This window comes from Neisseria weixii (assembly GCF_042658245.1).
Classification (GTDB): Bacteria; Pseudomonadota; Gammaproteobacteria; order Burkholderiales; family Neisseriaceae; genus Neisseria; species Neisseria weixii.
In genome coordinates, this window is the sequence record NZ_JBHSPY010000003.1 from 1 (window position 1) to 112,278 (window position 112,278).

Annotated in this window: 117 protein-coding genes, 4 tRNA genes and 6 pseudogenes (1 of these 127 only partly in view); 78 read left to right on the plus strand and 49 right to left on the minus strand. The window is 48.4% G+C overall.

Translation table 11 applies throughout. The annotated features are described in order from the left end of the window. The 14 genes and pseudogenes from ACFPVS_RS02795 to dapA form a co-directional block, all read right to left on the minus strand. Positions 1-219 (minus strand): annotated as a pseudogene (locus ACFPVS_RS02795) (helix-turn-helix domain-containing protein); the annotation flags it as partial. Between the two features lie 21 nt (positions 220-240). Further along, positions 241-331 (minus strand) — tRNA-Ser (locus ACFPVS_RS02800). A 28-nt stretch (positions 332-359) separates the two neighbouring features. Further along, positions 360-450: transfer RNA gene (locus tag ACFPVS_RS02805), tRNA-Ser, on the minus strand. Positions 451-531: 81 nt separating this feature from the next. Continuing rightward, on the minus strand, positions 532-1,311 hold the full coding sequence (gene yaaA, locus ACFPVS_RS02810) for a peroxide stress protein YaaA (protein WP_096295517.1): 780 nt from the start codon (positions 1,309-1,311) through the stop codon (positions 532-534). A 148-nt stretch (positions 1,312-1,459) separates the two neighbouring features. Beyond that, complete coding sequence (dapC, locus tag ACFPVS_RS02815; RefSeq protein WP_096295516.1) at positions 1,460-2,644, minus strand: succinyldiaminopimelate transaminase; 1,185 nt, start codon at positions 2,642-2,644, stop codon at positions 1,460-1,462. A 176-nt stretch (positions 2,645-2,820) separates the two neighbouring features. Further along, positions 2,821-3,990: an NAD(P)H-dependent flavin oxidoreductase gene (locus ACFPVS_RS02820; RefSeq protein WP_096295515.1), complete on the minus strand. Its 1,170-nt coding sequence runs from the start codon at positions 3,988-3,990 to the stop codon at positions 2,821-2,823. 328 nt (positions 3,991-4,318) lie between these two features. Continuing rightward, positions 4,319-5,152 carry a symmetrical bis(5'-nucleosyl)-tetraphosphatase gene (locus tag ACFPVS_RS02825; RefSeq protein ID WP_096295514.1) on the minus strand — a complete coding sequence of 278 codons (834 nt, stop codon included), beginning with the start codon at positions 5,150-5,152 and terminating at the stop codon, positions 4,319-4,321. Positions 5,153-5,604: 452 nt separating this feature from the next. Further along, positions 5,605-5,994, minus strand: coding sequence for a RidA family protein (locus ACFPVS_RS02830; protein ID WP_096295512.1), 390 nt, complete (start codon positions 5,992-5,994; stop codon positions 5,605-5,607). Positions 5,995-6,319: 325 nt separating this feature from the next. Then, a complete protein-coding gene (gene hemW / locus ACFPVS_RS02835) occupies positions 6,320-7,540 on the minus strand; it encodes a radical SAM family heme chaperone HemW (RefSeq protein ID WP_378595377.1) in 1,221 nt (406 codons plus the stop codon). A gap of 219 nt (positions 7,541-7,759) precedes the next feature. Next, entirely contained in the window at positions 7,760-9,067 is a 1,308-nt protein-coding gene (locus ACFPVS_RS02840; RefSeq protein ID WP_378595378.1) for a phosphoethanolamine transferase, read from the minus strand. Between the two features lie 385 nt (positions 9,068-9,452). Further along, positions 9,453-10,049: an RdgB/HAM1 family non-canonical purine NTP pyrophosphatase gene (rdgB, locus tag ACFPVS_RS02845; protein WP_096295511.1), complete on the minus strand. Its 597-nt coding sequence runs from the start codon at positions 10,047-10,049 to the stop codon at positions 9,453-9,455. After that, on the minus strand, positions 10,042-10,287 hold the full coding sequence (locus ACFPVS_RS02850; protein ID WP_096295510.1) for an NGO_0222 family membrane protein: 246 nt from the start codon (positions 10,285-10,287) through the stop codon (positions 10,042-10,044). Before ACFPVS_RS02850 ends, rdgB begins: the two co-directional genes overlap by 8 nt. A 261-nt stretch (positions 10,288-10,548) precedes the next feature. Further along, positions 10,549-11,691, minus strand: a complete 1,143-nt coding sequence (bamC, locus tag ACFPVS_RS02855; protein WP_096295509.1) for an outer membrane protein assembly factor BamC — start codon at positions 11,689-11,691, stop codon at positions 10,549-10,551. Between the two features lie 18 nt (positions 11,692-11,709). Next, positions 11,710-12,585 (minus strand): 4-hydroxy-tetrahydrodipicolinate synthase, encoded by an 876-nt coding sequence (dapA, locus tag ACFPVS_RS02860; protein WP_373753009.1) that lies wholly within the window; start codon positions 12,583-12,585, stop codon positions 11,710-11,712. A 497-nt stretch (positions 12,586-13,082) separates the two neighbouring features. Between dapA and ACFPVS_RS02865 the strand changes: the two genes are divergently transcribed. From ACFPVS_RS02865 to nrdD, 3 genes are all read left to right on the plus strand, one after another. Continuing rightward, positions 13,083-14,474 (plus strand): nucleobase:cation symporter-2 family protein, encoded by a 1,392-nt coding sequence (locus ACFPVS_RS02865; RefSeq protein WP_096295508.1) that lies wholly within the window; start codon positions 13,083-13,085, stop codon positions 14,472-14,474. A gap of 201 nt (positions 14,475-14,675) precedes the next feature. Then, positions 14,676-15,206, plus strand: a complete 531-nt coding sequence (nrdG, locus tag ACFPVS_RS02870) for an anaerobic ribonucleoside-triphosphate reductase activating protein (RefSeq protein WP_096295507.1) — start codon at positions 14,676-14,678, stop codon at positions 15,204-15,206. Positions 15,207-15,245: 39 nt separating this feature from the next. Beyond that, a complete protein-coding gene (nrdD, locus tag ACFPVS_RS02875) occupies positions 15,246-17,027 on the plus strand; it encodes an anaerobic ribonucleoside-triphosphate reductase (RefSeq protein ID WP_096295506.1) in 1,782 nt (593 codons plus the stop codon). Between the two features lie 84 nt (positions 17,028-17,111). On the opposite strand, the gene fumC is transcribed toward nrdD, so the two are convergent. Next, positions 17,112-18,500, minus strand: a complete 1,389-nt coding sequence (gene fumC, locus ACFPVS_RS02880) for a class II fumarate hydratase (RefSeq protein ID WP_096295505.1) — start codon at positions 18,498-18,500, stop codon at positions 17,112-17,114. A 662-nt stretch (positions 18,501-19,162) separates the two neighbouring features. Between fumC and ACFPVS_RS02885 the strand changes: the two genes are divergently transcribed. The 7 genes from ACFPVS_RS02885 (at position 19,163) to ACFPVS_RS02915 (ending at position 24,033) form a co-directional block, all read left to right on the plus strand. Then, a complete protein-coding gene (locus tag ACFPVS_RS02885) occupies positions 19,163-19,339 on the plus strand; it encodes a hypothetical protein (protein ID WP_378595382.1) in 177 nt (58 codons plus the stop codon). Between the two features lie 24 nt (positions 19,340-19,363). After that, positions 19,364-19,540, plus strand: coding sequence for a hypothetical protein (locus ACFPVS_RS02890; protein WP_157742754.1), 177 nt, complete (start codon positions 19,364-19,366; stop codon positions 19,538-19,540). A gap of 301 nt (positions 19,541-19,841) precedes the next feature. Next, positions 19,842-21,215, plus strand: a complete 1,374-nt coding sequence (locus ACFPVS_RS02895; protein WP_096295504.1) for a diaminobutyrate--2-oxoglutarate transaminase — start codon at positions 19,842-19,844, stop codon at positions 21,213-21,215. Beyond that, entirely contained in the window at positions 21,215-22,747 is a 1,533-nt protein-coding gene (locus ACFPVS_RS02900) for a pyridoxal phosphate-dependent decarboxylase family protein (RefSeq protein WP_096295503.1), read from the plus strand. The genes ACFPVS_RS02895 and ACFPVS_RS02900 overlap by 1 nt, the downstream gene beginning before the upstream one ends. 351 nt (positions 22,748-23,098) lie before the next feature. Then, entirely contained in the window at positions 23,099-23,389 is a 291-nt protein-coding gene (locus ACFPVS_RS02905; RefSeq protein ID WP_198345262.1) for a ferritin-like domain-containing protein, read from the plus strand. A gap of 50 nt (positions 23,390-23,439) precedes the next feature. Further along, the gene (locus tag ACFPVS_RS02910; protein ID WP_269768595.1) at positions 23,440-23,550 is read left to right on the plus strand and encodes a ferritin family protein; all 111 of its coding nucleotides are present in this window, start codon (positions 23,440-23,442) and stop codon (positions 23,548-23,550) included. A 48-nt stretch (positions 23,551-23,598) separates the two neighbouring features. Next, positions 23,599-24,033 (plus strand): organic hydroperoxide resistance protein, encoded by a 435-nt coding sequence (locus ACFPVS_RS02915; protein ID WP_096295502.1) that lies wholly within the window; start codon positions 23,599-23,601, stop codon positions 24,031-24,033. A gap of 93 nt (positions 24,034-24,126) precedes the next feature. On the opposite strand, the gene ACFPVS_RS02920 is transcribed toward ACFPVS_RS02915, so the two are convergent. The 5 genes and pseudogenes from ACFPVS_RS02920 to pstB all read right to left on the minus strand — a co-directional run bounded on the left by ACFPVS_RS02920 (position 24,127) and on the right by pstB (position 26,823). Continuing rightward, positions 24,127-24,456: an ATP-binding protein gene (locus ACFPVS_RS02920; RefSeq protein WP_123804757.1), complete on the minus strand. Its 330-nt coding sequence runs from the start codon at positions 24,454-24,456 to the stop codon at positions 24,127-24,129. 19 nt (positions 24,457-24,475) lie between these two features. After that, positions 24,476-24,766 (minus strand): annotated as a pseudogene (locus ACFPVS_RS02925) (histidine kinase dimerization/phospho-acceptor domain-containing protein); the annotation flags it as partial. Next, entirely contained in the window at positions 24,675-25,229 is a 555-nt protein-coding gene (locus ACFPVS_RS02930; protein ID WP_096296146.1) for a DUF3329 domain-containing protein, read from the minus strand. The gene ACFPVS_RS02930 and the pseudogene ACFPVS_RS02925, both read right to left, overlap by 92 nt. Beyond that, entirely contained in the window at positions 25,222-25,914 is a 693-nt protein-coding gene (gene phoB / locus ACFPVS_RS02935) for a phosphate regulon transcriptional regulator PhoB (RefSeq protein ID WP_096295500.1), read from the minus strand. Before phoB ends, ACFPVS_RS02930 begins: the two co-directional genes overlap by 8 nt. 146 nt (positions 25,915-26,060) lie before the next feature. Further along, positions 26,061-26,823: pseudogene (pstB, locus tag ACFPVS_RS02940) on the minus strand (phosphate ABC transporter ATP-binding protein PstB). A gap of 15 nt (positions 26,824-26,838) precedes the next feature. Between pstB and ACFPVS_RS02945 the strand changes: the two are divergent. Then, positions 26,839-27,484 (plus strand): annotated as a pseudogene (locus ACFPVS_RS02945) (IS1595 family transposase). Positions 27,485-27,533: 49 nt separating this feature from the next. Here ACFPVS_RS02945 and pstA read toward each other — a convergent pair. From pstA to pstS, 3 genes are all read right to left on the minus strand, one after another. After that, on the minus strand, positions 27,534-28,403 hold the full coding sequence (pstA, locus tag ACFPVS_RS02950) for a phosphate ABC transporter permease PstA (protein ID WP_096295499.1): 870 nt from the start codon (positions 28,401-28,403) through the stop codon (positions 27,534-27,536). Continuing rightward, complete coding sequence (gene pstC / locus ACFPVS_RS02955; protein WP_378595387.1) at positions 28,400-29,359, minus strand: phosphate ABC transporter permease subunit PstC; 960 nt, start codon at positions 29,357-29,359, stop codon at positions 28,400-28,402. Before pstC ends, pstA begins: the two co-directional genes overlap by 4 nt. Positions 29,360-29,479: 120 nt before the next feature. Then, on the minus strand, positions 29,480-30,613 hold the full coding sequence (pstS, locus tag ACFPVS_RS02960) for a phosphate ABC transporter substrate-binding protein PstS (RefSeq protein ID WP_378595389.1): 1,134 nt from the start codon (positions 30,611-30,613) through the stop codon (positions 29,480-29,482). 261 nt (positions 30,614-30,874) lie between these two features. Here pstS and rpsF point away from each other — a divergent pair, with 261 nt between their 5' ends. From rpsF to ACFPVS_RS02995, 7 genes are all read left to right on the plus strand, one after another. Continuing rightward, positions 30,875-31,246: a 30S ribosomal protein S6 gene (gene rpsF, locus ACFPVS_RS02965; protein ID WP_095502627.1), complete on the plus strand. Its 372-nt coding sequence runs from the start codon at positions 30,875-30,877 to the stop codon at positions 31,244-31,246. Beyond that, positions 31,243-31,545 carry a primosomal replication protein N gene (priB, locus tag ACFPVS_RS02970; RefSeq protein WP_378595425.1) on the plus strand — a complete coding sequence of 101 codons (303 nt, stop codon included), beginning with the start codon at positions 31,243-31,245 and terminating at the stop codon, positions 31,543-31,545. Before rpsF ends, priB begins: the two co-directional genes overlap by 4 nt. A gap of 6 nt (positions 31,546-31,551) precedes the next feature. Continuing rightward, on the plus strand, positions 31,552-31,782 hold the full coding sequence (rpsR, locus tag ACFPVS_RS02975) for a 30S ribosomal protein S18 (protein WP_054599043.1): 231 nt from the start codon (positions 31,552-31,554) through the stop codon (positions 31,780-31,782). A gap of 14 nt (positions 31,783-31,796) precedes the next feature. Continuing rightward, the gene (gene rplI, locus ACFPVS_RS02980; protein ID WP_096295498.1) at positions 31,797-32,249 is read left to right on the plus strand and encodes a 50S ribosomal protein L9; all 453 of its coding nucleotides are present in this window, start codon (positions 31,797-31,799) and stop codon (positions 32,247-32,249) included. A 311-nt stretch (positions 32,250-32,560) separates the two neighbouring features. After that, entirely contained in the window at positions 32,561-33,646 is a 1,086-nt protein-coding gene (gene mltB, locus ACFPVS_RS02985) for a lytic murein transglycosylase B (protein ID WP_096295497.1), read from the plus strand. 175 nt (positions 33,647-33,821) lie between these two features. Next, a complete protein-coding gene (gene dnaX, locus ACFPVS_RS02990; RefSeq protein WP_096296145.1) occupies positions 33,822-35,831 on the plus strand; it encodes a DNA polymerase III subunit gamma/tau in 2,010 nt (669 codons plus the stop codon). A gap of 183 nt (positions 35,832-36,014) precedes the next feature. Next, on the plus strand, positions 36,015-36,350 hold the full coding sequence (locus ACFPVS_RS02995) for a YbaB/EbfC family nucleoid-associated protein (RefSeq protein WP_095502622.1): 336 nt from the start codon (positions 36,015-36,017) through the stop codon (positions 36,348-36,350). A 150-nt stretch (positions 36,351-36,500) separates the two neighbouring features. Here the strand turns inward: ACFPVS_RS02995 and ACFPVS_RS03000 are convergent, their stop codons facing one another. Beyond that, positions 36,501-37,982: an aldehyde dehydrogenase family protein gene (locus tag ACFPVS_RS03000; RefSeq protein WP_096295496.1), complete on the minus strand. Its 1,482-nt coding sequence runs from the start codon at positions 37,980-37,982 to the stop codon at positions 36,501-36,503. Positions 37,983-38,447: 465 nt separating this feature from the next. On the opposite strand from ACFPVS_RS03000, the gene adhP reads away from it, so the two are divergent. Further along, positions 38,448-39,488, plus strand: a complete 1,041-nt coding sequence (adhP, locus tag ACFPVS_RS03005; RefSeq protein WP_198345261.1) for an alcohol dehydrogenase AdhP — start codon at positions 38,448-38,450, stop codon at positions 39,486-39,488. 120 nt (positions 39,489-39,608) lie between these two features. On the opposite strand, the gene ACFPVS_RS03010 is transcribed toward adhP, so the two are convergent. The 7 genes from ACFPVS_RS03010 to ACFPVS_RS03040 all read right to left on the minus strand — a co-directional run bounded on the left by ACFPVS_RS03010 (position 39,609) and on the right by ACFPVS_RS03040 (position 44,566). After that, entirely contained in the window at positions 39,609-40,349 is a 741-nt protein-coding gene (locus ACFPVS_RS03010) for a pseudouridine synthase (protein WP_096295495.1), read from the minus strand. Positions 40,350-40,679: 330 nt separating this feature from the next. After that, on the minus strand, positions 40,680-42,245 hold the full coding sequence (gene guaA / locus ACFPVS_RS03015; RefSeq protein WP_096295494.1) for a glutamine-hydrolyzing GMP synthase: 1,566 nt from the start codon (positions 42,243-42,245) through the stop codon (positions 40,680-40,682). A 208-nt stretch (positions 42,246-42,453) separates the two neighbouring features. After that, positions 42,454-42,699, minus strand: coding sequence for a hypothetical protein (locus ACFPVS_RS03020; protein WP_378595395.1), 246 nt, complete (start codon positions 42,697-42,699; stop codon positions 42,454-42,456). A 67-nt stretch (positions 42,700-42,766) separates the two neighbouring features. Continuing rightward, complete coding sequence (locus tag ACFPVS_RS03025) at positions 42,767-43,114, minus strand: LiaF transmembrane domain-containing protein (RefSeq protein WP_096295493.1); 348 nt, start codon at positions 43,112-43,114, stop codon at positions 42,767-42,769. Positions 43,115-43,322: 208 nt separating this feature from the next. Continuing rightward, a complete protein-coding gene (gene smpB / locus ACFPVS_RS03030) occupies positions 43,323-43,769 on the minus strand; it encodes an SsrA-binding protein SmpB (RefSeq protein ID WP_096295492.1) in 447 nt (148 codons plus the stop codon). 105 nt (positions 43,770-43,874) lie between these two features. Further along, the gene (locus tag ACFPVS_RS03035) at positions 43,875-44,096 is read right to left on the minus strand and encodes a DUF1653 domain-containing protein (protein WP_096295491.1); all 222 of its coding nucleotides are present in this window, start codon (positions 44,094-44,096) and stop codon (positions 43,875-43,877) included. A gap of 266 nt (positions 44,097-44,362) precedes the next feature. Continuing rightward, positions 44,363-44,566 (minus strand): cold-shock protein, encoded by a 204-nt coding sequence (locus tag ACFPVS_RS03040; RefSeq protein WP_016687461.1) that lies wholly within the window; start codon positions 44,564-44,566, stop codon positions 44,363-44,365. Between the two features lie 305 nt (positions 44,567-44,871). Here ACFPVS_RS03040 and clpS point away from each other — a divergent pair, with 305 nt between their 5' ends. From clpS to ACFPVS_RS03055, 3 genes are all read left to right on the plus strand, one after another. Next, on the plus strand, positions 44,872-45,183 hold the full coding sequence (gene clpS / locus ACFPVS_RS03045; protein WP_096295490.1) for an ATP-dependent Clp protease adapter ClpS: 312 nt from the start codon (positions 44,872-44,874) through the stop codon (positions 45,181-45,183). 3 nt (positions 45,184-45,186) lie between these two features. Beyond that, complete coding sequence (gene clpA, locus ACFPVS_RS03050) at positions 45,187-47,472, plus strand: ATP-dependent Clp protease ATP-binding subunit ClpA (protein WP_378595398.1); 2,286 nt, start codon at positions 45,187-45,189, stop codon at positions 47,470-47,472. Positions 47,473-47,992: 520 nt separating this feature from the next. Continuing rightward, on the plus strand, positions 47,993-48,478 hold the full coding sequence (locus ACFPVS_RS03055; RefSeq protein WP_096295488.1) for a DUF4189 domain-containing protein: 486 nt from the start codon (positions 47,993-47,995) through the stop codon (positions 48,476-48,478). A gap of 118 nt (positions 48,479-48,596) precedes the next feature. Here ACFPVS_RS03055 and ACFPVS_RS03060 read toward each other — a convergent pair whose 3' ends face one another. Beyond that, positions 48,597-49,034: a YiiD C-terminal domain-containing protein gene (locus tag ACFPVS_RS03060; RefSeq protein WP_096296143.1), complete on the minus strand. Its 438-nt coding sequence runs from the start codon at positions 49,032-49,034 to the stop codon at positions 48,597-48,599. Positions 49,035-49,180: 146 nt separating this feature from the next. Between ACFPVS_RS03060 and ACFPVS_RS03065 the strand changes: the two genes are divergently transcribed. Beyond that, a complete protein-coding gene (locus ACFPVS_RS03065) occupies positions 49,181-49,570 on the plus strand; it encodes a hypothetical protein (RefSeq protein ID WP_096295487.1) in 390 nt (129 codons plus the stop codon). 42 nt (positions 49,571-49,612) lie between these two features. Here ACFPVS_RS03065 and ACFPVS_RS03070 read toward each other — a convergent pair whose 3' ends face one another. The 3 genes from ACFPVS_RS03070 to ACFPVS_RS03080 form a co-directional block, all read right to left on the minus strand. Beyond that, a complete protein-coding gene (locus ACFPVS_RS03070; protein ID WP_096295486.1) occupies positions 49,613-50,476 on the minus strand; it encodes a pirin family protein in 864 nt (287 codons plus the stop codon). Positions 50,477-50,628: 152 nt separating this feature from the next. Next, positions 50,629-51,291, minus strand: a complete 663-nt coding sequence (locus ACFPVS_RS03075; RefSeq protein WP_096295485.1) for an NAD(P)H-dependent oxidoreductase — start codon at positions 51,289-51,291, stop codon at positions 50,629-50,631. A gap of 101 nt (positions 51,292-51,392) precedes the next feature. Beyond that, positions 51,393-52,262 (minus strand): LysR family transcriptional regulator, encoded by an 870-nt coding sequence (locus ACFPVS_RS03080; RefSeq protein ID WP_096295484.1) that lies wholly within the window; start codon positions 52,260-52,262, stop codon positions 51,393-51,395. A 109-nt stretch (positions 52,263-52,371) separates the two neighbouring features. Here ACFPVS_RS03080 and ACFPVS_RS03085 point away from each other — a divergent pair, with 109 nt between their 5' ends. Both ACFPVS_RS03085 and ACFPVS_RS03090 read left to right on the plus strand, forming a co-directional pair. Continuing rightward, the gene (locus ACFPVS_RS03085) at positions 52,372-53,046 is read left to right on the plus strand and encodes a nitroreductase (protein WP_096295483.1); all 675 of its coding nucleotides are present in this window, start codon (positions 52,372-52,374) and stop codon (positions 53,044-53,046) included. Positions 53,047-53,311: 265 nt separating this feature from the next. Beyond that, positions 53,312-53,728, plus strand: a complete 417-nt coding sequence (locus ACFPVS_RS03090; protein WP_378595400.1) for a MarR family winged helix-turn-helix transcriptional regulator — start codon at positions 53,312-53,314, stop codon at positions 53,726-53,728. Positions 53,729-53,837: 109 nt separating this feature from the next. On the opposite strand, the gene ACFPVS_RS03095 is transcribed toward ACFPVS_RS03090, so the two are convergent. Further along, positions 53,838-54,713 carry a LysR family transcriptional regulator gene (locus ACFPVS_RS03095; RefSeq protein WP_096296142.1) on the minus strand — a complete coding sequence of 292 codons (876 nt, stop codon included), beginning with the start codon at positions 54,711-54,713 and terminating at the stop codon, positions 53,838-53,840. Positions 54,714-54,856: 143 nt separating this feature from the next. Here ACFPVS_RS03095 and ACFPVS_RS03100 point away from each other — a divergent pair, with 143 nt between their 5' ends. The 17 genes and pseudogenes from ACFPVS_RS03100 (at position 54,857) to ACFPVS_RS03180 (ending at position 66,283) form a co-directional block, all read left to right on the plus strand. Further along, positions 54,857-55,951 carry an alpha/beta hydrolase gene (locus ACFPVS_RS03100; protein ID WP_096295482.1) on the plus strand — a complete coding sequence of 365 codons (1,095 nt, stop codon included), beginning with the start codon at positions 54,857-54,859 and terminating at the stop codon, positions 55,949-55,951. Further along, positions 55,948-56,268, plus strand: coding sequence for a nuclear transport factor 2 family protein (locus ACFPVS_RS03105; RefSeq protein ID WP_096295481.1), 321 nt, complete (start codon positions 55,948-55,950; stop codon positions 56,266-56,268). Before ACFPVS_RS03100 ends, ACFPVS_RS03105 begins: the two co-directional genes overlap by 4 nt. Before the next feature lie 179 nt (positions 56,269-56,447). Then, entirely contained in the window at positions 56,448-56,888 is a 441-nt protein-coding gene (locus ACFPVS_RS03110) for a nuclear transport factor 2 family protein (protein WP_096295480.1), read from the plus strand. A 240-nt stretch (positions 56,889-57,128) separates the two neighbouring features. Next, positions 57,129-57,980: an alpha/beta hydrolase gene (locus ACFPVS_RS03115; protein ID WP_378595401.1), complete on the plus strand. Its 852-nt coding sequence runs from the start codon at positions 57,129-57,131 to the stop codon at positions 57,978-57,980. A gap of 48 nt (positions 57,981-58,028) precedes the next feature. After that, entirely contained in the window at positions 58,029-58,181 is a 153-nt protein-coding gene (locus tag ACFPVS_RS03120) for an antibiotic biosynthesis monooxygenase family protein (protein ID WP_157742751.1), read from the plus strand. A gap of 38 nt (positions 58,182-58,219) precedes the next feature. Next, positions 58,220-58,360: a hypothetical protein gene (locus ACFPVS_RS03125; RefSeq protein ID WP_158608752.1), complete on the plus strand. Its 141-nt coding sequence runs from the start codon at positions 58,220-58,222 to the stop codon at positions 58,358-58,360. A gap of 179 nt (positions 58,361-58,539) precedes the next feature. Then, a complete protein-coding gene (locus ACFPVS_RS03130; protein WP_378595402.1) occupies positions 58,540-59,874 on the plus strand; it encodes an NtaA/DmoA family FMN-dependent monooxygenase in 1,335 nt (444 codons plus the stop codon). 10 nt (positions 59,875-59,884) lie between these two features. After that, positions 59,885-60,037 (plus strand): annotated as a pseudogene (locus ACFPVS_RS03135) (SDR family NAD(P)-dependent oxidoreductase); the annotation flags it as partial. Between the two features lie 14 nt (positions 60,038-60,051). Next, positions 60,052-60,390 (plus strand): SDR family oxidoreductase, encoded by a 339-nt coding sequence (locus tag ACFPVS_RS03140; RefSeq protein ID WP_269768590.1) that lies wholly within the window; start codon positions 60,052-60,054, stop codon positions 60,388-60,390. An 8-nt stretch (positions 60,391-60,398) separates the two neighbouring features. Then, a complete protein-coding gene (locus tag ACFPVS_RS03145) occupies positions 60,399-60,653 on the plus strand; it encodes an SDR family oxidoreductase (protein WP_269768589.1) in 255 nt (84 codons plus the stop codon). 182 nt (positions 60,654-60,835) lie between these two features. Further along, positions 60,836-61,786, plus strand: coding sequence for an NAD(P)H-dependent flavin oxidoreductase (locus ACFPVS_RS03150; RefSeq protein WP_096295479.1), 951 nt, complete (start codon positions 60,836-60,838; stop codon positions 61,784-61,786). Between the two features lie 84 nt (positions 61,787-61,870). Beyond that, positions 61,871-62,452: a class I SAM-dependent methyltransferase gene (locus ACFPVS_RS03155; protein ID WP_096295478.1), complete on the plus strand. Its 582-nt coding sequence runs from the start codon at positions 61,871-61,873 to the stop codon at positions 62,450-62,452. A gap of 97 nt (positions 62,453-62,549) precedes the next feature. Continuing rightward, entirely contained in the window at positions 62,550-63,305 is a 756-nt protein-coding gene (locus ACFPVS_RS03160) for an alpha/beta hydrolase (RefSeq protein ID WP_096295477.1), read from the plus strand. Between the two features lie 105 nt (positions 63,306-63,410). Continuing rightward, on the plus strand, positions 63,411-64,316 hold the full coding sequence (locus tag ACFPVS_RS03165; protein ID WP_096296141.1) for a DMT family transporter: 906 nt from the start codon (positions 63,411-63,413) through the stop codon (positions 64,314-64,316). Further along, positions 64,313-64,669, plus strand: coding sequence for a SpoIIAA family protein (locus tag ACFPVS_RS03170; RefSeq protein WP_096295476.1), 357 nt, complete (start codon positions 64,313-64,315; stop codon positions 64,667-64,669). Before ACFPVS_RS03165 ends, ACFPVS_RS03170 begins: the two co-directional genes overlap by 4 nt. A gap of 66 nt (positions 64,670-64,735) precedes the next feature. After that, the gene (locus tag ACFPVS_RS03175; protein ID WP_096295475.1) at positions 64,736-65,638 is read left to right on the plus strand and encodes an aldo/keto reductase; all 903 of its coding nucleotides are present in this window, start codon (positions 64,736-64,738) and stop codon (positions 65,636-65,638) included. A gap of 147 nt (positions 65,639-65,785) precedes the next feature. Then, positions 65,786-66,283, plus strand: coding sequence for a DUF4440 domain-containing protein (locus ACFPVS_RS03180; RefSeq protein ID WP_198345255.1), 498 nt, complete (start codon positions 65,786-65,788; stop codon positions 66,281-66,283). A 61-nt stretch (positions 66,284-66,344) separates the two neighbouring features. Here the strand turns inward: ACFPVS_RS03180 and ACFPVS_RS03185 are convergent, their stop codons facing one another. The 5 genes from ACFPVS_RS03185 to mnmC1 all read right to left on the minus strand — a co-directional run bounded on the left by ACFPVS_RS03185 (position 66,345) and on the right by mnmC1 (position 71,454). Then, positions 66,345-66,944, minus strand: coding sequence for a DUF2238 domain-containing protein (locus tag ACFPVS_RS03185; protein ID WP_096295474.1), 600 nt, complete (start codon positions 66,942-66,944; stop codon positions 66,345-66,347). An 88-nt stretch (positions 66,945-67,032) separates the two neighbouring features. Further along, on the minus strand, positions 67,033-68,751 hold the full coding sequence (gene argS / locus ACFPVS_RS03190; protein ID WP_096295473.1) for an arginine--tRNA ligase: 1,719 nt from the start codon (positions 68,749-68,751) through the stop codon (positions 67,033-67,035). A 200-nt stretch (positions 68,752-68,951) separates the two neighbouring features. Then, positions 68,952-69,089, minus strand: coding sequence for an excalibur calcium-binding domain-containing protein (locus ACFPVS_RS03195; protein WP_233572058.1), 138 nt, complete (start codon positions 69,087-69,089; stop codon positions 68,952-68,954). Positions 69,090-69,191: 102 nt separating this feature from the next. After that, entirely contained in the window at positions 69,192-69,611 is a 420-nt protein-coding gene (locus tag ACFPVS_RS03200) for a cold-shock protein (protein ID WP_096295472.1), read from the minus strand. 247 nt (positions 69,612-69,858) lie between these two features. Beyond that, positions 69,859-71,454, minus strand: a complete 1,596-nt coding sequence (gene mnmC1, locus ACFPVS_RS03205; RefSeq protein ID WP_378595403.1) for an FAD-dependent 5-carboxymethylaminomethyl-2-thiouridine(34) oxidoreductase MnmC1 — start codon at positions 71,452-71,454, stop codon at positions 69,859-69,861. Between the two features lie 138 nt (positions 71,455-71,592). On the opposite strand from mnmC1, the gene ACFPVS_RS03210 reads away from it, so the two are divergent. From ACFPVS_RS03210 to scpB, 18 genes are all read left to right on the plus strand, one after another. Beyond that, positions 71,593-72,219: a phosphoribosylanthranilate isomerase gene (locus tag ACFPVS_RS03210; protein ID WP_096295471.1), complete on the plus strand. Its 627-nt coding sequence runs from the start codon at positions 71,593-71,595 to the stop codon at positions 72,217-72,219. A 2-nt stretch (positions 72,220-72,221) separates the two neighbouring features. Beyond that, positions 72,222-72,815, plus strand: a complete 594-nt coding sequence (locus tag ACFPVS_RS03215) for a DNA glycosylase (protein ID WP_096295470.1) — start codon at positions 72,222-72,224, stop codon at positions 72,813-72,815. Positions 72,816-72,959: 144 nt separating this feature from the next. Continuing rightward, on the plus strand, positions 72,960-74,162 hold the full coding sequence (gene trpB / locus ACFPVS_RS03220) for a tryptophan synthase subunit beta (RefSeq protein WP_096295469.1): 1,203 nt from the start codon (positions 72,960-72,962) through the stop codon (positions 74,160-74,162). Positions 74,163-74,455: 293 nt separating this feature from the next. Continuing rightward, positions 74,456-74,881: a hypothetical protein gene (locus tag ACFPVS_RS03225; protein ID WP_157742749.1), complete on the plus strand. Its 426-nt coding sequence runs from the start codon at positions 74,456-74,458 to the stop codon at positions 74,879-74,881. Between the two features lie 8 nt (positions 74,882-74,889). After that, positions 74,890-75,864: a hypothetical protein gene (locus ACFPVS_RS03230; protein ID WP_096295466.1), complete on the plus strand. Its 975-nt coding sequence runs from the start codon at positions 74,890-74,892 to the stop codon at positions 75,862-75,864. Positions 75,865-76,062: 198 nt separating this feature from the next. Then, positions 76,063-76,575 (plus strand): hypothetical protein, encoded by a 513-nt coding sequence (locus ACFPVS_RS03235; RefSeq protein ID WP_123803863.1) that lies wholly within the window; start codon positions 76,063-76,065, stop codon positions 76,573-76,575. A 65-nt stretch (positions 76,576-76,640) separates the two neighbouring features. Then, on the plus strand, positions 76,641-77,159 hold the full coding sequence (locus tag ACFPVS_RS03240) for a hypothetical protein (protein ID WP_096295464.1): 519 nt from the start codon (positions 76,641-76,643) through the stop codon (positions 77,157-77,159). Between the two features lie 158 nt (positions 77,160-77,317). Beyond that, positions 77,318-77,842, plus strand: a complete 525-nt coding sequence (locus ACFPVS_RS03245; protein ID WP_096295463.1) for a hypothetical protein — start codon at positions 77,318-77,320, stop codon at positions 77,840-77,842. A gap of 283 nt (positions 77,843-78,125) precedes the next feature. Continuing rightward, positions 78,126-79,031 (plus strand): 4-hydroxybenzoate octaprenyltransferase, encoded by a 906-nt coding sequence (gene ubiA, locus ACFPVS_RS03250; protein WP_096295462.1) that lies wholly within the window; start codon positions 78,126-78,128, stop codon positions 79,029-79,031. Between the two features lie 331 nt (positions 79,032-79,362). Next, positions 79,363-79,815 (plus strand): PTS IIA-like nitrogen regulatory protein PtsN, encoded by a 453-nt coding sequence (ptsN, locus tag ACFPVS_RS03255; protein ID WP_096295461.1) that lies wholly within the window; start codon positions 79,363-79,365, stop codon positions 79,813-79,815. Position 79,816: 1 nt separating this feature from the next. Continuing rightward, the gene (gene hprK, locus ACFPVS_RS03260) at positions 79,817-80,779 is read left to right on the plus strand and encodes an HPr(Ser) kinase/phosphatase (protein ID WP_123803861.1); all 963 of its coding nucleotides are present in this window, start codon (positions 79,817-79,819) and stop codon (positions 80,777-80,779) included. Continuing rightward, positions 80,760-81,614 (plus strand): RNase adapter RapZ, encoded by an 855-nt coding sequence (gene rapZ, locus ACFPVS_RS03265; RefSeq protein ID WP_096295460.1) that lies wholly within the window; start codon positions 80,760-80,762, stop codon positions 81,612-81,614. The genes hprK and rapZ overlap by 20 nt, the downstream gene beginning before the upstream one ends. A gap of 33 nt (positions 81,615-81,647) precedes the next feature. Beyond that, positions 81,648-81,887 carry a protocatechuate 3,4-dioxygenase gene (locus ACFPVS_RS03270; RefSeq protein ID WP_096295459.1) on the plus strand — a complete coding sequence of 80 codons (240 nt, stop codon included), beginning with the start codon at positions 81,648-81,650 and terminating at the stop codon, positions 81,885-81,887. Between the two features lie 106 nt (positions 81,888-81,993). Beyond that, complete coding sequence (ylqF, locus tag ACFPVS_RS03275; protein ID WP_096295458.1) at positions 81,994-82,941, plus strand: ribosome biogenesis GTPase YlqF; 948 nt, start codon at positions 81,994-81,996, stop codon at positions 82,939-82,941. Between the two features lie 162 nt (positions 82,942-83,103). Continuing rightward, positions 83,104-84,045 (plus strand): hypothetical protein, encoded by a 942-nt coding sequence (locus ACFPVS_RS03280; RefSeq protein WP_096295457.1) that lies wholly within the window; start codon positions 83,104-83,106, stop codon positions 84,043-84,045. Next, positions 84,003-84,449 (plus strand): hypothetical protein, encoded by a 447-nt coding sequence (locus ACFPVS_RS03285; protein ID WP_157742747.1) that lies wholly within the window; start codon positions 84,003-84,005, stop codon positions 84,447-84,449. The genes ACFPVS_RS03280 and ACFPVS_RS03285 overlap by 43 nt, the downstream gene beginning before the upstream one ends. A 25-nt stretch (positions 84,450-84,474) precedes the next feature. Beyond that, positions 84,475-84,633 (plus strand): hypothetical protein, encoded by a 159-nt coding sequence (locus tag ACFPVS_RS03290; protein ID WP_157742746.1) that lies wholly within the window; start codon positions 84,475-84,477, stop codon positions 84,631-84,633. Between the two features lie 119 nt (positions 84,634-84,752). Next, entirely contained in the window at positions 84,753-85,370 is a 618-nt protein-coding gene (gene scpB / locus ACFPVS_RS03295) for an SMC-Scp complex subunit ScpB (RefSeq protein ID WP_378595404.1), read from the plus strand. A 138-nt stretch (positions 85,371-85,508) separates the two neighbouring features. Here scpB and cysI read toward each other — a convergent pair whose 3' ends face one another. Then, complete coding sequence (gene cysI / locus ACFPVS_RS03300; protein WP_096295454.1) at positions 85,509-87,272, minus strand: assimilatory sulfite reductase (NADPH) hemoprotein subunit; 1,764 nt, start codon at positions 87,270-87,272, stop codon at positions 85,509-85,511. Positions 87,273-87,337: 65 nt separating this feature from the next. Here cysI and ACFPVS_RS03305 point away from each other — a divergent pair, with 65 nt between their 5' ends. Next, a complete protein-coding gene (locus tag ACFPVS_RS03305; protein ID WP_332457907.1) occupies positions 87,338-88,042 on the plus strand; it encodes an opacity family porin in 705 nt (234 codons plus the stop codon). Between the two features lie 67 nt (positions 88,043-88,109). Here ACFPVS_RS03305 and ACFPVS_RS03310 read toward each other — a convergent pair whose 3' ends face one another. Further along, entirely contained in the window at positions 88,110-89,744 is a 1,635-nt protein-coding gene (locus ACFPVS_RS03310; protein WP_096295452.1) for a CTP synthase, read from the minus strand. A 630-nt stretch (positions 89,745-90,374) separates the two neighbouring features. Then, positions 90,375-91,238 (minus strand): dTDP-4-dehydrorhamnose reductase, encoded by an 864-nt coding sequence (rfbD, locus tag ACFPVS_RS03315; RefSeq protein WP_096295450.1) that lies wholly within the window; start codon positions 91,236-91,238, stop codon positions 90,375-90,377. A 222-nt stretch (positions 91,239-91,460) separates the two neighbouring features. Here rfbD and ACFPVS_RS03320 point away from each other — a divergent pair, with 222 nt between their 5' ends. The 6 genes from ACFPVS_RS03320 (at position 91,461) to pnp (ending at position 98,580) form a co-directional block, all read left to right on the plus strand. Then, positions 91,461-92,051, plus strand: a complete 591-nt coding sequence (locus ACFPVS_RS03320; protein WP_096295449.1) for a LemA family protein — start codon at positions 91,461-91,463, stop codon at positions 92,049-92,051. A 105-nt stretch (positions 92,052-92,156) separates the two neighbouring features. Beyond that, a complete protein-coding gene (locus ACFPVS_RS03325; protein WP_123803854.1) occupies positions 92,157-93,044 on the plus strand; it encodes a TPM domain-containing protein in 888 nt (295 codons plus the stop codon). Then, a complete protein-coding gene (locus ACFPVS_RS03330; RefSeq protein ID WP_096295447.1) occupies positions 93,044-93,556 on the plus strand; it encodes a TPM domain-containing protein in 513 nt (170 codons plus the stop codon). The genes ACFPVS_RS03325 and ACFPVS_RS03330 overlap by 1 nt, the downstream gene beginning before the upstream one ends. A gap of 851 nt (positions 93,557-94,407) precedes the next feature. Next, positions 94,408-95,238: a calcium-binding protein gene (locus tag ACFPVS_RS03335; RefSeq protein WP_232507403.1), complete on the plus strand. Its 831-nt coding sequence runs from the start codon at positions 94,408-94,410 to the stop codon at positions 95,236-95,238. Positions 95,239-95,375: 137 nt separating this feature from the next. Beyond that, a complete protein-coding gene (locus ACFPVS_RS03340; RefSeq protein ID WP_096295446.1) occupies positions 95,376-96,236 on the plus strand; it encodes a phosphoribosylaminoimidazolesuccinocarboxamide synthase in 861 nt (286 codons plus the stop codon). Positions 96,237-96,474: 238 nt separating this feature from the next. After that, entirely contained in the window at positions 96,475-98,580 is a 2,106-nt protein-coding gene (gene pnp, locus ACFPVS_RS03345) for a polyribonucleotide nucleotidyltransferase (protein WP_096295445.1), read from the plus strand. 562 nt (positions 98,581-99,142) lie between these two features. On the opposite strand, the gene ACFPVS_RS03350 is transcribed toward pnp, so the two are convergent. Further along, complete coding sequence (locus ACFPVS_RS03350) at positions 99,143-100,000, minus strand: MBL fold metallo-hydrolase (RefSeq protein WP_096295444.1); 858 nt, start codon at positions 99,998-100,000, stop codon at positions 99,143-99,145. 127 nt (positions 100,001-100,127) lie between these two features. Between ACFPVS_RS03350 and ACFPVS_RS03355 the strand changes: the two genes are divergently transcribed. Continuing rightward, the gene (locus tag ACFPVS_RS03355; protein ID WP_123803850.1) at positions 100,128-101,069 is read left to right on the plus strand and encodes a GlxA family transcriptional regulator; all 942 of its coding nucleotides are present in this window, start codon (positions 100,128-100,130) and stop codon (positions 101,067-101,069) included. A gap of 254 nt (positions 101,070-101,323) precedes the next feature. On the opposite strand, the gene ACFPVS_RS03360 is transcribed toward ACFPVS_RS03355, so the two are convergent. Next, positions 101,324-101,959 (minus strand): alpha/beta hydrolase, encoded by a 636-nt coding sequence (locus ACFPVS_RS03360; protein ID WP_096295443.1) that lies wholly within the window; start codon positions 101,957-101,959, stop codon positions 101,324-101,326. A 58-nt stretch (positions 101,960-102,017) separates the two neighbouring features. After that, entirely contained in the window at positions 102,018-102,809 is a 792-nt protein-coding gene (locus ACFPVS_RS03365) for a polyamine aminopropyltransferase (protein ID WP_096295442.1), read from the minus strand. A gap of 235 nt (positions 102,810-103,044) precedes the next feature. Here ACFPVS_RS03365 and ACFPVS_RS03370 point away from each other — a divergent pair. The 8 genes from ACFPVS_RS03370 (at position 103,045) to ACFPVS_RS03405 (ending at position 108,377) form a co-directional block, all read left to right on the plus strand. Then, positions 103,045-103,120 (plus strand) — tRNA-Thr (locus tag ACFPVS_RS03370). A gap of 42 nt (positions 103,121-103,162) precedes the next feature. Further along, positions 103,163-103,238 (plus strand) — tRNA-Thr (locus ACFPVS_RS03375). 136 nt (positions 103,239-103,374) lie between these two features. Next, a complete protein-coding gene (panB, locus tag ACFPVS_RS03380) occupies positions 103,375-104,166 on the plus strand; it encodes a 3-methyl-2-oxobutanoate hydroxymethyltransferase (RefSeq protein WP_096295441.1) in 792 nt (263 codons plus the stop codon). Between the two features lie 156 nt (positions 104,167-104,322). Next, on the plus strand, positions 104,323-105,162 hold the full coding sequence (gene panC, locus ACFPVS_RS03385; RefSeq protein WP_096296138.1) for a pantoate--beta-alanine ligase: 840 nt from the start codon (positions 104,323-104,325) through the stop codon (positions 105,160-105,162). A gap of 177 nt (positions 105,163-105,339) precedes the next feature. Continuing rightward, a complete protein-coding gene (locus ACFPVS_RS03390) occupies positions 105,340-105,924 on the plus strand; it encodes a LemA family protein (protein ID WP_096295440.1) in 585 nt (194 codons plus the stop codon). A 160-nt stretch (positions 105,925-106,084) separates the two neighbouring features. Beyond that, positions 106,085-106,906 carry an amino acid ABC transporter substrate-binding protein gene (locus ACFPVS_RS03395; protein ID WP_096295439.1) on the plus strand — a complete coding sequence of 274 codons (822 nt, stop codon included), beginning with the start codon at positions 106,085-106,087 and terminating at the stop codon, positions 106,904-106,906. Continuing rightward, complete coding sequence (locus ACFPVS_RS03400; RefSeq protein ID WP_096295438.1) at positions 106,896-107,612, plus strand: amino acid ABC transporter permease; 717 nt, start codon at positions 106,896-106,898, stop codon at positions 107,610-107,612. Before ACFPVS_RS03395 ends, ACFPVS_RS03400 begins: the two co-directional genes overlap by 11 nt. Positions 107,613-107,621: 9 nt before the next feature. Next, positions 107,622-108,377 carry an amino acid ABC transporter ATP-binding protein gene (locus ACFPVS_RS03405; protein ID WP_096295437.1) on the plus strand — a complete coding sequence of 252 codons (756 nt, stop codon included), beginning with the start codon at positions 107,622-107,624 and terminating at the stop codon, positions 108,375-108,377. A gap of 340 nt (positions 108,378-108,717) precedes the next feature. On the opposite strand, the pseudogene tnpA reads toward ACFPVS_RS03405, so the two are convergent. Beyond that, positions 108,718-109,029: pseudogene (gene tnpA, locus ACFPVS_RS03410) on the minus strand (IS200/IS605 family transposase); the annotation flags it as partial. On the opposite strand from tnpA, the gene ACFPVS_RS03415 reads away from it, so the two are divergent. Beyond that, positions 109,019-110,161, plus strand: a complete 1,143-nt coding sequence (locus ACFPVS_RS03415; RefSeq protein ID WP_096295435.1) for an RNA-guided endonuclease InsQ/TnpB family protein — start codon at positions 109,019-109,021, stop codon at positions 110,159-110,161. The pseudogene tnpA and the gene ACFPVS_RS03415 sit on opposite strands and share 11 nt — an antisense overlap. 196 nt (positions 110,162-110,357) lie before the next feature. After that, the gene (locus ACFPVS_RS03420) at positions 110,358-111,455 is read left to right on the plus strand and encodes a 5-methyltetrahydropteroyltriglutamate--homocysteine S-methyltransferase (protein ID WP_096295434.1); all 1,098 of its coding nucleotides are present in this window, start codon (positions 110,358-110,360) and stop codon (positions 111,453-111,455) included. Positions 111,456-111,514: 59 nt separating this feature from the next. Here ACFPVS_RS03420 and ACFPVS_RS03425 read toward each other — a convergent pair whose 3' ends face one another. Next, positions 111,515-112,278, minus strand: the 3' portion of a protein-coding gene (locus ACFPVS_RS03425) for a polyamine aminopropyltransferase (protein WP_096295433.1). Its footprint extends 751 nt past the window's final position; 764 of the gene's 1,515 nt are visible here — the last part of the coding sequence; the start codon falls outside the window, past its right edge; its stop codon occupies positions 111,515-111,517.

Sequence of the window (112,278 nt, forward strand, 5' to 3'; positions counted from 1 at the left end):
CCATCGGTTGATGCCGTCCCCTCCATGAAGAACATAACGGGTTGCCCGTTTGCGTACGGCAGCATGGCCTAAGCAAAAAACTTTGGCTGTATGTTTTCCACCATGCCCCTGTAAATAGTAGTTTACTACTTGCAACTTGAATCCGTTTGAATACTTTGCCATAAAAAACTGCACCTCAATAAGTTGGGGATGGTGTCCAACTTTTGGGGTGCAGTTCACAATAAGCAGCTTTTTCTGATTTGGCGGAAGCGGTGAGATTCGAACTCACGGAGAGCTATCAACCCTCGACGGTTTTCAAGACCGTTGCATTAAACCACTCTGCCACGCTTCCTTAAATAAAAAAATAAAATTCAAGAAAATGGCGGAAGCGGTGAGATTCGAACTCACGGAGGGCTATCAACCCTCGACGGTTTTCAAGACCGTTGCATTAAACCGCTCTGCCACGCTTCCGTTTTCTTGAAGACAGTATAGTAATGAAAACTTGCCTGTTTGCCAAGCAAAATTTACGTATACAGGCTTAGTTTTTTGTTTTTACTTGGTTTGTTCTTTGCGTAAAAATACCCACTCCTTATCATTTGAAGCGGCGGCGTTGAATTCGTAGCCTTCGTAATCAAAATTTTGCAAATCTTGCGGATCGGTAATGCCGTGTTCGGCTGCATAGCGAACCATCAAACCGCGGGCGCGCTTGGCGTAGAAGCTGATGATTTTGTATTGGCCGTTTTTCTCGTCTTTAAACACAGGCGTAATCAACTTGGCTTTGAGTTTTTTGGTGTTGATTGATTTGAAATACTCTTGCGAAGCCAAGTTAATCAATACCTCGCTGCCGTTGGCGGCAAGGGTTTCATTCAGCAAACCGGTGATGCGGTCACCCCAAAATTCATACAGATTTTTACCGCGCGAATTGGCAAACGCCGTGCCCATTTCCAAGCGGTAAGGTTGCATTAAATCCAGCGGACGCAGCAAGCCGTAAAGGCCGGACAGCAGGCGCACGTGTTGTTGCAGGTATTGAATTTGTTTGGCGTTTAGCGATTCGGCAGCAATGCCTTCGTACACATCGCCGTTAAACATATACACCGCCTGCTTGGCGTTTTCCGGAGTAAACGGTGTGTGCCATGTAGCATTGCGCTCGGCGTTGAGCAGGGCGATTTTGTCGGAAACGTGCATCAGTTGGGCGATTTGCTGCGGCGCAAGCCGGCGTAATTCATGCATCAGGATTTCTGATTCTTTCAGCAAATCCGGCTGGGTAAATTCTTGAATGGGGGCGGAATCTTTTTCGTTGAGATTTTTCGCCGGAGATAAGACAAAAAACATGGTCGCCTCGTATCTTTATCAAAAATGAATGGGTCGATTTTAGTTTCAAACGCTGGGCAGGGCAAGAATCGGGGCGGTTGAAATGCTTAATTACACATGATAAAAGGCCGTCTGAAATTTTTCAGACGGCCTATGCATCACACCATAATCAACGATACAGTGACACGATGGTTTCTGCCGCTTTGACGCAGGTTTCCACACCGGCAACCAAAGCAATGCGTACATAGCCTTCGCCCGGGTTACCTTGCTCGGTATCGCGCGCCAAGAACCGGCCGGGTAAAACCTGAATCGCTGCTTCAGTCCACAAGCGCTTGGCAAAGGCCAAATCGTCGCCATCCGGCACTTTCAGCCAGATGTAAAACGATGCGTCAGGAAAATCGACCTCAAATACTTCGCGTAAAATCGGAATCACTTTGTCGAATTTTTCCTGATACAGCCGGCGGTTGTCGATGACGTGGGATTCATCGTTCCATGCCGCAATGCTGGCGCGCTGCACCGGAATACTCATCGCGCTGCCGTGGTAGGTGCGGTAAAGCAGGAAATCTTTCAGTAAAGCGGCGTCGCCCGCCACAAAGCCTGAACGCAAGCCAGGCACGTTGGAGCGCTTAGACAAGCTGGTAAACATCATTAATTTATCAAAGCTGCGCCCCAATTGCGCTGCGGCCTGCAAACCGCCGATGGGCTTTTTGCCGTCGAAATAAATTTCCGAATAGCATTCGTCGGAAGCAATCACGAAGCCGTATTTGTCTTGCAGGGCGAACAATTCCTGCCATTCTTCCAGTTGCAAGACGCTGCCGCTCGGGTTGTTCGGCGAGCAAACCAAAACCATTTTGGTGCGTTGCCACAGGCTGTCTGAAATGCTTGGCCAATCAGGATTAAATGATGGTGCAGGACAGTTGGCAAAATGAATTTCGCCGCCTGCGAGAATGGTACCGCCTTCGTAGATTTGGTAAAACGGATTCGGGCTGATGACAACAGGTTTGCTGTCGGCAACCGGATCCAAAACGGTTTGAATGAAAGAGAACAACGCTTCGCGGCTGCCCAATACCGGCAGGATTTCGGTAGCCGGGTCAACTTTTAAGCCATCATAGCGGCGCGCCAACCAATCGGCACAAGCTTGGTGTAATTCCGGTAAACCGGCGGTCAGCGGGTATTTTTCCAATTCGCTTAACGAAGCCGTGAGCGCATCGGTAATCACTTTGGGCGTGGCGTGTTTCGGTTCGCCGATGTGTAGCGGTACGGTTGGCAAGCCTTCGGGCGCTTCCAAGCCTTGCATGGCTTCGCGTAAACGGGCAAACGGGTAGGGTTTGAGTTGGGATAATAATGAATTCATGATGGTTCCGAGCCTGAAATTTAACCGCTATGTTAACATTTTTCTGATTTATTTTGTTAACAATCTGTGCAGGCTGTGACGGGTGAAGGCCGTCTGAAAAGTTTCAAGATATAGATAAATCACTGCACATCAAAAAGCCGTCTGAAATTCTATCGTTTTCAGACGGCCTCTGCGTTTTATTTTGCGGCAACCGGCATAGCGCCGTTTAACAAATAGTGAATGGTTTCTTGTACCGTGCGCATGGCATTGCCGAATGGCAGCGGGTCTTTGCCGCGGAAAAACAAGCCTTTATCGACCTCTCCACGGAAAGCGGCGGAAAGTTGGATGTCGATACAGAATTGGCCGGCTTTATCCAAACCATCACGCAAACCACAGCTGGTCAGGCAGTTTAAGCCTTGGGTGCAGCGGCGCGGGTCGGCTTTGGCCACAGATTGCAATTTGGCTTCGCGCTTGATGTAATTATCAAGGAATTTGGTGCGCACGCCGCGGGCCGGCAAACCGGCGACCGACATAAATTCAACCACTTGCTCGGTGTCGGCACCGGCCAAGGTTTTCTTGAAATTGATGTGGGCATCGCCTTCTTGGGTGACTGCAAACGCGGTGCCGATCTGAACGGCATTGGCGCCCCATGTTTTCAGCGCGGTAGTGACTTTTTCAAAATTCGCCATACCGCCGGCCAACACCAAAGGGATTTTTTCGCTTTCCAAGCCCAGATTTTTAAAGACTTCCAAAGTTTCTTCGATCACGCGCTTAAACTCGAATTTTTCATCGTTGACACCGGTTACGGTGGCTGCTCCTAAGTGCCCGGCGGCGTGAGCCGGGTGCTCGATTACGATGGCATCGGGCAAGATACCTTTCTTCATCCAGCGTTTCAACACGATATTAATGCCGCGCGATTCCGATAAAATCGGGAATAAAGCCACGTCTTTGTGGAAGCCCTCAGTCATTTCCGGTAGATCCAAAGGCAGACCGGCGCCCATCACAATTGCATCGGCACCCGATTCGCAAGCTTGGCGCACATAAGCGGCATGGTCTTTCACGGCTTTCATCACGTTCACCGCAATCATGCCGTTGCCTTCGGCGCCGCTTTTGGCTTTTTGGATTTCACGGTCAAGCGCAATGCGGTTGAGCTTGGTGTATTTTTCTTCGGTTGAGTTGATTTTCGATTGTTCCAGCAAATCTTCGTGCAGATGGCGCAAATCCACGCTGGCGATGGTGCCGATGCCGTTTTCTCGGGCGACGGCGCTGGATAGTTTAGACGCAGAAATACCCACGCCCATGCCGCCTTGAACGATGGGAATCAATGACTTGCCGCGGATAACCAATGGATCGAAAGAGTGTGACATGCTAATGGCCTCAGGTAGGGTGTTGGAGTGAGTACTGCAATGAGTGTGTCAGTGTATTTTTAATTTTAGGCATTATACTCTAAAAAAATCATAAATTAGAGTAATTCTATAGTTTTTTCAAAAGGTAACACAAAAATGTGAACCGGGTATGCTATATCGCAATAATAAAATCAAAAAAATTAATTGTTTATATAATTATTTAATATCGTAAAGATGCTGATGAAGATAAGAGAAACGGTAAATTTGATGGGAAAGTAGAAAACGTTTGATTTTGTATGGGCACAATAAAGGCCGTCTGAACTTAAATTTTTCAGACGGCCTTTTGATTTCAATCTTTTTTCAAAGTACGCCAATCCAAGCCGTTGATGGCGGCAACTTGGGTTACGGCTTCAGTACAGAGGTTGATGGCGGTGAGTTTGCCGCCCCACAATGCGCCGGTATCTAGCGAGATGATGCCGTTGGTGTTCATGTAACCGAGTGACGACCAATGGCCGAATACGATTTTATGGCTCAGGTTTTGGCGGTTGGGCACGCGGAACCACGGGCGCAGGTAAATCGGCATTTTGTCGAGCGTGGCTTTGAAATCGAAATCGAGTTCGTTTTGATAGGTGAGTGCCCGCATTCGGCTGAACACGTTGACGATAAAGCGCAGACGGCTGTAACCGCTTAAATTTTCATCCCACGCAATTGGGGTGTTGCCATACATTTTGGCGAAGAATTTTTCGTATTTCCGGCCTTGTAGTTCGGCTTCAGCTTCCCGCGCCAAATCTTCGGCTTGGTCGACAGACCATTGCGGCAGGATGCCGGCATGCACCATCACGTGGCTGTCGTTGCGGATCATCAAGGGTTGATGGCGCAGCCATTCGAGCATTTTCCGGCTGTCGGGATGATTGAGAATCGGGGTAATGGTGTCGCTGCGCTTGGTGGTGCCGTACCCGTAGCCAACAGCGAGCAGGTGGAAATCATGGTTGCCGAGTATGATCTGAACGCTGTCGGGATGCTGCATGGCAAATTGCAGCGATTCCAAGGATTTAGGGCCGCGGTTGACAATGTCGCCGGTGAGCCACAGGGTATCGGTGCCGTGGTTGAAGCCGATCTTTTCCAGCAAAACCGAAAGCTCGTCATAACAGCCTTGGATGTCGCCGATTGCATAATGCGCCATGTTGATTCTGATTCCTGATGGGGGGATTTCAGACGGCCTGAGATGTAGAAAATCGACGGGTTGTTTACACTTTTTATGCAAAACTTTTTTTATTTTTCACAGAATGATGGTTTTAAGATTTTTGAGTGTGATCCCGGCATTCTGGGCAACGCTCAAAAATCTCAAAATGGGCCGTCTGGCAAAAAAGCAAAAGTATGAACAACGCTAGGGTTTTCTAACTGCGGACTTGGCAACATCTCCATTTTTGGGCACATTTCTTCGTTATACGCGACCCGAAAGATCAGCTATCTTTATGATATATATTTGCTTTCTTCGCTGCTATAACTTTGAATTGCACTCGAATCTGATGCTTTGCAAAGCTCTCGGCCTGTTAAGATTAAGAGAATAGGCCGTCTGAAAATAATGATAACTTCAGGCCGTTTCAGACGGCCTTTATTTTTTAAACAAAAGGTTTACGCGTTTAACACCAATACCGCCTCCGCTTCGACCTGTACGCCTTTAGGCAGGCTGGCGATGCCGACGGCGGCACGGGCCGGGAACGGCTCAGGGATAAATTCGGCCATCACTTCGTTGAAAATGGCGAAATTGCCCAAGTCGGTCAGATAGGCGTTAACTTTAACGATGTCGCTCAACGAGCCGCCGGCTGCTTCGGCTACGGCTTGCAGGTTTTTAAACACTTGCACTGCTTCGGCACGGAAATCGCCGCCGCCGACCACTTGCATGGTGGCCGGGTCAAGCGGGATTTGGCCGCTCATATAAACAGTGTCGCCCGCGCGCACGGCCTGGCTGTAAGCGCCGATGGCGGCCGGGGCGTTGTCGGTGTGAATGATGATTTTCGCCATGATGTTTCTCCTGAAAAAAAAGCAGTTGGAATAGGCCGTTATGATACAAAATTTTGCGTGGCTTAGGAAGTTGGGCGGCAGGGTTGAGTGCGTTTCAGGCGGTATGTTTTCAATCAAGGCCGTCTGAAAAAGTTTGAGGATGAATTTCAGACGGCCTGAAATCTTTGCAAAATCCCTATCTTTGGCGCATCTATTCGTTATGCGCTGCTCGAAAGCTTGCCTGTCTTGATGATGTGTCCGCGCTTTCTGTGCCGCTCTGACTCTGAACGGCACTCAAATCTGGGGTTTGCAAATGTTCCAGCTTTCATTCTGTTTTATCAATCATTTATAAAAAACATTGCAATAAATCGTTTAAAAGCAGGCGGCCTTGTGCAGTCGGTTTAAACACGGTCGGGTCAGACTCCAGCAAACCTTTGCGGCGCGCGGTTTCGATTTGCGGCATGATTTGGGCAGTTGAAATACCGGTGCGCTGTTGCAGCATGGCGGCAGGCACGCCGTCGGTCAGGCGCAGGGTGTTCATCATGAATTCAAACGCCAAATCATCGCGCCGGATGGTTTGGCGCTCGATGCCGCCGGCCGGTTCGCTTTGCATGGCGGCAAGGTAATCATTGGGATGACGACGACGAGTGGTACGCTTGATGCGGTCGGCGTAGGAAATTTTGCCGTGTGCGCCTGCACCGATGCCGATGTAGTCGCCGAACTGCCAATAATTGAGATTATGGCGGCACTGCATACCGGCGCGGGCGAAAGCGGAAGTTTCGTAGTGGAGAAAACCGGCTTCTTGCAACTCGGCATGCACGGCGTCTTCGATGTCTAAAGCGTTTTCATCGCTCGGCAAACCCGGCGGCGGTGTATGGCCGAAAGCGGTGTTCGGCTCCATGGTGAGATGATACGCGCTGATGTGGCCTGCGCCGGTGGTGATGGCGGTGCGGACATCGTATAAGGCCGTCTGAACGGTTTGGTTTGGCAGGGCATACATCAAGTCGATATTGACTTTTTCAAATAAATTCAGGGCAGTATCGATGGCAGCTAAGGCTTCGCGGCTGTTGTGTATGCGCCCCAAGCAGTTTAACATGTCGTCATTGAAGCTTTGCACACCAATAGAAAGACGCGTAATGCCGGCTTCTTTAAAGCCTTGAAATTTTTCGATTTCAAACGTGCCGGGATTGGCTTCGAGCGTAATTTCGGCATTGGGCTGCAAGCGTACCAGAGCGCGTACGCCGCTGAGCAGCCTGTCGATGGCTTGTGCGCTGAACAGGCTCGGTGTGCCGCCGCCGAAGAAAATGGTTTCGACCGGCCGCCCCCAAATATTGGGCAATTCGGTTTGCAAGTCGGCCAGCAAGGCATCAACGTAAGCATCTTCGGGCAAACCGCTTGGGGCAGTTTGAGTGGGTGTGATGGTGGCAAGCGGTTGATAACGCGAAATATTGTGTGAATTGAAATCGCAATACGGGCATTTTTTGATGCACCACGGAATGTGGATATAAAGCGACAAAGGCGGCAGGGCGGTGAGCGGTGTGGCGTGGGGAAGGGTAATCGGGGTCATGGTTTGGGTGTGGGTAAGGCTGTCTGAAAACAGTTATTTCAAAATGGATTTGGCTTAAGCGTTAGGATGAAAAAGTTTCAGGCTGCCTGATGGAGAATTTTTGAATTATAACAGCTGCGATATTTTTAGTTAGGAAACTTGTTAATCGTACATTTAAAATACTTTGATTATTTATCAATATGCCGTCTGAAAGTGATTTCAGACGGCATATTGATATGATTATGGCATTAAAACCGGATCATCTTCCAAGCTTTCATAAGGAACAATTTTTTCCCAATCGAAAACCTTGATTCCTTCACTTGCCTGCACTTCTGAAAAGAACTTATAAGGTAATTTCAGCTTAGTTTCATCAATGCCCAGCCATTCGGCAAAACCATAAATAAAATGGAATCCGCTTCGTTCGGCCTGTTGGCGGATTTGCCCTTTATCATTGCTGGAAATACGTACAAATGGAACATGATATGCCTGTTTGTGCTTCGGTGAGTTAATAAGGGTTACGTCAGCCGAATCTTTATTGACGTGTGCCAAGCCATGGTCAGATAAGTAAATCAAAGAATAACTGCCGTAAGGTTTCAGTTCTTGCACGATATTTTCGATTAATGTATCCGTTTGTTTCAGTGTTTCTAAATAGCAGGCCATTTTTTGATTTTTAAATTTCTCAGAAACAGGTTGTATCAACCGTTTGCAGAAATCAGGGTGCGAGCCGTTGATGTGGAAAACATATAAAGCCGGTTCTTGTGATTGTTTACGCTTGGATAAAACTTCTTTTAATCCATCCAGTACAACCGTGTCGTTGAATGTGCCAATTCCTTCTCTTGGTGCATTCGGTTCATAGAATTTTGAGAACTTAGCTTGAATCCCGACGCGAGAAGCCGCCGTATCCGCATCATGTCCTGTTGGTTGGGTAGATAACCAATGGGTTGTAAATCCTGCTGCATTGGCTAAGGAAATAATATTATTGGGATATACAGCTTGGTTTTCATTCATTAAGTGCAGCATACGTGTTAATGATAACTGGGTATTGGGGGAGGGGGAGATAAATTTATCCAGTATCAAACCCGCATGTTGGTTTAAATAAGGACTGGTGTTAATTGGAAATTGATAGAACGGTAAATAATCGGAACGAACACTTTCGCCGATTATCAAGACATAGTTTCGATAATGAGGTGTGACTTTCTTAATTTCCCAAGCCGGTTTTTCTGCAAGAAAAGACTTAGCTAGATTTTTCTCTTCTTGATATTGTTGTAATACCTGCCATGCTTTGACATAAAAATGAATATTTGAAACTAAGGTATTATTCAGATTGAACGGTTGGTTGCGTTTTAAGGTTGCTGTTGTTGGTTTATGTAAGATCAAAAGTGAGAAAATAGTAAATAAAATTAGTGTTCTATAACTTCTAGGCCAGTATAATTTGCTTGCTTGCTTGCTTGCTTGCTTGCTTGCTTGCTTGCTTGCTTGCTTGCTTGCTTGCTTGCGGTGAATAATACACCTACGCCGCTCACCAATACGATTACTGCTGCCAGCCAACTCTGCCAGGGTAAAGTGCTGATAAATTCAATACTTTCGTTTGAATCGGTTTCTAAGGCCGAAGCAACCAGTCCGATATTGATGCGGCCATACAATTGGCCGACAGGTGCAAACAGTGTGCAGACCAATAAATTCAAGCTGAAAATAATTTTGAAAAGTGTCCTGTTAAGTTGAAATAAGGCATACCAAAAGCAGACCATAGCTAGAAAATAACCATCTTCTAATGCATAGCCCAACCCCTATACAGAGATAAGAGAAAATAGAAAAATACTGATTAATAAAGGATACCTAGTTAAAATTGACATCATTATTCCTTTGTTTGATAAGACTTCAGAGAGAAAGGTTTGTAGGCCGTCTGAAACGTTCAGACGGCTTTTTTAGCGATTCACATCTCGGCGTGGATTTTGTCGAGCAATTCCTGCAAAGCCTGTCCGCGGTGGCTGACGGCGTTTTTGACTTCAGGTGCGAGTTCGGCGGCAGTGCAGCCGTGTTCGGGCAGAAAAAAATGCGGGTCGTAGCCGAAACCGTTGCTGCCGGCGGCTTGTTGCTGCCATTGGCCGCGCCAAATGCCTTCGGCGATAATCGGCTGCGGATCATGCTCGTGGCGTACCAAGACCAATACGCAGACGTAATAGCAGCTTTGGTCGGCTTGATCGGCTAAGTCGGCGGAAAGTTTGGCGTTGTTGGCGGTGTCCGATTTGGGGTCTGATCCGGCATAGCGGGCAGACAACACACCCGGTGCGCCACCTAAAGCATTGGCGCAAATGCCACTGTCGTCGGCCAAAGCAGGCAAACCGCTATGCTTGGCGGCATGGCGGGCTTTGGCCAGCGCGTTTTCAACGAAGGTAGAATATGGCTCCGGGCATTCGGGCGTATTGAATTGCGATTGTGGCAGGATATCGATATTTTGTTCGGCAAACAGGCGGGAAAATTCTTTGAGTTTGCCGACGTTGCCGCTGGCCAAAACGATTTTGTCAAACATGGGGTGTTCCTTGATTGTCTTGTGCCTGCATCTGCATATATTGCATCTTGGCTTTTAAACGCAGATAAAGTGCCAAGCTGGCGATTTGGCCGAAGATGGCGGCAAATGCGAATAAGAATGCGGTCACGGCAAACTGTTTGCTGCCGATGGAAAGCAGATAGCTGCCCAGCAGCACCAAGGCCATAAAAAGCAGGGTAAAAAAGACGATGCAGAGTAGGTAGGTTTTGCGTTGGTTCATGAGCCGGTTTGCTTTTGCTGCAGAATGAAATGCCGTATTATATAGCGGTATTTCATCAATTTTCGATACAAGGCAGCAAGCCGAAGACAGTACAAGTAGTACGGCAAGACGCAGTAACGCCGTAGCGAAAGTTAAGTTAATCCGCTATAGCGGATAGAGAAGGCCGTCTGAAACTATTATTTTTCAGCCGGCCTTACCCATATAAAAAACCGCTTTTGAACGTCAAAGTCAAAAGTGGTTTGATGTGTTTGGATTGCCGGATTAACGCAATTCCGAATGCAGGCGACCAATCAGAGTGGAAGCGTCGCTGCCTTTGTAGCTGCTGCCGTCTTTATTCAGCAGGCTGATGCGTGCACCGTTGTTAACCGGTTCAATGTAAACAATCAGTTCAGGTCGTTGCACTTGTTGGGTTTCGGTTTTTTTGCCTTTGCCAAACCAGCGGCTGAACATCCCCGGTTTTTGGTTATTCACAGCCTCGCTTTCGGTCGGCGCTTGTTGTACCAAGAAAGCGTGACGCTCAGCGTTTTGACCCAATACGGTCAGGCCGATGCGATCCAGTGCCAGCGCAGTACGGCGCCAGTTGCGTTCGTAGTCGCCGCTGACCAGCACGGTTTGGCCTTCTACTTTGGCCAAGTCACCGGTATTGGCGGAAGGCGCAACGCTTTGACCCAAGGCGTTTTCAGCCTGTTTTTCGTCCATGCCCAGATATTGCATGAAGCGTGCCAAGAAGGCGGCTTCTAAGTTGGGATCGTTCGGGCGAGGCTGCCACATGGTGGTGTCTTTGTTTTTGTCACCATACACTTCTTCCATACCTTTGTGGGCGAAGAAGACATCGGTAGTGCCGTTTTTGCCTTTTTCAACACGGATGATGAATTTATCGCGCTCGCTGGTTGAGTAAACACCCCCTAAGCCGACTTTTTCAAACAAGCGTCGCAAGGTATCTTGCGGGATTTTGGCGCGGTTTTCCGCCCATTCGGTTTCCATTTGGCCGATAGCCGGTTCTTCAGATTTGATGTCGAAACCGTTTTCTTGCCAGAAAGCTTTCAGTAACGGCCACAATTCAGCAGGCTGTTTGCCGTCAACTACTACCCAGCGTTGTCTGCCGTCGCGCTCTAAGCTTACTCCTTTTACCGATTGCAACACGGCTTGGTTGGCCGGTTGCTGTGTAGCTTGAGTGCGGTTACGACGGTTGTCGAGCTCGGTCGCGCGCACGGCACCATTGCCCGCAGGCAGGTTGTACAAATTGCCTTGATCCGGATTGGTCAAATCAGGCGGTACTTCCAAGTTCACGATTTTACGTGTTTGGCTTTGGTAATCCAGCTTAGGTTGTTCTTTTTTGCCGCTAGAGCAGGCGGTCAGGCTAATCAGGGCGATAGCCACGGCTATCGGTTTGAGGTAAGTCATCTCGGTTTCCTGTTGAGGTTAAATCAGTTTGGCTGCTTCCAATGCGCGGCGTACTTTGGCTTGGCCGTCTTCGGTCAGGGCGACCAAAGGCAGGCGCACATGCGCTTCGCATTTGCCCAATGCTGCGGCGGCCCATTTCGGGGCGGCAGGGCTGGGTTCGCAGAACATGGTGTTGTAGATTGGAATCAGTTGGTTATTGAGTTGACGTGCCGCCGCAATGTCGCCGGCCAATGAGGCGCGGCACATATCGGCAAATAGTTTCGGTGCAACGTTAGCTGCGACGGTAATCACCCCGTGGCCACCTGAAAGCATAAAGGCCATGCCGGTCGGGTCGTCGCCCGACAATACGGTGAAGCCTTCCGGGGCGTTGTTAATCAGCTCGATATCACGGCCGATGTCGCCGCTGGCTTCTTTCACGCCGACAATATTCGGTATTTCGGCCAAACGCAGAATGGTTTCGTTGTTCATGCTCACCACGGTACGGCCCGGTACGTTGTACACAATCATCGGAATAGAGGTGGCTTCGGCAATCGCTTTGAAATGTTGGTAGATGCCTTCTTGCGAAGGTTTGTTGTAATAAGGAACCACAGACAAGCTGTAATCGGCGCCGACTTTTTCTGCGGCTTTCGACAAAGCGATGGCTTCGACGGTGTTGTTGGCGCCGGTGCCGGCAATCACAGGCACGCGCTTGTTGACGTGTTTGACCGTGGTTTCAATCACAGCCAAATGTTCGGCAACATCTAAAGTTGCGCTCTCGCCGGTGGTGCCGACTGCGACGATGCCGTCGGTGCCGTTGTCGATGTGCCAGTCAATCAGGCTTTTCAGGTGTTCGAAATTAATGCTGCCGTCTTGATTCATCGGGGTAATCAGGGCAACCAAGCTACCTTTTAGCATAATGAAACCTTTATTTCGATAATGATGAGGTCGGTTATGTCGGCGATTGTAGCTTACTTTGTTGTTGGTGTGAAACACTGCTTAAACAGACGGTCGTGTGGTTGATTGGAGTGTTAGGGGTGTTTTAGGGAATAAGTTTATTAAAAACAGATAATTGCTTATTGTGTTTGACCTTTTTCATGTCAAGGCTAAAAAGTGTTAAATCTTCAAAACGCATTGGGGCCGTCTGAAACTAACAGGGTCTCGGCTTGTGTTCCTTATCCTATATATAGGTCAGTCTGTTTCGTGATGGCCGGAAACACCGATATTCTCTTAAACAATTAATTGCACAATATTGATATATCATAAATCAAATGGAGCCAGTTATTTAGCCAGTGTTGTGACTACATGCGGTTACGCTTTGCAGGCCGTCTGAAAAATTGCCCAAATGATTAAGATTGTATACAATTTTGCCCTTACAAAATTTATCTGTTTATTACTAACCTTAAAGGATGGGTATGGTGCACAACACGGACAAGCAGGCTCAATCGCCTGATTTGGTGTATGGTTTGGAAGACAAACCGCCTTTTATGAATGGGCTTTTGAGTGCCATTACGCACTTATTGGCGATTTTTGTGCCGATGATTACGCCTGCGCTGATTGTTGGCGGTGCGTTGAATCTGCCGGTGGAAATGACCGCTTATTTGGTGTCGATGGCGATGGTGGCTTCCGGCATCGGCACTTATTTACAGGTGAACCGCTTCGGGCCGGTTGGCTCGGGCATGTTGTCGATCCAGTCGGTAAACTTTTCGTTTGTGACCGTCATGATTGCTTTAGGCACGGGTATGAAAGAAGGTGGCATGGATGAAAACGCAATGATTTCGACGCTGTTGGGTGTGTCGTTTGTCGGTGCGTTTTTGGTGTGTTTTTCCGCGTGGTTGCTGCCTTATCTGAAGAAAGTGATTACGCCGACGGTAAGCGGCGTGGTGGTGATGTTGATTGGCTTGAGCCTGATTCACGTCGGCATTACCGATTTCGGCGGCGGCTTCGGTGCGAAGGCTGACGGAACATTCGGATCGATGGAAAATCTAGGCTTGGCATCGCTGGTGTTGTTTATCGTGTTGCTGTTCAATTGTATGAAAAACCCGCTGTTGCGCATGAGCGGCATTGCCGTGGGTTTGATTGTGGGTTATATCGTGGCGCTGTTTTTGGGCAAGGTGGACTTTTCGGCATTGCAAAACCTGCCGCTGATTACCATTCCGGTGCCGTTCAAATATGGTTTTGCTTTCGATTGGCACGCTTTTATCGTGGCCGGTGCGATTTATTTGTTGAGCGTGTTTGAGGCAGTGGGCGATTTGACGGCCACGGCGATGGTGTCAGACAAACCGATTGAAGGCCCTGAATACACCGAGCGCCTGCGCGGCGGTGTGTTGGCCGATGGTTTGGTGTCAGTGATTGCAACCGCATTGGGTTCGTTGCCGCTGACCACGTTTGCGCAAAATAACGGTGTGATTCAAATGACCGGCGTAGCTTCGCGCCATGTCGGGAAATATATTGCCGCGATTTTGATTTTGCTGGGATTGTTTCCCGTGATTGGCCGCGCGTTTACTACGATTCCGAGTCCGGTATTGGGCGGTGCGATGGTGTTGATGTTTGGTCTGATTGCGATTGCCGGTGTGCGTATTTTGGTGAGCAACGGCATCCGGCGTCGCGAAGCAGTGATTGCGGCTACTTCGGTGGGCATCGGTTTGGGCGTCGCGTTTGAGCCCGAAGTGTTTAAAACCCTGCCGGTGTTGTTTCAAAACTCGATTTCCGCTGGCGGTATCATGGCGGTAATTTTGAACTTGGTGCTGCCGGAAGATAAAACCGAAGTCACGGTTCATGTGAATACCGACAGTTTGGAACATTAATCTGAAAGCGGATCAAAGGCCGTCTGAAACCATAGTTTCAGACGGCTCTTTTTTATATTAATTTTTATATTAATTAGTTAGGATAAATCATATTTATAAAATTTTTCTATGTTAAACAGAAATCAGATTTAAACTTAAAAATACCATATTTAGTATTAATATGATTTAATCTGTACAAAATATAGTATCCAATCATTTGATATGCAAGCGCTCACGTTTACTGCCGAACACATTGTCTGGCAGGAAGTGCCGAATGAAACTTCATTGGCGTTTCTGATTGCCGGTTGCCCGCTGCGTTGCCCGGGCTGTCACAGTGCCGACAGTTGGAAAGCAGGTTTGGGTAAGGCTCTAACCGCCGAATATCTGGCAGGCCGTCTGAAACGCTATCAAGGCTTGATTAGCTGCGTGCTGTTTATGGGCGGTGAATGGCAGCCTGAAGCATTGCTGCCGCTTTTGAAGCTTGCACAATCCGCCGGATTGAAAACCTGCCTGTATACCGGTTTGGAGCGCGCGGAATGGGAAGCCGTTTCAGACGGCCTGATTGGGCATTTGGATTATTTGAAAACCGGCCGATGGGTAATGGAATTGGGCGGGCTCGACAGCCCGACGACCAATCAACGGTTCACGGATTTGCGCACAGGCGAAACGCTGAATCATTGGTTTGTCAAAGACCATCCGCAAAAAACGTTCGCCATCACACCTGCACAACCTGATTTTTTTCAAACGGCCTGACCGCTGCTGCTTATTAACCAACCTTACTAGGAGAACAACATGATTCGGCTGCATCCCGAACAGTTAAACGGCAAACTTAATTTTATGCATGACTATATTCACGCGGCCAATGCGGCCGACGGCTCGAAAATGGATGCCAATGCTAATGTTACGCAGAAAAACATCGCCACGATGGAAGCGGAATTGATGAAAGATTTTTTCGTGCAGATTAACCGCAGTCAGGTGTCGCGCAAGATTGCCGAATTGTTCGGGCAGGGGGCAGCCGATGAATACATCCGTCAAATCGAGGCGCACGAAATTTATGTGCATGACGAAACCAGCTTGAAACCATATTGCGTATCGGTGACGCTGTATCCGTTTTTGCTCGACGGTTTGACCAGGCTCGGCGGCGAATCGAAAGCCCCCAAGCACTTGGCTTCGTTTTGCGGGTCTTTCGTGAATCTGGTGTTTGCCATCAGCGCACAATTTGCCGGGGCGGTGGCGACAGTGGAATTTCTGACTTATTTCGACCATTTCGCCCGCCGCGACTTTGGCGGGGATTATTTGGAAACCCACGCCGATGAAGTGGCCAATCACCTGCAGCAGGTGGTGTACAGCATTAACCAGCCGGCGGCCGCGCGCGGTTATCAGAGTGTGTTTTGGAATATTTCGGTGTATGACCGATATTATTTTGAAGCCATGTTCGGCGATTTTGTCTTCCCTGATTTCAGCAAACCCGATTGGCACAGTGTGGCCAAGCTGCAAAACTTTTTCCTGAAATGGTTTAATCAAGAGCGTACCAAAGCCGTGTTGACGTTTCCGGTCATCACCGCCGCCATGCTCACCGGTGAAGGTAAGTGCAAAGACATGCAGTTTGCCGATGAAATGGCGCAGGAATTGGCTGAAGGCAACTCGTTTTTCGTGTATCTGTCCGACAATCCTGATTCACTGGCTTCGTGCTGCCGTTTGCGTAACGCCATCGAAGACCGCACCTTCTCCTACACCTTGGGCGCGGGCGGTGTGGCGACCGGTTCGATTAACGTCATCACCATCAATATGAACCGCTTGGAACAAGACGGACGCGATTTGGCGGCGGAAGTGGCGAAAATCCACCAATATCAATACGCCTGCCGCAAATTGATGGAAGAGTATCAAGCTGCCGGCATGTTGCCGGTGTACGACGCAGGTTTTATCACGCTGGACAAGCAGTTTCTCACCATCGGCATCAACGGCATGGCTGAAGCGGCGGAATTTCACGGCATTAAAGTCGGTTACAACGAAGAATATGTCGCGTTTGTGCAAGGCCGTCTGAAAACCATTTTCGAGGCCAACCAGGCCGCCACCAAACATTACGGCGTGAAGTTCAACACCGAATTCGTGCCGGCGGAAAACCTCGGTGTGAAAAACGCCAAATGGGATAAAGCCGACGGCTATCAAGTAAGCCGGGATTGCTACAACTCGTATTTTTATGTGGTGGAGGACGAAGAAATCAACGCGCTGGACAAATTCTTGCTGCACGGCAAAGAAATGGCCGGTTGGCTCGACGGCGGCTCAGCGCTGCATTTGAATTTGGACGAAGCCTTGCCGAAAAGCGGTTACCGTTCGCTGCTCGACATCGCCGCGCAAACCGGCTGCAACTATTTCTGCGTCAATGTGCGCATCACCATTTGCAACGAATGCGGCCACATCGACAAGCGCACCTTACATGCCTGCAGTAACTGCGGTTCGCACGATATCGATTACGGCACACGCGTCATCGGTTATCTCAAGCGTGTGTCAGCCTTCAGCAGCGGTCGGCGTAAAGAGCATGCCTTAAGACATTATCACCGCCAAGCGGCGTAAGGTTGCCTAAAAGAAAAGCCTCAGGCCGTCTGAAAGTTGTTTCAGACGGCCTTTTACTGTGTTTAAAACCTGATTTCAAACTTTTTAACGCGGATGCACCATATCGGCAGGTACCACCAGTTCGTCAAATTCTGCGCCGCTCAATAAGCCCAGACTGATGGCGGTTTCGCGCAGGGAGCTGTCGTTTTTATATGCGGTTTTGGCGACTTTGGCGGCATTTTCGTAGCCGATTTTACGGTTTAAAGCGGTAACCAGCATCAGTGAGTGGTGCAGGAAATAGTCGGTTTTTTCCGGTACCGGCTCGATGCCGACGGCGCAATGTCCGTTGAAGCTGTTGCAGGCATCGCCCAGCAGGCGGATGGATTGCAGCAGGTTGTAGCCGATGACGGGCATGTACACGTTCAATTCAAAATTACCCGATGCGCCTGCCATGCCGATGGTCACGTCGTTGCCGAATACTTGGCAGCACACCATGGTCAGTGCTTCGCATTGGGTTGGGTTGACTTTGCCCGGCATGATGGATGAACCCGGCTCGTTTTCCGGAATTTTGATTTCGCCCAGGCCGCAGCGCGGGCCGGAAGCCAGCCAGCGGATGTCGTTGGCGATTTTGTTTAAGCTTGCGGCCAAAGTTTTCAATGCACCTGAAGCGTACACGGCAGCATCGCGTCCGGCCAATGCTTCAAATTTGTTTGGGGCGGTGACAAACGGCAAGCCGGATAATTCGGCGAGTTTGGCGGCTGATTTTTCGGCGTATTCGGGATGGCTGTTCAAACCGGTGCCGACGGCGGTGCCGCCCAAAGGCAATTCATAAAGTCCTTTCAAGGCATCGTTCAGACGGCCTAAGCCGTGGTCGAGTTGGGAGACGTAACCGGAAAATTCCTGACCCAATGTCAGCGGTGTGGCATCCTGTAAGTGGGTGCGGCCGATTTTGACAATCGGTTCAAACGCTTTGGCTTTGGCATCGAGCGTGTCGCGCAGGGCTTTCACTGCCGGAATCAGCAGGCGGTTGATTTCGATGGCGGCGGCAACGTGAATCGCGGTGGGGAAGCTGTCGTTGGTCGATTGCGCGTGATTGACGTGGTCGTTGGGGTGGACAGGCTGATACGCCGCCAAACCGCTGCCCGCAATTTCGTTGGCGCGGTTGGCAATGACTTCGTTCATATTCATATTGGATTGTGTGCCCGAGCCGGTCTGCCACACCACCAGCGGGAATTGGCCGTCGAGTTTGCCGTTTAACACATCATCAGCCGCCTGTGTAATCAAATCGCCTTGCTCGGCTTTGATGCGGCCTAAGGATACGTTGGTTGCGGCGGCGGCTTTTTTGACCAAGGCCATGGCGTGGATTAACGGCTGGGGCAGGGTTTCGCCGCCGATTTTGAAATTGTTGCGGCTGCGTTGGGTTTGCGCGCCCCAATAGGCTTCAGACGGCACTTCAACATCGCCCATGGTGTCGTGTTCGGTACGGGTAGTCATGATTTCTCCTGTCTAGTTTAAAATGCGAACCATTCGCATAAAATAATTATAACCAGTCATGAATGTTGTGAAAAGGCCGTCTGAAACAATTTATTTTTTGGATGACTGAACTATTTTTGTTGAGGTTAGTCTGTAATTGACACAGCCAAACCGCCGGCAAAATTTGTCGGCGGTTTGTTGCATATTCATAAAGTAGATAAACCGCAGTGGCCAGACATTAGTTTGTGGTGATGAAGCATAAAAAAAGTGGATAAACCGGTAATCATCCTGCTATACGGTTGTCGGTGAATTTGGGAATTGGGAACTTAAATAATAGACAACCATTAGCCGAGAGCGGGAAAGCAAATTGCTTGACCGTGTTTATGAGTGTTTTGCAGCATCAATATTTTAGTTTGCATGTTGAGCTTCTCTTTGCAGATGATTGCACCTGCAGATGGAGGGCAGGATTTAGAGGCAAGCTGGTGTTTAGGCTGCATCGTTTTTCCGGTGTCAATGTTGATCAGGTTTTACCACTCGGTACAACGGTTTTGTGTTGTGGCGGCATCGGCATTGATTGCTTTTTTTGGTAGAGGCGATCGGGTTTTGCGTCGAGACGGTATGTTTCTGGCGTTGGTTCGCTGCGGCAGCTTCCGTTAGATGAAATTGCCCAAATTCATGAAAGCATGGCGATATTGAGTCAATGGGTAATGGGTTCTACGCAAGAAAGCATGCCTGGTTATGCCTATTTTTTGTGGGTGGTGCCGGGTTTGGTTGTGAGCACACTGATTGGTTTGTCTTTGCTTAAATTTATCCGTCGTCTGCCTGTCAAAGCAGCACGCGGCATTATTGCCGGGGTGTGATTTTTCTTGCGGGGGGCATTGGGTATGGAAATACTTCCCGGCTTGTGGAGCTTCCGTTACAGCGAAAATGCTTATTATCAACTTTTGGTGACATTTGAAGAAGGCATGGAAATGACGGGTATTTCCGTTGCGTTGGTATCGTTGCTTTCTGTGGTTCGTTTTCAGCCGCAGCAAAAAGGCGTAAACATGGTGCTTCAGTAAAAGTTGGAGTAAATACTAAAAAACACTTTCATTTTTCCAAAAAAGGTGTATCATTGCGCCCACTTGCCAGTACGCTACGGGTCGGTTTTGCCGATTCCGGGCGTTTTTTGTTTTTAGTACCTGCCGCTTCAACCCATGGTCATAATCGGCAACCTACTATTCGAGACCGCGTACTGCATGGGGTGTGCAGCTTGTTGCTGTCAGCACCCATTGTGGGGGTTTTATCATATGGTAAAACCTGTTCTTTAGGGCATTTTTATCTTTCCTGCCCGATAACCCTTATCCGAGATGGTAATCAGATATGAGCGTTACGCCTGTAAATCCTATTCCCCATGCCAGCAATGAGCATTACTTAACCCGTCAAAACGAGATGGAATCCAATGTCCGCAGCTATCCGCGCAAATTGCCGTTGGCGATTGCCAAAGCATGCGGTTGTTGGGTGACTGATGTTGAGGGTCATGATTATTTAGATTGCTTGGCCGGCGCCGGAACCCTAGCCTTGGGCCACAATCACCCTGCTGTGATTCAAAGCATTCAAGATACGTTAGCCAGCGGTTTGCCCTTACATACCCTGGACATCACCACGCCGTTGAAAGATGCGTTTTCCGAAGCCTTGCTGGCGCATTTTCCCGGCGGCAAAGAAAATTACCGCCTGCAATTTTGCGGTCCGACCGGTGCAGATGCTACGGAAGCAGCAGTCAAACTGGCCAAAACCTTCACCGGTCGCGGCAATGTCATCAGCTTTTCCGGCGGCTACCACGGCATGACCCAAGGATCGTTGGCCTTGACCGGCAATTTAAGTGCGAAAAATGCGGTGCAAAACCTGATGCCGGGCGTACAGTTCCTGCCGTATCCGCATGAATACCGTTGCCCGCTGGGCATTGGCGGTGAAGCCGGTGTCGATGCGCTGACTTATCATTTTGAAAACTTCATCGAAGATGCGGAAAGCGGCGTGGTGAAACCGGCTGCGGTGATTCTGGAGGCGATTCAAGGTGAAGGCGGCGTGGTGGCGGCACCGGCCAAATGGCTGAAAAAAATCCGTGAAGTCACCGCCAAACACGGCATTCTGATGATTGTGGACGAAGTGCAGGCCGGTTTCTGCCGTTCGGGCAAAATGTTTGCCTTCCAACATGCCGAAATTGAACCGGATGTAGTGGTGATGTCGAAAGCTGTCGGTGCCGGCCTGCCGTTGGCCGTGTTGGCGATTAAAAAAGAATTCGATGCGTGGCAGCCGGCCGGGCACACCGGCACCTTCCGCGGCAGCCAATTGGCCATGGCCGCCGGTTATGCCTCGCTGGAGGTGATGAAGTCGCAAAACTTGGCGCAAAACGCGCAAACGCAAGGCGATTTCATTCAAGCCGAATTGAAAAAAATGGCACAGGAATTTCCCTGTATCGGCAACGTGCGCGGTCGCGGCCTGATGATCGGCATTGAAATTGTCGATGAACGTCTGCCTGCCGACCACATGGGTTCGCTGCCGGCCGATAGCGAATTGGCGGCGGAAATCCAAAAATCCTGCTTTGCCAATAAATTATTACTGGAACGCGGCGGCCGCAACGGCACAGTCGTGCGCATATTGGCACCGCTGATTATCAGCCGCGAAGAGAGCGAAGAATTTTTGCGCCGCTTCCGCCAATCATTGGCTGATGCGCTGAAGAAAGTGCGGGGCGTGTAATGGCGGATTTTGCACAACACCAACGCACATTGCTTTGCAATCACCCGCAATCAGTCGCCGATTATCAGGCGGCGATGAATGATGCGGTGCAAGCGGTGGCAGCGTGGTTGAACGAAGACAAAATGTACACCGGCGGCAGCATTCGCCAATTGCGTGAAAAAATATCGTTCAGGCCGTCTGAAAACGGTTTAGGCTTGAATGATGCCTTGCAACGCGCAGTAGAGCTTTTTTTAAACAACAGTTTAAAAGTGCATCATCCGCATTCTTTGGCGCATTTGCATTGTCCGACCTTAGTCGCCGGCCAAGCGGCGGAAGTGTTGATTAACGCCACCAACCAATCGATGGACTCATGGGATCAAAGCCCGGCAGCTTCATTGATGGAAGTACAAATGATCGACTGGCTGCGCCAAAAGCTCGGCTACGGTAAAGGCACGGCAGGCGTGTTTACCTCCGGCGGTACGCAGTCCAATCTGATGGGCGTATTGTTGGCGCGCGATGCCTGTATTGCCAAGCACTGGAAAACTTCAGACGGCCTTGAATGGAGCGTTCAACGCGACGGTCTGCCGCCTGATGCGCTGCAAAAAGTGAAAGTGGTCTGCTCGGAAAACGCGCATTTTTCGGTGCAGAAAAACATGGCGATGATGGGCATGGGCTTCCAGTCGGTGGTGACCGTACCGGCCAACTGCTACGGCCAAATCGACACCGCAGCATTGGCAAAAACGCTCGACCGTTTGGCAGACGAGGGCAAAATCATTGCCTGCGTGGTGGCTACTGCCGGCACTACCGATGCCGGTGCGATTGACGATTTGAAAGCCGTGCGGGCTGAAGCCGACCGCTACGATGCGTGGGTGCATATCGACGCCGCATGGGGCGGTGCGCTGCTGCTTTCCAATGAGTTCCGCCACATGATTGACGGCATTGAATTGGCCGATTCGGTAACGCTCGATTTTCACAAGCACTTTTTCCAAAGCATTTCCTGCGGTGCGTTTTTGTTAAAAAACGAAGCAGATTTCCGCTTCATTCATTATGAAGCCGAATATCTGAATTCCGCTTACGATGCCGAACACGGTGTGCCGAATCTGGTGTCGAAATCACTGCAAACCACACGCCGCTTCGATGCGTTGAAATTATGGCTCACCATCGAAGCCTTAGGGGAAACACTGTACGGTTCGATTATCGACCATGGCATTAAGCTGGCAAAAGAAGTCGAGCAATATATCAACGCCACTGACGGCTTGGAAATGACGAACGCGTCGCAGTTTGCTTCGATTTTATTCCGCTTAAATCCGCAAGGTTATCCCGCCGGACATATCGACAGCTTGAATCAAAATGTGGCAGACGAATTGTTTGCACGTGGTGAGGCCAATATCGGCGTAACCAAGGTCGGCGATGTGCAATCATTGAAAATGACCTTGCTCAGCCCGATTGCCACGCTGGAGAACGTGAAAAAATTGCTGGCGCAAGTGCAGCAGGAAGCCGAGCGTATCAAAGATGCGATTGCCGCGGGCAGCTACACGCCGCCAATTGATTAATGCTTTGATTGAATAATCAGGCTAAAAGGCCGTCTGAAACATAGTTTGTTTCAGACGGCCTCAAATATAATAGGGCAACACTATTAAATTATTCCCTTCATTTAAATTTAACAACGGCCTATTGCTTAAAAACGGCTTTGTTGTTACATAGATAATCGGGCTGTCCGATTTTTCTGTCGGGCAGTAAGATCCGAGTCAACTTGGACTGTGTGGTTTAGGGTTTAGTTGAATAGCAGTATTGGAATTTTGATGAGTGTTCGTCTGTCGGATTAAAAAATTTTATAAAATTATATTGCAAACAATATAATTTTTGGATATAATGTTTTCACTGTTTAAGCTTGGAGCAAGAAAATGAATAAAATTCACGATTTATTAAATGAGATGTTGGCGGTTTATTGGTCGGCAAGCATTCAACACCGCAGCCATGTGGCGGTAATCGCTGCGGAAGGGGCAAGTTTGCTGGCGACTGAGATGGAAAGCAAAATTGCTGATGAGCCGGAAACAATCATTAAGCTACAAAACCGCTTACTTGATTTGGGCGGCCAAATCCGTTTTACCATCAAACATCCCAACATTGGCACTAATCTGCGCGAGGCACTGGAAAATGATTATGAGCTGCAAAAAATGCCCGTATCGGTTTAAATCAATGGGCAGAAACAGCAAGCAGCGAGCACGATGCCACCACGCGCATCTTGATTGAAGAAATTTTGGCAGACGAAGAAGAGCATTTGTCTTGGTTAGAGCAAGAGTTGGATTTTCTGGAAAAACTGGGCGAGCCGCTTTATCTGTCGAAAAGAATGTAATTTAAGTTTTAATTTTACTGTTGATTATTAAATTGAAAGGAATGTAACATGAAAATTTTCTACCACACTTCAGCCACAGCCACCGGCGGACGCGACGGGCATACTCAGGTTGATGACGGTTCAATCGGTTTTGACTTGGTCGGTTTTCAAAACGAAAGCGGCAAAACCGGTACCAATCCCGAACAATTGTTCGCCATGGGTTATGCGGCTTGCTTTGACAGCGCGATGAACCACGTTGCCCCGACTTTAGGCCTGAAGCCGGAGCAGTCTTCGACCACGGTGGCGGTGGGCATCGGCCAAAAAACCGGTGGTGCATTCGGCTTGGATTTGGACATCACCATCACGGTAAAAGGCTTAAGTGAAGCCGATGCGCGTAAACTGATTGAAAAAGCGCATGAGGTTTGCCCGTATTCTAATGCGGTGCGTGGCAATGTGGACACGCGTTTGCATGTAAACTTAATTCAATCGTTTGATTTGTCATAAAAAAGCAAATAGTTGATTTGCATGTGGCTCAGTCATTTGCATAAACCAAAGGCCGTCTGAAAATATTTCAGACGGCCTTTGGTTTATGCAAATCTACAATTTAATTCCAGTGGGAATTCCAGATGCCAATTCAAACAGTACGGAAAACGTGCTGCCTTTGCTTAATTCACTTTCCACTTCGATTTTGGTGTCATGCGCGGCCAAGGCATGTTTGGCGATGGCGAGACCTAAGCCGGTACCGCCGCTTTGGCGTGATCGGCTGTTGTCGACGCGGTAAAAGCGCTCGGTCAGACGCGGGATGTGTTCGGGGGCGATGCCGGGGTCGGTGTCGCTGACGCTGAAGCGGGCGTGGCGCTCGCCTTCCGGTTTGAGGCTGATTTGTACTTTGCCGCCTTGACAGGGTGAGCAAGTCGTTGAGCAAATCGAGCATGCGGCTGCCTTCTTTTTGCATCAGGCTGATGAATTGCCGGCGCTGTTCATCGGGAATATCGGGCATATCGCGCATGGTTTCCAAAAAGCCGTTGATGACGGTTAACGGCGTGCGTAATTCGTGCGATACGTTGGCAACAAAGCTGGTGTGGCTGGCTTGCACGTGCTCGACGGTGCTGATGTCTTGGCTGATGAGCATTTGGGTGTTTTTTTCAAACGGACAGCGCGTCACCAGCAGCGTGCGCGGAATCGGGTGATTTTGCGGCACGGTCAAACGGATTTGTGTTTGCTCGGTTTGCTCCATAAAGGCATGAAACTCGGGCAGGCGGATGAGGTTGAGCTAAAATGCCGTTGCGGACGCGTTCGCGGTTGAGATTGAAATGAGTGGCGGAAAGGCGGTTTTGCCATTCGATGCGCATTTCTTTATCCAAAATCATCACACCGGTAGGCAGGGCTTCGGCAGCGCGGTTGAAACGCATCAATGCGTTTTTAAGTTTGCGCTTTTGCTTGCGGCGGTTGCGGCTTTGCTTGAGCAGGGTGGAAAATACTTCGTCCCAAATACCGTTGGCAAAAGGAATCGATTCCGGCTCGGGGTTTTTCAGCCAGCCGAGCAATTTGTACATCTGGCGGATGTGCAGCAAACTGATCAAGCTGAGCGTGGCAAAGGCGGCAACAAACGCGCCGGACATGCCCCAAAAGGTCAGTCCGGCGGCTGCGGCAAACAAAATGCCCAAAATGGAAGGAATCAGGTAAACGAGATTATTCATTGTTGTTGCCGAAACGGTAGCCGCCGCGGACGGTTTGCACTAAATGGGCGAGCTGGGCTTTTTCCAAGCCTTGACGCAAACGGCGGATGTGCACGTCAACGGTGCGTTCTTCGATGAAGACGTGGTCGCCCCAAATCATGTCGAGCAGTTGGCTGCGGCTGTAGAGGCGGTTGGGGTGTGCCATGAAAAAATGCAAGATTTTGAATTCGCTTGGGTTAAGTTGCAATTCAATGCCTTCGGTGGTATTGACTTTGCGGTTTTCCGCATCCAGGCGGATGCCGAAAATTTCTAAAACCTGTTTGCTTTTTTGCGGTGCCATACGGCGCAGCAGAGCGTTGATGCGGGCGATGAGTTCGCGCGGTGAGAAAGGTTTGGTGATGTAGTCGTCGGCGCCGATATTCAAGCCCAGCTCTTTGTCGCTCTCTTCGCTACGGGCGGTGAGCATGATGATGGGTAAGTTTTGCGTGCGGGTTTGGGCGCGTAACTGTTGGATGTATTCGACGCCGGATACATCGGGCAGCATATAGTCCATCAAGATAAGATCGGGCAATTCGTTTTTCAAAAGCTTTTCAGCCTCGCTCACGCGCTCGGCGGTGGCTACGCGGTAACCGGCCGCTTCGAGGTTGAAACGAATCAAGGTGGCAATGGCCGGCTCGTCTTCTACAATCAGGATATAGACGGACATGTTGTTCTCTCTTTGTTGGGTTGCGTTTGATTTTCAGACAGCCTGACAATCGGTTTGACACACAATACGCAACAGGATTTTCATCAGGCCGTCTGAAAGGTCATTGCTTTGGTTGCAGACGCCTATTAGGACTAAGCAATTCAAACTTAACCGAATTTACCGGTGATATAGTCTTCGGTTTCTTTTTTGCCCGGTTTGGTGAAGATGGTTTTGGTGTCGCCCACTTCAACCAGCCTACCCAAATACATATACGCCGTGATGTCGGACACACGTGCGGCCTACTGCATATTGTGGGTCACGATGGCGATGGTGTAATCGTGTTTTAATTCGGTTACCAATTCTTCAATATAAGCGGTCGAAATCGGATCGAGCGCGGAAGTCGGCTCATCCAGCAGCAAGACTTCGGGCTTGGTGGCGATCGCGGGCAATGCACAAACGCTGCTGCTGGCCGCCGGATAACGAATTGCCGCTTTGCTTGAGTTTGTCTTTGACTTCGCCCCACAAAGCCGATTTGTTTAATGCCCATTCTACACGGCCGTCCAATTCGCTGCGACTGAGTTTTTCATACAGTTTTACGCCGAAAGCGATGTTATCGTAAATCGACATCGGAAACGGTGTCGGCTTTTGGAATACCATGCCGACTTTGGCGCGCAGCAGATTCAGGTCAACATTTTTATCAAAAATATTGCTGCAGTCGAGCAGGACTTCGCCTTCACCGCGGTTGCCGGGATACAGGTCGTGCATGCGGTTTAAGGCGCGCAGCAAGGTCGATTTGCCGCAACCTGACGGACCGATAAACGCGGTGACTTGTTTTTCAGGGATTTCCAGATTGATGTTTTTTAATGCGTGGAATGGACCATAATAAAAGTTAAGGGGCTGTACTAGATAACTAGGGAAATCTAATTTCAAGTTAGAATAATCCCTATGAGAAGAAGCCGTTTAAGCCAGTACAAGCAAAACAAACTGATTGAACTGTTTATTGCGGGTGTTACTGCCCGTACTGCAGCTCAATTAGCCGGTGTTAATAAAAACACGGCAACCTATTGCTTTCATCGTTTGCGCGTACTGATTTTCCATAACAGCCCGCATCCGGAAATGTCTGATGGCGGAGTAGAAGTTGATGAAAGCTGTTTTGGCGGACAGCGCAAAGGCAAACGTAGTCGCGGTGCAGCCGGCAAAGTCGCTGTATTCGGGCTTCTGAAGCGCAACGGCAAGGTTTGCACCGTTGCTGTGCCCAATACACAAACTGCCACTTTATTGCCGGTAATACGTGAGCAAGTAAAGCCTGACAGTATTGTTTACACTGATTGTTACAAAAGCTATGACGTACTTGATGTGAGTTTAGCCACTTTCGCATCAATTACAATACACACTTTGCTGATCGGCAAAATCACATCAACGGGATTGAGAACTTTTAGAATCAGGCAAAACGCCGCTTACGTAAGTTTAACGGCATTCCCAAAGAGCATTTTGAGCTGTATTTGAAGGAATGTGAATGGCGTTTTAACCACAGTGAGATAAAGTCTCTTGTTCTATTTTAAAACAATTAGTAAAGCAGAATTTATTCTAGTTATCTAGTACACAGCCCCAGTTAAAGTCTTTTGTAACGATTTTGGCGTTCATGAGGTTTCCTTATTTGGCTTGTTTGCCAAGGTATCGTGTTTGCCAAGGTATCGTGCCAAAATATTGGCGATTAATACGGTAACAGCGATCAGCAGTGCGGCAGCCCAAGCCAGTTGGTGCCAGTCTTCATACGGGCTCATGGCAAACTGGTAAATCACATTCGGCAGGTTGGCAATCGGCTGATTCATGTTGGTGCTGAAAAACTGGTTGTTCATCGTGGTAAACAGCAGCGGGGCAGTTTCGCCGGTAATGCGGGCAAAGGCCAGGATGATGCCGGTCAACACGCCTGCTTTGGCGGATTTCAAGGTCACCATTGTCACCAGTTTCCATTTTGGCGCGCCCAGCGCAAAGGCGGCTTCGCGCAGGCTGTTCGGTACCAATTTCAGCATGTTTTCCGTGGTGCGTACCACGACCGGAATGACCAACAGCGATAAGGCCAATGAGCCAGCCCAGCCGGAAAAGTGGCCTTGTTTCACGACCACCAATTCATAGATAAACAAACCGATCACAATCGGCGGCGCCGACAATAAAATATCGTTCATAAAGCGCGTGGCTTGGGCTAATTTGCTGTTTTGCCCGAATTCCGCCAAGTAAATGCCGCACATCAGACCGATGGGTGTGCCGACCAACAGGCCGAACAGGGTAATCATAAAGCTGCCCAAAATGGCGTTGCGCAGACCGCCCTCCATGTCCGGCGGCGGCGTGTCGAGCGTAAACAGCGTGCTTGATAAACCGCTGAAGCCGTTGCTCAATAAAGTGTAGAAAATCCACGCCAGCCAAAACAAGCCAAATACCATGGTGATGTAGGCCACGGCCAGATAAAAGCGGTTTTGCCACAAGCGTCGTCGGTAAATGCTGTTGCTCATGATTTTTTCCCTTCGGATTGCTGCATTCTGAGCAATAAGATTTTGGCGAAACACAGCACCACAAAAGTGATGAAGAACAGAATCAAGCCCAAGTAGAGCAGTGATGATAAGTGCAGCGGGCCAACCGCTTCGGCAAATTCGTTCGCCAGCGCGGAGGTAATCGATACACCGGAATTGAACAGGCTCGGGCTGATGTTGAAGGTATTGCCGATCACGAACGTTACTGCCATGGTTTCGCCCAAAGCGCGGCCCAAGCCTAAGATAATGCCACCGATAACGCCGGCTTTGGTGTAGGGCAGAACCACGTTGCGGATGACTTCCCATTGCGTGCTGCCCAAGCCGTAAGCCGCTTCTTTCAAAGGTTGCGGCGTGATTTCAAACACATCACGCATCACCGAGGCAATAAACGGAATAATCATAATCGCCAAAATCAGCGAAGCGGTAAAGATACCGATGCCCATCGGTGCGCCTTGAAACAGCGAACCAATCACCGGAATCGCGCCTAAATATTTAATAAAAAACGGCTGGAAGTGTTCGGCAAAGAAGGGCGCGAACACAAACAAACCCCACATACCGTAAATAATCGAAGGAATGCCGGCCAATAATTCCACGCAAATGCCCAAAGGCTTTCGCAACCAAACCGGACATAGTTCGGTTAAAAACACAGCAATGCCGAAGCTCACCGGAACAGCAATCAGCAAGGCCAGGCCGGATGTCACAATTGTGCCGTAAATCGGTGCCAGTGCACCGTATTTGCTGGCCACCGCATCCCAGTTGGAAGAAGTAAAAAAGCCGAAACCGAATTTTTCAATGCTCGGCATCGCGCCTAAAATCAGCGAGAACAAAATGCCGCCCAAGCTGGCCAAAACCAGTATGGCAAAAAAACGCGTCGAGCCGACAAACAGCGCATCAAGCTGCTGCTGGCGTTTGAGTTTCTGTGCGGAAGAGGTTTGCATGAGTGTGCCTTTTATAGATTTGATGAGGCCGGATACGCAGAGCGTGATGTAAAGAGGCCGTCTGAAAAAATGTATCGTTTGAAGAGTACATTTTTGTTTTCAGACGGCCTGATTCATACATTATTTAGTGAAAACCGCCTGACCGTTTTCATCTTGGATATTGGCCCATTCTTGACGTACCAAGTCTTTCACTTCGGCAGGTAAAGGCACATAATCCAGTTTTTGAGCCGCTTCGTCACCGCTGGTGTAGGCCCAATCAAAGAATGCCAAGGCTGCTTTCGCTTTTGCCGCGTCAGCATTTTTTTTGTGCATCAAGATAAAAGTAGCCGCAGCCAAAGGCCATACGTTGGCGTCAGGCTGGTTGGTCAAGACCAAGCTGAAGCCTTTTACGCTCTTCCAATCCACTTTGGAAGCGGCAGCGAAAGTTTCTTGAGAAGGCTGCACGAAATTACCGGCCGCGTTTTTCAATTGAATGTGCGACATATTGTTTTGTTTCGCATAAGCGTACTCCACATAACCGATAGAATTGGCCACTCGTGATACATAGTTGGCCACGTCTTCGTTGCCTTTACCGGCCACGCCGCTGGCAGCAGTTGGCCATTTCACGGTATTGGCCGCGCCGACTTGGTCTTTCCAGCCTGCGGATACTTGGCTCAAGTAAGTGGTGAAAATGAAGCTGGTGCCGGAACCGTCTGAACGGAACACAGTGGTAATGTTGGCATCAGGCAGTTTTACATCGGCGTTTAATTCTTGGATTTTTGGGTCATTCCATTTGGTGATGGTACCCAAGCAGATTTCCGCCAATACTTCACCGGTCAATTTCAATTGGCCGGCTGCCACGCCTTCGACATTCACTACAGGCACCACGCCGCCGATCACAGTAGGGAATTGAACCAAGCCTTCCTGCTCCAGTTTTTTCACATCCAAAGGCGAGTCGCTGGCGCCGAAATCAACGGTTTTCGCAGTAATCTGTTTCACACCGCCGGAAGAACCGATTGATTGGTAGTTGATGCGGTTGCCGCTTGCCTGTTGGAAAGCATTCGCCCATTGCACATAAACAGGTTGCGGGAATGACGCACCGGCACCGGTTACATCCAAGCCCACCGGCTGCTGCTGTCCGTCAGCCGCTTTGGGCGCTTCATTTGTCGTTGCCGCCACACCGGCTTTAGGTGCTTCAGGCGCTTTAGATTCGCCGCCGCAAGCAGCCAATGCCAAAACAGTTGCGATACTTACCACGAAAGCAGATTTTTTCATTTTAGGCGTCCTTGTTAGGAAGGTTGTTTGGATAACGCGGCCAGTTTATCTAGCAAGTATTACAACTTCATGACAAATTTAAGAAAATGTTACAAACTCTTACATCATTTTGAAATGATACAAATCCGCCACGGCTCAACATTTAAAACCATCAATAGCTTGTGTACTCAATTCATAAACGTTATAATCAAACGTTTTCCAACCCTTGCCTTTTACTTTTCGCATGGTAGAAGGCTGTTTATGAATCCATAAGGAGATAACATGCGTCATTACGAGATCGTGTTTATCGTTCATCCTGATCAAAGCGAGCAAGTGCCTGCGATGGTTGAACGTTACAAAGCCATGATTACCGAAGCCAACGGTACCATCCACCGTTTGGAAGATTGGGGTCGCCGCCAATTGGCTTACCCAATCAACAAAATCCACAAAGCACACTATGTTTTGATGAACGTAGAGACCACACCTGAAGTTGTGGCTGAGCTGGAAACCGCTTTCCGCTTCAATGATGCCGTATTGCGTCATCTGACCATCAAAACCAAAAACGCTGTTACCGAGCCATCTGTAATGATGGGCGGCGAGAAAACCAAAAACTTGCTGAACGGTGCGGCTGAAGAAGTTGCAGCAGCCGAATAAGATTGAATAATCTTATCCACCTTACCGCCCGGCTCGCCGAAATCGGCACGCTGAGGTATACGCCGGCAGGCATTCCTGTATTGGATATTGTGCTCAAGCACGAATCATGGCAGGAAGAAAACGGACAACAGTGTCTGGTCAAATTCGAAATGCCCGCACGGATTTTGGGTAAGCACGCTGAGGAATGGCAGTATCGGCAAGATATGATGGTTGAAGCAGAAGGCTTTTTAGCGCAACGCAGCCAACACTTCCCCCGACCGATACTCCGCATACAGAACATTAAAGAATATAAAGGTTAAACGACAATGGCTCGTCAATCATTCAAACGTAGAAAATTCTGCCGTTTCACGGCTGAAAAAATCCAAGAAGTTGATTACAAACAAGTTGACTTGTTGAAAGACTTCATTTCTGAAAACGGCAAAATCATCCCTGCCCGCATCACCGGTACTAAAGCACACTACCAACGCCAATTGGCGGTTGCTGTGAAACGCGCACGTTTCCTGGCTCTGTTGCCTTACACCGATCAACACAAATAATTGGAGCTTAGAACATGCAAATTATTCTGTTAGAAAAAATCGGCGGCTTGGGTAATCTGGGCGACATCGTGACCGTGAAAAACGGTTATGCCCGTAACTTCCTGATTCCAAGCGGTAAAGCCAAGCGTGCTACCGAAGCCAACATGAAAGAATTCGAAGTACGTCGTGCCGAATTGGAAGCCAAACAAGCCGAAATCCTAGCTGATGCTAAAGCACGTCAAGAAAAATTGGACGGCCAAACTGTGACCATCGCGCAAAAAGCCGGTGTTGACGGCCGTCTGTTCGGTTCTGTAACCAATGCCGACATTGCTGAAGCCATCGTTGCTTCAGGCGTTGAAGCTGTTAAAGCCAACGTACGTTTGCCTGAAGGCCCATTAAAAGCTGTTGGCGAATACGAAGTTGAAGTGGCTCTGCACACTGACGCCGTTGCGAAAATCAATGTTGTGGTGGTTCCTGCTGCCGAATAATGATTGACAAATCGTGATCGATTAAAAAGGCCGTCTGAAATTCAGACGGCCTTTTGTTTATTTTTATAGGTACTGATAAACTTTTCAAGCATTATTTTTCAGACGGCCTGATATAGCGGATTTATTAATTTTCGATACTAGGCAGCAAGTCGAAGACAGTACAAGTAGTACGGCAAGGCGCCGCAACGCCGTAGCGAAAGTTAAGTTAATCCGCTATATGAATCCAGATGTTTCCCGCTTCAACTCAAAGGGTTTATCTAAACGTTTAATTTTGTTACACTCAATCCCTTTCTCACATTCACGGATACCTCATGAAAAAGTCTTTTGTATTCCTCTCTGTTGCCGTTGTCGCGGTATTGGCTGCTTGCAGCACGTCTAACAAACCCAGCATTACCCGCGATGGGCAACCATTAAAACCGATTCAGCAAACCGAAAAGCGTCCGACTTTTGACGTGGCGGCTGAATCAGTGGCGAGCAGCGGTTTCAATGCCAATCCTAATGTGCAGAATTTTATCCGTTACGAAGCCGCTAAAGGGCGCTTGAGTGCAGCCGAATTGCAAAACTTCTTTGACGGCGCGGTGTATAAAGGCAATATCATCAATATTATGTATCGTCCGGGCACATCACGACCATGGTATGAATTCCTCACCGGCAATTCGGGAGCAGCTAAATTCAATAACGGCCGCCAATTTTATGCCGACAACCGCGCGGTGATTGACGATGTGGCGCGCAAATACGGCGTACCGGCTGAGTTGATTGTGGCGATTATCGGGATTGAAACCAATTACGGCCGCAATACCGGCAGCTTCCGCGTAGCCGATGCCTTGAGCACGTTGGCGTTTGATTATCCGCGCCGCGCTGAGTTTTTCCAAAATGAATTGAGCGAATTGCTGTTGATGGCGAAAGAAGAAAACCGCGATGTATTCAGTTTTAAAGGCAGCTATGCCGGTGCGATGGGTATGCCACAGTTTATGCCGTCAAGTTTCCGTAAATGGGCGGTGGATTATGATGGTGACGGTCGTCGCGATATTTGGAGCAACATCGGCGATGTCGCCGCTTCGGTTGCCAATTACATGAAACAACATGGTTGGCAAACCGGCGGTAAAATGGTGGTGCCTGTGCACTTGAACCTCACGCCGCATTTGCAGGCAATCATCGATGAGAAAACCGCGCTTACCCGCACTGTAGCCGATTTCAAAGCTTTGGGTGTGATGCCGCAAACGCCGGTTGCCGACCATGAAAAAGCGGTGTTGTACCGTTTGGAAACCAGCCCGGGCGTATACGAATATTATTTGGGCTTGAATAATTTCTACAGCGTTTGGAAATACAACAACAGCCGTATGTATGTCACGGCCGTTCGCGACATTGCCAATGCCGTCGGTGCTGCCGGTTTATAATCCGGTTTATGTTAAAACCACTTTGTTGTTGTGACAAAGTGGTTTTGCTTATGGCAGCAAACAATGCATTTGTACGTTTATGCGTCAAAAATGTTAAAATGCACCATCTTTCAATAGGCCGTCTGAAAGAATATGGCGTTCAGACGGCCTGGTTATCATGAAGCAGAGAAAAGACATGGCTTATCAAGTGCTTGCCCGTAAATGGCGTCCGAAAACATTTGCCGATTTAGTCGGCCAAGAACACGTTGTCAAAGCATTGCGCAACGCTTTGGACGAAGGCCGTCTGCACCATGCCTATCTCCTGACCGGTACGCGCGGCGTCGGCAAAACCACCATTGCGCGTATTTTGGCCAAAAGCCTTAACTGCGAGCATGCCGATCACGGTGAGCCGTGTGGTGTGTGCCAAAGCTGCACCCAAATCGATGCCGGCCGTTATGTCGATTTGCTGGAAATCGATGCCGCCTCCAATACCGGTATCGACAATATCCGCGAAGTATTGGAAAACGCGCAATATGCGCCGACTGCCGGTAAATACAAAGTCTATATTATCGACGAAGTGCACATGCTGTCGAAAAGCGCGTTTAACGCTATGCTGAAAACGCTGGAAGAGCCGCCCGAGCATGTGAAATTCATTTTAGCAACCACCGACCCGCATAAAGTGCCGATTACGGTATTGAGCCGCTGCTTGCAGTTTGTCTTGCGCAACATGACCACGCAGCAGGTGGCCGAACATTTGGCGCATGTGTTGGACAGTGAAAATATTCCTTATGAGGTCACTGCCTTACAATTGTTGGGTAGGGCGGCGGCAGGCTCGATGCGTGATGCCTTGAGTTTGCTTGATCAGGCCATTGCGATGGGTTCGGGAAAAGTGGCCGAATATGATGTGCGCCAGATGATTGGTGCGGTTGATAAACGCTATCTGTATGAATTGCTGCATAGCGTGGTTAATCAAAACGGTCAAGCTTTGCTGAACAAAGCGCAAGAAATGGCCGACCGTGCGATTGGTTTTGACAGCGCATTGAGCGAACTGGCAATGCTGTTGCAACGTTTGGCGCTGATTCAAGCTGTGCCGTCTGCCGTGGCCAACGATGATCCCGAGCGCGAAGCCTTGCTGCAATTGAGTCAAGCCATGAGCGGTGAGCAGATCCAGCTATATTACCAATGCGCGATTCATGGCAAGCAGGATTTGAGTTTGGCGCCCGACGAATACGCCGGATTTGTGATGACCTTGCTGCGCATGCTGGCGTTTGCACCTTTGGCCGCTCAAGCGCACGGTGTAAATGATGTGGTTGAACACACGCAATTGAAGGAGGTGGAATATAAGGAAGCCACCGCAAAAAAGCCGCTGACGATTCCGACGCCGTCTGAAAATCAACCTGATGTTCAGACGGCCTCTACCGCTGCCGCCGTGGCTTCTGAAAATGAACCGCAAGCAAAAGATATTCTGCCTTGGGAAGAGCAGCCGGCAAATGAAGCGGTAGAAACCGAGTTGCTTCAGACGGCCCCGGTTTCTGATGAACCGTCTGCGGTTGTGGCAGAAGTTAATCCGCAAGTTATTGAGACTGAAAGCAATTCTGTTCAACAGCCGACACAAATTCAGACGGCGTTTGATCAATCAGACAGGCCGTCTGAAACCGATGAAGAAGATATACCGCCGCCTTATTTCGGCGAAGATTCCTATGATTTTGCCGCAGAGGCTGATATGCCGCCTGTGCCGCCGATTGCGGATGAAAGCCCTGAAGCCGATGACGAGGAAGAAGACGAGCCGAAATTTGTGGCCTTGCCTGATTTCGAGCCGGAAAATTGGGCGTTGCTGGTGCAACGTTTTGCGAAAAAACTTGGTGCCGCGCAAATGTTGGCGCAGCATGCTGCTTGGGTGGATTACAACCCCGATACGCATTTGATGAGTTTGTCGCTCACCAGCGAAGCCAAAGCTACCGCCAACAAAGAGCGTTTGGACAAAATCCAAAACGTGTTGGCCGCAGCTTATCATTTGCCGCTGAAGCTGCAAACCCAGCCCTGGCAAGACGGCAAAGGCTGGGAAACGCCGATTATGCTGCGCCAGCGTTTGCAGCGAGAAGGGCGGCAGCAGGCACAGGATTTATTGGATGCCGACCCGACCGCACAGCAGATTTTGCAAATATTTGAAGCTCAATGGCTGCCGGATACGCTGGAATTGAAATAAACGAAAGAATCTTGAGCCGAAGGATCAATATTTGGTATCAGGCCGTCTGAAAATGCTTTGCCGCAAACATACGTTCAGACGGCCTTAAATCATTTTTCATCGATTAGCCCGTGCAAGCAGGGGCAAAACCTGATAGGATTCGTCCTGAATAATTTTCTCATACACGCAAATTAGGAGCATACAATGTTCGGAAAAGCCGGATTAGGCGGGCTGATGAAGCAAGCCCAACAAATGCAGGAAAACATGAAAAAAGCCCAAGCCAAATTGGCTGAAACCGAAGTGAGCGGCGAAGCGGGCAACGGCTTGGTTAAAGTCACCATGACTTGTGCGCATGTGGTACGAAAACTCGACATCAGCGAAGATTTGATTAAAGAAGCGGCTGATGACAAAGAAATGCTGGAAGATTTGATTTTGGCTGCGGTAAATGACGCTTCTGCCAAAGCCGAAGAAACCAGTAACAAAACCATGGGCGCGTTTACCCAAGGGCTGCCGGCCGGCATGGGTGATTTTTTCCGTTAACCAGTAAAAGCATTCTCTAAGAAATCAAAAAACCGCTGTTCCGCTCAGATAGAAACAGCGGCTTATCATTGATTTTATTGAAGAAAGAAACGATAAAGGCCGTCTGAAAAATATCGGTTCAGACGGCCTGATTCAATCAATCATGAAAAATCAATACATGCCTTCGCGCTCTTCTCGGGTAGAAATGTAAATGTTTTTCACTTGTGTGTAAGCAGCCAACATCATTTTGTGGGTTTCGCGACCGATGCCGGAAGATTTATAGCCGCCAAACGGGGCGTGTGCCGGTAGGCGGTTGTAGCAGTTTACCCAAACACGGCCGGTTTCCAAGGCGCGGGATATGCGCAAGCAGCGGTTGATGTCTTTACTCCATACGCCGCCGCCCAAGCCGTATTCTGAATCATTGGCCATTTTGATGACTTCTTCTTCGGTTTTAAACTTGATGACAGTCGCCACAGGGCCGAAGATTTCTTCTTGTGCCACGCGTGCATCGTTGTTTTTGGCTTCGATTAAAGTCGGCTCCAAGAATGCGCCGTCGGCCAATTCGCCTTCGGCTTTTTTACCGCCGGTAATGATGCGGCAGCCTTCTTGCTCACCGATTTTCACATATTTCAAAATGGTTTCCAATTGACCGGCATTGACTTGAGCGCCCATTTGGGTGTCGTCTTCCCAAGGCAGGCCGACTTTTACTTTTTTGAACTCTTCCGCCAAAGCTTCAACGAATTTATCGTAAATGCCTTCTTGTACAAAAATACGCGAACCGGCGCAGCACACTTGGCCTTGGTTGAATAAAATACCTTTTTGGGCGCCTTCGAGTGCTTTGTCAAACGGCATGTCGTCGAAGAAAATATTGGCTGATTTGCCGCCTAATTCCAAAGTGGCCGGAATCAACATTTCTGCGGCAGCGATACCGATGCGGCGACCGACTTCGGTCGAGCCGGTAAACGCCAGCTTGTTGAAGCCTTTGTGATGCAGCATGTATTCGCCGGATTTCGAACCTTTACCGGTGATGACGTTGAACACGCCTTTCGGCAACACATCGTTCACTTTTTGTGCGAAAGACAGCAGGCTCAGCGAAGTGCTGGAAGAAGGATGCAATACGATGGTACAACCGGCTGCCAAAGCAGGGGCGATTTTCCAAGCAGCCATCAAGAATGGGAAGTTCCACGGAATAATTTGGCCGACTACACCGATTGGTTCACGCAAAATCAGCGACAAATCTTCTTCGTCCAATTGGGTGGCCGTGCCTTCTTCGCCGCGAATCACACCGGCAAAGTAGCGGAAATGGTCGGAAGCCAACGGAATGTCGGCAGCGCGGGTCTCGCGGATTGGTTTGCCGTTATCGAGGGTTTCTTGCAGGGCGAACAATTCGGCGTTTTCATCAATGATGTCGGCGATTTTGTTCAAGATTGCGGCGCGTTCGGTAACGGTGGTTTTTTTCCAGGTTTTGAATGCTTCTTGGGCGGCGGCAACGGCGGCATCTACGTCAGCATCGCTGGCATCAACGAATTTAGCCAATTCTTCGCCATTGGCCGGGTTAGTGGAAGTCAATAATTTACCTTCGCTGCCCTTGGTCCATTCGCCGTTGATTAATAAGCCGTATTCTTTGTCAAAAACGTTTAAATCTTTTGCCATGATGCTGCCTCCTGTATTTTTTAGCAGTTGTAGTTGACTGTAAGCGAAACGCTTAAGGGCTAGCATAGTATTTTTTGCTATTGAGTTCAAGCGTTAAAAATGCAAAGAAATATGAATTAACAAAGCGAAAGAATGCGGAAGAAAATTAATTCATTCAATAAAATCAATTGGTCAGGGGTTGAGGCCGTATGAAAAAATAAATTTTATTTTATTTAAATATAATAAATATAATCAGTTGCTTGTTCGATTGGAAAATGCATCAGTAAGTATGTTATATTATAACAAATTTTAATAAATTCAATACGATGCAGATTGACGGAACTAATTTTGAAGTACATACTTAAATCGTGATGTAACGAGCGAAATCATCATGTGTATGGTTTGTTCATGTGTGATTGAATGCGTGCATCCCGTTATTGCAATGAAATACCATTCTATCAGTTAAGCCAAACAAGGAGTGTTACCATGAAAATGCGTGCAGTGGTAGTGAATCAAGCTGTTGAAGGTGATGTAGAAGTTGTAGAGCGCGACATCCGCGAATTGGAAGCGGGCGAAGCTTTGGTAGAAGTTGAATATTGCGGCGTGTGTCATACTGACTTGCACGTTGCTGCCGGCGATTACGGCGAAAAACCGGGTCGTGTTTTGGGTCACGAAGGCATCGGTAAAGTCAGCAAAGTAGCTGATGACGTAAAAAGCTTGAAAGTCGGCGACCGTGTGAGTATCGCGTGGCTGTTTGAAAGCTGTGGTTCTTGTGAATATTGTAATACCGGCCGTGAAACTTTGTGCCGTACTGTATTGAATGCCGGTTATACTGCGGATGGCGGCATGGCAACACACTGTATCGTGACGGCCGATTATGCGGTAAAAGTGCCGGATGGTCTGGATCCTGCTCAAGCCAGTTCGATTACTTGCGCCGGTGTCACTACTTACAAAGGCGTGAAAGTATCGAATGTGCGTCCAGGGCAGTGGATTGCTGTGTATGGTGCCGGCGGCTTGGGTAACTTGGGTGTGCAATACGCGAAAAAAGTGTTTGGCGCGCATGTGATTGCCATCGATATCAATGACGACAAACTGGAATTTGCCAAAGAAAGTGGCGCTGATTTGGTGATTAATCCGCAAAAAGAAGACGCAGCTAAAGTGATTCAAGAAAAAGTCGGTGGTGCCCATGCGGCGATTGTGACTGCCGTATCTGCTGCTGCGTTTAATTCGGCCGTCGATGCCGTGCGTGCCGGTGGCCGCGTGGTTGCAATCGGCTTGCCGCCTGAGTCTATGGACTTATCGATTCCGCGCTTGGTATTAGACGGTATCGAAGTGGTCGGTTCTTTGGTAGGGACACGCCAAGACTTGGCCGAAGCGTTCCAATTCGGTGCTGAAGGTTTGGTGGTGCCGAAAGTGCAATTGCGTAATTTGGACGAAGCACCTGCAATTTTCCAAGAAATGCGTGAAGGCAAAATTACCGGCCGTATGGTAATTGACATGAAATGCGCTTGCGGTCACGAGCATTAATCTGACTCGTTCATAAAGATTAAAAGCCGTCTGAATCGTTTTCAGACGGCTTTTTTGCTGCGGAGTGAATAGAATCAGGCCGTCTGAAATATTTCAGACGGCCTCATCAATGCTATTGAATCAAAACGATTCATTCGCTTTCAAATAGCGCCATTTGCTCGGCGGCAGTTTGCCCAGTTTCACTTTGCCCATGCGGATGCGTTTCAAGCCGACCACGCGCAGACCTACCAGCTCGCACATGCGGCGGATTTGGCGTTTCTTGCCTTGTTTTAAAATAAAGCGCAGTTGGTCTTCGTTTTGCCATTCGACTTTGGCCGGGCGCAGTTTCTCACCGTCCAAGCTCAAACCGTGGTTGAGTAATGCCAAGCCTTTGTCATCTAATTTGCCGCGCACGCGTACCAAATATTCTTTTTCGCTGTTGCTGCTTTCGCCGATTAACTGCTTGGCAATGCGGCCATCCTGGGTCAACACCAGCAAACCTACCGAATCAATGTCCAAACGTCCGGCGGGAGCGAGGCCGAATTTGTGTTTTTCGCTAAACGTGATGCGGCTGTCGTCGCCTTCCCATTGGTTTTCGGCGGTAATCAATTCAGCCGCCGCTTTATAGCCTTTTTCCGCTTGCGCACTGACATAACCCACCGGCTTATTCAGCAAAATCGTCACACGGTTGGCCTGCTGCTCATGCGCCTGTTTGTTTAAATCAATGCGGTCGTTTTCGGTCACTTTTTGGCCGAGTACGGCGGTTTGTCCATTGACTTTGACCCAGCCTTGTTCGATATAGCTGTCGGCTTCGCGGCGGGAACAGAGACCGAGTTGCGCCATGCGTTTCGACAGGCGCATGGGTTCATTTGTGGGTTCCATGGTATTTACTTTAAAAAATATTGGCGAATTATAGCATTAACACATCATACCCGTTGTGTGAGGGAGGAACAGAGCTTTCCGTCGGAAATTGTCGGGTTGTTTACACTTTCTATGCAAAACAGCTTTTATTTTTTTGCCCGAATGATTGTTTTAGGATTGTTGAGTATCATTAAGAACCATGCGGCGTTGCCGTGCCTTTCGGTATTCTTGACAACTCGCAAAAAACCCAAAATGTGTCTTCAAGCAAAAAAAGCAAAAGTGTAAACAACGCTAGGATTTTCTACGTCTCAGACGGCCTTTTCATTATTTTATTAATTAAAAATCAAATGCTTATTCCCACTCGATTGTGGCAGGCGGTTTGCCGCTCACATCGTACACCACGCGGTTGATACCTTTGACTTCGTTAATGATGCGGTTGGATACGCGGCCGAGCAGTGAGTATGGCAGCTCTGCCCAATGTGCGGTCATGAAGTCGCTGGTGACCACGGCGCGTAAGGCCACCACATAATCGTAGGTACGGCCGTCGCCCATTACGCCCACGGATTTCACCGGTAGGAACACAGCGAAGGCTTGACTGGTGAGGTCGTACCAAGATGTACCGTTTTCATCAGTGGTGTTGCGCAATTCTTGGATGAAGATGTCGTCGGCTTGGCGCAGCAAGTCGGCGTATTCTTTTTTCACTTCACCTAAAATACGCACGCCCAAACCCGGGCCCGGGAACGGATGACGATACACCATTTCGCGCGGCAGGCCGAGCGCTACGCCCAGTTCGCGCACTTCGTCTTTAAACAAATCGCGCAATGGCTCCAGCAGTTTGAGCTTCATGTTTTCCGGCAGACCGCCGACATTGTGATGCGATTTGATGGCGTGGGCTTTTTTGGTTTTCGCGCCGGCGCTTTCAATCACGTCAGGGTAAATGGTGCCTTGTGCCAGCCATTTGGCATTGGTGAGTTTTTTCTCTTCGGCATCAAATACTTCAATGAATTCGCCACCGATGATTTTGCGTTTTTTTTCAGGGTCGGTTTCACCGGCGAGTTTGGCCATGAATTGGTCTTCGGCATCAACGTGAATCACGCGCACACCTAAGTTGCGGGCGAACATATCCATCACATTTTTGCCTTCGTTCAGCCGCAGCAGGCCGTGATCGACGAATACACAGGTAAGCTGGTCGCCGATGGCGCGGTGAATCAGCGCGGCGGCCACTGATGAATCGACACCGCCTGACAAACCCAAAATTACTTCGTCGCTGCCGACTTGCCCGCGGATTTTGGCCACGGCTTCTTCGATGTAGTTAGGCATGGTCCAGCTTGGTTTCGCGCCGCAGATATCGAGCACGAATCGGTTAATCAGCGCACGGCCTTGCTTGGTGTGGGTAACTTCCGGGTGGAACTGAATGCCGTAGAATTGTTTTTCCGCGTTTTCCATCATGGCAATCGGGCAAGACGGGGTGTCGCCGATGACGGCAAAACCTTGCGGTAATTTGGATACTTTGTCGCCGTGGCTCATCCACACGTCGAGCGTGTTCGGCTGGCCGTCAAAAATATCGCGGGTCAGCTCGCTGTCGATGGTTTTCACTTGCGCGTAACCGAATTCGCGTTGGTTGCCCGGTGACACTTCGCCGCCCAAGTGGTGCGCCATAAACTGCATGCCGTAGCAAATACCCAATACCGGCACGCCTAAATCAAACAGGCCGGTGTCGGCTTGGTAGTCGGATTCATAAACGGAATTAGGGCCGCCTGAAAGAATAATGCCTTTCGGATTAAAGGCTTTGATGTATTCCAATGGCATGTCGAACGAATGCAGCTCGCAGTAAACATGGGCTTCGCGCACGCGGCGGGCGATAAGCTGGGTAACTTGCGAACCGAAGTCGAGAATCAGGATTTTGTCTTGGGTCATGATGTTGGGCTTTGTGGAATGAAAAGAGGAGGCAGCGCAATAAAAAGGCCGTCTGAAAAATGGCGATATTGTACCAGTTTCAGACGGCTTTTGCATAAGCAAACCGATGGTGAATAAATGAGTTGCTATACGGTTTGAAAACTTTTCAGACGGCCTTGGCTTAGATAAAACAGGCCGTCTGAAAATATTTTGGATTCAAATGATTGTTTTATAAATCGCTGCCTTTCGAATCGCGTGTGTACACTTTATCGGCGACGTTTTCCAGGTTTTCATGCAGGCGGTTGGCCAAGATGATGTCGGTGCGTTGTTTGATTCGTTTAAATCCTACACCACTTCCGAGCCGAAGAAATCGCTGCTGTGGTATTCGGGTTCGTACACAATCACTGGGCGGCGACGATTGATAGTCGGTTTCAGCCATACGGCAGATGGGCCGGCGGTGGTGCAGGGTAATCATTTATCTACAATAATTGAATGATTAAATGATTAAAAGAAAAAAGACCGAGAATTCTCGGCCTTTCGGTTTATTGGGACAAGCGGTCAGGATGCTTGGGCATTTTATAGGGAATCATGCTGCTGCGCGAGAGCAACAACAGGCAGCCCAATACCATCATGCCTAAGGCAATTAGTGGCGAATAGGCAAACCAGTATTCAGTGCGCAAATAAATGGCCGCACCGATATACATTAAAATCGGGCCGGAAATAATCGATTGCTTGTTGATGCCGTCCATAATCATGACGGCCAATCCGGCAACGCACAGGCCGATGGCAATCAAAGTGGCGGTGGCGGGCAGGATGCCGGTGGTTTTTAAAAACCAGACCGCGCCAAACAGGATTAAAAACAAAGGCAGGGCAAGTGAGGCTTGTCGCATGGTGTTTTCCTTTGCAGGATAATGGGTTTTCAGACGGCATTATTATTGTGGCAGAAGCGCATCTTGAAAAGCGGATAACGTGCAATCTTGCGTATTTTTAAGAAAGGATTGAGACGGAATGTGTAAAACGTCAGCCGCTGAAAATATTTCAGACGGCCTAGGATTATGTCTAAAGGTCTCAGGCCGTCTGAAAAGCATGGTCGATAAATTAGCGGGTAATTTTCATCAAACGCTGTTTCTCACGTTTCCAATCGGCTTCTTTCAAGCTTTGGCGTTTGTCGTGTTGTTTTTTACCTTTGGCCAAGCCGATTTCCATTTTGATGCGGCCGCGGTTGTAATGCAGATTAAGCGGCACAATGGTGTAACCCGCGCGTTCGGTTTTACCGATGAGCTTGTTAATCTCGGCTTGATTGAGCAGTAATTTACGCGGGCGAACCGGATCGGGTTTGACGTGGGTAGAGGCAGTCGGCAGGGCGGTTACATGGCAGCCGACCAGATAAAACGCATCTTTTTTCCAGTAGATATAACTTTCTTTAAGCTGCACACGACCGGCACGGATGGCTTTCACTTCCCATCCTTCCAGCACCAAACCGGCTTCAATTTGGTCTTCGATAAAGTAATCGTGAAAGGCTTTTTTATTATTGGCAATACTCATAATGCTGATTCTTGATAGGTTTTCAGACGGCCTATTTTATCAGGCCGTCTGAAAAAGGGAAATAACAGGCCAAAGGCTTTGAGGCCGTCTGAAAGCAGATGATGTTTAAAACGCTTTCACTAAGGCAAAGCGCGCTACTGTTTCGCCGTTGAATCCAACGGTTTCGGCGAACATGGCGGCAGGCCGTACCCACAAACCGAATTCTCCGTATAAAGCGCGGTAAACGACCAATTCTTCTTCGGTTTCGCTATGGCGGGCAAGGCCGGACACTTCGTAAAGATTGCCTTTGTAGTGGCGGTAAATACCGGCAGGAATAGAATGTTTCATAATAGGATATGGCGTTGGTAAAAAGGTTGATATCGGCGATGTCTTTGCCGTGATAGGGGTTAAGTCGATTTTTAAATCGGCCAGTTTGATTATTAAAAGGCGGGCTTCTGCTTCGGCGGCAGTGCAGAAAATGTTACTTTGATTGCAAAATATGTAATTAACTCATCGAGTTGATTTAATGCACGTTGATAATTGCCCATGTCGTACCCACAATAAAAAATGGCGGGAGATCCCGCCATCACATTACGGCTTAGGCCGCGCACTCATTAAGCAGCTTGAATGTTAGCGGCTTGTTTGCCTTTAGGGCCGGTGGTTACTTCGAAAGACACGCGTTGGCCTTCTTTCAGGGTTTTGAAACCGTCCATATTGATCGCAGAGAAGTGAGCGAACAAATCTTCTCCGCCTTCATCCGGAGTGATGAAACCAAAACCTTTAGCGTCGTTGAACCATTTTACGATACCGGTTGCCATTGAGAACTTCCTATACTTAAAAAATTTAACAAAAACAGCAAATAAGGCAATACGTTAAACCTAAAAGTTTCAAGTTTCTCCCTAAAAACAATTATGCTTCTTCGAGTGCCGACTCTGCTTAACTGCCTTTTTACATTCGTTAATGTGTGTAGTCAAGTAATGTTTGGGAAAAAGTAAAAAATTTATTAAAATAGTACAAAATACAACAGAAACGCTCCGTTTTTTATTGGTTAAGCATATATTTACGCATGTGTCGTGATGTTGTGCTAAGCCCAGTTTAAAAACGGTTTTGGAGCCATATATATATGAGCAATAGCCGCAGCCACTACGAATCGGAAACATTGATAAGTGACCGCCAAACCCTGCCGCCGAAACGTTACGGCGTTTTCCTGTTAAATGATGATTACACGACCATGGATTTTGTGGTGGCGGTGTTAACAGAAATTTTCATGCTGGGCGAAGAACAAGCCGTCGCGGTGATGCTGCTGGTTCATCATGAGGGCAAGGGCTTGTGTGGCACGTACACACGCGACATTGCCCAAACCAAACAGCAGCAAGTCATGCAGCGGGCTAAGGCAGAAGGCCATCCGCTGCAATGTATCGTTGAGGAGATTTAATCCATGCTGTCACCAGAATTAGAACGTATTTTACAAGTACTTTATACCGAAGCACGCGGTGAACGCTATGAATTCATCAGCTTAGAGCATTTGTTGCTGGTGTTGATTGATGAAAACGAAGCCGTCAGAAACACGCTTACCGAATGTGGTGTCGATTTGAAATTATTATCCGACCAGCTTACCGACAGCGTGACTGAAAACACGCCGCAGATTCCTGAGCATTTGTTGGACAATACTGAAACGCAGCCGACATTAGGCTTTCAACGCGTGATTCAACGCGCCATGGTGCATACCCAGTCGGCAGGCAAAAGCGAAGTCTCGCCGCTGGATTTGCTGGTGGCGCTTATGAGCGAGAGCGACAGCCATGCCGTGTATTTCCTGAAGCTGCAATCCGTCACCCGCTTTGAAATCTTGCGCAGCATTGCGCATGGCGGTTTGAATGCCGCTGCGCAGGAATCTTCAGGCGGCCAAGATGCCGAAGCAGGCGGACAGGGAGAAGAAAAAGGTAATCCGTTGGCCAAATACTGCGTCAATTTAAATGACGAAGTCAACGCAGGCCGCATCGATCCGCTTATCGGCCGCAAACACGAAATGGAGCGTTTGGTGCAGATTTTGTGCCGCCGCCGCAAAAATAATCCTTTGCTGGTGGGCGAGGCTGGAGTGGGTAAAACTGCGCTGGCAGAAGGGTTGGCGCATCAGATTGTCAATGGTGGCGTGCCGGAAACACTGCAAAATGCCGTGGTGTATTCGCTGGATATGGGCGCATTGTTGGCAGGTACCAAATACCGCGGCGACTTTGAAGCGCGGGTAAAAGCCGTGTTGAAGCAATTGGAAAAAGTCGGACACGCCATTTTGTTTATCGATGAAATCCACACCATCATTGGCGCGGGCAGCACCAGCGGTGGCACGATGGACGCATCCAACCTGCTCAAACCTGCATTGGCCAAAGGTTTATTGCGCTGCATCGGCGCGACCACTTACGATGAATACCGCACCATTTTTGACAAAGACCATGCCTTGAGCCGCCGTTTCCAAAAAATCGACATTGTCGAACCGACTGTGGACGAAACCGTGCAAATCCTGCGCGGCTTGAAACCGATGTTTGAAAGCTTCCATCAAGTGCGCTACACCCAAGGCGCATTGGAAGCCGCAGCCGAGCTTTCCGCACGCTATATTACTGAACGTTTCTTGCCCGACAAAGCCATTGATGTAATGGACGAAGCCGGTGCGGCTCAACGCGTTCAGCCCAAATCCAAGCAGAAAAAAGTGATCGGCAAGGCGCAAATCGAATCGGTGATTGCCAAAGTTGCCCGCATTCCGGAAAAAACCGTGTCGCACGACGACAAGCAAGTGCTGCAATTCTTGGCGCGTGATTTGAAAAATATGGTTTATGGCCAAGACGATGCCATTGAAGCTTTGGTTGCTGCCGTGAAAATGTCGCGCTCCGGTTTGGGCTTGCCCGATAAACCGATCGGCAGCTTCCTGTTTTCAGGGCCGACCGGCGTGGGTAAAACCGAAGTCGCCCGCCAATTGGCATTCTCACTGGGTGTGCCGCTGCAACGCTTTGATATGTCGGAATACATGGAGCGCCATGCCGTATCACGCTTAATCGGTGCGCCACCGGGCTATGTCGGTTTCGATCAAGGCGGTTTGCTGACAGAGGTGGTGAACAAACAGCCGCATTGCGTGTTGTTGTTGGACGAAATCGAAAAAGCGCATCCTGATATTTTCAACGTGTTGCTGCAAGTGATGGATGCCGGTCGCTTAACCGACAACAACGGCAAAAGTGCCGATTTCCGCAACGTCATTCTGATTATGACCACCAATGCCGGTGCCGAAAGCCTGAGCCGGCCGACTTTCGGCTTTACCGGCAAGCGCGAGCGCGGTGACGAAATGCAGGCCATCAACAAAGTGTTTACGCCTGAATTCCGCAACCGTTTGGATGCGATTATCCCGTTTGCGCCGTTGTCCGAGCCGATTATTATCAAAGTGGTGGACAAATTCATGCTGCAATTGGAGCATCAGCTGCTTGATAAAAAAGTCGAAGCGGAATTCACACCGGCATTGCGTCAATACTTGGCCGAAAAAGGGTTTGACCCGCAAATGGGCGCGCGCCCAATGCACCGCCTGATTCAGGACAAAATCCGCAAAGCCCTGGCCGATGAACTGCTATTCGGCAAGCTGGCCGATGGCGGCTACGTCAAAATCGACTGGAGCCGCGAGAAAGGCGAAGTGGTGCTTAAGTTTAAAAAAAGCACTGTTAGGAAAAAAGCGCAAGAGACTGTCTAAAAAAGATTGCTGATCGTGGTTGGGGTAGCACTCAGGCCGTCTGAAACAGGGATAATCGGTTTCAGACGGCCTTTCGTCATATAATTAAACTGTAAGCAAATTTTGTTGATTTATCAATATGAAAATCCTGATTTGCTTGTTTGCCTTTTCCTGACGCTGTTGGTTTATGCCACGGGTACTTATGGGTTATATTGCGTTATGGCCGTGTGCAAGGCTTGTTGAAACTCGAAACATGAAAATGTGGCACTTATCCACAATTCGGCGTTTAGCAAGGCGCTGGTGCAGGCTTTGCCAGAGTGCCGTCTGAAATACGGCGGCGCAGGCGAATGCAGGGTTGAAAACCGTGTATTGAATCTTCGGCGGCTCACGCTAAGAAAGGACATTGGGCTGAAATGCTGCATAAATTCAAGTTAGAATAAATAAAAATGGTTTGAAAATACATGATCTGATCCCATAATCACTTCCAAGCTGGCATTTGTTTTATAATTAAATCTGAATTTGAAAATCATCGACAATCACCATGAAGAAAATTCTCTCAGCATTGATACTCAGCGGTTTGGCCGCCACTGCAAGCGCCGCCGATACCTACGGCTATTTGGCCTTTTGGCAAAATCCGAGCGGCGGCAGCGATGTATTGCATATTAAAACCACACGCGAAAATCTCAATCAGCTCGATGCCAGCAACGAATTGGCCGCTTATTGCCGCGGGCAGGATGCGTTGGCCGGTGTGCAGAAAGATCAGGCCACCGGCTGCCAATCGGTGATGCCGCTGCAAAATACCTGTGTGGCTGTGGCTTATCCGCGAGCGCACAATCGCATGACGACCGAAAACGTGGTGGTCATCAGCTCGCCTTTGTTTAAAAATATCCATCAAACAGCGATTACCCAATGCAGCAAAAAATTCGGTACCGAAGGGCAATGCGCCATTGAAGCTTCATATTGCACGTCAAGCGATTATTATGGCGGCGCAATCAAGACTTTATGGAGTAGAATCAAGTCGTTGTGATATTGAACATGATTTAGGCCGTCTGAAATCTTTATGATTTCAGACGGCCTAAATTTTTGAAAAGTGAAGATTAATCCATACTATGTTTCGTCTGGTCTTCAAATAAGGCGAAGGCCTTTCAATCTTTCAATGCCATAAACTTGCCCACAAACACCGCCGCCAGCTCGCCTTCAGAAAACACGTCAATTTCCAACACTATTTTACCCTTGCCGCGTTTGGCAAACATATCATTCATCTGCTGCCAACTTTCGACGGCAACAGGGCGGGTTTGGATGGTTAAATCACCGTGGGCAGGGCGTAGGTATTGGGTTTCGCCTTGTTGAATCACGATATTGCCGGCCGCTTCGGGCAGATGACTGTGAACCAACGCCCAGCCGCAGGTGGTTGCGCCTAGCGCGATGGAGCCGCCGAAAGCGGTATTTTTGTGATTGCGGTTGGAAGCATGCGGCATGGTAAGGACAACATGTTCGCGGTCGGCTTCTTGTACTTGAATCTGAAGCGCGGCGGTAGCGGGGATGTGGGTGTGTAAAAATGCTTGTAATAATTGAGTTGTCATGATTGGATTGCCTTGCAGTTTGGTATAGAATTTCATGATTGGTTAAATTGAAAGATTCAATCTTTAAGCAGGTCGGCCGTAAGAGAATGTTACTGAGATTTAAGATGGCGGCAGGCGTAAAATAAAACAAGCTTCGGAGTCAAATAATGCGGACTTTTTTCGGCGTATGTTTGTTGGTCATCGGTGGCTGGGTATTGACGCTTTTGGATATGTTGCTGTTTTTTGATATTTTGGCCGAAATCCGCGGCATGTTGTTTGGTATTTTGGCTTTGTCTGCGCTGGCGTTGATTGGCTTGGGCGTGTTGGCGATGAAAGCACGGCGTTATTATGTGCTGGGCATGACTTTGTTGCTGTCGTCTTTGGTGATGTGGGCAACGGTCATCGGTTTTGGCATTATTGATTCACACCCGCACTGGAGCCGCTATCTGCCGACGGATTTTACCGAATCGTTCAGCAATCTCTCATCGGTCTTTACGTGGCTGTTTTTGAAAACGTTGGCCGGCTTCGGCTTGGTGTGGCATTATCGTAAAACATAATATTTGTAAGGCCGTCTGAATATTTCAGACGGCCTTTGTCGCTTAATCAATCAAGCCGAATTCACCTGCTTTAAACGCGCGGATTTTTTCTAAGATTTCTTCGCGCGTGTTCATCACAAACGGACCATAACCGACCACCGGCTCATCGATCGGTACGCCGCCGAACAAGGCCAGCTTCACATCTTCGTCTTGCGCCTGTAAATCAATTTTACCGCTTTCGATTTCAAACGTGACCAGTTCGGTCGGCTTAACCATACGTCCATTCACCGACACATTGCCGCGCAGGCTCACCAGCATCACGTTGTGATTGGCGGGCAAGTAAAATTCGGCATGGCCTTGTGCGGGCAGGTCAACCGTCCATAAATTGATTTCGCTGAATGTGCGTGCCGCGCCTTGGGTACCGTTGACTTCGCCCGCAATCACATTGACTTTGGCATCGCCTTGTTGTACCACCGGAATATTTTCTTTAGGCAAGGCTTGGTATTCCGGAGCGACTTCTTTAAATTCGCGCGGCAGATTGACCCAAAACTGCAATTCTTCCAATACGCCGCCACGTTCGCTGAACTCTTTACTGTGAAATTCTTCATGCACAATACCGCGGCCGGCAGTCATCCATTGCACATCGCCTTCGCGGATAATGCCGCCGCCGCCTGAGCTGTCGCGGTGGGCCACTTCGCCTTGCAGCGCGACGGTAACGGTTTCAAAACCGGCATGCGGGTGGCTGCCTACGCCGCGCGGTGCGCCGAAATTGGGGGCAAATTCGGTGGGGACGCCGTAATCGAGCATCAGAAACGGACTGGTGTGTTTGCTCACTTCATCCATGTGGGAAAACAGCGGAGAAACGTGAAAACCATCGCCAACCCAATGTTTTGGCGGAGCTTGGTAGATTTGTCGGATGGTACGCATAATGTTCCTTAGTTTATTAAAGTGATGGAGTGATTATAGGGGCTATTTTAAAGAAAACAATTCGGTTATGGGAAACGATTGTTTTCTTAAAAGGAAACAAAAGGCCGTCTGAAACCTATTGTTTGCAGACGGCCTTAAAAGAAGCATTCGGATTATTTCACCCACGTCACCAATTCATCAAGCGGACGGCGGAATTTGTGGGTGATTTCTTTGGCGCGGTAGCCGAAGGTACAGGCTACGGAAACCCCCCATTCTTCGGGATCAAACAGGCCTTCTTCGACCAAAACGCGGTTGAATTCCTTGTAGTCCATACCTTCTACCGGACAAGAGTCAATGCCGATTAAAGCGGCACCGGTCATCATATTGGCTAGGGCAATGTAGGTTTGTTTGCCGGTCCAGTCAAAAAGTGCGCGCTCGTTTCCGTAGATTTCGATGTCGTGCTTTTGGAAATTTTCATAAATCGCCACACTTTTGGCCATTTGTTCGTCGGTCAGCCCGCGTTTTTCCAAACCGGCGCGCAAGAAACCGGAATCATAAGTGGCATTTTTCTTTGCCAGATACACCACCAAATGGCTGCACGCATCCAGCTGCCGCGCCATGCCCCAGCTGAACGGTTTCAGTTTCTCACGCAATTCAGGGTTTTGAATTACCAGAAATTTCCACGGTTCTGAACCGACCGAGCTTGGCGACAAACGCGCCAGTTCCAACAGATAATTAAAGTCTTCATCGCTGATTTTGCGTTCTGGATCGTAGTAACGGCAGGCCGAACGGAAGGTAAAAGCGTCTAATACTTGTTTTTTAGTAATACCAAACATATTGATTCCTTTAAGGGTTTGGAAGTTGGGAAAATTGTTTTCATATTATAGGCCCGTCCGGGCCGTCTGAAAAAGCATCTGAAAAAATTGGTATGTAAAGTTCAGACGGCCTCAATCTGCTGCCCGACAAATTCCACAAACGCCCGCACAATGCTGGAAGGATAGCGGTGCGCCGCGTAAATCATCGACACATCGTAGCGCGGGAAATCCACATCGGCCAATACTTCCACCAAACCATGTTGTGCCATCATCCGATTGGCCGAATAATCCGCCAATTGGCACACCGCCTTGCCTGCGACAGCCATATATTCCAAGGCAGAGCTTTCGTTGCAGGCAAACACATAGGGCACAAAATGCGCCTGCTTACCCACCATCACTTTAAGCATGTTTCCGCCATTGCGTGCCCATCCCGCCACGGGTAAAGCGGCTAATTCGGCCACGGTGTGCGGTGTGCCGGATTTGGCCAATAAATCAGGGTGTGCTACCCATTTCGCGCCGACCGACAATACTTTTTTGGCAATGAAATTGTCGCCGTGCAATCCGCCCATGCGGAACGCCACGTCAATGCCGTCGGCTGTCATGTCGAGCACGCGGTCGGTCATGGTGCAATGAATCTGCACTTGCGGAAACTGCGTTTGAAATTCGGCAATCCAATCCAGTACGGGCGTGCAACCGGGTGGGGCGGAAATGCGCAACAAGCCTTTCAGACGGCCTTGTTCGGCAAACAATACCTGTCCGGCATTGACCAGGTTATCCATGCCGGCATACACCTGCTCATACAGCCGCTGCCCGGCCATCGTCGGCTTGACACCTGATTTGAAGCGGTCAAACAATTGGATATTCAGCGATTTTTCCAGCCCGCTGATTTGGCGGCTGATGGTGGCAACCGGTACATCAAGTTTTTCCGAGGTTTTCGACAAACTGCCTTCTTGCACAACGGCAACGAAAAGGCGTAAAGCATTGAGGTTCATAAAATTTCCGTTTATGGAATACAAGTTTCCATTTTAAGGAGTTTTTATTTTGTTTTCAACAAAATAAACTGGGTGCCGTTGCATGATTCAATAAAGAAAAGAGAACGCCATGTTAGATTTTGAAACTACCGTTAAAACCCGCCAGTCTATCCGTAAATTTTTGCCGGCCGAGATGACCGAAGCGGAAATCAAACAAATCCTTACCGATGCGCAAAATGCGCCGTCAGCCTGCAATACCCAGCCGTGGCTGGTGCATATCGCTTCGGGCGAAACCTTGCAGCGCCTGCACAAAATCATCGGCGAGCGTTTCCGTGAGGGCAAATTCAGTCCGGATTTCGAGTTTGACCAAAGCAAGTTCACCGGTATTTATGAACCGCGTTGGCGTAACCAATACGCGCATGTATTCACCACCAGCTTCGGTGTGCCGCGCGAAGACAAAGCCGGCCGCCGGCCGGTCATCGAGCAAAACATCACCGGCTACGGCGCAGCGCACATGGCGTTTTTGTTTATGCCCGGCGTGGATAATCACGATGTCAACATTGCCGCCGATATGGGCATGTATTCGCAAACCTTTTTATTGTCGCTGACCGCACGCGGCTTCGGCGGTATTCCGATGCTGTTTTTAGGTTTGTTCGCCGACGACATCCGCCGCGAATTAGGCGTATCCGGTGATTACAAACTGCTGCACGGTATCGCTTTCGGTCATCCGGATTGGGACGCGCAACAGAACAAAACGCATTTAGGCCGCGTGCCGGTTGAAGAGAGTGCGGTATTGCATTGGTAATGATGAGGCCGTCTGAAAAGTTTCAGACGGCCTGATGCCCTTTGTAAAATCCCTATCTTTGGCACATTTTTTCATTATGCACTGCTCGAAATACTGCACTATATAATTGATAGGTCTACTTTCTATGCTGTTCCAATTTCGAGCTGCACTCAAATCCAGGAATTTTGCAAAGGTATCGGATTTTCTATAGCTAATTTGAGAAAATTAAATTTTGAACAATATAATAATGTGATAGAATTGATTTTATTTAATCTAGATTACTGTCATGTACGAGCAACTCAAGCTTTCAAACCAATTGTGTTTTCCGCTTTATGCCTTATCCAAAGAAATCACCCGCCGCTATACGCCTTTTCTGCAAGCGCTGGATTTGACCTATCCGCAATATCTGGTCATGCTGGTGTTGTGGGAACACGGCGAACAAAGCGTGGGCGGGCTGGGTGAAAAGCTGTACTTAGACAGCGGCACGCTCACCCCCCTGCTCAAACGCCTGCAAGCCAAAGGATTGGTTGAACGCACACGCAGCGTTGAAGATGAACGCAGCGTCATTATCCGCCTCACCAACAGTGGCAGGGCCTTGGAGCACCAAGCGGTGGAAATTCCCGGAAAAATGGGCGCGTGCCTGAATTTATCGGCGGACGAAACCGCATTGTTGCGCAAAATCGCCGCCCAATCCGCCCAATAAAAAGAAACGGCTCCATTATAGTTTTAGTTGTCTAACCAGATTGTGAAAATATAATTTTATTGAAAGCTAAACACACTTGGAAAAATTATCCAAAATTCAAACTTCATGATTATTCCCTTAACGCCTGTAATACCACTTCAAACGCTCTTGAATGGTGCTTTCGGCTAGGATAATAAGCATAAAATGGCTCATAAGTCATTTTAAATTCGCCCAAAATTTCAACCAGTTCGCCCGATGTTAATTCATTTTCCACCATAAAATATGGCATAAACCCAATACCCAAATGATTTTTGACCGCAGGCAAAGGATTGCTGTTTAAAATTAGCTGACCTTTTGGCACATACGACACCAATTTGCCCGCCACCCAAAAATCCCACGCAATCGGCTCACGGTCAGTCTCCAGGCGCAAGCCAAGCAAGCGATGATTATCCAGTTTTTTGATTTGTTTTGGGATTTCTTTGTTTTGCAAATAACTAGGCGTGGCAACAAGAACGGTCGTCAAAGGGGGTGAAATCTTGACCGCCACCATATCTTTTGCCAAATCATCGCCCAAACGTACGCCCATATCAAAGCCTTCACCCACAATATCCACAAAACGATTTTCGCTAAAAAGCTCAATGTTGATGTGGGGAAACTGCTCAAAAATGGGGGCGAGTTTGGGCAAAATCGCCATTTCTATGGCAACTTGGCTGGCGTTAATGCGAACCGTGCCTGTGATGTTATCTTGGTTTTCGGATATCTTTTTTATTGATAAATCAATAGCTTGTAGGTAAGGCGAAATGTCGTTTAACAGCATTAAGCCTTCGGGCGTGGGCGAGATACTCCTTGTAGTGCGATTGAGCAGGCGGATATTTAAGCGGTTTTCTAAATTACTCAAACAATGTGATACTGCCGATGCCGACACGCCCAACTTTTCACCTGCTTTGGTAAAACTTTTGTGCTGGGCAACCAGCACAAAAGCTCGTAAGTCGTTGAGATTTTGCATAAAAATGGTCAAGTGAGAATTTGGCTTATTATAAGGTATTTTTGAATTAAATTCACAAGTTTATCAAATTTTACCCCCGCTAATAAAAGACAATTGGGTGGTTTATAATAACCCGAATAAAATCGCTAACAGAAGAGTATTTTATGAAAAAATTGATGCTTGCCACCGCCCTTTTTATGGCATTTTTAACCGCTTGTAGTACAGCCCCACAAGGCTTAAACATCGCCAAACAAGGTAGTTTTAGCGTGGGCGGGTCGTATGTACAACATACAGGTACTTTTAAGCCTGAAAACTTCATCGCTCCTGACGGTCAGCGTGCTTATGGCGATTTTGCCTATGTCAAATACCAAACACCTGTCAATGCCAAACGCTATCCTTTGGTTTTTCAGCACGGTGGGGCACAGTCGTCCCGCACTTGGGAGAGTACGGTAGATGGGCGTGAAGGGTTTGATAGCCTGTTTGTGCGTAAGGGATACAGCGTGTACCTTATTGACCAGCCAAGAAGTGGCAAATCCAATCTCTCCACCCAAGCCCTAACCCCCGATACCCCTTGGGCAAGCAACCCGATGTATGGCGATAAAACCTTGTGGGTTTTATCCAGAATGGGGCATTTTGATAAAGACGGCAAGCCTATTGCCAATGCCCAATTCCCACAAGGCGAAATGGCTTATCAAGCCTTTCAGCAGGCATGGACAATCGGCTCAGGACCTTTGGATAATGATTTGAACGCCGATGTTTTGGCAAAACTTGTAAACCAAACCAATGGAGCGGTTTTGGTAACGCATTCTATGGGCGGCACAATCGGCTGGCGTACCGCTTTGCGTAGCGATAAAGTTAAAGCGATTGTGGCATGGGAACCCGGCGGTACGCCATTTCTGTTTCCTGAACATGAAATGCCAAGCGTAACCAAAGCCAAATTTGAAGCATTAAGTGGTTCGGCAATGGGCGTGCCACTAGATGAATTTAAAAAATTAACCCGAATTCCGATTGTACTGTACTATGGCGATTACATCAAGGTTGGTTCAAACAATGTTGGTGAAGACAAATGGGGAACAGAACTTGAAATGGCGAAACAATTTGTTGCTACCGTCAATAAATACGGCGGCGATGCGACACTGGTTCATCTACCCCAAATCGGTATTAAGGGCAATTCACATTTTTTAATGGGCGAAAAAAACAATACTCAATTAGCCGATTTAATGGCGGATTGGCTCAAACAAAAAGGGTTGGATAAATGATAAAACACTTTAGCCTAACAACACTGCTGGGCATATCGGCTTGCACTTATGCCGATACTGACCCATCTGAACAGGCTAACAAGCAAATGGACAAGCAAGCAATAAGCGATGAACAGGTTTTAGCGAACATTTACCGCCAAATCAATCAGGCGATGTTGGATAAAAATACCGAAACGATTGGTAAACTGACTACCAACGACTTTACCCTAACCCATATCACAGGTTACAAACAAAGTAAGTTTGAATGGCTAAACCATATTGAAACAAACAAAATGCAATACCACCAAATAGACGAACAAAGCGTAATGTCCGAATAGATGGCAATACGGCTGATGTGATTGGTCGAGCTTATACTCGTGCAACCATTTGGGGAGCAAACGGTACTTGGAATTTACAGCTACATTATCAAGCAGTCAAAACCAATAATACTTGGCAAATGCAAAATGCAGTTGCCGCCTTGTTTTAACTATTTTCCACTTCAACAACGGAGCAATTTATGAATGTTAATCTCCAAACCGAACGCCAAGCCTTAAAAGACTTGGTAGATACTTTTTCTAATTTGGCGGACGAGAAAAAAGTCGCCGAGCAAATGCCATTATTTACGCCTGATGCTGTGGTGCATACCTATATCGGCGGTAAACTTGTGTTTGAGATGAATGGCACGGACGAGATTGAAAAAGTGTTCACAGAATTTTTAACCCCATTTCACAGCGTGTATCATCTTAACGGTCAGCATACAGTTACGTTTGTTGATGACAGCAATGCGACCGCCATTAACTACTGTTTGGTAAAACTTGTTGAGACCAAAGACGGACAAGAAATCTTGCAAGAACACAGTGTCCGCTATGCTGACACCTATGTCAAGCAAGACGGCAACTGGCGAATTGCCAGACGTATCGCTAATTTTATGATTAGTCAGACGCAGGTCATCGCCTAGTCATTGCCGTCTGAAATTTTCAGACGGCATATTGTTTTCATTTTTAGAAAGCATCTTTCAAATTTTCACTATTCCCCGTTTAATATGCAACCTATAAACTGGTTCAATATCTCAACACACAGGATTGTACATAAAATGCAGCCCCATGTGTTGCCCTGATCCGGAAGGGGTTGCACCCCTTCCGGATAAACCCTGATTCCGCCGCCCTGAAAGGCGGTTTCAACCGGTAAGGAAATTTTGATGAAAACCCTACTTAAAACCACCGCCACCATCCAAAAAATCAAAACCCAAGACGGCTTAAACCTGCATTTGGTTAAAAACCATCCCCAGCAAAAAGCTAAAGCCGTTTTGGTGATTTCACACGGCTTGGCCAGCCACTCCGGCGTATTCGACGGTTTTACCCAACGCATGACCGGCAACGGCATTGCCGTTTACCGTTTCGATGCGCGCGGACACGGCAAATCAGACGGCCGCGACAGTATTCACATCAACAGCTATTTTGAAATGGTCGAAGATTTGCGCCGTGTTGTGGAAAAAGCCAAAGCCGAAAATCCGAATTTACCGGTTTTCGTGATGGGGCACAGTATGGGCGGCCACATCACTGCCTTATACGGCACCAAGTATCCAAAAGGTGCGGACGGTGTGATTTTGGCAGCAGGCGTATTGCGCTACAATCAAATGAACTTCGGCTACCTGCCGCGCCCGGAGCCGGAAGGCAGTTTTGTGAACGGCTTTGAAGCCGCCCATAAGACGCTTAATCTGCCCGTACCCGATACCGGCGCAGGTTTGTCGCTGCCAAACGATCCTTTAATGCTGGAAAAATTCTCGGTATCCTTCCCGAACAGCTTCAAAGAAGGCATTCAATACCTGAAAGACAACAATGACAAATTTGTTGCCCCTGTTTTGCTGGTGAGCGGTGGTGCCGATTTGTATGTGGTGCCGAAAGATGCCATCCAATTCTATGAAGAAACCAATTCAACCGATAAAAGCTTGCGCTTATACAATGGCTTAGGACATTTGCTGATGCTCGAACCCAATGGACAAATCGTTACCAACGACATCGCCGATTGGATCAACTGCCGAGTAAAATAATCCCCCAATCCCACCGCTTGTTGCACTGCAAACGGTGGATTAGGCCGAATGGCAAAACAGCGTGGTTTGATCAACGCCTTTGAAGTGCCAAAAAGCAAAGAAGCCGATGCCTTGCAATCGTGGCAAAAATCCCGTGATTTTTTGCAAACCCAAGACGGCTGCATCAGCACGCAGTTGCACCAAAACCTTGACCAATGGTAAATTTCATCTGGTAGATGTCGCTCGCCGGCGTAGTGCCGATGATTTTAAAAATGGTACCGCCAAAATGCGTGAAGCCCTTGCCTGATAACCAAGTGGAAGGCGTGGTGTTTTATCCGGGTTTGTTTAAAGTGATTGAATCGGAATGCCTTTTGAGCGGAAAATGGGGAAATAAGCGATGAACACCGTCCATAATGGGCGGTGTTCTTGTTTTTCAGCCTTACAAAATTATCTTTCCAAATTCAAAAATAATCCTCTCAGAAATCACCATTCTAATTTAAAAATAAAAAAATATAATAAGCCCATACTTTTTAAACAGAGAAACAAAATGGCTGATTATCTTGATAACACAAATAAAAAGATGAAACTGGCGTTGCAACTGGTGTCGGGCTACGGCGGAGAGTTCCAATCATGGCGACTTGCCGACAGCAACGAGCGTGCCTATACCGACATTGATTTTTATGTGGAAATGGCAAAAACCGCCGAGCAAGGCAAAATTCATACGCTGTTTATCGCTGATACGCCGTCCTTTGGTGGGGCTGGCGGTGGCACGGACATCAGCACCCGCACGCCTGCTTTTCCGCTTGAACCAATGGTCATGCTCTCGGCGGTAGCCTATGCCACGCAAAAAATAGGTTTGGTGGCAACTTATTCCACCACTTACAATTTACCCTACAATTTGGCACGCCAACTCAAAACACTGGACACATTAAGCGGCGGGCGTGTCGGCTGGAATGCGGTTACCACAGGCACACGCGAGACCGCCTACAATTTTGGCAACAAACCTTTGCCTGACACTGCCACACGCTACGAAATGGCGCACGAAATGGTGGAAGCGGTGCAAACCTTGTGGGGTACATTTGGTGAACACGCTTACATTGCCGACAAGCAAACAGGGCAATTTGCCGATATGAGCCAAATTAAGCCTGCCAATTACAAAGGCAAGCATTATCAAGTCAAAGGGGCATTGCCCATTCCTGCCACACCACAAGGGCAACCGCCGGTTTTTCAGGCAGGCTCAAGCCCAGAAGGGATTGAGCTGGCAGGGCGTTTTGCCAGTGGCGTGTATGCCAATCCGTTTTCCATTGATGAAGCCCGTGCCTACCGCAATGTTATTAAACAAAGTGCCATACAGCATGGTAGAAACGCCGATGACATCAATATGTTTAGCGGGTTTATGTTCACGATTGGCGATACGTACGAAGAAGCGTTGGCTCGCCGGATGCAGCTCATTGATTTTATGAGTGATGATGAATTTTATGGGCAAATCCGCTATTTGTCGGCGATGATCGGCGTGAATTTGCACGGTTTGGATGTCAATGAACCGTTGCCAAAATCCCTGCAAAATCAGGCGACACCTCACCCACACGACCCCCGTTCGCCACGAGCGGTGGAGCTCATCAAGCAAGGAATGTCGCCCAAAGAAGCCCTTGCCAATGGCGTGATTAATTATCATCCTGTGGTGGTTGGTACGGCAAAAGATGTGGCGGATTTTATGGAAAAATGGTTTAAAGCAGGGGCGACAGACGGCTTTTCGCTTGCCCCCGACAGCCAAAAAGGCGTGCAAGATTTTGTGGAAAAAGTCGTGCCGATTTTACAGGAGCGTGGGATTTATCATACTGATTATGAAGGCTCAACCTTGCGAGAGCATTTGGGCGTGCCGTATCAGTATGGCTTAATTGAATCAACCAACTAAGGAGATGAATATGGGAAGATTAGCCAATAAAGCCGCCATTATTACCGGCGCCGCCAGCGGCATGGGCGAGACGACCGCCCGGGTGTTTGCCCGTGAAGGTGCGACCGTGATTATTACCGATGTGCAAGAGCAGGCGATTAAAGATTTGGTTGCCGACATTCAAGGAGAATATGGCATGTGGCGTTGGGTATTGTCCACGACATCGCAGACGAGCAGTCTTGGACAAACGTTACCCAAGAAGTTGTGGCTAAATTCGGCAAAATTGATATTTTGGCCAATAACGCCGCCATTGGCGGAAAAGACTGGAAATACGAAAATGCATCTTTGGAGGAATGGCAAAAAGTGATGAAAGACAATGCCGAAGGGGCGTTTTTGGGGATTTGTGCCGTTGTGCCTTATATGAAGAAAAACGACATCAGCGCGATTGTCAATATCAACACGCTGGGCGTACACGTGGCAGCGAAGGCATTGCCGGCATTCCGTATTCGGCGTCCAAAGGGGCGGTTGATGCCTTGACCCGTGCCATGGCTTTACGTCTTGGCAAATACAATATCCGTGTCAATTCAGTATCGCCCGGCCCGATTTTGACCCCTATGGCCAAGCAGTATTCCGGCGATGAAAAATTGGCAGAAATCGCCAGCTTCAACCCGCTTGGACGCATGGGCGACCCGCTCGATGTGGCACATACCACGCTGTTTTTGGCAAGCGATGAAGTCAAATTCATCACAGGGGCTGAGATTTTGGTGGACGGCGGCTTTAAGATTCATAAGCCTTTGTAAGACATTTGAATCAGCCTGTTCTCAATCGAGAAGTAAAAACATGCCGTCTGAAATTTTTCAGACGGCATGTTTATGATTTAAGGTTTCCAATAATGAAAATTATATTTCGATTTATCGCTATTCTTATTTTTATTTTAGAAATATAAAATACACCCATCCTAATCAAGAAACGAGAAAATATCATGCAAAACCGCATTACCGAAATCCTGAATATCAAACACCCAATCGTGCAAGCGCCGATGTCTTGGCTGACCGACGCGCGCTTGGTGGCGGCAGTGGCTGAAGCCGGCGGTTTGGGTTTTTTGGCGCCACACGCAGGGCAGACCACGAATCCGACTTCCAATGAAGACGTGATTGAGCGTATGCGCAATGAGATTCGCAAAGTGAAAGCGCTGACAGACAAGCCGTTTGGCGTGCCGTTTATTGTGTCTTACGATTTTTCCCTGATTCCACATATGGTGGATTTGTTTATTGAAGAGCGTGTACCTGTGGTGCTGGATAATGGCGCACTTGACCCAGAGATTTACGCCAAATTCAAACAGGCCGGCATCAAAATCATTTGCCGTTTGCCGAATCCGAATTTACCCGATGCTTTGAAAGCGCAGGAATTGGGCGCGGACATTTTGGTGTTGACCGGTTTTGATGAAGGCGGCACCTTGCCGGTGAAAGAAATAGGCAGTTTTTCCGTATTGGCCGAATTTGTCGGTAAAGTCGATTTGCCGATGATGTTGGCGGGCGGCATTGCCGATAAACGCAGCGTGCAGGCGGCTTATACCTTAGGTGCAGAAGGCGTGTGGATTGGCACGGCTTTTATCGCCACCGAAGAATGCCGCGCCAGCGAAAAAGTGAAAGATTGGATTGTGGACTCAAGCGCCAATGATTTATTGCTGTTCCGCACCGAGCCTTATTACTATCGCTCGCTGCCGACCGAATTGGCCAAACAATGTTTTGAATTGAGCGAAAGCGGTGCGCCGCGCAGCGAAATCGCCAAACTGATGAACGCCGGCACAGGCATGCGTTTAGGCATGCTGGAAGGCAATTTTGAACACGGCTATGTGTCGGTGGGCAACGGCATTTCCGCCATCGATAAAATCAAAACCGTGCAGGAAATGATTGATGGATTAATCAACTGAAATGCTTAAATCGAGGCCGTCTGAAAGTGATTTTTCAGACGGCCTTTTGCGTTAAAATACGCTTTTTCCGATGGAAAGAGTGTTATGAACAAATGGGACGAATGCTACGCTGCCGACGAATTTATTTTCGGCACCGAACCGCATGAGTTTATCCGCCGCATTCAGCCACATTTGCCCAAAACAGGGCGTGCATTGGATTTGGCGACCGGCGAAGGGCGCAACGGTGTGTTTCTGGCGCAGCAGGGTTTGCAGGCGGAAGGGGTGGATTTGTCAGAGGTGGGCATTGCCAAGGCGCAAAAGTTGGCGGCGTTGAAAAGCGTAGAGTTTGCCGCACGTGTCGCCGATGTTGCCCGGATGGCGATGCCGTCTGAAACCTATGCGCTGATTAGTTCGGTCAATTGCCATTTTGCCGAACCGGTGCGCAGCCGAGTGGCGCAGAACATTGTTAAGGCACTGGTTTCAGACGGCCTGTTTGCCGGTGTATTTTTCCATCCTGAGCAGGCGGCATTGGATAAAGGGCCGAGCGACATCAACATGCTGGCTGATTTGCCCACGATTCAGACGGCCTTCCGCGGCTTGGATTGGTTGATTGCCGAACATTATCGCACCGGCGAAGGCAATGATGCCAAATCGGTGATTTATTTATTGGGACGAAAGGCCGTCTGAAAATAAAGTATTCTACTTTCAGACGACCCCAGTCTTTTATCTGCAAGCCGACAGCGTTATCATACTGATCATTACGAATTAAATGACGTAAATTGATATGGAAAAACTATTCGACATCAACGAGCGCGGTTACAGTGTGCGTTGCAAATTATTTTACGAAAAAGATCTGCATGCGGTGGAAAACGTGGTAATTGTCATGCATGGTTTCGGCAGCAGCAAAGACGGCCGCTCGACGGTGAAATTCGGCGAACGCTTGATGGCCAAGTATCACCATTATGCCGCGTTGGCGTTCGACTGGCCTTGTCATGGGGCGGATGCACGTAAAAAATTGCTGTTAGATGAGTGCCTTGCTTATTTGGCTTTGGTGGTTGAGTATGCGCAAAAACATCTTGGCGCCAAGCGCGTTTATGCGTATGCCAACAGTTTCGGCGGCTATCTCACGCTGAATTACATCGCGCAAAACGGTAATCCGTTTCACAAAGTGGCGTTGCGCGCGCCGGCGATTCAAATGTACCAGACCCTACTGGACAATATGTCGGCAGACGAGCGCAGCAAGGTGGAGAAAGGTAAGGAAGTGTTGCTCGGCTTTGAGCGCAAAATGAAAATCAGCAAGGATTTTTTGGATGCTTTGCAGGCGGCGGATGTGATGCGGCATGATTATTTGGATGACGCGGATGATCTGTTGATACTGCACGGTACGGCAGACGAGATGATCGGCATCGGTGTGTCGAAAACCTTTGCTGAAAACAATGTGGTCGAACTGATTGCAGTGGAAGGCGCAGACCATCCGTTTTCCCAACCCAAACACATGGACGTGGCGATTCAGAAGATTATCGGATTTTTCGCGGATTAAGGCCGTCTGAACGCCGAATTATTTTTTGCTTATGCCATTGAGCCGCATATTTTCAGACGGCCTTTGTTATAATATTAACTGATTAATTTTTTGAACTCTGTCAACATGACCGAAAGCAACAAAGACCTGCTCGGCTCCGCTTGGATTATTGTGGCCGCAGTGGGTTTTACCATTATGAACCTGTGCATCAAAGCGGCTTCGCAGGAATTTGGTTTGAACAGCGGCGAGCTGGTGTTTTGGCGCATGAGTTTTGCCGCGCTGGTGTTGGGCTTGATGGCCAAAATGCGCGGTGAGAAATTCGGCTCGCCGCATTGGAAGCTGCATCTCAACCGCAGCGTGGTCGGCACCTTGGCGATGTTGTGCCTGTTTTATGCGGTGATGCATTTGCCGCTGGCCACGGGCGTAACGCTGGGCTATACCTCGTCGATTTTTTTGGCGGTGTTTTCTTTATTGGTGTTGAAAGAACACATCGCTCTGTATACGCAGGCGGTATTGGTATTGGGCTTTATCGGCGTTGTGGTGTTGCTGAACCCGTCGTTTGAGAGAGGTCAGGTGTTTCCGGCGCTGATTGGTTTGGCCGGCGGCGCGATGTCGGGCTGGGCGTATATGCAGGTGCGCGAGTTGTCACTTCTGGGCGAACCGGGTTGGCGCGTGGTGTTTTTCCTGTCGGTTACCGGCATGGCCGTGTCGGCGGTGTGGGCAAGTCTTTCCGGCTGGCATGCTTTGTCGTGGGGCAGTGCGCCTTATTTGCTGGGCATTGGTGTCAGTGCGACGGTGGCGCAGTTGTGTATGACTCATGCTTATAAAGTGGGTAACAAATTTACCGTGGCCTCGTTGTCATATCTGACAGTGGTGTTTGCTGCTTTGTCCGGTATGTGGTTATTAGGCGATAAAATCACTTGGCAGGAAGTGCTCGGTATGATTATTATTGTGGCTAGTGGTGTATTAAGCGGTATTAAGCCGGTTTGGATTAAGCGGCTTTTTTCAAATAAAACGAGGAGCAAAACATGATTTCTATCCGCGAGCAGTCTTACGGCCTGAATGTGGCCTTATACAACGAATTTACCTTGGATGATTTCCGCGAGTTGGAGCAGGCTTTGCTTAACTGCAAACAAAAAATCCGCCTGCCCGATATGCTCTTGGATATGACGCTTTTGAAAGATTTCACCATTGATATGGCGGTGGAGCAGATTAAGTTTTTAAACGAACATGAAGACGATTTCGGCCGCGTGGCGGTGGTGACCGACGATATTTGGATTAAGCTCGGCGCGCGTTTATCCAGTCTGATTACCAACCAGCATCCGAAATATTTTGACGATGTGGCTGAAGCACAAGCCTGGCTCTTGGAGCGTAATTCGAAATAATAATCTCAAGGCCGTCTGAATATGATTCAGACGGCCTTTCTCTTTACAAAACATAAAGGAACGGATATGCATTACTATACCATTAACCAAGATTTAAGCATGAGCCGTTTGGTGCATGGCTATTGGCGTGCGCATGAATGGCAATTAGATGCGCAAGGCTATGTGAAGCTGATTCATGAGGTGTTGGATTTAGGTATTAATACTTTCGACCATGCCGCGTGTTACGGTGGTTTCATCAATGAAGGGCAGTTTGGTGGGGCGTTGAAATTAGAAAAAAGCCTGCGCGATCAAATGACGATTGTGAGCAAATGCGGTATTTCATTCCCCAACGAAGCGATGCCGCACATGAAAAGCAAACACTACGACAACAGCGCCGAACACATTATCTGGTCGGCCGAGCGTTCCGTAAAAGAATTGAATTGCGGCCATCTCGATTTATTGCTGATGCATCGCCCGTCGCCGTGCCTGAATCCTGAAGAAGTGGCGGCCGCGTTTGATAATCTGCATTCGCGCGGCTTGGTACGCTATTTTGGTGTATCGAACTATTCTGCCCAAAAATTCAATATGTTGCAATCGTATGTCAACCAAACTTTGGCTACCAACCAAATCGAGGTTTCTCCTTTGCATATTGCGCCATTTGAAGACGGCAGCTTGGATTATCTCTTGGAAAAACGCGTCAAACCGATGGCATGGTCACCTTTGGCCGGCGGTGCATTGTTTGATGATGGCGATGAACGAAGCCAACGCGTTGCGCGAGCTTTGTTGCAGGCAGGCGAAGCCTACAACGAAACCCGCATCGACACGCTGGCCTATGCTTGGTTGCTTAACCATCCGAGCGGCATGATGCCGATTGTGGGTTCAGGAAAAATCGAGCGTGTGAAAAATGCGGCCGATGCCCTTACCATCCGCTTCAGCGAAGAAGCATGGATTAACGTATATTCAGCTGCTTTGGGGCATGAAGTGCCGTAAATATTCAAGATGAATAGACCATGTGAATAATACGGTCGGGCGGATTTTTTTACTGCAAATCAAAAACCTATGTTATGATTAGAGTAGATGTACTAATCGTCATGACAGACATCGCCATTTATCACCAGTAAATCATAGGAGCAACTTATGCTGCAAAAATCCACCATTTTGATGGCCGTATCTGCTGCTTTGGCGTTGAGCGCTTGTGCCGCCCCACACAAACACGACAAAGCGCACAAACACCACCAAGGCGAACGCGCCTGCAAAAAGACCAGCGAAGCAGAAATCGTTGCCTTATTTGAACGCTGGAATGATGCCTTGAAAACCGGTGACGAGAAAAAAGTGGTGGCCAACTACGCACCTAAATCGATTTTGCTGCCAACCGTATCCAACACGCCGCGTTTGACTGCTGCCGAGAAAGAAGATTATTTCGTACATTGGCTGCCGAACCGCCCGTCAGGTGTGATCAACAGCCGCCAAATCCAAATCGGCTGCAATACCGCGTTTGACGCCGGCATCTATACCTTCACCTACGCCAACGGCAAAAAAGTGCCTGCACGCTATACCTTCACCTACAAATGGGACGGCCAAAACTGGCTCATCACCAGCCACCATTCTTCAGGCATGCCGGAAGCGGTGAAATAAGTTTGATTTAAGATAAAAGGCCGTCTGAAACATTTTTATTCAGACGGCCTCTAAAATTTAGTTATTTCAACGCATTTGTTTTAAAATGATTTTTCCAAAGCAAGCAAGCCAACATCACACAAGCGCCGATGCCGCACCACATCATATCGGCCTGCGTATCCCACTCATAGCCTTGCGTGCCTAAAAATGCTTCCGCGCTTTGGCCGCCCAAGACTGCTGCCAGCCATTCAATCAATTCATATACCGCGCTAATGGCCATGCACACGCAAAAGCTGAGAAAAACCAACCATTTCCGGCTGGTGACTACTTGGTTTCGCCATAAAATTTCTGCTGCGATGACTGCCGGTGAAAAGCCCTGCATAAAGTGGCCGAGTTTGTCGTAATTGTTGCGCTCCCAGCCCATCGGTTCTTTCAGCCAGTCAAACAGCGGCACCTCGGCATAAGTGTAGTGCCCGCCGACAATCAATACCACTGCGTGAAACGTCATCACCCAATAGGCAAAATCGCTGAGGCGGAAGCGGCGGTAAGTGGCCAGCAGCAAAACCGCGCCGATAACGGCCGGAGATACTTCCAAGCCCCAAGTCGGGTAGTCTTTCGGGTTGATGCCCGACCAAATTAGGGCAGCGCTGACTATTGCCAGCATCAGATGATAACGGTTCATAAGTATCTTAAAAGAAATAAAGTGGCATAATAGCAAAAAGGCCGTCTGAAAAATACCTTTTCAGACGGCCTTAATTGCATGACGCTGCTTACATCACATCCAGCGTTTCAATACCGAGTAAATCCAAACCTTGTTTGAGCGTGTTGCCGGTGAGTTTGGTCAACTGCAAACGCGTGTTGCGCGCCTGACCTTCGGCTTTCAGAATCGGGCAGGCTTCGTAGAAGCGTGAGAACAATGTTGCCACTTGGTAAAGATAGGCGGCCAAGTAGTGCGGGTGGCTGCTCTCGGCGGTGCTACGCAATACGTCTTCAAATTTCAGCAATTCCAGCGCCAGTTGTTTTTCCAAAGGCTCGGTCAAGGCCGGAGGGGCGGCCGCATCCCAATCGCCGGCTTTTTTAAACACGCTTTGCACGCGGGTGTAGGCGTATTGCAGGTAAGGCGCGGTGTTGCCTTCAAAGCCCAACATCGCATCCCAATCGAACACATAATCGCTGGTGCGGTTTTTGCTCAAGTCGGCGTATTTTACAGCGCCGATGCCGACGGTTTGGCCGATTTGATCCACTTCTTCCGCGCTCAAATCAGGGTTTTTGCTTCGCACCAACTCAGTGGCGCGCTCGACCGCTTCATCGAGCAAATCCACCAGCTTCACCGTGTCGCCCGAACGGGTTTTGAACGGTTTGCCGTCCTTGCCCATCATGGTGCCGAAGCCGATGAATTCCGCTTCTACGTTTGGCGTCAGGTAGCCGGCTTTGCGCGAAGTGGTGAAAAGTTGTTCAAAATGCAAACCTTGGCGGTGGTCAACGATATACAGCAAGCGCTCGCCTTTCAGGCGGCCGACACGGTAGCGCATACAAGCCAAGTCGGTGGAGGCATACAAAAAGCCGCCGCCTTGTTTTTGCACGATAAACGCGGCCGGTTCGCCTTCTTTGTTTTTGAATTCTTCCAAAAACACCACTTTCGCACCGTCATCTTCAACCGCCAAACCTTGCGCCACCAAGTCATCGACCACCGGCTGCAAATCGTCGTTGTAAATCGATTCGCCCGCCACGTCTTCAGGGCGCAGCTTCAAGCCCAGCGTGTCGTAAACGGCTTGCGCGTGGCTTAAGGAAATCTCGACAAACTGCTTCCACAAGGCTGATACGGTTTCATCGCCGCCTTGCAGTTTCACCACATATTCGCGGGCTGTGTCGGCAAATTCCGGGCTTTCGTCAAAGCGCACTTTGGCGGCGCGGTAGAATTGTTCCAAATCGGCAAGCTCAAACGCAGCATTGTCTTTTTGCTGCTCCACCATGTAGGCCACCAGCATGCCGAATTGCGTGCCCCAGTCGCCGACGTGGTTTTGGCGGATAACTTTGTCGCCCAAAAATTCCAATACGCGCGAAATGCTGTCGCCGATGATGCTGGAACGCAAATGGCCGACGTGCATTTCTTTGGCCAAGTTCGGTGAAGAATAGTCGATAACCACGGTTTTCGGCTCGGCATTTTCAGCCACGCCCAAGCGGGTGCCGTTTAAAGCCATCTGAATGTTTTGTGCCAAAAAGTCAGCATGTAAACGCAGGTTGATAAAGCCGGGGCCGGCCACTTCGGCAGATTCGATAACGGCATTACCGGCCAGCGCGTCGGCCACTTTTTGCGCCAGTTCGCGCGGATTTTGCTTGGCCTGTTTGGCCGCACCCATCACGCCGTTGATTTGGAAATCGCCGAAGTCGGCATTTTTGGCCGGTTGCAACACAACAGGCGCACCGGCAATACCGGCGGCGGCGAAAGCGGCTTCGGCTTCACGCGCTACGGTTTGGTGTAAATTCATGGTGTTTCAGTCTCTTAAATAAATGCAAATCATGCGGTCATTTGTTCAGGCGGTATTTTAAGGGAAACCGGCGTTTTAAGACAGCATAAAGGCCGTCTGAAAGGATTATTTTTTCAGACGGCCTTTAATAGGTATATTGAGAATTGTGAAAATCGCCATCTTTGGCACATTTCTTCGTTATGCGTTGTGTTTGCTTCGAGCTATGTCCGAATCAGGGTTTGAAAGGCTTCAGGCCACCGGCGGCTGTCGTCTTGGCACGGAATGCCATCGTTGTCACCGTCCATTTTGGTGTCCGGGCAATGGCGGATAAAGAATTCGGCTTCTTCACGCGAACTCATCTGCGCACACTATTGCTGCCCGTCGCAGCTGAATTGGGCTGACGGCTTGGATGAAGCAGGCGGTTTGACGGCATGATTCCATGCTTTGCGTTCGGCTTCCATTTACGCAGCAATGGTGGCAACCATAGAATCGGACTGCTTGGTAGTGTGAACCGTTTGCGCGCGGTGGTTTTGCCAAACCTGCCAGCCGTACCAAGCGCCGCCAAGTAGCGCCGCAACTAATAAAATCGCCAGCAACACACCGCCTGCACGCGAAGGGCAGCCTTGCTTGCGGTAGGCTGCATAAAATGATGATTCGGCCTCATCGTCAAAGTCATCGGCAAAGCGCACATCTTGGGCTTCGCTGCGGCCTTGGCGGCCTTTGGCGAGATAAAAGGAAACCCGCTGGCCTTCAAAAGGGCCATCGGGGTTGCCGTTGAATGCGGAAAGCGCGACAAATATTTCGTTTTCGGTGCTTTCTTCACGTATTGCACCGAAGCGGCGGCTTTCGTTCCAACGGACAATAGTACCGTAATAACGCATAATTTTTTAAGATATGAATAATTACTTGGAATATTTTAAATCAATCTGCCCGATAATGTGATGTTTAGTTGTCAGATTTTCATTCAGACCTGATTTTATGCGTAAAGGTTTCCAAGGCCGTCTGAAAAATATTGATTTTTAGAAAAAATCACTGATTTGTTATGATTTTTTTGTTCATAGTGTCAAACGTAAGTATCTGGCGGGTAAATTGCGGGATGGAGGCAGATGGGGTGCCGACGGCTTATCTTCACAACAGCGGCTGATGGCGCATAATTGCCCGAATCACGGCGCGGTTGGGATGCAGCGCGGCTTTCAGGCGTGGCGGCAAAGGTTGGGGCAGGTTTAAGATTTCCGCGGCCAGCGATGCGGCGCAAATCGGCGCAGTCGCTAAACCGCGCGTGCCGTGGGCGGTGTTGAGCCAGACATTGGGCAGGTAAGGGCAGGGGGCGTTGAGGCGGTAATGTTTGTCCAAAGCCAGTTTGGCGTACACGTCCTGCATGGCGGCAATGTCGCCCACCGCGCCGACCATCGGCAAATGATCCAGACTGTCGCAGCGTAAAGCCGCGTGGCCGCCGGCTTCAGCCAAGGGATTGAGGCCGTCTGAAAACAGCGAATCAGCCAAAACCGGATGTAAATCATGCAAGGCAGCACGGTTTACCGATTCTTCGTGTTGATGCCACGCTTCATCGCTGCTGTTTAGAACAAACGTCGCGCCGTAGCAGTGTTGCCCCTGCCAGCTCGGGCTGACGTAGCATTCGCCTGATAAGGCACAACGCAGCCTGGCCGAAAACGCGCTTGCTTTGGCGACGCCGGTTTGGCCGCGGATTTGGCGGAACGGCAGTTTGGAAACGTTGCGCTCGGGCGCGTTAGGGCTGTGGGCGCCCATACAGTAAATCAGGTGTTGTGCGGTGAAATTACCTTGTGTGGTGTGCGCCGTCCAAGCCGTGCCGTCAAATTCCGCCGAAAGCAGCGGTGCGTGTTCGTGCACGTCAATCAAGGGATGTTCCAATAAAGCGCGCACCAAAGCGGGCGGATTGAGCCACACGCCGTGCGGCCAATAGAGGCCGTCTGAACCGACATCCATGCCTGCGAGTTCCTCCGCTTCTTGTTGGGAAACGGAGCGGTATAAATGCGCATGATGGCGCTGCAAACCCAATGCCTGATTGCGCTTGCGCTCGGCTTCATTAAAATTGACGTGCAACACGCCATCGCCGCCCCAAGCGTGTTGTTCGGGCAGCAAATCGGCCAACAGCCGCCTCGTGTAGCCATAGCCTGCCAGCAGCAATTCGGTTTGCTCGGTCGGGTGCGGCGAGATTTTGGCATACAGCAAACCTTGGCGGTTGCCCGAACCGCCATTGGCAATATGTTTGGCTTCAAGCACGGTTACGCGCACGCCGTGTTCGGCCAATTCCCGCGCGGTGGCTGCTCCGGCTATGCCCGCACCGATGACGATGGCGCCGGTGGGTTTGGCTTGGTTCTCAATCGGGCTGAACCAGGGTTTGACAGCGGTTTCGCGTTGCGTGACGGGGGCGGTCTGCCATTGCAAGGCGTGCGGAAAATGCGTTTGAATATCGGCAGCATGTTCAGACGGCACCAGCCACAAATGCACATCGGGCAACACATTCGCCAGCACATTCACGGCATTGAATTGCAGGCAGCCGATTTTGCGCGCAATGGCTCCGGCTAAAGTCTGCTCTAAGGCGCAAGGGTTTTCAGACGGCCTGAATAGCGGCATTTCCCGCGCAGGCAGGCACACCGCCCAATAAAGCGGTTTAGCATGGCTCTCGAGCGTGCGCACGAGTTCGGTAAGACTGGGAATGCCGTTCCAAGCAAGGTAATTCATGATGAGGCCGTCTGAATAAAAAGCGTATTGTAATGCGGAAATACGTTTTGTTGATTGCGCTGCCGCAAAACCGCTTATTTTTCAGACGGCCTTTGCTTTATAATAGGCCGTCTGAAAAGCTGAACCTAAGGAACACGCATGACCCGAATCCGAACCAAGATCTGCGGTTTTACCCGCCCCGAAGATGCCCGCGCTGCCGCGCAGTTGGGCGTCGATGCGGTCGGATTGGTGTTTTTCGCCAAGAGCAAACGCGCGGTCAATATCCAACAGGCGCAAAAGATTGTAGCCGCGCTGCCGCCGTTTGTGACCGTGGTGGCGTTGTTTGTCAATGAAACAGCCGGGCAGATCCGCGAAACGCTGCGCCAAGTGCCGATTGATGCGATTCAGTTTCACGGCGATGAAGACGATGAATTCTGCCGCCGGTTTGACCGCCCTTATTTGAAAGCCGTGCGCGTGCAAAGCGCGGTAGACATTCAGACGGCCTCAAGCAAATTTCCCCATGCCCGCGCGGTGTTGTTTGACGCCTATCACCCCGACGAATATGGCGGCACGGGTTTGCAGTTCGACTGGAAGCTGCTTGCCGGTTACCGCGACAAACCGTGGGTGTTGGCAGGTGGTTTGAACGCCGGCAATGTGGCCGAAGCGGTTCGGATCAGCGGCGCGGCGGCGGTGGATGTGTCCGGCGGAGTGGAAAGCAGCGGCGGTATTAAAAATGCGGAAAAAATGGCGGCATTTTTGCAAGCCGTGATACAAGCGGATGCGTAGCGATGAACGGCAAGCCTATTGTTGAAACCCATCCTTTTGCGCCGATTCTGCCACCCAATGCGACGGTGATGATGATGGGCACGTTTCCGCCCAAAGAAGACAAACGTGCCATGCAGTTTCATTATCCGAATTTTCAAAACGATATGTGGCGCATTTACGGCGAGGTGTTTTTCGGCGACAAAACGCATTTTCAAAGGCCGGCTGAAAAAGCCTTTGATAGGGAAAAGATTATTGCTTTTTTACATGAGCGCGGCATTGCATCTTGTCCGACGGTGTGGAAAGCTGTGCGCGGACAGGACAACGCTTCGGATAAGTTTTTGAAAGTGGTCGAAGCGGTGGATTTGGCCGCGGTGCTGCACAAGCTGCCGCATTGCAGGCATTTGTTTACTACCGGCGGCAAAGCCACGGAAGTGCTGCTCGGTCTGCTGCCCGAGAAAACCGAACTGCCGAAAACGGGCGAAACCATTGATTATGTTTATCAAGGCCGCGCCCTAACGCTCACGCGGCTGCCGTCCACTTCGCGCGCGTATCCTTTGGGTTTTGACAAGAAAACGGCGGCGTATCGGGCGTTTTTTGAGTTTGCCGGATTGTTATAGGCCGTCTGAAAACAAGGATTTTTGCAGGCGGATAAGCGCGTTCGCACGAAAAATATGTGTATAATCGGCATTCATTAAAGTTATTGTTTTCAGACGGCCCGGAAATAAATCAGGCCGTCTGAAACCCCACAAAGGAATTCATTCATGCAAAATTATCAAGCACCCGACCAACAGGGATTTTTCGGCGAACACGGCGGCCTGTATGTATCAGAAACGCTGATTCCCGCTCTGGAAGAATTGAAACAGGCTTACGCCGAAGCGAAGCAGGATCCTGCATTTTGGGCGGCATTCGAGCATGATTTGAAACATTATGCCGGCCGCCCGAGCCCCGTTTATCATGCCGAACGTTTGAGCAAACATTTGGGCGGCGCGCAGATTTGGTTGAAACGTGAAGACTTAAACCACACCGGTGCGCACAAAGTGAACAACACCATCGGTCAGGCTTTGTTGGCCAAACGCATGGGCAAAAAGCGCGTGATTGCGGAAACCGGCGCGGGGCAGCACGGCGTGGCTTCGGCCACCGTGGCGGCGCGTTTCGGCATGACTTGCGATGTGTATATGGGTGCCGATGATATTCAGCGCCAAATGCCCAACGTATTCCGCATGAAATTATTGGGTGCCAACGTGGTGGGTGTGGAAAGCGGCAGCCGCACGCTGAAAGACGCGATGAATGAAGCCATGCGCGAATGGGTGGCACGCGTGGGCGACACTTTCTACATCATCGGCACCGCCGCCGGTCCTGCACCTTATCCTGAAATGGTGCGCGATTTCCAATGCGTTATCGGCAACGAAGCAAAAAAACAAATGCAGGAAGCCATCGGCCGCCAACCTGATGTGGCGGTGGCCTGCGTGGGCGGCGGCTCGAATGCGATTGGTTTGTTCCACCCTTATATCGGAGAAGAAAACGTGCGCTTGGTCGGCGTGGAAGCGGGTGGCCGCGGCGTGGATACGCCGCAACACGCCGCGCCGATTACTTCACGCGCGCCGATTGGCGTGTTGCACGGCTTCCGCAGCTATTTGATGCAGGATGAAGACGGCCAAGTGTTGGGCACGCATTCGGTATCCGCCGGATTGGATTACCCGGGGATTGGTCCTGAACACAGCCACCTGCACGACATCGGCCGTGTGGAATATACCGTGGCCAATGACGAAGCGGCTCTAAACGCGTTTGATTTGTTGTGTCGATTTGAAGGTATTATTCCGGCTTTGGAATCCTGCCATGCTTTGGCTTGGGCAGTAGAAAATGCACCAAAAATGGATAAAAGCCAAGTGATTCTGGTGAACTTGTCCGGACGTGGCGACAAAGACATCAACACCGTGGCAAAGCTCAAAGGGATTGAGCTGTAAGATAAAATAAAAGGCCGTCTGAAAAAAGAGCAGGAATAACTGCTCTTTTTTCATTTGCCATATGTTTCAACACACAGGGCTGCACATAAAGCGCAGCCCTGTGTGTTGCCCTGATTCGGAAGGGTTGCACCTCTTCCGGATAACTCCCGATTCTGCCGTCCTGAAGGGCGGGGTTTCAACCGGCAAGGAAGTTTTTGATGAAACTTTTTGGGCTTTTATTACTCAAATTTCATTGAGAATGATTTTTATCATCTCAATACGGCAGGTATCAAACAGTAAAGGAGACAAAGATTATGAATGACTCATTCGGCTCAAGAACCCCGCTTTACGTTATAGGGCATGATGGCGCGAATCCGGTTACGAATACTGTAGTAGTACGGGGGGAGCGTCCGGATTCCTTTGCGATGATGAGAAGGCAGGAAGAAGTATCCGGGCAGATTCAGGCGATGAACGACCGGTACTTTTTAGACAGTTTCAGAACACCTGTTCCGCCTGATTTCCAATTTGAAGCCAAACCGCAGCCCGAGCCTGAACCTGAGCACAAGGAAGCCGTAAAGCCCGATGAAGCCCCCAAACATCCTGAAGAAATTGCCGCCCAGGCCGTCGGTAATGCCGTTACCGTGACAGGCGGTGCGGCGGGCGGCATCCACCGTCATTTTATGGAGGAAGCCGATAAGCTGAAAAACACCATATCCGCCACGACGTACAAAACGGCTTGACCCGGGTAATGGCCGGTATCGAACAGGATAAAATATCGTCTGCCGAACTCAGGGATTTCTATGTGAAGCATCCCGAAGCCTTGAAAGAGGCTGTGAAAGAAATCGCCGACAATAGCGCGGAAGTGAAGCAGCAGCATGGCGATTTGAGCGGCAAGGCTTACGGCATCGGTATGCTCACCAAAATCACGGGCGGTGTTTCCCATGTAACGGACGGCTTGGAGCTGGGTAAAAGATTTGGTGCGGCATGGGACAGCGGCGATTGGAGCCCTGTGGTCGGGCAGGTGTCCAAAATCGTCGGTTCGGCGGCGGCGGGTGCGGCCAGTATGGGGCTGGTGCGTACGGGTGGGTTGATATTGGCGGCTGCTATTGGAGGAACAGGAACTGCTGTGGTCATTGGAACAGCTATAGCAGGAGCTGCTATCGGATACGGTATTTCTATTGCATTTGAGGCATTAGAAAAAGACATATCACAATCAGGCCAATATGACTTAAATAAGGTGATGAATAAAGATGGTGAACCTTATGAGGATTTGGCTGTGGTTGGAAATTTCAAATCTTCCGAATCCCTCAAGCTGTCTGCCAAAAACGAAATGACGCTAATCGGCGAGCAACATTTCAAAAACGTGGAGTTGGAAGGCAAAGACATTTCCGTTATCGGCAACGTGAGCGCAGACGAAAACGTGTCTGTCAATGGCGACAATATCCGAACCTACAGCGACGAAGCCGTTAAGGCCATGCTGGCGCCGGAAGACGCAAATCCTGCAGAGCAGATTCCGCATCAGCCTGCAGATACGCAGACTGAAACGGCAAACACGGTCAACGGAGACGAAATCCGCGCAGCCTTAGGCTTGAGGGAAGAGTATCTGGATTTGGAATATCTCGGCCAAGCTGCCGCTAAAGCAGGCGAGAACCCCACCGAATATGCCCTCAAAATCTATAATCTGGCTGAAGAATTGGTACCAAGAGTTTTACGACGAGTATGATGAAGAGTGGGAAAGGATAACGGGCATGATACCGGTACCAAACCAACCGGCCGGTCTCGGCAACGATGGTGTTTACCAAGCTGAGCCGCCGCCTGTCAATTCCATAACTGATGATTACAAAATGCCTTCGATATAAATAAACTTCTTATGGAGAACAGGCTGTCTGGAAATTTTCAGACAGCCTGTAAGGATACTGATATGGACAAAGATAAACTTGACCGTATATTTTTTTATATATTAATTCTTTTTCCAATAGTAATATTTGTTCTAACCCCGGCTGATGCTGTTGGTAGAGTGTCTGTATTGGTTAATAATGTTTTAGATGCTTATTTGTTTGGTAATGGGTATTATAAACCCGACAGATACCCTTTTGCGGCAAAAGTTACTAATATTTTTACCGTAATTTTTGCCCTTTTTATGGGATTATTATGCACTATTTTATATGGTAAAGAAGCAGATATAGTACCTAAAGAAAATAGAAAAAAAGGATATGCCTTTATTTTTTTGATGCTTGTATTGTTCTTATGGGTCAGTATATTGCCTCAAGAATTTTCTAGTAGCAGTGGACGTAATTTTGGATTAAGCAGGTCATTTCATAATAACCCCTTTACTTTTCTTTTTTTAATTTTTATTAAACAAATTATGATTTATGTAGGTGTCCGAGTCTTCGGTGGCGTCATATGCAAATTATTTTCAAAGAGCAAAATATAAAGCCTATTTTGATGGGGCTTTCAGATCTCCTTTAGCATGAATCAGATTTATAGTAGGAGTAGTTAATGAGCAGAAAAACAGGTCATATGATTTTTTATATGTTGTTAATTCTGCCAACATTAATATTTTTATTTATACCCGCTCATGCAGCTGCTGACTGGGCGATTTCATTAAACAGCTTTCTAGATGATTATTTGTTTGGAAACGGTTACTACAAACCTGACCGTTATCCCTTTGCTTCTAAAGTAACCAATAGTTTTACTGTTGTTTCGGCGGTTTTTTCAGGTATCTATTGCGGAATATTTAGCAAATACGATCCTGATTCTATAACCGGAAAAGATAGGAAGAAGATGCATGTGTTTTTCTTTGTCGCTTTATCACTTCTATTATGGGTAAGCATATATCCTCAGGAATTCAGTACCAGTATAGGGAGAAGTTTCGGAACAAAACAGTCTTTTCATAATAATTATTTCTATTTTCTGTTTTTAATGACCGTGAAAGAAGTAATGATTTTTCTATCAATAAGCTATTTTGTCCGGTTGTTTTCAAAACGGTTTGAACGGATTAAAAATCCTCGTCAATAAGTATTAGCTGTTTTAAAGCGGCTGGCAATACGAGAATTTCGAGCATCTATAGAAACCATTTCAGCTGTCTGTAAAAGTGCAGGTTCTGTAGCAGAGATAAACTTTTTATTGAAAACAGGCCGTCTGAAAATTTTCAGACGGCCTGTAAGGAGAATCTTATGACAAAAAAGCAGGTGGGAACGGTATTTTTCTACATACTTATCGGTTTTCCGATATTGGTTTTTATACTTATGCCTACGCATGCAATTGATCCTTGGGCGGTTTCATTCGAGCATTTTCTGGATAAATATTTGTTTGGTAACGGGTACTTTAAGCCTGACCGCTACCCTTTCGCCGCCAAAGTGACGAACAGCCTGACGGTTTTATTGGCAGTTGTATTAGGTATACTTTATGCAACTGTTTTTAGAAATGAACCTTACCATATTCCAAAGAAAGACCGAAAAAAAGTTTTAATGGGGTTATTCGTACTTTTTTTATTTTGCTTATGGTTGAGTATCTTTCCTCAAGAATTTTCAACAACTACCGGGCGTGGTTTCGGAATAAAAAGATCCTTTCATAATGATACGGTATTTTTCTTATTTATGATTATTTGCATAAAATTTGCAATTTATACAGGTGTGGTGTTCCTCGGTCAATTTTTCTTTCAAGGTATCAGATGGCTGAAATTAAAAAAATTCAAATAATAACGGGAGGGAAGCTGTTTGTCTGATGATTACGAAATGCCTTCGGTATAAATAAACTTCTTATGGAAAGCAGGCAGTCTGAAAACGAAGTTTTCAGACTGCCTTTTTGTATCTGCGCTACATTTGTTTCACAAATTATGGTTCTGTAGTCAAAAGTAAGTTATACGATAATGTACCGGATTCGGATAAGTTTTTTATTTTTGAATTATAATGCCAAATAAAACGTGTTTGAAAATATAAAATTCTTTTTGTCATTATTATTTGCGTTTCTTTCTTTTTACATATGAACACAAAACGATTACTCCTGCGCTTTTTGCCGCGTTATGCCGTTGGGCGTATTTTGATTTACGCGCAGTTAATGCGTGTCGAAAAACCCATCGGCACCTTATTATTACTGTGGCCGACCTATTGGGCGATGTGGGTGGCGGCTGAAGGCCATCCCGGATATACCATTTTTTTCGCCTTTACCATCGGCACGTTTCTCATGCGCAGCGCCGGTTGCGTGATTAATGATTTTGCCGACCGTAATTTTGACGGCGCGGTCGAGCGTACGAAAAACCGGCCGTTTGCCCGCGGACAGGTCACCAAAGCCGAAGCACTGCTGCTGACCTTGATTTTGTGCCTGCTGGCGGCGATGTGTTTGGTGCCGATGAATACACTGACTTGGCTGATGAGTGTGCCGGCTTTGTTTTTGGCGATGACTTATCCGTTTACCAAACGCTTTTTCCCCTTACCGCAATTTTATCTGGGCTTGGCATTTTCATTCGGTATCCCGATGGCTTTTGCTGCCATCACCAACAGCGTGCCGCCGATTACATGGTTGATTTTTGTGGCTAATGCCTTGTGGACTTTGGCTTATGACACGATTTATGCCATGGCCGATAAGGAGGATGATTTGAAAATCGGCATCAAAACATCAGCCGTCACTTTCGGCCAGCATGATATTGCAGCGGTGATGCTGTGCCATTTTTGGTTTACCGCGCTAATGGTGGTGCTGGGGTTGCAAATCGGCGCGACATGGCCTTATTGGTTGATGTTGCCGGTAACGGTTTGGTGGCAGATTAACCAATACCGCGCAATTAAAACCCGAGACCGCCAAGTGTGTTTCCGCACTTTCTTAGAAAACAACCGTATCGGCTTGGCTTGGTTTTTGGGTTTGGTCGGTCATTATTTGTGGAAATTGGTTTAAGTAAACATGCCCGCCGCCGCAACGGCGGGTATGTTTGTTATGGCCGGATAAGTTTGACGGACGAAAACAGGTTAACGGAGTTTGAAAAATCTATTGATGCCGGTTTGAGAAATAGCGCGAAGCAATGATATGCTGATGGGTTAAATATTTAAATAATCCTCTCATTTTAATGGGTTAAGATTAGGATGAAGCAGGGTGGTAATGTTAAGAGCCATTAAAATGCCGCCTGAAAGCGTAAGGCTTTTAATGTAAATTGTACGCTTAGGATTGAGATTTGTGCCGACTGTCGGTACAATTCGTCTTGTTTTGCTACCTCTTAAAAGAGATTCCTATGAGCCTGATTGGCGAAATTCTACCGTTGTCCCATATTGAATTGGATGTGGAAGTCAGCAGCAAAAAGCGCTTGTTCGAACAAGTGGGTTTGTTGTTGGAAAACGAAGCAGGGCTGCCGAGCGCAGATGTATTTGAATGTCTGTTTGCCCGCGAAAAATTAGGTACGACCGGCTTGGGGCAGGGCGTAGCGATTCCGCATGGCCGTGATGCCTGTGTGCAAAAGGCGGTAGGGGCGTTTATCCGCACCAAAGAGCCGATTTCTTTCGATGCGCCCGATGGCAAACCGGTTTCGCTGGTGTTTGTGTTGCTGGTGCCGGAAAATGCCACTGGTGAGCATTTGGAAGTATTGTCGAAATTGGCCGGCAAATTTTCCCAAAAAGCCGTGCGCGAAGCTTTGATGACTGCTTCGAGCGCCGAAGAAGTGCAAAAATTATTATTAACTGAAGAGTAACATGCCGAGTATATCCGTCCGCCGTCTGTATTCTGATAATCAGCACAAGCTGCAACTGGCTTGGGCAGCAGGTAATTCAGGCGCGGATAACCGCATCGGTGTTGAGGCCGACAAGCCCGTTTTGGCGCTGGTCGGCCATTTGAATTTTATCCACCCCAATCAGATTCAAGTGGTTGGTGTGGCTGAAGCCGAATACCTTAATCGCTTGGAATCGGGCGAGCTCAATTACGATTTCGGCGAATTATTCGATATTCCGATGGCCTTGGTGATTGTTGCCAACGGCTTGCCCGTGTCATCGAAATTGCGCGATTATTGCCATACCAACAGTATTCCGCTGCTGACTTCAAAGCTGGAAAGCCCGTATTTGATGGACGTGTTGCGGATTTATCTGCAACGTACCTTGGCCACATCGGTCACCAAACACGGTGTCTTTTTGGATGTATTTGAAATCGGCGTGTTGATTACCGGCCATTCCGGCTTGGGTAAGAGCGAATTGGCTTTGGAACTGATTTCGCGCGGCCACAGCCTGATTGCCGATGATGCCGTCGAATTGTTCCGAACCGGCCCCGAAGTGTTGGAAGGCCGCTGCCCGCCGATGTTGCGCGATTTTTTGGAGGTGCGCGGTTTGGGCGTATTGAATATCCGCCATATTTTCGGCGAAACCTCGATTCGTCCGAAAAAAGTTTTGCAATTAATCATCAACTTGATTCCTGCCGACGACGAATACATGAAGCAGCTTGACCGCTTGAGTATCCGTACGGAAACCGAATCCATTCTCAACGTCAATGTACGCTCCGTTATGCTGCCTGTGGCGGTGGGTCGGAACTTGTCGGTATTGGTTGAAGCTGCGGTGCGCAATTATATTTTGCAATTGCGCGGAAAAGACAGCACGCGAGAATTTTTAGAACGCCATCAAACACTACTGAAAGAAAACGAACAAAGTCATGAAAATAGTATTAATTAGCGGTCTTTCCGGTTCGGGAAAATCTGTTGCGCTCAAACAACTGGAAGACTTAGGTTATTACTGCGTCGATAATCTGCCCTTAGAATTACTGCCCTCATTGGTATCGCATCACGTTGCGCGAAATGAAGTTGATAGCTTAGGCGTGAGCGTCGACATCCGTTCCAAAATCGATATTGATCAAGCCGAAGAGCAAATCCAGTATTTGCGTGAACAAGGCCATCAGGTTGAAGTATTGTTTATCGAAGCGGAAGAGAGCGTGTTGGTGCGCCGCTTTTCCGAAACCCGCCGCGGCCACCCGTTGTCCGGCCACAATTTGACCCTGCTGGAAAGCCTGCGCGAAGAACGCGCATGGTTGTTCCCATTGCGTCAGATGGCCTATTGCATCGACACATCCAAAATGAACGCGCAGCAATTGCGCTATGCCGTGCAACAATGGATCAACATCGAGCGCCACGGCTTATTGGTGATTTTGGAATCATTCGGTTTCAAATACGGCGTGCCGAACAATGCCGATTTTATGTTTGATATGCGCAGCCTGCCCAACCCCTATTATGACCCTGAATTACGCCCGTTTAACGGCATGGATAAAGAAATTCAGGATTATCTCGATCAACAGCCGCCGGCACAAGAAATGGTTAATGACATTGATCAATTCATTAACCGTTGGTTACCGCGTATGCAGCAGGAAAGCCGAAGCTATGTCACCATCGGCATCGGTTGCACCGGCGGTCAGCACCGTTCTGTATATGTGGTGGAAAAACTGGCCGAACGCTTGGCCGGAAAATACGAATTGCTGGTACGCCACCGCCAAGCACAAAACCTTGCCAGCCGTTGATTTTCAGACGGCCTCGACAAAAAGGACAAAATCATGACTGCGAAAATCGTGTTCCCATTAGGAGTCGCTCTGCTATTAGCCGCCTGCAACACCACCACCGTCAGTCCTTACCGCTGGCATCAATCCGGCATGAGCGAAAGTGACGTTGCCCGCCAGCAACGCATCTGTGTTTCACAGGCCAATCACGATGTGAAACAAGGCAAACAGCCTAAATCGCTGGAACAATGCATGGATGAAGCCGGCTACTACCGCTACATTACCGGCAATATGTAAACACGAAACATACCAAAGGCCGTCTGAAAGGGCTAAAATCCCTTTTCAGACGGCCTTTCATGCTGAATCAGCCGATTTAAAAATAACCCATTACAGAAAGCACAACATGGCAATCCAATGGTTCCCCGGCCACATGAACAAGGCTAAAAAAGCCATCGCCGACCGCATCAAATCCGTCGATATGGTCATCGAAATGCTTGACGCGCGTCTGCCCGCTTCAAGCGAAAATCCTTTATTGGCGCAATTGTCGCGCGGCAAGTCCAAGCTTAAAATTCTGAATAAACAAGATCTTGCCGACCCAGAGCGTACTCAAGTCTGGCTCGACCACTACAACAGCCAAACCGATACCCAAGCCATCGCCCTTGATTCCACCGAAAAAAACGCACACGGCAAAATCACCCAAGCCTGCCGCAAAATGATGCCCAACCGCGGCGGCCTCGACAAACCCCTGCGCGTATTGATTTGCGGCATTCCCAATGTCGGTAAGTCCACCTTAATCAACGGCATGATTGGTAAAAAATCAGCCAAAACCGGCAACGAACCCGGTATCACCAAAGCCGAACAACGCCTGTTCCTCGCCGACGATTTCTGGCTTTATGACACGCCCGGCATGCTGTGGCCGAAAATCATCGTCGAAGAAAGCGGCTACAACCTTGCCGCCAGCGGTGCCGTCGGCCGCAATGCCTTGGACGAAGAAGAAGTCGCGCTCGAGTTGCTCGACTATCTGCGCCGCCACTATCTCGCTTTACTGCAAGAGCGCTACCAAGCCGATAAAGACCCAAGCAGCCATTGGGATGATGTGGCATGGTTTGAATGGATTGCCAAAAAACGCGGTTCCTTACTCGGCGGCGGCCGCATCAATTACCAAAAAGCCGCTGAAAATATCCTGACTGATTTCCGCGACGGTCAAATCGGGCGCATCACCTTGGAAATACCGAACCAATGGGAAACTTGGCTGAAAAAAGCCCGCCAAAAAGAAGCCGAACTCAAGGCCATGCGTGAAGTGTGGAAATTGGAGCGTAAAGGGCAAAAACCGCAGGAAAGTGGCGAATAAGATTTTGTTTAAGCCAGAGTTGATAAAAAAATATTTCAGACGGCCTTTGGATAAGGAGATAGGCCGTCTGGAAAAATATTCAGGTAGTTTTAGATTGAGAATTAATCAAGCTGTTGATTGTTAATAAGTTTTATAAATCTAGGCTTGGCGAATAGGGGATATATGAAAGTCAATCCGTTTATCTGGCAAAATTATAAAGATAGTGAACAGGGTAAAGCAGCGATTAAATTATTCGATGACTTGAATCCGCTAATTTATGAAAAATATCTAATTAACTATTTCTTAGATGCTGAAACAATCGACAATATGGTCGATGAACTATATCACTATTCAGATTATCAAGAAGATTATGAATGCTCTGTTGAAAGAATTATTCATAATCTTCTTGAAAAAGGTATTGTATTTAGAGATGAAAATGGCACGTATGATGAAATAAGCCTTAATTTTTCTTGGTATTTGGATTATATTGTGCCACTTTCATCATGGTTATATTTGCTGAGTCCTACTTATTTTAAACCTTATTTCTTTATACATAATGCGGATGAATTAATAAAAATATCAGATAGCTTTGGGCTTGAATTGCCTCCTATGCCAATTAAGCGTAATAAAAGGGCTAGGTTTGAATATTATTTCTTGATGTGTCAGATATTTCATGACTTTGAGCAGGAAAATGGGTTCAGTCCTGAAGAAATGTGTGCATTTCTCTATGATTTCTGCCCTAAATATTTTGGGCAACAAAGAGTAGATAAGCCTGAGCTGCCTGAACCAACTCAGGCTTGGTTTATTGGTTCAAATAAGCAAGATTTTGATTTTTTAGATAAATTTTCGCACGGTGATATTCATTTTTGGCAAGGAAATGTAGATACTAAGTGTAGGGGCATTCTTGTAATGTATTGTTTGTCGTCACGAAGTTATATCCATTCTATTTGGAGAGCGGAGAGAGACGGTATTGCCTCACCGTTTTTCCATTGGTACAGCAGCATTTATATCGGTAAAGGTCAAAAAATTTCTCCTATTTTTTTGAATGATTTAAAGAAAATTCTTATTTTTCTGAAAATAAGTTGGTTCGAAAAAACTTTCAGGGAGTCAATGGTTATGCATTAACTTCAGATGATTATGCAGAGCTGTTGAATCTAATAGAAAAAAATGGGGATAATATAGAGAATCTGCCGCAACTGTTCGCACCGAGTTATCAGAAAAATCTTGAGTTAAAAAATGAGCGAGATGTGGAAGTTGAGCTGATTGAGCCTTTATTGAAGGATATAGGCAAAAATAAGGTTTGGACAAGACAACTTACGGTGAAAATGGGGCGTGGAGAGCGTGTTTTTCCAGATTATGCTTTGTTGAACGAACGACAAAAAAGTTATGAGCAGGCCAGTATTTTATTGGAGGCTAAATACCATATTCAAAGTAATCAGGAATTAGAAGCGGCTTTTAGACAGGTGTGGTCTTATGGTTTGCGGCTTTCGGCTAGATTGTTGATTATTGCTGATAAAAATTCGCTTTAGTTATATGAGAGAACAGAGCAAGGATTTGACCGAAGTAGATACAGCAAATTTTATTGGAAAACTTTGGAGAAGCCAGATGAGTTTAAGAAAATTAAAATATTGGTGTCTGCTTATTTTGAGTGATGCAAAGGTTGGTTATCGTTTTGGAAACCATGTAGATTTCCAAAAACTTGATTACCAGTAATCTTAATAGTGCTGGGTTTAACCCAATATTGAATACACATGAAACATTAAAATACATCCTTTCAGGCGGCCTATCCACCAAAATGCCGTCTGAAAAAAATATTAAAACCACAAATCCTCATGAACGATCAAAAAATCCCCCCCGATGCGCTGATTGAAGCCGCGCTTTTAACCCAAACCGAGCCTTTGAGCGAAAAGGCGATGCGCGAATTATGCGTGCCGCCGTTATCGCAGGATAAGCTGATTGATGTGTTGTCGAATTTGAAAACACGCTGGCAAAACCGCGCGCTGCAATTGGTGCATACGCATGAGGGCTGGCGCTTTCAGATTGCGCAGGCGGCATTTGAGCGGTTGGGCAGTTTGCAGGAGCAGCGTGCGCCGCGCTATTCGCGTGCGGTAATGGAAACGCTGGCGATTATCGCCTACCAGCAGCCAGTAACGCGTGGCGATATCGAAGGCATTCGCGGTGTGGCGGTGTCGCAAAATGTGATGCAGACTTTGCAGGATCGGGGCTGGATTGAAGTCATCGGGCATCGTGATTCAGTCGGCAGACCATCGCTTTGGGCAACCACAGCGCACTTTTTGAGTGATTTGAATTTAGACAGCTTGGAAGAATTGCCGCCGCTGACCGAGTTGGGTGAACTGGTGTTGCCGGATTTAATCGAGGCTCCTCCGACAGGCGATGAAGACGAAGAGCAAACAGAATCTGCCGGGCATTCGGGGCAGCTTTTGAATTGAATCAATGCCGTCTGAATTTTTCAGACGGCATTTTTTAGTAAGTTGATAATAAATTTAATAAAATCAAGCATAAAAGGTCGTCTGAAAATTCAGGCGGCCTTTGCTTTTCTATTTATAATGTAGACTTGTTATGGTGTTTTACGCCCAGAAATCACGCGGTGCATTGGTAACGGGTTTCACAATACCGGTGCGTACCGAAAAGTCGCCGAAGCTTTCATTGGCTTCGCGGCTTTGTGCCCATGCGCCGACCCATTGGTTGATGATGTCTAAAATTTCCGGCTCGGTGATGTTTTCTTTAAACAGGCGCGGAATGCGGGTACCTTCGCGGTTGCCGCCGGTGTAGAGATTGTAGCGGCCGACGGCTTTGCCGACTAAGCCGATTTCGGCCAACATGGCTCGGCCGCAGCCGTTTGGGCAGCCGGTTACGCGCAAAACGATGTGCTCTTGCGATAAGTGATGGCGGGCAAGAATTTCATCGATTTTGTCGGAAAAGCTTGGCAGGAAGCGTTCGGCTTCGGCCATCGCCAGCGGGCAGGTCGGTAAAGACACGCAGGCCATGCTGTTTTCGCGTTGCGGGGTAACGCTGTTGCTGATTAAGCCGTGTTCGCGGGCGATTTTTTCGATGGCGTCTTTTTCAGACGGCGTCACGTCGGCCACAATCAGGTTTTGGTTGGCGGTCAAGCGGAAGTCGCTGGTGTGGATTTTGGCGATTTCGCGCATACCGGTTTTCAGTGGGCGGCCCGGATAATCGAGCAGATGGCCGTTTTCGATAAACAGCGTCAAGTGCCAGTTGCCTTCTTCGCCTTGCACCCAACCTATGCGATCGCCGCGCGAAGTGAATTCATAAGGACGCAACGGCTCGAATTTCGTGCCCATGCGGTTCTCTACTTCTTCAATGAAGGTCTGCACGCCGACACGATCGAGCGTGTAACGGGTCTTGGCGTTTTTGCGGTCGCTGCGGTTGCCCCAGTCGCGCTGCACGGAAACCACGGCAGCGGCGCAATCCAATACTTTATCCAAACCGATAAAGCCGAATTCGCGCGCGGTGTTGGGGTAGGTTTTGGTGTTGCCGTGTTCCATCGATAAGCCGCCGCCGACCAAGACGTTGAAGCCGGCCAGCTTGCCGTTTTCTTCGATGGCGACAAAGTTTAAGTCGTTGGCATGTAAATCAACATCGTTGTGTGGCGGAATCACCACTGTGGTTTTGAATTTGCGCGGCAGGTAGTTTTTACCCAAAACCGGCTCGGTGGCATCGCCGCTTTTCACGGAATCGGCCAACGGAGCAGTCACCAAGTCTTCGGTAGAGTGCAGTTTTTCACCGTCCAGCCAGATTTCGGCATAGGCGCGGGTTTTCGGCAGCAAATGCTCGCTGATTTTTTTTGCCCATTCGTAGGCTTCTTTGTGCAACCCGCTTTCGACAGGGTTGCTGGTGCACAAAACATTACGGTTCACGTCGCCTGCGGTGGCGATGGAATCCAAGCCCAATTCGTTGAGCCATTGGTGCATCGGTTTGATGTTGTCTTTCAATACGCCGTGGAATTGGAAGGTCTGGCGGTTGGTCAGGCGAATGGAGCCGTAAAGGGTGCTTTCGCCGGCAAACTTATCGATACCCAGCCATTGCTCGGGCTTGATAATGCCACCCGGCAAACGGCAGCGCAGCATCACGTTTTTCAGCGGCTCGAGTTTTTGATCGGCACGTTCGGCACGGATGTCGCGGTCGTCCTGTTCATACATGCCGTGGAAACGGATAAGCTGGAAATTGTCGCCGTTAAAACCGCCGGTCATGCCGTCTTTCAAATCTTCGGCAATGGTGCCGCGCAAGTGCTGGCTTTGGTATTTTAAGCGTTCGTTGTCAGCTAAGGGGGCATCGGGCAGTTTGGCGCGTGGGTCGGTGGTGGACATGCTGGCTCCTAGGCTCATTTTGATATGATTGTTACTTTACCTAGGCCGTCTGAAAATGAGAAAGAATGCTTGGTTGTATGATAAGTGCTTTTGGTTATATTCTTTCTATGCACAAAGCAACGATGTCCTTTACATTGTCATTACACATGATTACAATGATTCTGCCATATGCAATAGTGCTTTGGCTTTTTGGGAGATTGATTATGATGAAAAAAATGTCTTTAATCGTTGCAGGCGTATTGATGTCGGCTCATGTTTTGGCTGCGCCGGGTGTTTTTGTGCAAGGTGACGTAGGTGTATCTAAAGTCAAAATTAAAGATGAAGGTTCGCTTTCCAAAAACGGATTTACGCCTCGCCTAACTGTTGGTTACGATTTTGGCAACAACGTGCGTGCGGGTGTAGATTACACCCATTACAAAAATTTTGAATACAATCTTCTGCCTAAGGGTAACGGTAAAGCCAAATTCCAAAGCGTAGGCATATCGGCGATTTACGATTTTGATATGTATCAGTCGGTCAAGCCTTATGTGGGTGCGCGTTTGGGCATCAACCGTGTTTCAAATGACTGGGTAGAGGAAGGTAACAATTATAAAAAGGCCGGTTCTTACCGCAAGACCCGCACCGGCGCAGGTGTATTGGCCGGCGTTAGCTATGATGTGGCTCAGAATGTTGCTTTGGATGCCGGTTATCGTTATAACTACTGGGGCAAATTTGATGATGTTAAGGTTGATTCTCACGAAGCTTCTGTTGGCGTACGCGTGAAATTTTAATTGAATTTTGCCCAGCTATAAATAAAAAGCACCTGATTATTCAGGTGCTTTTTATTTATAGCTGGGCTTAGGCTGATTTATTGGTCAACGCGGCTTTCACAAATGCGTTAAACAACGGGTGGCCTTTGCGGGGATTTGATGTAAATTCCGGATGAAACTGACATGCGAAGAACCAAGGGTGGTTTGGCAATTCGATGGTTTCTACCAAGCGCTCGCGGCCCATTGATACGCCGCCGATTACCAAGCCGGCTACTTCCAATGCGGGAACGAAGTTGTTGTTGACTTCGTAGCGGTGGCGGTGGCGTTCGCGGATTTCTTCGCTGCCGTAGATTTTAGCAGCCAAGCTGCCCGGTTTGAGTTCGACGTTTTGCGCGCCCAAACGCATGGTGCCGCCTAAATCGGTATTTTCATCACGCACTTCCACGCTGCCGTCGGCGGTTTGCCATTCGTCAATCAGGGCAACCACGGGCGAGGCGCATTTCAGGTTGAATTCGGTCGAATTGGCATCCGGCAAACCGACCACATCACGCGCATACTCAATCAAAGCAATCTGCATGCCTAAGCAAATGCCCAAGTAAGGCACGTTGTTTTCGCGTGCGTAACGTACGGCGGCGATTTTGCCTTCCACGCCGCGCACCCCGAAGCCGCCCGGAACCAAAATGGCATCCATTTCTTTCAAAGCTGAAATATCGCCACCGTTTTTCTCGATTTCTTCGCTGTCAAAATAGGTAATTTGCACATCGGTTTCAGTATGAATACCGGCGTGGCGCAAGGCTTCAATCAGCGATTTGTATGATTCGGTCAGGTCGACATATTTACCGACCATGCCGATTTTGGCAACGTGCTTCGGATTTTTAATAGCGTGAACGATTTTCTTCCATTCGGTCAAGTCTGCTTGCTGCACATTCAATTGCAGTTGTTCGGTAATGATGGTGTCGATGCCTTGGTTGTGCAGCATTTCAGGGCATTCGTAGATGCTGTCTACATCGTAGCTGCCGACAATCGCGCGCTCTTCCACATTGCAGAACAGGGCGATTTTACGGCGCTCGTCCTCCGGCATAGGGCGATCCATGCGGCAAATCAAAATATCCGGCTGAATGCCGATGCCCAACATTTCTTTCACGGTATGCTGGGTCGGTTTGGTTTTGATTTCGCCGGCTGCGGTGATGTAAGGCACATAGCTTAAATGGGCAAACAAGGTATTGTTGCGGCCAAGCTGGCTGCGCATTTGGCGGATGGCTTCGAGAAACGGCAGCGATTCGATGTCGCCGACGGTGCCACCGATTTCGACGATGGCTACATCGTAGCCTGCCGCCCCTTCGTGGATACGGCGTTTGATTTCGTCGGTAATGTGGGGAATCACTTGTACCGTGCCACCCAAGTAATCGCCGCGGCGCTCTTTGGCAATCACGTTTTCATACACTTGGCCTGCGCTGAAACTGTTGCGGCGGGTAAGGGTGGCGGAGATGAAACGCTCGTAGTGGCCTAAGTCGAGGTCGGTTTCCGCGCCGTCGTCGGTGACGAACACTTCGCCGTGTTGGAACGGGCTCATCGTGCCTGGATCGACGTTGATATAGGGGTCGAGCTTGAGCATGGTGACGTTAAGGCCGCGCGACTCGAGAATGGTTGCAATAGAAGCGGCGGCTATACCTTTTCCTAAGGAAGATACAACGCCGCCGGTCACGAATATAAATTTAGTCATGATGAAATACCCATGTTGGAATACATAATTTTACCCTGAAGCAGCCGCACTGGCAAACGTGAACAGGGAAAATGGAACAGGCCGTCTGAAAAATACACATTCTGAACAGCATCCCAAAAGTTGGGCACTCCCGCCAACTGAAAAAGGCGCCATTACCGCCAAGTACACAACCAACAGTGCACCAACGACCATTTAAGTTCTCACGTAAAAAACGTTTATCGTCAATAAACCCGGCTATGAAAAACTTCAGGTGAAACTGATTAAAGGGTTATGTTGCACGAGAGCGAAACGTCCGCCGAAATAGCTGTTACATAGTGACCATATTCCCAAAAGCAGTTTCTCTGACGGCCCCGGCAAACTGAATCCAGATAGAGCAGCTAAAGCGGTAGCGAGTGAAGCAACATAAAGAGCGCTACGGTAAGGCGGTTATGCAAATACTTGGCAAAGCCTTTGGCCGCCGTTATTACAATCATGACCGTATTAATTTGAATTTAAAAAAGCCGGGTTCTGTGACTTACAGAACCCGGCTTTTAATAGACTGTCAGAGACAGATTCTTAACTTGTTCAAGGATTGGGACAATTCATATCTACTCTACGTTTCAGACGGCCTTGCTTAGTATTTATCGGATCTTAATTTAATTTGCTCATAATATCATTCAAAGCTTTTTGCCAGTCGGAGGCTTTTACCTTGAAATCACGTTCAAATTTATAATTATCCATCACGCTGTATGTCGGGCGCTGAGCGGGAACAGGGTATTCGCTGCTTGGAACGCCTTTGAGTTCAGGCATTTTGAAGCCGTCTATGTGTTTGGCTGCGGTTTGGAACACGGCTTCGGCAAATTCGTACCAGCTTACTGATTTGTTGCCGCAATAGTGGTAAATACCGCGATGCATGTCCGGTTTGCCGATAATGCTGACAATTGCAGCAGCCAAATCACCGGCATAGGTAGGGTTGCCGGTTTGGTCGTTGACAACAGATAAACTATCGCGTTCGCCCGCTAAGCGTAGCATGGTTTTGACAAAATTATTGCCGTATTCACTAAACAACCAAGACGTTCGGATAATCACTGCTTCGGGATGTGCCGCCAAGGCCAGCAGTTCACCTGCTAGCTTACTCTTGCCGTAAACGCTTTGCGGATTGGTTGAGTCTGTCGTGCGGTATGGGCTTTTAGCATTGCCGTCAAACACATAATCGGTAGAAACATGAATAAAGCGCGCGTGAATTTTTTGCGCCGCCGCAGCCAAATGATGCACGGCTTGGGCATTCACGGCAAAGGCATTATTGACATCGGTTTCTGCTTTATCAACAGCAGTATAGGCAGCTGCATTGACCACGACATCCGGTTGGAAATTGTGAACCATGTTGTTGACGGCATCGGCATCGGTGATGTTTAAAGAGCTTGAATCCGTGGCAATCAATTCCCAGCTTTCAGGCAGGCGGTCGCGCAGACAATGGGCTAATTGGCCTTTCGAGCCGGTCAGTAAAATTCGCATATGTGCTTCTCCTTGCTGTCGGAACAAAATAAATTAGTGTACTGTAATCAATCGTATTATAGGGCAAATTTGGCTGACCGATTATCCGGAAATTTATTTTCTTATTTATTTTTTTAATCAAAAAATATTTTTTAGGTTATACTCGAAAGCAAGTTTTCAGACAGCCTAAACAATGATGGCGTAATGAAAAATTTTTTGACACATTATGTGATGGAGAGAGCAATGTTTAAAAAATGGTTGGCCGTTTTGGCTGTGATGACATCGGTGTTCAGCTTGAGCGGTTGCGGTTACAACACTATGCAAACGCAAGACGAAGCAGCCAATGCAGCTTGGTCGGAAGTATTGAACCAATATCAACGCCGTGCGGATTTGATTCCGAATCTGGTGAATACGGTGAAAGGTTATGCGACTCATGAAGAAGAAGTGTTTACCAAAGTGACCGAAGCGCGCAGCAAAGTGGGCAGTATGCAATTGAGCGCGGAAGATGCCGGCAACCCTGAGAAATTGAAGCAATTCCAACAAGCGCAGGGCGAGTTGAGCGGTGCGTTGTCGCGTTTGTTGGTGGTGTCTGAAAACTATCCGCAATTGAAAGCCGACCAAAACTTTCGCGATTTGCAGGCACAATTGGAAGGTACGGAAAACCGTATTTCTACCGCACGCAACAACTACATCAAAGCGGTGCAAACTTATAACACCACTTTGCGTCAGTTCCCGCAAAACATTACCGCAAAAATTTTCGGTATGCAGCCGCGCGCGAACTTCAGTGTAGAAAATGAAGGTGCAATTTCAAATGCACCTGCCGTACAGTTTTAAGCGTTAACTTTTCATACGGCCTGTTCATTTGTTGTGGACAGGCCGTATGAAACCATGGGTGAAATGGTTTGTAACCTATAAATAAAAATCCGGAAAGGCAAAGCTATGCAGTCTGTGATTCATAAAACAGCTCTTGCACTGGCCATGGTGTTGAGCAGTTTTTTGCTGTTTGCTGCCGAATTAACCGCCATTCCGCCACTTACTGCGCCGGTGATGGACAGTGCGCAGATGATGAGTGCGGAAGCGCGTGTAGAGCTAAACACACATTTGACACGGTACAGCAAAGAAAAAGGCAGCCAGATTGTGGTGTTGACCGTGCCCGCGATTTCCCCGGAAAGCCCGTTCGATTATGCTTTGCGTGTGATGGAAACATGGCAGCCGGGTCGGAAAGACATCAACGACGGCGTTTTGTTGCTGCTGGTGCGCGATGAACGCAAAACGCATTTGGCCGTCGGCCGCGGCTTGGAAGGCGCGATTCCTGATGTGTACGCCAAGCGCATTTTAGATGATGTGATGCGGCCGTATTTACAGCAGGGCCAAACTGATGCTGCGATTTATCAGGCTGTCGGCCAAATCGAAAGGCTGATTGCCGGAGAAAGTCTGCCGGAAGCGGCTACCGGTGAATATACCGGGCCGGACGGCGAAGATGCTTGGATGATGTTGCTGTTTGTGCCTTTGGCCGGCAGTTTCTTAAAATCCATTTTCGGCCGTATTTTAGGCAGCCTGATTACCGGCGGCATGATGTTCGGTTTAACAGCAATGTTCGGCTGGGCATTGTGGATTGGCATCATTGCAGCCATCGGCGGAACCTTGTTTACTTTCTTATTGGGTTCGAGCGCCTTTATTTCCGGCGGCGGTGGCGGTTTCGGTGGCGGCTTTGGCGGAAGTGGCCCGCGCGGCGGCTGGCGAAATGGCGGAGGTGGCTTCGGAGGAGGCGGCTTCGGCGGTGGTGGTGGTAGTTTTGGCGGTGGCGGTGCTTCAGGGAGCTGGTAATGGAACAAAATAGATTCAAACGGTTATGGCAACACTGGAAATGCCCGCGCTGGCGTGTAGAGAAATTTTTTCCTACAGCAGATTTAGAACGTATCAGCCGCGAAATCGGTTTTTCAGAACAAAAGCACGCCGGCCAAATCCGTTTTGTGGTCGAATCCCGCTATACCAACAGCGAAGTGTTAGCAGGCGTGGATCCGTACACCCGAGCCTTGCAATGGTTCGGGCAACTGGGTGTGTGGGATACCGAGTATAACAGCGGTGTCTTGGTGTATGTTTCCTTTGCCGATCGCATGGTTGAAATTATTGCCGATCGCGGTGTCGGCCGCATAGTGCCGCAGGAAAAATGGCAGGCGGTCTGTGACCTGATGCGCGAATCTTTCCGCAATGAACAATATGTTCATGGTTTGGAAAGCGGCTTGGAGGCAGTGGGCAGTGCGTTGACAGAGTGTTATCCCCGCCAAGCCAATACAGTCTGCCACGACGATTTGGATAATGATGTAATGATGATCTGAGTGTTTTAAATACCTGGCTTGGTGCTGTCTCTTGCGGGTAAGTTTTAAAGTATATTTTCATTTTATAATGGGTCGTCTGAAAAATTCAGGGAATATTTGAGTTTTTCAGACGGCTTTGTGCTGCGGAGGATAAGAGTAAGTGATTGTTATCAGTTATTATTAAGTATGGCGGAATCGATAAATAACGGATGAGAAGCAGATTATTTTGTATGTTATTTACTATAAATAAAGTGAATATTATTTATTTAATGAAATTGAATTCCCTTTATCATGTTTTTATACCGTCCGATTATTTTAAATAATAGTAATGATAAATATCACTAAAATCATAGATGGGTTTCTGTCCGTTTAATTAGGATAAAATCCGTATTTTCATATCTTTTGGGAGTGATAACATGACTTATTTTTCTCGCGGTTTCCCTTCAACTGCCCATAAATTCGGTGCTTCGGCAAAATCATACGGTTTCAAAGGTTATTGTCCGCCGGCAAGTACTTATAAAATTTCCTTTGGCAACTATTGTGCACCTTCATATTCAATCAAATCGTTTTCGGCTTATTCGGCCTATACTTTTCCGGTGAAGTCCGCATATAAAACGACTCGTTATACTTTTGACTTCGATTGTATGCCGAATAAACCGATTAATATTAAACTGTACTATGAACCGAAGCTGGAACCGAAGCTGGATCAGTGCAAGCCGAATAAACCGATTAATACCAAACCGTACTGTGAACCTAAACCGGAACCTAAACCGGAACCTAAACCGGAACCTAAACCGGAACCTAAACCGGAACCTAAACCGGAACCTAAACCGGAACCTAAACCGGATCAGGGCAGCCAGTGCAAGCCGTGCTTGGATGATGGCAACCAAACCAATGAAGAAAACGTAAAAAAACCGGATCAGGGTAATGTTATCCAGGTGGTGAAACCTGAAGACGGAGCAAGCTATACTGAAGGAACCGACGGAAAAGATACCATTTTGGGTACCGACGGTGAAGATGTGATTCACGGCTTAGCGGGTGACGACTATCTTCAAGGCGGCAAGGGAGCCGACAAAATGTACGGCGGCAAAGGCAATGATGTGTACTATGTTGACGACAAATGCGATAAAGTTGTCGAAGAAAGCGATTCGGGTGATGACACGGTACGCAGTTGGATTGACTATACTCTGCCGGAAAACGTGGAAAATCTGTATCTGATGGGCAGCGGTGATTTAGACGGCACCGGCAATGAATTGAACAATACCGTCAACGGTAATTCTGGTGACAACAGCCTCTACGGTTTGGGTGGTGATGACTGCTTGGTAGGCAAAGACGGTAACGACCGCCTTGACGGCGGTGCGGGCAACGACGTGTTAATCGGCGGAAAAGGCAACGATACCTATTTCTTTGACAAAGGTTACGGTTACGACATCATTGAAGACAACGGCGGTAAGGACACCTTATCGTTCGGTAGTGATATATGCGCGGAAAATGTGATTCTGCGCAAGGAAGGCGACGATTTGAGCATTACCTTCGCAAACAGTACCGACAGCATTCTGGTCGGTGATTGGTTTGTCGGTTCCGACAACCAAATCGAGAATTTCACATTTTCTAATGGCAAAACTTATGCCGTTTCAGGTTACGATACCGGTTCGTTGGTGTTGGCCCAAATTCAAGAACAGGCAGCGGCAGCTTGTGTATAATGCCGTTGTGCAGTAAATAACTTGCCGTTAGGAGCCGTCTGAAAATTTTCAGACGGCCTTTTTGCAAACAAATCAAACGGCTGAAAAGTTTCTTTGCTATAATTCCCATCTCTGATAAACCGTTGCAGGGAATTAAAATGTCTGAAATCAGTTTGAAAAATATTTATTCAGGTAAAGTACGTGACTTATATGAAATCGACGACAAATGCATGCTGATGGTCGCTTCTGACCGTTTGTCGGCTTTTGACGTGATTTTGGATGACCCGATTCCCACCAAAGGCGAAATCCTGACGCAGATTTCTAATTTCTGGTTTCAAAAACTGGCGCATATTATGCCGAACCATTTTACCGGCGATACCGTGTACGATGTTTTACCGGAAAACGAAGCCAAAGCATTGGAAAAGCGTGCCGTCGTGGTGAAGAAACTCTCGCCGGTGAAAGTTGAAGCGATTGTGCGCGGTTATTTGGCCGGCAGCGGTTGGAAAGATTATCAGAAAAACGGCACGGTATGCGGCATTAAGTTACCTGAAGGTATACAGGAAGCGCAACAGCTGCCGGAAGTGATTTTTACCCCATCGACCAAGGCCGAAGTCGGTGATCATGATGAAAACATCAGTTTTGAGCAGTGTGAGCAAATCATCGGCAAAGAGTTGGCAGCCGAAGTGCGGGCAAAAGCTATTCAGCTTTATACTGAAGCGGCCGAATACGCCAAATCACGCGGTATTATAATTTGCGATACCAAGTTTGAATTCGGTTTGGATGAAAACGGCACGCTAACCTTGATGGACGAAGTGCTGACCCCTGATTCAAGCCGCTTCTGGCCGGCCGGCCAATACCAAGTCGGCACCAATCCGCCTTCATTCGATAAACAGTTTGTGCGCGACTGGTTGGAACAAAGCGGTTGGAACAAACAAGCGCCGGCGCCGAAAGTACCGACAGAAGTGATCGAAAAAACCGTAGAAAAATATCAAGAAGCGCTGAATTTATTGACGCGTTAGTGTGTGATGAGGCCGTCTGAAAAAGAATTGTTTTTCAGACGGCCTTTTGTCATTTGAATAAAATGACTGTATAGATTTAGTGGCGGTTTGCCGTTATAATTGCGGACTGGACGGCTCTCAAATGCCGTCTGAACATTAATCAACCCGCCGCATCAGCCTGAAACCCTAACCATGCACATTCACGCTTTAGTGTGCATCATTAGTGTTTTAGCGGTGCGGCATCACCGAAAGGACAAGCATGTTCGATAAACACATCAAAACCTTCCAATACGGCGATCAAACCGTTACTTTGGAGACCGGCGAAATCGCACGTCAAGCTGCTGCGGCCGTTAAAGTATCCATGGGCGACACCGTGGTATTGGTTGCGGTAACCACCAATAAAGACGTGAAAGAAGGCCAAGATTTCTTTCCGTTGACCGTGGATTACTTAGAGCGTACTTACGCCGCCGGCAAAATTCCGGGTGGCTTTTTCAAGCGCGAGGGCAAACAAAGCGAAAAAGAAATTCTGACCAGCCGTCTGATTGACCGTCCGATTCGCCCGCTGTTCCCGGAAGGCTTCTACCACGACATTCAAATCGTGGCGATGGTGGTATCGGTTGACCCTGAAATCGATTCCGATATTCCTGCTATGCTGGGCGCGTCTGCTGCATTGGTATTGAGCGGCGTACCGTTTGCCGGCCCGATTGGCGCCGCACGCGTGGGTTATGTGAATGGCGCATACGTTTTGAACCCGACTAAAGCGCAATTGGCTGAATCTCAATTGGATTTAGTGGTGGCGGGCACTGAAAAAGCCGTGTTGATGGTGGAATCTGAAGCCGATATCCTGCCTGAAGACGTGATGTTGGGCGCGGTGGTTTACGGCCACGATCAAATGCAAGTGGCCATTCAAGCCATCAACGAGTTTGCCGATGCGGTCAATCCTGAAGTGTGGGATTGGAAAGCGCCGGAAACCAATCAAGAGTTGGTGGCTAAAGTGCGCGAAATCGCCGGTAATGCCATTGGTGAAGCTTTCAAAATCCGTTCAAAACAGGCGCGTTCGGCCAAATTGGACGAAGCTTGGGCAGCCGTAAAAGAAGCGTTCATTACCGAAGAAACCGACACTTTGTCGGCCAACGAAATTAAAGGCATTTTCAAACATTTAGAAGCCGATGTCGTGCGCAGCCAAATTTTGGACGGCCAACCGCGCATCGACGGCCGTAACACCCGCACCGTGCGCCCGCTGAACATCCAAACCGGAGTATTGCCGCGCACCCACGGTTCTGCTTTGTTTACCCGTGGCGAAACCCAAGCCTTGGCTGTGGCCACTTTGGGCACTGCGCGCGACGAGCAAATCATCGACGCTTTGAGCGGCGAATACACCGACCGCTTTATGCTGCATTACAACTTCCCGCCGTATTCTACCGGTGAGGTCGGCCGTGTCGGTGCACCGAAACGCCGCGAAATCGGTCACGGCCGCTTGGCCAAACGCGCTTTGTTGGCGGTATTGCCTGAGCCGGAAGATTTCAGCTACACCATGCGCGTGGTGTCTGAAATCACCGAATCAAACGGTTCGTCTTCAATGGCTTCTGTATGCGGCGGCTGCTTGAGCCTGTTGTCTGCCGGTGTGCCGTTGAAAGCACACGTTGCCGGCATCGCCATGGGCTTGATTTTGGACAACAACAAATTTGCTGTATTGACCGATATTTTAGGCGACGAAGACCACTTGGGCGATATGGACTTTAAAGTAGCCGGTACCACCGAAGGCGTGACTGCGCTGCAGATGGACATCAAAATCCAAGGCATCACCAAAGAAATCATGCAAATCGCCTTGGCGCAAGCCAAAGAAGCGCGTTTGCACATCTTGGCGCAAATGCAGGAAGCAGTGGCCGGCCCGCAAGAATTGTCGGCACACGCGCCGCGCCTGTTCACCATGAAAATCAACCAAGACAAAATCCGTGATGTCATCGGTAAAGGCGGCGAAACCATTCGTGCGCTGACCGCTGAAACCGGTACCGAAATCAACATCGCCGAAGACGGCACCATCACCATCGCAGCAACCACACAAGAAGCCGGCGAAGCTGCGAAAGCCCGCATCGAGCAGATTACTGCCGAAGTGGAAGTCGGTAAAGTGTATGAAGGTGCTGTGATAAAAATCTTGGACAACAATGTCGGCGCGATTGTGTCTGTCATGCCGGGTAAAGACGGCCTGGTACACATCAGCCAAATTGCCCACGAGCGCGTGAAAAACGTGAGCGACTACTTGCAAGTCGGCCAAACTGTGAAAGTGAAAGCCTTGGAAGTAGACGACCGCGGTCGCGTACGATTGTCTATGAAAGCATTGTTGGAAGCGCCTTCCGCTGAATAATCGCTATTTAGTGCAAACGGCTTGATTCATGTTAACATGAATCAAGCCGTTTTTTTATGGCGGATATTTTCAGACGGCATGAAATGGTGTTGTCGTTTTAAAACTGTAGGAAATTGTCGGGTTGCTTACACTTTTATGCAAAACAGCTTTTATTTTTTGCCTAAATGATTGTTTTAGGATTTTTGAGCATTATCAAGAACCATGAGGCTTTGCTGCCTTTCGGCATTCTTGGCAACACTCAAAAATCCCCAAATGGGTATTCAAGCAAAAAAGCAAAAGTGTAAACAACGCTGGGATTTTCTACATTTTTCAAGAGAATTGAAAGCTTTCAGACGGCCTGACCTTTACAAGGCTTTGCAAAACTCCCTGAAAAGCCACAGCACAAAGAACCGACGCCATTCCCACGCAGGTGGGAATCCATTTTTGAGCATTACAAACTATTGAATAAAATAGGTTTCATAAATGCTAAGATGGGTTTCCACCTGTATGGAAATGATGCGGGTGTTGAGTTTGCTGGCTTTTGAAAGGGTTTTGCAAAGGTCTCAGCCGGTTTATTTAATGCTTAAAATTTCAATACTTGGCCATTGCTCGGCACATGCACGTGCGAGCCTAAGCGGTTGGCTTTCACATATTTGCGCATATCATCGCTGCTGATGGTGGCATGATTGACTGCATCCATATGTACGGTAATGATTTGCGCGTTTGGTGCTGCGCGGTAGGCTTTGCCTACATCTTCGGTACCCATGATGATGCCTTCTTTGAATTGAGGCATACGGGCAAAGCCGGTGTTCATCACGATAATTTCCGGTTTGTATTGCGCTAAAGCGTGATCAACGTGGTAGTTCCACAAAGTATCGCCGATGACATACAGGCTTTTCTCACCTTGGGCTTGAAACACGACACCCATCGCATCGCCCAACATTTCTGCTAATTGCGGGTTGGCATACATTTCATCGCTGCCGTGTTGGCCGCCGGTTTTACTCAAACGCACGTTTTTGAACTCGGTGTTTTGACCGACTACACGCACGTCTTTAAAACCTTGACCACGGATAATTTTGGCATCGTTGGCGTTTTGCACGAATACCGGCAAATCTTTCGGCAGTATTTTTTGCGCCGCTTCGTCCCAATGGTCGTCATGGGTGTGGGTCACGACAATTGCATCTACGCCTTTGATGATGTCGGCAGTGGATTGCGGCAATGCATTCAGGGGGTTACGTAATTGGCTGTTGACCGTGCCTGCAAAACCGGCATAGGTGCCTTTAGGTGCGAGATACGGGTCAACCAAAAAAGTGGTACCGCCGTAATTGATTTTAGCGGTGGCGTTGCGGATATGCTGATAGCTCACTTCGGCCATGGCAGGTGTAGCAGCAAACAGAGCAGAAGCAGCCAATACGGCGGTAAACAAGGTATTCGGTTTCATGATTTTTTCCTTAAACGTGATGATTGAATCGATGAAACGTATTGTACGCAGCATGAGGCCGTCTGAAAATTGACATTCAGTTCAAAAAACATAACAATCGGGTCAAACTCAATCAAAGAATCTCATTATGCTGACCATCGCCTTGCTGCTTTATCCTGAAGTGAATCCGTTTCATTTTTCCGTGCCGTATATGGCATTTCAAGATGCAGCCGAAGACGGCTTGTTTGAGGTGAAAATCGTTACCCCCACAGGCAAGCCGTTACATTATCAAATCATGCAGCCACCTATTGATGGTGGTCTGGATTTGATGGTGCAATGTGATATTGTGGTGGTACCGGGATGGAAAGACGAGCAAACGCAACCTGTACCGGAACTACTGACCGCACTTCAGACGGCCTATCAGCGCGGCGCCTATATTGTCGGATTGTGTTACGGTGCGTATGCCTTGGCTTATGCCGGTTTGCTAGACGGCAAAAAAGCGGCGACGCATTGGAAAGGCGAGGCCGATTTCAGCCGCCGTTTCCCAAAAGTAAAATTGGATGTGAATTCGATTTATGTGGAAGACGGCAATATTATGACCTCTGCCGGAACCGCGGCTGCATTAGATTGCTGTCTGCACATTATCCGCAAGTTTTACGGCGCGAAAGCTGCCAATAAGACTGCGCGTTTGCTGGCGGTGCCGCCGCATCGTGAAGGCGGGCAGGCGCAGTTCATCGAGCGGCCGCTGGCGCAATCGACGAAAGACACACAAATCAATGCGCTGTTGGATTATTTGCGAGACCATTTGCATGAGCCGCAAAATATTGATGAAGTGGCCGAACGCGTTTCCATGAGCCGCAGCACCTTTACCCGTCATTTTAAAAAAGCTACAGGCATGACGTTTCTCGAATGGCTACATAAAGAGCGGCTGCAACGCAGCTTGGATTTGTTGGAAAATTCGGGTTTGAGCGTTGAGCAGATTGCCGAGAAAACAGGCTTTCAGAATACGGTGTCGTTTCGGCAGCAGTTTTTCAAATATTATCAAGTCAATCCGCATGTTTGGCGCAAGATGTTTCGTGATGATGGATAAACATTTGAAAATAAAACGGAATATTTGAAACCTCAATGTGTGCTAAGAAAACAATGTTTGTCATTCCCGCGCAGGCCGGAGCGAAGAACTTTAAATTACTGTAATAGTTCATAATTCCTGAAACCCATAGGCCTGAATTCCCATCTGCGCGGGAATGACGGTGTAAAAGATTTCTAAAAGTTTACGAGTTTTACAAAAATATCAGGCCGTCTGAAACCCAATGGTTTTCAGACGGCCTGCTTCATAATATCAACTTACCCCAAAATTATTGGCGCGAAGCGGCTGATGGTATCGCGCAAAACAATCAGTTTGCCATGGAAAAAGTGGCTAGATCCGGCAATAGCAATCACCGGAATATCTTGCGGTTCGGCCCATGCCAACACTTTTCCGATTTCGACCACTTCGTCTTCCGCACCGTGAATGATTAAGGTTTTGTTGGGATTCGGTGCCGCTTCAGGCTCGGCGCGGTCTGTGTAGTGGCGCAGGGCGGCGCCCATCAGCAACAGCATATCCGGCTCGCGCTCCTGTGCGGTGAAATTGGCGACATAACCGCCGAACGAGAAACCGGCCAACACAAATTGTTCCAATTCCGGATGCTGCGAACGGGCGTAATCGATGACGCAGATGCAATCATCGGTTTCCCCTTTGCCGTAGTCGTGCTTGCCGCCGCTGTTGCCCACGCCGCGCAAGTTGGGCAGGTAGCAGTGAAAACCAAGTTGGGTGAGGGCTTTAGCGGCAGTTTGAATGACTTTATTGGTGTTGGTGCCGCCTTGCAGCGGGTTGGGGTGATTCACCACCGCCACGCCGCGCGCCGTGCCTTGGGCAGGCAGGTGAATGGTTTCGAGCGCGCCGACCGGGCCTTGAATGGCGATAACTTCGGGTTTCAACATGATGATTTCCTTTTGATTAAGGGGGAGGCCGTCTGAAAATGTTCAGACGGCCTTCATGTTATAAATAAAAATGTTTGCCGTTGTTTTGATTGTGGGCTTTTAAATCGGCCAACATGCGTTTGAAATTCAAATCGTATAATTCGCTGAATTTGTCGGCGCGTTTTTTCAGGTTATCGAGATTTTGCTCTTTCGGGCTGCGTTGAAACGCCATCACTACCATATTGCCGTGACTTTCTGCCGGTAATTCCAACACACGCCCGTCGAATACTTTCAGTAATCGTTCGACAAAACGCTGATAGCGCTTGTCGCCGCTCCACCAATTAGTTACAAATACACCGTCGGGCGACAGCGCTTGGCGGCAGTTTTCAAAAAACGGTTCGCTCACCAAATCATCAATAATCTGTTCGCCGTCGAAACCATCAACCAAAATCACATCGGTATTGTGGCGGAACACCTTAATATATTCCGCACCGTCGGCTTGCACAATTTCAAATTTTTCACCTTCAAACGGCAATTCAAACAAACTGCGTGCCACGGCAATCACTTGAGGATTGATATCGACGGCGGTTTGCTTGGTATCGGGCAGGTAGGCATCAATCCAGCGTGCAAACGAGCCGCCGCCCAAACCGATTTGGGTAATGTGGCGCGGCGTATTTTCGGCAAACAACAGCCAGCCCATCATGGCGCGACTATACGACAAAACCAATTCGGCAGGGTGATTGAGATTCATTGAGCTTTGAATCGTCGGGCTGCCCAAATGCAGCGAGCGGATATTGCCTTCTTCTGAAATACCGACTTCGGGTAAATGCGCTTGCGGCGCGCGCAGGCGGCGGTAGGGGTGTTGGGGCATGGTGGAATCGTGAAATATTGGGAAAGTCGGTTATTTTAACAGATTTTGCGGTCTTTTTCAGACGGCCGAGACTTTTACAGAATAATTGGCCGTATGGATTTCTATTATGTGATTAGCGTGAAATGAGAGAAAGTATATTCAATTTAAAATCAAAGATTTTGGGCGTGGGTAGATTTTTTTCACGGCAGAGCCCTTGTCAATAGCAAGGGTTAAAGGCATAATGCTTTCTTCGTTAGCCGGTATAGCTCAGTTGGTAGAGCACCTGACTTGTAATCAGGGGGTCCCGAGTTCGACTCTTGGTGCCGGCACCAGTTTAAAACTGTATTGCTTTATATGCATATGCAGTCAGTTAAGCCGGTATAGCTCAGTTGGTAGAGCACCTGACTTGTAATCAGGGGGTCCCGAGTTCGACTCTTGGTGCCGGCACCAAAATCAAACAGCTTAATCATGAATGTGGTTAAGCTGTTTTTTTTATTTTTTGACACACATTTGACACGAAAGCCTTATAATGGCCTCGTTTTAACCTATATAAGGCCGTCTGAACAAGGCGGGAAAACCAGACGACATGATTACTGTGAACACACTGCAAAAAATGAAAGCCGAAGGCAATAAAATTGCCATGCTTACCGCCTATGAAGCGAGCTTTGCTGCGTTGATGGATGAAGCGGGCGTGGATGTTTTGCTGGTGGGGGATTCTTTGGGTATGACCGTACAAGGGCGCACTTCCACGCTGCCGGTAAGTTTGCGCGATATGTGTTACCACACCGAAGCCGTGGCACGCGGCACGAAGAACGCCATGATTGTGAGTGATTTGCCTTTTGGTGCCTATCAGCAAAGCAAAGAGCAAGCCTTTAATGCAGCAGCTGAATTGATGGCGGCCGGTGCGCACATGGTGAAGCTGGAAGGCGGGGTGTGGATGGCGGAAACCACTGAATTTCTGCAAATACGCGGTATTCCGGTGTGTGCGCATATCGGTTTGACGCCGCAATCGGTGTTTGCATTTGGCGGTTATAAAGTGCAGGGACGGGGCGATAAGGCGCAGGCTTTGTTAAACGATGCCAAAGCGCATGATGAAGCAGGGGCGGCGATTGTGTTGATGGAATGCGTGCCGGCACAATTGGCCAAACAAGTGACCGAAAGCGTGGTTTGCCCGACCATCGGTATTGGTGCAGGTGTGGATTGCGACGGTCAGGTACTGGTGATGCACGATATGCTGGGCGTGTTTCCGGGCAAAACAGCCAGATTTGTGAAGAATTTTATTCAGGGCAAAGACAGTATACAAGCGGCTGTAAAAGCCTATGTCGATGAAGTGAAAGCGCAAACCTTCCCTGCGCCCGAACATACCTTTGCTGATTAATCAGTAAATCAACCACAAACATGCCGTCTGAAAACTTATTATAGTTCAGGCGGCATATTTGCTTTGATCGCCGGCATTTGGTTATCATCTGCGCTAAGCGTATAATTGAGCCGTTATTTTCAAACGGCCTTGCCGCCTTTAAGGATTATTCAAATTATGCAAATCATTCATACCATTAAAGAATTGCGCGAATGGCGTAAGCAGGCCGGTAAAGTGGCTTTTGTGCCGACCATGGGCAACCTGCACGAGGGGCATCTGGCTTTGGTGCGCGAAGCGAAAAAACGCGCCGATAATGTGGTGGTCAGTATTTTTGTGAACCGTCTTCAGTTTGGCCAAGGCGAAGATTTTGATAAATACCCGCGCACTTTGCAGCAAGATGCCGATAAATTGGCCAATGAAGGCGTGGCGGTGGTGTTCGCACCGGATGAAAAAGAGCTGTATCCCAATGTCGAGCAGCGTTACAACGTTGAGCCGCCGCATCTGCAAAACGAATTATGCGGCAAATTCCGCCCCGGTCATTTCCGCGGTGTGGCAACGGTGGTGAGCAAATTATTTAATATTGTCGAAGCGGATGTGGCTTGTTTCGGTAAGAAAGATTATCAGCAATTGGCGATTATTAAAGGTTTTGTCGAAGATTTAAACTTTAATATTGAAATTGTGCCGGTCAATACCGGCCGTGCCGCCGACGGCTTGGCTTTATCAAGCCGCAATCAATATTTAAGCGAAACCGAGCGCGCCGAAGCGCCGCGTTTATACCGCGAATTGCAAAATGCTGCGGGACAATTGCAGTCCGGTAATGTTGCATATACGCAAATCGAGCAAACGGCAATAGAAAACCTAAATCAAGCCGGTTGGGTGGTGGATTATGTTGAAATCCGCCAAGCGGAAAGCTTGGAAGTGGCGCGTGTGGGCGACAAACATTTAGTGGTGTTGGCAGCGGCTCGATTGGGCAGCACGCGTTTGATTGATAATTTAGAAGTTTCATTAGATTTGTAAATATATTTATGGTTATAATAAAGGCCGTCTGAAGATATTCAAGCGGTCTTTTTTTATGACCAGTGGGAATTTTTATTCATTTTGGGTTATAATGTCAGCATAAAGGCAGTTTTATTATCTCTGCGCATCATAAAAATAAGCGAAACATACTCACGATAAAATAAAAAAGGAAACGCTATGGGAATGCTGGCAATTTTATTGATTCTTGTCTTATTGGCCGGCGTGGTTATTATCTGCAAGCAGAAGTTAATTGCCGGCAAACAAGACTATCAAGAATCCTTTATGGCCTTAAAAATTTCCTTGTCATGCCGTCATCAGGCTGCCAAACATGTTTTGGATGCTTCCCAGCTTTATCTGCTCAATGCCACCGATTTAAACGAAAATCTAACCAAAGCCTGCCAAGAAGCCGAGCAGGTATTGTCACGGACGGAACGCTCGGTGTCGGAAGAATCATTAATTACATTAAGCAAAGCCGAGAGCAAACTCACCACTTTGCTGCGCCAGTTGCAAAATCATTTGCGCAACGAATTGAAACACCGCGAAGATGCCCGCTTGAGCAATCAGCTTGAGATGCTAGAGGCGGCAGAAACCGAAGTCTTGCATACACGCCGTGCTTATAATCGCTCGGCAGAGTGCTACAACCATTTATTGCGAAAATTGCCGATGTCGTTGTGTGCGTATGTGTTGGGACACAAAAACTGTGTCGGTTTGATTAAATTTGAAGACGGCAACACCGCTCAAATGAGCAAGTACTTAATGTAAAATCCACCATACAAAGCCGTTTGAAACAGAATATTGAAATATTTTGTTTCAAACGGCTTTGTTATATGTTTTGGTTATAAATGATAGCAGAAGCATTCTTTGTGTTTGCCGCCAGTATCCATTAGAATAGCCGTTTTAAAGATACACACAGGATCAAGCGATGTTGAAAAAATTCTTATTGGGCAGTATGACGGCTTTGGTATTGGCAGCTTGCGGTGGCGAAGGTGGTTCTGCTGCTTCAAGTACGGCACCTGCTGCTAATGCTTCAGGATCTTTGATTGAACGCATTAACAATAAAGGCACCATCACCGTCGGCACCGAAGGCACTTACGCACCGTTTACTTATCACGACAAATCCGGCAAATTGACTGGCTACGATGTTGAAGTGACCCGCGCCGTGGCTGAAAAATTGGGCGTAACCGTTGAATTTAAGGAAACCCAGTGGGATGCCATGATGGCCGGCTTGAAAGCAGGCCGTTTTGACGTAGTGGCCAACCAAGTGGCTTTGACCAGCCCTGAACGCCAAGCAACGTTTGATAAATCCGAGCCGTACAGCTGGAGCGGTCCGGTTTTGGTGGCGCGCAACGACAGCACGATCAAATCGGTTGAAGAAATTGCCGGTAAAAAAGCCGCCCAATCTTTAACCAGCAACTACGGCGAACGCGCTACTGCAGCCAAAGCCGAAATCGTACCGGTTGACGGTTTGGCACAATCTTTGATGCTGATTGAGCAAAAACGTGCCGAAGTGACATTAAACGATGAATTGGCGGTATTGGATTACTTGAAAAAAAATCCGAACGCAGGCGTGAAAATCGTATGGACTGCCCCTGCTGAGGAAAAAGTCGGTGCCGGTTTGATTGTCAATAAAGGCAACGATGAAGTTGTGGCTAAATTCAGCGAAGCAATGAAAGAATTGCAAGCAGACGGTACTTTGAAAAAGCTGGGTGAACAATTCTTCGGAAAAGACATCAGTGTTAAATAATTTACTGGCTTCATTGCCGTTTATGACCGAGACACGCGCTGATTTGGTAATCAGCGCGTTTTGGCCTATGGTCAAGGCCGGATTTTTGGTATCCATGCCGCTGGCGATTGCTTCGTTTATCATCGGCATGGTAATTGCCATCATCGTGGCGGTGATTCGTGTGATGCCGTCTGAAAGTTGGCTGCACAAAATTTTACTGGGTTTGGCGAAGTTTTATGTTTCCGCCATTCGCGGCACACCGATGCTGATTCAATTGGCTGTAGTGTTTTATGGTTTGCCGGCGGTAGGGGTGTACATTGATCCGATTCCGGCGGCGATTATCGGTTTTTCTCTCAACGTCGGCGCATATGCTTCCGAGACCATCCGCGCGGCGATTTTGTCGGTGCACAAAGGCCAATGGGAGGCTGGGTTTTCCGTTGGCATGACCTATATGCAGACGTTCCGCCGCATTATCGCGCCGCAGGCTTTCCGCGTATCCGTACCGCCTTTGAGTAATGAATTCATCAGCTTATTTAAAAGTACGTCGCTGGCTTCGTTTGTGACGGTAACGGAATTGTTCCGTACCGCTTCCGAGGTGGCCAATCGCGCCTACGACTTTTTGCCGGTGTATATCGAAGCGGGCTTGGTGTATTGGTGTTTCTGCTGGGTATTGTTCCTGATTCAAGCAAAAATCGAAAAACGCTTCGACCGCTATGTGGCTAAGTAAGGGAAAATGATGATTAAAATCCGTAATATCCACAAAACATTCGGTGAAAACACCATTTTGCGCGGTATTGATTTGGATGTAAACAAAGGCCAAGTGGTGGTAATTTTGGGGCCTTCGGGTTCGGGTAAAACCACGTTTTTGCGCTGTTTGAACGCATTGGAAATGCCCGAGCAAGGACAAATCGAATTCGATAATGCCGCGCCTTTAAAAGTCGATTTTGCCCAAAAACCGAGCAAAGCCGAAATTTTGGCCTTGCGCCGCAAATCGGGCATGGTGTTCCAACAATACAATCTTTTTCCACACAAAACCGCTTTGGAGAATGTGATGGAAGGATCGGTATCGGTGCAGGGCAAAGCTAAAACCGAAGCGCGTGCCGCTGCTTTGGCCTTGCTGGACAAAGTAGGATTGGGCGATAAGGTCGATTTGTATCCGTATCAATTGTCGGGCGGCCAGCAGCAGCGTGTCGGCATTGCCCGCGCATTGGCGATTCAGCCGGAATTGATGCTGTTTGACGAACCGACTTCCGCGCTTGATCCGGAATTGGTGCAAGATGTGTTGAACACCATGAAAGAGCTGGCGCAGGAAGGCTGGACGATGGTGGTCGTCACCCACGAAATCAAGTTTGCCATGGAAGTAGCCGATATTGTGGTGGTGATGGATGGCGGCGTGATTGTCGAGCAGGGCGCGCCGGAAGTGTTGTTTGACAATCCGCAACACGAACGCACCCGCCGCTTTTTGCAGCAAATTCGTGCCCAGCATCGATAATTTGTTATCAGGCCGTCTGAAAGAGTATCGTTCAGACGGCTCGAGACCTTTGCAAAATTCCCATCTTTGTCACATTTCTTCGTTATGCGCAGCTCGAAAGCTTGCTTATCTTCATGATCTGTCTGCGCTTTCTGTTCTCACTTCGAGCTGCATTCAAATCCTGGTTTTGCAAAGGTCTCTGCCTTTATGAATTTGAATTACGCGAATGCGTGAATTTTTCATGTCTTTTTGACTTCAGGTCATTAATCAATTCATTTATCAGGCTGCGCCGTAAAACTTCGCCGTTCACGGCGGAGATATAAGGCGCGGACTGCGCTAGCAGTCCTAAAATTGTTGGCATTCAGTCAGGCGTATTTTGCTGCTCAATGTACTGCCGAATAATGGTAATCGGCGCACCGCCACAGCTACCTGCAAAATAAGATGGGGACCACAACGCATCACCCCATAATTTTTCTTTGATGCTGGGATAATTTTTCTTTCTAATCATGCGACTGGATACACCTTTTAGGCTATTCACGAGTTTTGAAATAGACACTTTGGGCGGATAATTCACAAGCAAATGGACATGGTCATCTTCGCCGTCAAATTCCACAAGCTGCGCTTCAAAATCGGTACAAACGCTTTCAAAAACACCGCGCATCATGCAGATACTCAAAGCCTTTAAATTTGAACTGATGCCCAACGGCGAACAAATCCGCAAGATGAAACAGTTTTGCGGTTGTTCGCGCTTCGTGTTCAATCGTGCTTTGGCGTATCAAAACGAGCGGTATCAACAAGATAACTCGTTTAAATTCAGTTACACCAAAATCGCTAACCTGCTGCCTGAATGGAAACATGAGCTGGTTTGGTTAAAAGATTGCCACAGTCAAGTTTTGCAGCAGAGTTTGAAAGATTTGGAAAGGGCATTCAAAAACTTTTTCGCTAAACGTGCAGACTTTCCTAAATTCAAACGCAAGGGTGATAAGGACAGTTTCCGCTTGCCGCAAGGCTGCAAATTGGAGCAAAACAATAACCGTATTTGGCTGCCAAAAATTGGTTGGGTGCGTTATCGCAACAGCCGACACGTTTCAGGCAGCCTGAAAAACGTAACCGTTAGCCAAAAATGCGGCAAATGGTTCGTTTCCATTCAAACCGAAACCGAGCAGGAAATTCCACAGCCAAACGGCGGCGAAATCGGGATTGATATGGGGGTTGCCAAGTTTGCAACGTTGTCTGATGGGCAGTTTTTTGAACCAATCAATGCGTTCAAAACCTTGAAAGGCAAACTGGCGAAACTGCAAAAGCAGTTCAAAAACAAAACCAAATTTTCTAAAAATTGGCAGAAACTCAAAGCCAAAATTTCAAAGTTACACCACAAAATTGCCAATATTCGCAAAAACTACCTGCACCAAATCAGCAGCGCAATCAGCCAAAACCACGCGATTGTGTATGTGGAAGATTTGCAAGTGACGAATATGTCCAAATCTGCCAAAGGTAACGCAGAGCAGTACGGTAAAAATGTTGCAGCCAAATCGGGTTTGAACCGTGCGATTTTAGACCAATCTTGGTTTGAGTTCCGCCGTCAGTTGGACTATAAGCTATTGTGGCGCGGAGGGCATTTGGTGGCTGTTCCGCCGCAAAATACCAGCCGTTGTTGTCCAGCTTGCGGACATACCGCCAAAGATAACCGCCTAACACAGAGCTTGTTTGAATGTGTGGAATGCGGCTATCAAAATAATGCTGATGTAGTTGGAGCAGTCAATGTGTTAAAGCGCGGTCAGGCAATCTTGGCAGCGCAACAGTAAAACGAAGTTTCAGGGCAGGGCGTGTCCGTAGCGTCTGTGAAGTGAACCGTGCAGTAAGGCGGTCAGCAGCAGAAACCCACCGAAGCGATTTGTGAATGGCAGGGTGCCGTTCACAAACGCCGTAGGAATTCCCTCCCTTCAGGGAGGGAAGGACGTCAAGCTTGACGACAAATAAACTTCATTTGAGGAATCTACCATGAGTAAAACCTTACCTTTGCGTGCCGATACCGTCGGCAGCTACCTGCGCACTGAAAACCTGAAAAAAGCGCGTACCGGATTTGCCGAGGGCAAAATCAGCCGTGAAGAGTTGACCCGCGTGGAAGACCAAGAAATTGCCAAACTGGTGCAAGACCAATTGGATGAGGGCATTCAAGTGATTACCGACGGTGAGTTCCGCCGCTCATGGTGGCATATCGACTTTTTGGAAAACCTCAACGGCATCGAAGGCTTTGTACCGGAGCAGGCTTATGCGTTTAAAGGCACCGAAGTGCGCAAATACAATACGCGCTGCAAGGGTAAGTTGTCTTGGAACGAAAACCATCCGTTTATCGCCCATTACAAAGCCTTGGCCGAAATCGTCGGCGACCGGGGCATTGTGAAATACACCATTCCCAGCCCGAACCAATTGATGTATCCGTTTATTTGGGATACCGGCGTCTATGAAAGCAAAGCCGCATTCTGCGAAGACGTGCGCCAAATCTATAAAGACGTGATTAAAGCGTTTTACGATGCCGGCTGCCGTTATCTGCAAATCGATGATGTGTATTGGGGTACCTTGTGCAACAATTTCAGCAATCCTGAATTTGATTTTGAAGCCAGCAAACAATTCGCATTGGAAAACATCCAAGCCATTTTGGCCGACAAACCGGCCGACATGACCATCACCACCCACGTTTGCCGCGGCAACTACAAATCATCTTATTTGTTGAGCGGCGCATATGATCCTGTAGCGCCCGAATTGTTCGGTCAAACTGCGTATGACGGCTATTTTTTGGAATACGACAACGAGCGTTCTGGTGGTTTCGAGCCGTTGAAATACTTCAACGACAACCCACACAAAGGCCGCATCGTGTTGGGTCTGATTACTTCCAAATTCCCTGAGTTGGAAAGCAAAGACGAAATCAAATCACGCATCGCCGAGGCTGCAAAAATCGTGCCGCTCGACCAATTGGCCTTGTCACCGCAATGTGGTTTTGCTTCAACCGAAGAAGGCAACATCATGACCGAAGCCGAGCAATGGGCGAAAGTTCGCTTGGTGGAAGAAATCGCTGCTGAAGTGTGGGGTGAAGACTAAGGTTAAAATATAGGCAAGGCCGTCTGAAACCCAATGTTTCAGACGGCCTTGTTTTCAGCCTAACGAATCACGCTATTCCAATCCTGTTCAAAATAGCTGACTAAAATTTGATTGTTCAAATAATTGGGCTGCACATCGCGCCGTGCCATATCGGGCGGAAAGTGGAACATTGCCGCGGTGGTTTCGGCATTGAGAAAACGCGTCGGTACATCATAACGCTGGGGAATCGGAAAATCATTGTCCGCTGCCGCCAACACAAAGCCCCATTCGCCAAACGAAGGGACATAAACATGATAAGGCGCGGTGTACAAACCTGCCGCCTCCAGCGTGGCGACCACCGACCAATAAGCATTTGGTGCAAAATATGGCGAAGTTGACTGCACTACAATACGGCCTTGCGGTTTCAGATGGCGTGCCACCAAGCGATACATCGGCACGGAATAAAGTTTGCCCAAGGAAAAATTCGACGGATCAGGCAAATCAATAATCACGACATCAAACTTATCTTGATTGGTCTCCAGCCATTTGGCCGCATCATCGTTGACGACGTTCATTTTCGGGTGCGACAACGCGTTTTGGTTGAGTGCGCTTAAGGTGGCGGAAGTTTGAAAAGTGGCGGTCATGTCGGGATCCAAATCCACCAGTGTGACTTTTTTTACTTCGGGATATTTCAATACTTCCCGCGCGGCCAAACCGTCGCCGCCACCGAGTATCAGGATGTTTTCCCGCTGCGCACTCATCTGCATGGCAGGCAAGGCCAAAGCCTCGTGGTAGCGCACTTCATCGCGCGATGAAAACTGCAAATTGCCGTTGATATACAGGC

Excerpts from the sequence above, each read along its gene's own strand:
- pstC (WP_378595387.1), bottom strand. The coding sequence starts at position 29,359 with ATGCAAACCTCTTCCGCACAGAAACTCAAACGCCAGCAGCAGCTTGAT.
- ACFPVS_RS03280 (WP_096295457.1), top strand. The coding sequence starts at position 83,104 with ATGAAAGTCAATCCGTTTATCTGGCAAAATTATAAAGATAGTGAACAG.
- ACFPVS_RS02915 (WP_096295502.1), top strand. The coding sequence starts at position 23,599 with ATGAAAATTTTCTACCACACTTCAGCCACAGCCACCGGCGGACGCGAC.
- ACFPVS_RS03415 (WP_096295435.1), top strand. The coding sequence starts at position 109,019 with ATGCAGATACTCAAAGCCTTTAAATTTGAACTGATGCCCAACGGCGAA.
- dapA (WP_373753009.1), bottom strand. The coding sequence starts at position 12,585 with ATGCTAAAAGGTAGCTTGGTTGCCCTGATTACCCCGATGAATCAAGAC.
- ACFPVS_RS03390 (WP_096295440.1), top strand. The coding sequence starts at position 105,340 with ATGGGAATGCTGGCAATTTTATTGATTCTTGTCTTATTGGCCGGCGTG.
- ACFPVS_RS02895 (WP_096295504.1), top strand. The coding sequence starts at position 19,842 with ATGAGCGTTACGCCTGTAAATCCTATTCCCCATGCCAGCAATGAGCAT.
- smpB (WP_096295492.1), bottom strand. The coding sequence starts at position 43,769 with ATGAGTATTGCCAATAATAAAAAAGCCTTTCACGATTACTTTATCGAA.
- phoB (WP_096295500.1), bottom strand. The coding sequence starts at position 25,914 with ATGTCCGTCTATATCCTGATTGTAGAAGACGAGCCGGCCATTGCCACC.
- ACFPVS_RS03105 (WP_096295481.1), top strand. The coding sequence starts at position 55,948 with ATGATAAAACACTTTAGCCTAACAACACTGCTGGGCATATCGGCTTGC.
- dnaX (WP_096296145.1), top strand. The coding sequence starts at position 33,822 with ATGGCTTATCAAGTGCTTGCCCGTAAATGGCGTCCGAAAACATTTGCC.
- fumC (WP_096295505.1), bottom strand. The coding sequence starts at position 18,500 with ATGACTACCCGTACCGAACACGACACCATGGGCGATGTTGAAGTGCCG.
- ACFPVS_RS03200 (WP_096295472.1), bottom strand. The coding sequence starts at position 69,611 with ATGCGTTATTACGGTACTATTGTCCGTTGGAACGAAAGCCGCCGCTTC.
- ACFPVS_RS03360 (WP_096295443.1), bottom strand. The coding sequence starts at position 101,959 with ATGTTGAAACCCGAAGTTATCGCCATTCAAGGCCCGGTCGGCGCGCTC.
- ACFPVS_RS03010 (WP_096295495.1), bottom strand. The coding sequence starts at position 40,349 with ATGGAACCCACAAATGAACCCATGCGCCTGTCGAAACGCATGGCGCAA.
- ACFPVS_RS02995 (WP_095502622.1), top strand. The coding sequence starts at position 36,015 with ATGTTCGGAAAAGCCGGATTAGGCGGGCTGATGAAGCAAGCCCAACAA.
- cysI (WP_096295454.1), bottom strand. The coding sequence starts at position 87,272 with ATGTCCACCACCGACCCACGCGCCAAACTGCCCGATGCCCCCTTAGCT.
- ACFPVS_RS03320 (WP_096295449.1), top strand. The coding sequence starts at position 91,461 with ATGTTTAAAAAATGGTTGGCCGTTTTGGCTGTGATGACATCGGTGTTC.
- ACFPVS_RS02825 (WP_096295514.1), bottom strand. The coding sequence starts at position 5,152 with ATGGCGCATTATGCAATCGGCGACATCCAAGGCTGTTATGACGAGCTT.
- ACFPVS_RS02905 (WP_198345262.1), top strand. The coding sequence starts at position 23,099 with ATGAATAAAATTCACGATTTATTAAATGAGATGTTGGCGGTTTATTGG.
- dapC (WP_096295516.1), bottom strand. The coding sequence starts at position 2,644 with ATGAATTCATTATTATCCCAACTCAAACCCTACCCGTTTGCCCGTTTA.
- ACFPVS_RS03420 (WP_096295434.1), top strand. The coding sequence starts at position 110,358 with ATGAGTAAAACCTTACCTTTGCGTGCCGATACCGTCGGCAGCTACCTG.
- yaaA (WP_096295517.1), bottom strand. The coding sequence starts at position 1,311 with ATGTTTTTTGTCTTATCTCCGGCGAAAAATCTCAACGAAAAAGATTCC.
- ACFPVS_RS03330 (WP_096295447.1), top strand. The coding sequence starts at position 93,044 with ATGGAACAAAATAGATTCAAACGGTTATGGCAACACTGGAAATGCCCG.
- ACFPVS_RS03100 (WP_096295482.1), top strand. The coding sequence starts at position 54,857 with ATGAAAAAATTGATGCTTGCCACCGCCCTTTTTATGGCATTTTTAACC.
- trpB (WP_096295469.1), top strand. The coding sequence starts at position 72,960 with ATGCAAAATTATCAAGCACCCGACCAACAGGGATTTTTCGGCGAACAC.
- ACFPVS_RS03125 (WP_158608752.1), top strand. The coding sequence starts at position 58,220 with ATGATTTTAAAAATGGTACCGCCAAAATGCGTGAAGCCCTTGCCTGAT.
- ACFPVS_RS03210 (WP_096295471.1), top strand. The coding sequence starts at position 71,593 with ATGACCCGAATCCGAACCAAGATCTGCGGTTTTACCCGCCCCGAAGAT.
- hprK (WP_123803861.1), top strand. The coding sequence starts at position 79,817 with ATGCCGAGTATATCCGTCCGCCGTCTGTATTCTGATAATCAGCACAAG.
- ACFPVS_RS02820 (WP_096295515.1), bottom strand. The coding sequence starts at position 3,990 with ATGTCACACTCTTTCGATCCATTGGTTATCCGCGGCAAGTCATTGATT.
- ACFPVS_RS03245 (WP_096295463.1), top strand. The coding sequence starts at position 77,318 with ATGACAAAAAAGCAGGTGGGAACGGTATTTTTCTACATACTTATCGGT.
- adhP (WP_198345261.1), top strand. The coding sequence starts at position 38,448 with ATGAAAATGCGTGCAGTGGTAGTGAATCAAGCTGTTGAAGGTGATGTA.
- ACFPVS_RS03305 (WP_332457907.1), top strand. The coding sequence starts at position 87,338 with ATGCTTGGTTGTATGATAAGTGCTTTTGGTTATATTCTTTCTATGCAC.
- scpB (WP_378595404.1), top strand. The coding sequence starts at position 84,753 with ATGAACGATCAAAAAATCCCCCCCGATGCGCTGATTGAAGCCGCGCTT.
- rplI (WP_096295498.1), top strand. The coding sequence starts at position 31,797 with ATGCAAATTATTCTGTTAGAAAAAATCGGCGGCTTGGGTAATCTGGGC.
- ACFPVS_RS03170 (WP_096295476.1), top strand. The coding sequence starts at position 64,313 with ATGATTTCTATCCGCGAGCAGTCTTACGGCCTGAATGTGGCCTTATAC.
- ACFPVS_RS03110 (WP_096295480.1), top strand. The coding sequence starts at position 56,448 with ATGAATGTTAATCTCCAAACCGAACGCCAAGCCTTAAAAGACTTGGTA.
- ACFPVS_RS03185 (WP_096295474.1), bottom strand. The coding sequence starts at position 66,944 with ATGAACCGTTATCATCTGATGCTGGCAATAGTCAGCGCTGCCCTAATT.
- ACFPVS_RS03270 (WP_096295459.1), top strand. The coding sequence starts at position 81,648 with ATGACTGCGAAAATCGTGTTCCCATTAGGAGTCGCTCTGCTATTAGCC.
- ACFPVS_RS02850 (WP_096295510.1), bottom strand. The coding sequence starts at position 10,287 with ATGAACCAACGCAAAACCTACCTACTCTGCATCGTCTTTTTTACCCTG.
- nrdD (WP_096295506.1), top strand. The coding sequence starts at position 15,246 with ATGATTCGGCTGCATCCCGAACAGTTAAACGGCAAACTTAATTTTATG.
- ubiA (WP_096295462.1), top strand. The coding sequence starts at position 78,126 with ATGAACACAAAACGATTACTCCTGCGCTTTTTGCCGCGTTATGCCGTT.
- ACFPVS_RS02890 (WP_157742754.1), top strand. The coding sequence starts at position 19,364 with ATGGAAATACTTCCCGGCTTGTGGAGCTTCCGTTACAGCGAAAATGCT.
- pstS (WP_378595389.1), bottom strand. The coding sequence starts at position 30,613 with ATGAAAAAATCTGCTTTCGTGGTAAGTATCGCAACTGTTTTGGCATTG.
- ACFPVS_RS03130 (WP_378595402.1), top strand. The coding sequence starts at position 58,540 with ATGAAACTGGCGTTGCAACTGGTGTCGGGCTACGGCGGAGAGTTCCAA.
- ACFPVS_RS03235 (WP_123803863.1), top strand. The coding sequence starts at position 76,063 with ATGGACAAAGATAAACTTGACCGTATATTTTTTTATATATTAATTCTT.
- ACFPVS_RS03065 (WP_096295487.1), top strand. The coding sequence starts at position 49,181 with ATGCGGACTTTTTTCGGCGTATGTTTGTTGGTCATCGGTGGCTGGGTA.
- rpsF (WP_095502627.1), top strand. The coding sequence starts at position 30,875 with ATGCGTCATTACGAGATCGTGTTTATCGTTCATCCTGATCAAAGCGAG.
- ACFPVS_RS03180 (WP_198345255.1), top strand. The coding sequence starts at position 65,786 with ATGCTGCAAAAATCCACCATTTTGATGGCCGTATCTGCTGCTTTGGCG.
- nrdG (WP_096295507.1), top strand. The coding sequence starts at position 14,676 with ATGCAAGCGCTCACGTTTACTGCCGAACACATTGTCTGGCAGGAAGTG.
- ACFPVS_RS03160 (WP_096295477.1), top strand. The coding sequence starts at position 62,550 with ATGGAAAAACTATTCGACATCAACGAGCGCGGTTACAGTGTGCGTTGC.
- ACFPVS_RS03120 (WP_157742751.1), top strand. The coding sequence starts at position 58,029 with ATGGCAAAACAGCGTGGTTTGATCAACGCCTTTGAAGTGCCAAAAAGC.
- rpsR (WP_054599043.1), top strand. The coding sequence starts at position 31,552 with ATGGCTCGTCAATCATTCAAACGTAGAAAATTCTGCCGTTTCACGGCT.
- ACFPVS_RS03405 (WP_096295437.1), top strand. The coding sequence starts at position 107,622 with ATGATTAAAATCCGTAATATCCACAAAACATTCGGTGAAAACACCATT.
- rapZ (WP_096295460.1), top strand. The coding sequence starts at position 80,760 with ATGAAAATAGTATTAATTAGCGGTCTTTCCGGTTCGGGAAAATCTGTT.
- ACFPVS_RS03020 (WP_378595395.1), bottom strand. The coding sequence starts at position 42,699 with ATGATTACCCTGCACCACCGCCGGCCCATCTGCCGTATGGCTGAAACC.
- ACFPVS_RS03085 (WP_096295483.1), top strand. The coding sequence starts at position 52,372 with ATGTTAGATTTTGAAACTACCGTTAAAACCCGCCAGTCTATCCGTAAA.
- ACFPVS_RS03150 (WP_096295479.1), top strand. The coding sequence starts at position 60,836 with ATGCAAAACCGCATTACCGAAATCCTGAATATCAAACACCCAATCGTG.
- ACFPVS_RS03230 (WP_096295466.1), top strand. The coding sequence starts at position 74,890 with ATGGCCGGTATCGAACAGGATAAAATATCGTCTGCCGAACTCAGGGAT.
- clpA (WP_378595398.1), top strand. The coding sequence starts at position 45,187 with ATGCTGTCACCAGAATTAGAACGTATTTTACAAGTACTTTATACCGAA.
- ACFPVS_RS02900 (WP_096295503.1), top strand. The coding sequence starts at position 21,215 with ATGGCGGATTTTGCACAACACCAACGCACATTGCTTTGCAATCACCCG.
- ACFPVS_RS03090 (WP_378595400.1), top strand. The coding sequence starts at position 53,312 with ATGTACGAGCAACTCAAGCTTTCAAACCAATTGTGTTTTCCGCTTTAT.
- ACFPVS_RS03325 (WP_123803854.1), top strand. The coding sequence starts at position 92,157 with ATGCAGTCTGTGATTCATAAAACAGCTCTTGCACTGGCCATGGTGTTG.
- ACFPVS_RS03080 (WP_096295484.1), bottom strand. The coding sequence starts at position 52,262 with ATGAACCTCAATGCTTTACGCCTTTTCGTTGCCGTTGTGCAAGAAGGC.
- ACFPVS_RS03025 (WP_096295493.1), bottom strand. The coding sequence starts at position 43,114 with ATGCGACAAGCCTCACTTGCCCTGCCTTTGTTTTTAATCCTGTTTGGC.
- ACFPVS_RS02865 (WP_096295508.1), top strand. The coding sequence starts at position 13,083 with ATGGTGCACAACACGGACAAGCAGGCTCAATCGCCTGATTTGGTGTAT.
- ACFPVS_RS03095 (WP_096296142.1), bottom strand. The coding sequence starts at position 54,713 with ATGCAAAATCTCAACGACTTACGAGCTTTTGTGCTGGTTGCCCAGCAC.
- ACFPVS_RS03075 (WP_096295485.1), bottom strand. The coding sequence starts at position 51,291 with ATGTTTGGTATTACTAAAAAACAAGTATTAGACGCTTTTACCTTCCGT.
- ptsN (WP_096295461.1), top strand. The coding sequence starts at position 79,363 with ATGAGCCTGATTGGCGAAATTCTACCGTTGTCCCATATTGAATTGGAT.
- mltB (WP_096295497.1), top strand. The coding sequence starts at position 32,561 with ATGAAAAAGTCTTTTGTATTCCTCTCTGTTGCCGTTGTCGCGGTATTG.
- ACFPVS_RS03165 (WP_096296141.1), top strand. The coding sequence starts at position 63,411 with ATGACCGAAAGCAACAAAGACCTGCTCGGCTCCGCTTGGATTATTGTG.
- ACFPVS_RS03055 (WP_096295488.1), top strand. The coding sequence starts at position 47,993 with ATGAAGAAAATTCTCTCAGCATTGATACTCAGCGGTTTGGCCGCCACT.
- rdgB (WP_096295511.1), bottom strand. The coding sequence starts at position 10,049 with ATGTTTGACAAAATCGTTTTGGCCAGCGGCAACGTCGGCAAACTCAAA.
- ACFPVS_RS03115 (WP_378595401.1), top strand. The coding sequence starts at position 57,129 with ATGAAAACCCTACTTAAAACCACCGCCACCATCCAAAAAATCAAAACC.
- ACFPVS_RS03040 (WP_016687461.1), bottom strand. The coding sequence starts at position 44,566 with ATGGCAACCGGTATCGTAAAATGGTTCAACGACGCTAAAGGTTTTGGT.
- ACFPVS_RS03145 (WP_269768589.1), top strand. The coding sequence starts at position 60,399 with ATGGCTTTACGTCTTGGCAAATACAATATCCGTGTCAATTCAGTATCG.
- ACFPVS_RS03240 (WP_096295464.1), top strand. The coding sequence starts at position 76,641 with ATGAGCAGAAAAACAGGTCATATGATTTTTTATATGTTGTTAATTCTG.
- mnmC1 (WP_378595403.1), bottom strand. The coding sequence starts at position 71,454 with ATGAATTACCTTGCTTGGAACGGCATTCCCAGTCTTACCGAACTCGTG.
- clpS (WP_096295490.1), top strand. The coding sequence starts at position 44,872 with ATGAGCAATAGCCGCAGCCACTACGAATCGGAAACATTGATAAGTGAC.
- ACFPVS_RS02885 (WP_378595382.1), top strand. The coding sequence starts at position 19,163 with ATGGCGATATTGAGTCAATGGGTAATGGGTTCTACGCAAGAAAGCATG.
- ACFPVS_RS03350 (WP_096295444.1), bottom strand. The coding sequence starts at position 100,000 with ATGAAACCGAATACCTTGTTTACCGCCGTATTGGCTGCTTCTGCTCTG.
- ACFPVS_RS03340 (WP_096295446.1), top strand. The coding sequence starts at position 95,376 with ATGTCTGAAATCAGTTTGAAAAATATTTATTCAGGTAAAGTACGTGAC.
- ACFPVS_RS03035 (WP_096295491.1), bottom strand. The coding sequence starts at position 44,096 with ATGAAACATTCTATTCCTGCCGGTATTTACCGCCACTACAAAGGCAAT.
- ylqF (WP_096295458.1), top strand. The coding sequence starts at position 81,994 with ATGGCAATCCAATGGTTCCCCGGCCACATGAACAAGGCTAAAAAAGCC.
- guaA (WP_096295494.1), bottom strand. The coding sequence starts at position 42,245 with ATGACCCAAGACAAAATCCTGATTCTCGACTTCGGTTCGCAAGTTACC.
- pstA (WP_096295499.1), bottom strand. The coding sequence starts at position 28,403 with ATGAGCAACAGCATTTACCGACGACGCTTGTGGCAAAACCGCTTTTAT.
- hemW (WP_378595377.1), bottom strand. The coding sequence starts at position 7,540 with ATGACCCCGATTACCCTTCCCCACGCCACACCGCTCACCGCCCTGCCG.
- ACFPVS_RS02930 (WP_096296146.1), bottom strand. The coding sequence starts at position 25,229 with ATGAATAATCTCGTTTACCTGATTCCTTCCATTTTGGGCATTTTGTTT.
- pnp (WP_096295445.1), top strand. The coding sequence starts at position 96,475 with ATGTTCGATAAACACATCAAAACCTTCCAATACGGCGATCAAACCGTT.
- ACFPVS_RS03000 (WP_096295496.1), bottom strand. The coding sequence starts at position 37,982 with ATGGCAAAAGATTTAAACGTTTTTGACAAAGAATACGGCTTATTAATC.
- panB (WP_096295441.1), top strand. The coding sequence starts at position 103,375 with ATGATTACTGTGAACACACTGCAAAAAATGAAAGCCGAAGGCAATAAA.
- rfbD (WP_096295450.1), bottom strand. The coding sequence starts at position 91,238 with ATGCGAATTTTACTGACCGGCTCGAAAGGCCAATTAGCCCATTGTCTG.
- panC (WP_096296138.1), top strand. The coding sequence starts at position 104,323 with ATGCAAATCATTCATACCATTAAAGAATTGCGCGAATGGCGTAAGCAG.
- ACFPVS_RS02830 (WP_096295512.1), bottom strand. The coding sequence starts at position 5,994 with ATGGCGAAAATCATCATTCACACCGACAACGCCCCGGCCGCCATCGGC.
- ACFPVS_RS03215 (WP_096295470.1), top strand. The coding sequence starts at position 72,222 with ATGAACGGCAAGCCTATTGTTGAAACCCATCCTTTTGCGCCGATTCTG.
- ACFPVS_RS03070 (WP_096295486.1), bottom strand. The coding sequence starts at position 50,476 with ATGCGTACCATCCGACAAATCTACCAAGCTCCGCCAAAACATTGGGTT.
- ACFPVS_RS03310 (WP_096295452.1), bottom strand. The coding sequence starts at position 89,744 with ATGACTAAATTTATATTCGTGACCGGCGGCGTTGTATCTTCCTTAGGA.
- ACFPVS_RS03155 (WP_096295478.1), top strand. The coding sequence starts at position 61,871 with ATGAACAAATGGGACGAATGCTACGCTGCCGACGAATTTATTTTCGGC.
- ACFPVS_RS03060 (WP_096296143.1), bottom strand. The coding sequence starts at position 49,034 with ATGACAACTCAATTATTACAAGCATTTTTACACACCCACATCCCCGCT.
- bamC (WP_096295509.1), bottom strand. The coding sequence starts at position 11,691 with ATGACTTACCTCAAACCGATAGCCGTGGCTATCGCCCTGATTAGCCTG.
- ACFPVS_RS03225 (WP_157742749.1), top strand. The coding sequence starts at position 74,456 with ATGAATGACTCATTCGGCTCAAGAACCCCGCTTTACGTTATAGGGCAT.
- ACFPVS_RS03195 (WP_233572058.1), bottom strand. The coding sequence starts at position 69,089 with ATGAGTTCGCGTGAAGAAGCCGAATTCTTTATCCGCCATTGCCCGGAC.
- ACFPVS_RS03355 (WP_123803850.1), top strand. The coding sequence starts at position 100,128 with ATGCTGACCATCGCCTTGCTGCTTTATCCTGAAGTGAATCCGTTTCAT.
- argS (WP_096295473.1), bottom strand. The coding sequence starts at position 68,751 with ATGAATTTACACCAAACCGTAGCGCGTGAAGCCGAAGCCGCTTTCGCC.
- ACFPVS_RS03175 (WP_096295475.1), top strand. The coding sequence starts at position 64,736 with ATGCATTACTATACCATTAACCAAGATTTAAGCATGAGCCGTTTGGTG.
- ACFPVS_RS03395 (WP_096295439.1), top strand. The coding sequence starts at position 106,085 with ATGTTGAAAAAATTCTTATTGGGCAGTATGACGGCTTTGGTATTGGCA.
- ACFPVS_RS03365 (WP_096295442.1), bottom strand. The coding sequence starts at position 102,809 with ATGCCCCAACACCCCTACCGCCGCCTGCGCGCGCCGCAAGCGCATTTA.